The 111,337-nt window shown below is 65.0% G+C and carries 110 protein-coding genes (1 of these 110 cut by a window edge); 71 read left to right on the top strand and 39 right to left on the bottom strand.

Features of this window, described 5'->3' with window-relative positions; genetic code table 11:
• The first annotated feature begins 7 nt into the window (after positions 1 to 7).
• From M9H71_RS06755 to M9H71_RS06765, 3 genes are read left to right on the top strand one after another with little or no spacing between them, the layout of a single operon-like run.
• Positions 8 to 766 carry an abortive infection family protein gene (locus M9H71_RS06755; protein ID WP_455404295.1) on the top strand — a complete coding sequence of 253 codons (759 nt, stop codon included), beginning with the start codon at positions 8 to 10 and terminating at the stop codon, positions 764 to 766.
• Between the two features lie 19 nt (positions 767 to 785).
• Positions 786 to 1,298 (top strand): hypothetical protein, encoded by a 513-nt coding sequence (locus M9H71_RS06760; protein WP_455404296.1) that lies wholly within the window; start codon positions 786 to 788, stop codon positions 1,296 to 1,298.
• A 50-nt stretch (positions 1,299 to 1,348) separates the two neighbouring features.
• The gene (locus M9H71_RS06765) at positions 1,349 to 1,942 is read left to right on the top strand and encodes a recombinase family protein (RefSeq protein WP_455404297.1); all 594 of its coding nucleotides are present in this window, start codon (positions 1,349 to 1,351) and stop codon (positions 1,940 to 1,942) included.
• Positions 1,943 to 1,957: 15 nt separating this feature from the next.
• On the opposite strand, the gene M9H71_RS06770 is transcribed toward M9H71_RS06765, so the two are convergent.
• Entirely contained in the window at positions 1,958 to 2,677 is a 720-nt protein-coding gene (locus M9H71_RS06770) for a dCTP deaminase domain-containing protein (protein ID WP_455404298.1), read from the bottom strand.
• A 17-nt stretch (positions 2,678 to 2,694) separates the two neighbouring features.
• Here M9H71_RS06770 and M9H71_RS06775 point away from each other — a divergent pair, with 17 nt between their 5' ends.
• The 6 genes from M9H71_RS06775 (at position 2,695) to M9H71_RS06800 (ending at position 8,076) form a co-directional block, all read left to right on the top strand.
• Positions 2,695 to 3,192 (top strand): deoxycytidylate deaminase, encoded by a 498-nt coding sequence (locus tag M9H71_RS06775; RefSeq protein ID WP_455404299.1) that lies wholly within the window; start codon positions 2,695 to 2,697, stop codon positions 3,190 to 3,192.
• A gap of 116 nt (positions 3,193 to 3,308) precedes the next feature.
• Entirely contained in the window at positions 3,309 to 4,577 is a 1,269-nt protein-coding gene (gene dcm, locus M9H71_RS06780) for a DNA (cytosine-5-)-methyltransferase (RefSeq protein ID WP_455404300.1), read from the top strand.
• Positions 4,570 to 5,022 carry a very short patch repair endonuclease gene (locus tag M9H71_RS06785; RefSeq protein WP_455404301.1) on the top strand — a complete coding sequence of 151 codons (453 nt, stop codon included), beginning with the start codon at positions 4,570 to 4,572 and terminating at the stop codon, positions 5,020 to 5,022. The genes dcm and M9H71_RS06785 overlap by 8 nt, the downstream gene beginning before the upstream one ends.
• On the top strand, positions 5,022 to 6,254 hold the full coding sequence (locus M9H71_RS06790) for a type II restriction endonuclease (RefSeq protein WP_455404302.1): 1,233 nt from the start codon (positions 5,022 to 5,024) through the stop codon (positions 6,252 to 6,254). Before M9H71_RS06785 ends, M9H71_RS06790 begins: the two co-directional genes overlap by 1 nt.
• A gap of 157 nt (positions 6,255 to 6,411) precedes the next feature.
• Positions 6,412 to 7,188 carry a hypothetical protein gene (locus M9H71_RS06795; RefSeq protein ID WP_455404303.1) on the top strand — a complete coding sequence of 259 codons (777 nt, stop codon included), beginning with the start codon at positions 6,412 to 6,414 and terminating at the stop codon, positions 7,186 to 7,188.
• 225 nt (positions 7,189 to 7,413) lie between these two features.
• On the top strand, positions 7,414 to 8,076 hold the full coding sequence (locus M9H71_RS06800) for a DNA methyltransferase (RefSeq protein WP_455404304.1): 663 nt from the start codon (positions 7,414 to 7,416) through the stop codon (positions 8,074 to 8,076).
• Between the two features lie 219 nt (positions 8,077 to 8,295).
• Here the strand turns inward: M9H71_RS06800 and M9H71_RS06805 are convergent, their stop codons facing one another.
• The 6 genes from M9H71_RS06805 to M9H71_RS06830 form a co-directional block, all read right to left on the bottom strand.
• Positions 8,296 to 9,606, bottom strand: a complete 1,311-nt coding sequence (locus M9H71_RS06805) for an FtsK/SpoIIIE domain-containing protein (RefSeq protein ID WP_455404305.1) — start codon at positions 9,604 to 9,606, stop codon at positions 8,296 to 8,298.
• A 302-nt stretch (positions 9,607 to 9,908) separates the two neighbouring features.
• Positions 9,909 to 10,130 (bottom strand): hypothetical protein, encoded by a 222-nt coding sequence (locus tag M9H71_RS06810; RefSeq protein WP_455404306.1) that lies wholly within the window; start codon positions 10,128 to 10,130, stop codon positions 9,909 to 9,911.
• A 61-nt stretch (positions 10,131 to 10,191) separates the two neighbouring features.
• A complete protein-coding gene (locus M9H71_RS06815) occupies positions 10,192 to 10,518 on the bottom strand; it encodes a hypothetical protein (protein WP_455404307.1) in 327 nt (108 codons plus the stop codon).
• Positions 10,519 to 10,571: 53 nt separating this feature from the next.
• A complete protein-coding gene (locus M9H71_RS06820) occupies positions 10,572 to 11,771 on the bottom strand; it encodes a protein rep (RefSeq protein WP_455404308.1) in 1,200 nt (399 codons plus the stop codon).
• A gap of 649 nt (positions 11,772 to 12,420) precedes the next feature.
• Positions 12,421 to 12,759, bottom strand: a complete 339-nt coding sequence (locus M9H71_RS06825; RefSeq protein WP_455404309.1) for a GNAT family N-acetyltransferase — start codon at positions 12,757 to 12,759, stop codon at positions 12,421 to 12,423.
• A 172-nt stretch (positions 12,760 to 12,931) separates the two neighbouring features.
• Positions 12,932 to 13,222: a type II toxin-antitoxin system TacA family antitoxin gene (locus tag M9H71_RS06830; RefSeq protein WP_455404407.1), complete on the bottom strand. Its 291-nt coding sequence runs from the start codon at positions 13,220 to 13,222 to the stop codon at positions 12,932 to 12,934.
• A gap of 405 nt (positions 13,223 to 13,627) precedes the next feature.
• On the opposite strand from M9H71_RS06830, the gene M9H71_RS06835 reads away from it, so the two are divergent.
• The 8 genes from M9H71_RS06835 (at position 13,628) to M9H71_RS06870 (ending at position 19,682) form a co-directional block, all read left to right on the top strand.
• Positions 13,628 to 14,164: a hypothetical protein gene (locus tag M9H71_RS06835; protein WP_455404310.1), complete on the top strand. Its 537-nt coding sequence runs from the start codon at positions 13,628 to 13,630 to the stop codon at positions 14,162 to 14,164.
• 89 nt (positions 14,165 to 14,253) lie between these two features.
• Complete coding sequence (locus M9H71_RS06840) at positions 14,254 to 14,514, top strand: hypothetical protein (RefSeq protein ID WP_455404311.1); 261 nt, start codon at positions 14,254 to 14,256, stop codon at positions 14,512 to 14,514.
• A 126-nt stretch (positions 14,515 to 14,640) separates the two neighbouring features.
• On the top strand, positions 14,641 to 15,315 hold the full coding sequence (locus M9H71_RS06845) for a Crp/Fnr family transcriptional regulator (RefSeq protein ID WP_455404312.1): 675 nt from the start codon (positions 14,641 to 14,643) through the stop codon (positions 15,313 to 15,315).
• Between the two features lie 113 nt (positions 15,316 to 15,428).
• Complete coding sequence (locus M9H71_RS06850) at positions 15,429 to 15,617, top strand: YgaP family membrane protein (protein WP_110788005.1); 189 nt, start codon at positions 15,429 to 15,431, stop codon at positions 15,615 to 15,617.
• A gap of 77 nt (positions 15,618 to 15,694) precedes the next feature.
• Positions 15,695 to 16,072 carry a carboxymuconolactone decarboxylase family protein gene (locus tag M9H71_RS06855; RefSeq protein ID WP_164605023.1) on the top strand — a complete coding sequence of 126 codons (378 nt, stop codon included), beginning with the start codon at positions 15,695 to 15,697 and terminating at the stop codon, positions 16,070 to 16,072.
• 134 nt (positions 16,073 to 16,206) lie between these two features.
• The gene (ribB, locus tag M9H71_RS06860; protein WP_455404313.1) at positions 16,207 to 17,286 is read left to right on the top strand and encodes a 3,4-dihydroxy-2-butanone-4-phosphate synthase; all 1,080 of its coding nucleotides are present in this window, start codon (positions 16,207 to 16,209) and stop codon (positions 17,284 to 17,286) included.
• A gap of 59 nt (positions 17,287 to 17,345) precedes the next feature.
• The gene (locus M9H71_RS06865; RefSeq protein ID WP_455404314.1) at positions 17,346 to 18,560 is read left to right on the top strand and encodes an acyl-CoA dehydrogenase; all 1,215 of its coding nucleotides are present in this window, start codon (positions 17,346 to 17,348) and stop codon (positions 18,558 to 18,560) included.
• Positions 18,561 to 18,749: 189 nt separating this feature from the next.
• Entirely contained in the window at positions 18,750 to 19,682 is a 933-nt protein-coding gene (locus M9H71_RS06870; protein WP_455404315.1) for an MBL fold metallo-hydrolase, read from the top strand.
• Positions 19,683 to 19,695: 13 nt separating this feature from the next.
• On the opposite strand, the gene M9H71_RS06875 is transcribed toward M9H71_RS06870, so the two are convergent.
• Positions 19,696 to 21,447, bottom strand: coding sequence for a methyl-accepting chemotaxis protein (locus M9H71_RS06875; RefSeq protein ID WP_455404316.1), 1,752 nt, complete (start codon positions 21,445 to 21,447; stop codon positions 19,696 to 19,698).
• A 197-nt stretch (positions 21,448 to 21,644) separates the two neighbouring features.
• Between M9H71_RS06875 and M9H71_RS06880 the strand changes: the two genes are divergently transcribed.
• On the top strand, positions 21,645 to 22,391 hold the full coding sequence (locus M9H71_RS06880; RefSeq protein ID WP_455404317.1) for a YebC/PmpR family DNA-binding transcriptional regulator: 747 nt from the start codon (positions 21,645 to 21,647) through the stop codon (positions 22,389 to 22,391).
• Positions 22,392 to 22,435: 44 nt separating this feature from the next.
• Here M9H71_RS06880 and M9H71_RS06885 read toward each other — a convergent pair whose 3' ends face one another.
• On the bottom strand, positions 22,436 to 22,741 hold the full coding sequence (locus M9H71_RS06885) for a hypothetical protein (RefSeq protein WP_455404318.1): 306 nt from the start codon (positions 22,739 to 22,741) through the stop codon (positions 22,436 to 22,438).
• A 221-nt stretch (positions 22,742 to 22,962) separates the two neighbouring features.
• Here M9H71_RS06885 and ruvC point away from each other — a divergent pair, with 221 nt between their 5' ends.
• The 9 genes from ruvC to M9H71_RS06930 all read left to right on the top strand — a co-directional run bounded on the left by ruvC (position 22,963) and on the right by M9H71_RS06930 (position 30,226).
• Positions 22,963 to 23,484, top strand: a complete 522-nt coding sequence (gene ruvC / locus M9H71_RS06890) for a crossover junction endodeoxyribonuclease RuvC (protein ID WP_455404319.1) — start codon at positions 22,963 to 22,965, stop codon at positions 23,482 to 23,484.
• A 154-nt stretch (positions 23,485 to 23,638) separates the two neighbouring features.
• Positions 23,639 to 24,256, top strand: a complete 618-nt coding sequence (ruvA, locus tag M9H71_RS06895; protein WP_455404320.1) for a Holliday junction branch migration protein RuvA — start codon at positions 23,639 to 23,641, stop codon at positions 24,254 to 24,256.
• The gene (locus M9H71_RS06900; protein ID WP_455404321.1) at positions 24,253 to 24,678 is read left to right on the top strand and encodes a cytidine deaminase; all 426 of its coding nucleotides are present in this window, start codon (positions 24,253 to 24,255) and stop codon (positions 24,676 to 24,678) included. Before ruvA ends, M9H71_RS06900 begins: the two co-directional genes overlap by 4 nt.
• 168 nt (positions 24,679 to 24,846) lie before the next feature.
• Positions 24,847 to 25,893, top strand: a complete 1,047-nt coding sequence (gene ruvB / locus M9H71_RS06905; RefSeq protein WP_455404322.1) for a Holliday junction branch migration DNA helicase RuvB — start codon at positions 24,847 to 24,849, stop codon at positions 25,891 to 25,893.
• A 7-nt stretch (positions 25,894 to 25,900) separates the two neighbouring features.
• Entirely contained in the window at positions 25,901 to 26,365 is a 465-nt protein-coding gene (ybgC, locus tag M9H71_RS06910) for a tol-pal system-associated acyl-CoA thioesterase (RefSeq protein ID WP_455404323.1), read from the top strand.
• 98 nt (positions 26,366 to 26,463) lie between these two features.
• Positions 26,464 to 27,774, top strand: a complete 1,311-nt coding sequence (locus tag M9H71_RS06915; RefSeq protein ID WP_455404324.1) for an NAD(P)/FAD-dependent oxidoreductase — start codon at positions 26,464 to 26,466, stop codon at positions 27,772 to 27,774.
• Positions 27,775 to 27,919: 145 nt separating this feature from the next.
• Positions 27,920 to 29,134, top strand: a complete 1,215-nt coding sequence (locus M9H71_RS06920; RefSeq protein WP_455404408.1) for an OpgC domain-containing protein — start codon at positions 27,920 to 27,922, stop codon at positions 29,132 to 29,134.
• Positions 29,135 to 29,191: 57 nt separating this feature from the next.
• On the top strand, positions 29,192 to 29,659 hold the full coding sequence (locus M9H71_RS06925) for a nuclear transport factor 2 family protein (RefSeq protein WP_455404325.1): 468 nt from the start codon (positions 29,192 to 29,194) through the stop codon (positions 29,657 to 29,659).
• 18 nt (positions 29,660 to 29,677) lie between these two features.
• Positions 29,678 to 30,226 (top strand): TetR/AcrR family transcriptional regulator, encoded by a 549-nt coding sequence (locus tag M9H71_RS06930; RefSeq protein ID WP_455404326.1) that lies wholly within the window; start codon positions 29,678 to 29,680, stop codon positions 30,224 to 30,226.
• 16 nt (positions 30,227 to 30,242) lie between these two features.
• On the opposite strand, the gene M9H71_RS06935 is transcribed toward M9H71_RS06930, so the two are convergent.
• Positions 30,243 to 31,031 carry an SDR family NAD(P)-dependent oxidoreductase gene (locus tag M9H71_RS06935; RefSeq protein ID WP_455404327.1) on the bottom strand — a complete coding sequence of 263 codons (789 nt, stop codon included), beginning with the start codon at positions 31,029 to 31,031 and terminating at the stop codon, positions 30,243 to 30,245.
• Positions 31,032 to 31,249: 218 nt separating this feature from the next.
• Here M9H71_RS06935 and M9H71_RS06940 point away from each other — a divergent pair, with 218 nt between their 5' ends.
• A complete protein-coding gene (locus M9H71_RS06940) occupies positions 31,250 to 31,426 on the top strand; it encodes a DUF2934 domain-containing protein (RefSeq protein ID WP_455404328.1) in 177 nt (58 codons plus the stop codon).
• Positions 31,427 to 32,021: 595 nt separating this feature from the next.
• Here the strand turns inward: M9H71_RS06940 and M9H71_RS06945 are convergent.
• The gene (locus M9H71_RS06945; RefSeq protein ID WP_455404329.1) at positions 32,022 to 33,863 is read right to left on the bottom strand and encodes a di-heme-cytochrome C peroxidase; all 1,842 of its coding nucleotides are present in this window, start codon (positions 33,861 to 33,863) and stop codon (positions 32,022 to 32,024) included.
• A 438-nt stretch (positions 33,864 to 34,301) separates the two neighbouring features.
• Here M9H71_RS06945 and M9H71_RS06950 point away from each other — a divergent pair, with 438 nt between their 5' ends.
• The 23 genes from M9H71_RS06950 (at position 34,302) to M9H71_RS07060 (ending at position 60,321) form a co-directional block, all read left to right on the top strand.
• A complete protein-coding gene (locus tag M9H71_RS06950; RefSeq protein WP_455404330.1) occupies positions 34,302 to 35,006 on the top strand; it encodes a TetR/AcrR family transcriptional regulator in 705 nt (234 codons plus the stop codon).
• A gap of 142 nt (positions 35,007 to 35,148) precedes the next feature.
• Positions 35,149 to 35,616: a DUF2852 domain-containing protein gene (locus tag M9H71_RS06955; protein WP_455404331.1), complete on the top strand. Its 468-nt coding sequence runs from the start codon at positions 35,149 to 35,151 to the stop codon at positions 35,614 to 35,616.
• A 147-nt stretch (positions 35,617 to 35,763) separates the two neighbouring features.
• Entirely contained in the window at positions 35,764 to 36,231 is a 468-nt protein-coding gene (locus tag M9H71_RS06960) for a carboxymuconolactone decarboxylase family protein (protein ID WP_455404332.1), read from the top strand.
• On the top strand, positions 36,215 to 37,120 hold the full coding sequence (locus M9H71_RS06965) for a sigma-70 family RNA polymerase sigma factor (RefSeq protein WP_455404333.1): 906 nt from the start codon (positions 36,215 to 36,217) through the stop codon (positions 37,118 to 37,120). Before M9H71_RS06960 ends, M9H71_RS06965 begins: the two co-directional genes overlap by 17 nt.
• 306 nt (positions 37,121 to 37,426) lie before the next feature.
• Complete coding sequence (gene tolQ, locus M9H71_RS06970) at positions 37,427 to 38,137, top strand: protein TolQ (protein WP_455404334.1); 711 nt, start codon at positions 37,427 to 37,429, stop codon at positions 38,135 to 38,137.
• A 34-nt stretch (positions 38,138 to 38,171) separates the two neighbouring features.
• Positions 38,172 to 38,642, top strand: a complete 471-nt coding sequence (locus tag M9H71_RS06975) for a biopolymer transporter ExbD (protein WP_455404335.1) — start codon at positions 38,172 to 38,174, stop codon at positions 38,640 to 38,642.
• Positions 38,643 to 38,692: 50 nt separating this feature from the next.
• Complete coding sequence (locus M9H71_RS06980; RefSeq protein WP_455404336.1) at positions 38,693 to 39,676, top strand: cell envelope integrity protein TolA; 984 nt, start codon at positions 38,693 to 38,695, stop codon at positions 39,674 to 39,676.
• A 72-nt stretch (positions 39,677 to 39,748) separates the two neighbouring features.
• A complete protein-coding gene (gene tolB, locus M9H71_RS06985; RefSeq protein WP_455404337.1) occupies positions 39,749 to 41,083 on the top strand; it encodes a Tol-Pal system beta propeller repeat protein TolB in 1,335 nt (444 codons plus the stop codon).
• Between the two features lie 185 nt (positions 41,084 to 41,268).
• Entirely contained in the window at positions 41,269 to 43,599 is a 2,331-nt protein-coding gene (locus M9H71_RS06990) for a putative bifunctional diguanylate cyclase/phosphodiesterase (RefSeq protein ID WP_455404409.1), read from the top strand.
• A 158-nt stretch (positions 43,600 to 43,757) separates the two neighbouring features.
• Positions 43,758 to 44,495 carry an N-acyl amino acid synthase FeeM domain-containing protein gene (locus M9H71_RS06995; protein ID WP_455404338.1) on the top strand — a complete coding sequence of 246 codons (738 nt, stop codon included), beginning with the start codon at positions 43,758 to 43,760 and terminating at the stop codon, positions 44,493 to 44,495.
• A gap of 336 nt (positions 44,496 to 44,831) precedes the next feature.
• The gene (gene pal, locus M9H71_RS07000; protein WP_455404339.1) at positions 44,832 to 45,329 is read left to right on the top strand and encodes a peptidoglycan-associated lipoprotein Pal; all 498 of its coding nucleotides are present in this window, start codon (positions 44,832 to 44,834) and stop codon (positions 45,327 to 45,329) included.
• Positions 45,330 to 45,484: 155 nt separating this feature from the next.
• On the top strand, positions 45,485 to 46,501 hold the full coding sequence (ybgF, locus tag M9H71_RS07005; RefSeq protein WP_455404340.1) for a tol-pal system protein YbgF: 1,017 nt from the start codon (positions 45,485 to 45,487) through the stop codon (positions 46,499 to 46,501).
• Between the two features lie 53 nt (positions 46,502 to 46,554).
• Complete coding sequence (gene tilS, locus M9H71_RS07010) at positions 46,555 to 47,592, top strand: tRNA lysidine(34) synthetase TilS (protein ID WP_455404341.1); 1,038 nt, start codon at positions 46,555 to 46,557, stop codon at positions 47,590 to 47,592.
• Positions 47,593 to 47,821: 229 nt separating this feature from the next.
• Positions 47,822 to 49,738 carry an ATP-dependent zinc metalloprotease FtsH gene (gene ftsH / locus M9H71_RS07015; RefSeq protein ID WP_164604830.1) on the top strand — a complete coding sequence of 639 codons (1,917 nt, stop codon included), beginning with the start codon at positions 47,822 to 47,824 and terminating at the stop codon, positions 49,736 to 49,738.
• Positions 49,739 to 49,901: 163 nt separating this feature from the next.
• Positions 49,902 to 51,584 carry a glycosyltransferase family 39 protein gene (locus tag M9H71_RS07020; protein WP_455404342.1) on the top strand — a complete coding sequence of 561 codons (1,683 nt, stop codon included), beginning with the start codon at positions 49,902 to 49,904 and terminating at the stop codon, positions 51,582 to 51,584.
• Positions 51,585 to 51,685: 101 nt separating this feature from the next.
• Positions 51,686 to 52,438, top strand: coding sequence for an AzlC family ABC transporter permease (locus tag M9H71_RS07025; RefSeq protein ID WP_455404343.1), 753 nt, complete (start codon positions 51,686 to 51,688; stop codon positions 52,436 to 52,438).
• Entirely contained in the window at positions 52,431 to 52,748 is a 318-nt protein-coding gene (locus tag M9H71_RS07030) for an AzlD family protein (protein WP_455404410.1), read from the top strand. The genes M9H71_RS07025 and M9H71_RS07030 overlap by 8 nt, the downstream gene beginning before the upstream one ends.
• A gap of 186 nt (positions 52,749 to 52,934) precedes the next feature.
• Complete coding sequence (locus tag M9H71_RS07035; protein ID WP_455404344.1) at positions 52,935 to 53,609, top strand: helix-turn-helix domain-containing protein; 675 nt, start codon at positions 52,935 to 52,937, stop codon at positions 53,607 to 53,609.
• A 111-nt stretch (positions 53,610 to 53,720) separates the two neighbouring features.
• Positions 53,721 to 55,214, top strand: a complete 1,494-nt coding sequence (locus tag M9H71_RS07040; protein ID WP_455404345.1) for an FAD-linked oxidase C-terminal domain-containing protein — start codon at positions 53,721 to 53,723, stop codon at positions 55,212 to 55,214.
• 171 nt (positions 55,215 to 55,385) lie between these two features.
• Entirely contained in the window at positions 55,386 to 56,627 is a 1,242-nt protein-coding gene (locus tag M9H71_RS07045; protein WP_455404346.1) for an FAD-binding protein, read from the top strand.
• Positions 56,624 to 57,937: a glycolate oxidase subunit GlcF gene (gene glcF, locus M9H71_RS07050; protein WP_455404347.1), complete on the top strand. Its 1,314-nt coding sequence runs from the start codon at positions 56,624 to 56,626 to the stop codon at positions 57,935 to 57,937. The genes M9H71_RS07045 and glcF overlap by 4 nt, the downstream gene beginning before the upstream one ends.
• 74 nt (positions 57,938 to 58,011) lie before the next feature.
• On the top strand, positions 58,012 to 58,935 hold the full coding sequence (locus M9H71_RS07055) for a hypothetical protein (RefSeq protein ID WP_455404348.1): 924 nt from the start codon (positions 58,012 to 58,014) through the stop codon (positions 58,933 to 58,935).
• Between the two features lie 453 nt (positions 58,936 to 59,388).
• The gene (locus tag M9H71_RS07060; RefSeq protein WP_455404349.1) at positions 59,389 to 60,321 is read left to right on the top strand and encodes a TorF family putative porin; all 933 of its coding nucleotides are present in this window, start codon (positions 59,389 to 59,391) and stop codon (positions 60,319 to 60,321) included.
• 243 nt (positions 60,322 to 60,564) lie between these two features.
• Here M9H71_RS07060 and M9H71_RS07065 read toward each other — a convergent pair whose 3' ends face one another.
• Positions 60,565 to 62,325 (bottom strand): ABC transporter ATP-binding protein/permease, encoded by a 1,761-nt coding sequence (locus M9H71_RS07065; protein WP_455404350.1) that lies wholly within the window; start codon positions 62,323 to 62,325, stop codon positions 60,565 to 60,567.
• Positions 62,326 to 62,657: 332 nt separating this feature from the next.
• Here M9H71_RS07065 and M9H71_RS07070 point away from each other — a divergent pair, with 332 nt between their 5' ends.
• Entirely contained in the window at positions 62,658 to 63,071 is a 414-nt protein-coding gene (locus tag M9H71_RS07070) for an META domain-containing protein (RefSeq protein ID WP_455404351.1), read from the top strand.
• On the opposite strand, the gene M9H71_RS07075 is transcribed toward M9H71_RS07070, so the two are convergent.
• The 4 genes from M9H71_RS07075 to groES form a co-directional block, all read right to left on the bottom strand.
• Positions 63,068 to 64,579 (bottom strand): phytoene desaturase family protein, encoded by a 1,512-nt coding sequence (locus M9H71_RS07075; protein WP_455404352.1) that lies wholly within the window; start codon positions 64,577 to 64,579, stop codon positions 63,068 to 63,070. The two genes, M9H71_RS07070 and M9H71_RS07075, sit on opposite strands and share 4 nt — an antisense overlap.
• Positions 64,580 to 64,685: 106 nt before the next feature.
• On the bottom strand, positions 64,686 to 65,876 hold the full coding sequence (locus M9H71_RS07080; RefSeq protein ID WP_455404353.1) for a hypothetical protein: 1,191 nt from the start codon (positions 65,874 to 65,876) through the stop codon (positions 64,686 to 64,688).
• A 376-nt stretch (positions 65,877 to 66,252) separates the two neighbouring features.
• Positions 66,253 to 67,899 (bottom strand): chaperonin GroEL, encoded by a 1,647-nt coding sequence (gene groL, locus M9H71_RS07085; protein ID WP_164604843.1) that lies wholly within the window; start codon positions 67,897 to 67,899, stop codon positions 66,253 to 66,255.
• A 39-nt stretch (positions 67,900 to 67,938) separates the two neighbouring features.
• Positions 67,939 to 68,235 carry a co-chaperone GroES gene (gene groES, locus M9H71_RS07090; RefSeq protein WP_013501087.1) on the bottom strand — a complete coding sequence of 99 codons (297 nt, stop codon included), beginning with the start codon at positions 68,233 to 68,235 and terminating at the stop codon, positions 67,939 to 67,941.
• Between the two features lie 299 nt (positions 68,236 to 68,534).
• Between groES and M9H71_RS07095 the strand changes: the two genes are divergently transcribed.
• Both M9H71_RS07095 and M9H71_RS07100 read left to right on the top strand, forming a co-directional pair.
• Positions 68,535 to 69,053 carry a hypothetical protein gene (locus tag M9H71_RS07095; protein WP_164604844.1) on the top strand — a complete coding sequence of 173 codons (519 nt, stop codon included), beginning with the start codon at positions 68,535 to 68,537 and terminating at the stop codon, positions 69,051 to 69,053.
• 47 nt (positions 69,054 to 69,100) lie between these two features.
• On the top strand, positions 69,101 to 70,309 hold the full coding sequence (locus tag M9H71_RS07100; RefSeq protein WP_455404354.1) for an MFS transporter: 1,209 nt from the start codon (positions 69,101 to 69,103) through the stop codon (positions 70,307 to 70,309).
• 15 nt (positions 70,310 to 70,324) lie between these two features.
• Here the strand turns inward: M9H71_RS07100 and M9H71_RS07105 are convergent, their stop codons facing one another.
• Positions 70,325 to 71,113, bottom strand: coding sequence for a protein phosphatase CheZ (locus tag M9H71_RS07105; RefSeq protein WP_455404355.1), 789 nt, complete (start codon positions 71,111 to 71,113; stop codon positions 70,325 to 70,327).
• A gap of 295 nt (positions 71,114 to 71,408) precedes the next feature.
• On the opposite strand from M9H71_RS07105, the gene M9H71_RS07110 reads away from it, so the two are divergent.
• Positions 71,409 to 72,185 carry a L,D-transpeptidase gene (locus M9H71_RS07110; RefSeq protein WP_455404356.1) on the top strand — a complete coding sequence of 259 codons (777 nt, stop codon included), beginning with the start codon at positions 71,409 to 71,411 and terminating at the stop codon, positions 72,183 to 72,185.
• Between the two features lie 83 nt (positions 72,186 to 72,268).
• Here M9H71_RS07110 and M9H71_RS07115 read toward each other — a convergent pair whose 3' ends face one another.
• From M9H71_RS07115 to M9H71_RS07140, 6 genes are all read right to left on the bottom strand, one after another.
• Complete coding sequence (locus tag M9H71_RS07115; protein WP_455404357.1) at positions 72,269 to 73,105, bottom strand: DUF2076 domain-containing protein; 837 nt, start codon at positions 73,103 to 73,105, stop codon at positions 72,269 to 72,271.
• Between the two features lie 116 nt (positions 73,106 to 73,221).
• Positions 73,222 to 74,115 (bottom strand): ChbG/HpnK family deacetylase, encoded by an 894-nt coding sequence (locus M9H71_RS07120; RefSeq protein ID WP_455404358.1) that lies wholly within the window; start codon positions 74,113 to 74,115, stop codon positions 73,222 to 73,224.
• Positions 74,112 to 75,158, bottom strand: coding sequence for a glycosyltransferase family 2 protein (locus M9H71_RS07125; protein ID WP_455404359.1), 1,047 nt, complete (start codon positions 75,156 to 75,158; stop codon positions 74,112 to 74,114). The genes M9H71_RS07120 and M9H71_RS07125 overlap by 4 nt, the downstream gene beginning before the upstream one ends.
• A gap of 93 nt (positions 75,159 to 75,251) precedes the next feature.
• Positions 75,252 to 76,229 (bottom strand): ATP phosphoribosyltransferase, encoded by a 978-nt coding sequence (gene hisG, locus M9H71_RS07130; RefSeq protein WP_455404360.1) that lies wholly within the window; start codon positions 76,227 to 76,229, stop codon positions 75,252 to 75,254.
• Positions 76,226 to 77,374, bottom strand: a complete 1,149-nt coding sequence (locus tag M9H71_RS07135) for an ATP phosphoribosyltransferase regulatory subunit (protein WP_455404361.1) — start codon at positions 77,372 to 77,374, stop codon at positions 76,226 to 76,228. The genes hisG and M9H71_RS07135 overlap by 4 nt, the downstream gene beginning before the upstream one ends.
• Before the next feature lie 143 nt (positions 77,375 to 77,517).
• Complete coding sequence (locus M9H71_RS07140; protein WP_455404362.1) at positions 77,518 to 78,273, bottom strand: 16S rRNA (uracil(1498)-N(3))-methyltransferase; 756 nt, start codon at positions 78,271 to 78,273, stop codon at positions 77,518 to 77,520.
• Between the two features lie 194 nt (positions 78,274 to 78,467).
• On the opposite strand from M9H71_RS07140, the gene M9H71_RS07145 reads away from it, so the two are divergent.
• Positions 78,468 to 79,172: a hypothetical protein gene (locus M9H71_RS07145; RefSeq protein ID WP_455404363.1), complete on the top strand. Its 705-nt coding sequence runs from the start codon at positions 78,468 to 78,470 to the stop codon at positions 79,170 to 79,172.
• Complete coding sequence (gene ubiA, locus M9H71_RS07150; RefSeq protein ID WP_012494858.1) at positions 79,169 to 80,119, top strand: 4-hydroxybenzoate octaprenyltransferase; 951 nt, start codon at positions 79,169 to 79,171, stop codon at positions 80,117 to 80,119. The genes M9H71_RS07145 and ubiA overlap by 4 nt, the downstream gene beginning before the upstream one ends.
• A gap of 36 nt (positions 80,120 to 80,155) precedes the next feature.
• Here ubiA and M9H71_RS07155 read toward each other — a convergent pair whose 3' ends face one another.
• Complete coding sequence (locus M9H71_RS07155; RefSeq protein ID WP_012494859.1) at positions 80,156 to 80,680, bottom strand: DUF6101 family protein; 525 nt, start codon at positions 80,678 to 80,680, stop codon at positions 80,156 to 80,158.
• Positions 80,681 to 80,979: 299 nt separating this feature from the next.
• Here M9H71_RS07155 and M9H71_RS07160 point away from each other — a divergent pair, with 299 nt between their 5' ends.
• The 5 genes from M9H71_RS07160 (at position 80,980) to lpxK (ending at position 85,854) form a co-directional block, all read left to right on the top strand.
• Positions 80,980 to 82,377, top strand: a complete 1,398-nt coding sequence (locus M9H71_RS07160) for a TldD/PmbA family protein (RefSeq protein WP_455404364.1) — start codon at positions 80,980 to 80,982, stop codon at positions 82,375 to 82,377.
• The gene (locus tag M9H71_RS07165) at positions 82,364 to 83,173 is read left to right on the top strand and encodes a 3'(2'),5'-bisphosphate nucleotidase CysQ (RefSeq protein ID WP_455404365.1); all 810 of its coding nucleotides are present in this window, start codon (positions 82,364 to 82,366) and stop codon (positions 83,171 to 83,173) included. Before M9H71_RS07160 ends, M9H71_RS07165 begins: the two co-directional genes overlap by 14 nt.
• A 43-nt stretch (positions 83,174 to 83,216) precedes the next feature.
• The gene (locus M9H71_RS07170) at positions 83,217 to 83,465 is read left to right on the top strand and encodes a DUF4170 domain-containing protein (protein WP_164604859.1); all 249 of its coding nucleotides are present in this window, start codon (positions 83,217 to 83,219) and stop codon (positions 83,463 to 83,465) included.
• 69 nt (positions 83,466 to 83,534) lie between these two features.
• The gene (locus tag M9H71_RS07175) at positions 83,535 to 84,839 is read left to right on the top strand and encodes a 3-deoxy-D-manno-octulosonic acid transferase (protein ID WP_455404366.1); all 1,305 of its coding nucleotides are present in this window, start codon (positions 83,535 to 83,537) and stop codon (positions 84,837 to 84,839) included.
• On the top strand, positions 84,832 to 85,854 hold the full coding sequence (lpxK, locus tag M9H71_RS07180; RefSeq protein WP_455404367.1) for a tetraacyldisaccharide 4'-kinase: 1,023 nt from the start codon (positions 84,832 to 84,834) through the stop codon (positions 85,852 to 85,854). Before M9H71_RS07175 ends, lpxK begins: the two co-directional genes overlap by 8 nt.
• 9 nt (positions 85,855 to 85,863) lie before the next feature.
• Here lpxK and M9H71_RS07185 read toward each other — a convergent pair whose 3' ends face one another.
• Both M9H71_RS07185 and xseA read right to left on the bottom strand, forming a co-directional pair.
• Positions 85,864 to 86,091: a DUF2093 domain-containing protein gene (locus M9H71_RS07185; RefSeq protein WP_455404368.1), complete on the bottom strand. Its 228-nt coding sequence runs from the start codon at positions 86,089 to 86,091 to the stop codon at positions 85,864 to 85,866.
• A gap of 146 nt (positions 86,092 to 86,237) precedes the next feature.
• Positions 86,238 to 87,851, bottom strand: a complete 1,614-nt coding sequence (xseA, locus tag M9H71_RS07190) for an exodeoxyribonuclease VII large subunit (RefSeq protein ID WP_455404369.1) — start codon at positions 87,849 to 87,851, stop codon at positions 86,238 to 86,240.
• 177 nt (positions 87,852 to 88,028) lie between these two features.
• On the opposite strand from xseA, the gene purD reads away from it, so the two are divergent.
• Together purD and M9H71_RS07200 are read left to right on the top strand one after the other, a co-directional pair.
• Positions 88,029 to 89,312: a phosphoribosylamine--glycine ligase gene (gene purD / locus M9H71_RS07195; protein ID WP_455404370.1), complete on the top strand. Its 1,284-nt coding sequence runs from the start codon at positions 88,029 to 88,031 to the stop codon at positions 89,310 to 89,312.
• A gap of 246 nt (positions 89,313 to 89,558) precedes the next feature.
• A complete protein-coding gene (locus M9H71_RS07200; protein WP_230762226.1) occupies positions 89,559 to 90,467 on the top strand; it encodes an alpha/beta fold hydrolase in 909 nt (302 codons plus the stop codon).
• Here the strand turns inward: M9H71_RS07200 and M9H71_RS07205 are convergent.
• Positions 90,451 to 90,897, bottom strand: coding sequence for a nucleoside deaminase (locus M9H71_RS07205; protein ID WP_455404371.1), 447 nt, complete (start codon positions 90,895 to 90,897; stop codon positions 90,451 to 90,453). The genes M9H71_RS07200 and M9H71_RS07205 overlap by 17 nt on opposite strands.
• A gap of 172 nt (positions 90,898 to 91,069) precedes the next feature.
• Here M9H71_RS07205 and M9H71_RS07210 point away from each other — a divergent pair, with 172 nt between their 5' ends.
• Complete coding sequence (locus M9H71_RS07210) at positions 91,070 to 93,226, top strand: pseudouridine synthase (RefSeq protein WP_455404372.1); 2,157 nt, start codon at positions 91,070 to 91,072, stop codon at positions 93,224 to 93,226.
• Between the two features lie 189 nt (positions 93,227 to 93,415).
• Entirely contained in the window at positions 93,416 to 93,979 is a 564-nt protein-coding gene (rsmD, locus tag M9H71_RS07215) for a 16S rRNA (guanine(966)-N(2))-methyltransferase RsmD (protein WP_455404373.1), read from the top strand.
• A gap of 145 nt (positions 93,980 to 94,124) precedes the next feature.
• Here rsmD and prmB read toward each other — a convergent pair whose 3' ends face one another.
• The 5 genes from prmB to uvrC form a co-directional block, all read right to left on the bottom strand.
• The gene (prmB, locus tag M9H71_RS07220; RefSeq protein WP_455404374.1) at positions 94,125 to 95,141 is read right to left on the bottom strand and encodes a 50S ribosomal protein L3 N(5)-glutamine methyltransferase; all 1,017 of its coding nucleotides are present in this window, start codon (positions 95,139 to 95,141) and stop codon (positions 94,125 to 94,127) included.
• Entirely contained in the window at positions 95,141 to 95,611 is a 471-nt protein-coding gene (locus M9H71_RS07225; protein ID WP_455404375.1) for a molybdenum cofactor biosynthesis protein MoaE, read from the bottom strand. Before M9H71_RS07225 ends, prmB begins: the two co-directional genes overlap by 1 nt.
• 25 nt (positions 95,612 to 95,636) lie before the next feature.
• Positions 95,637 to 95,888, bottom strand: a complete 252-nt coding sequence (gene moaD, locus M9H71_RS07230) for a molybdopterin converting factor subunit 1 (protein ID WP_455404376.1) — start codon at positions 95,886 to 95,888, stop codon at positions 95,637 to 95,639.
• Complete coding sequence (gene pgsA, locus M9H71_RS07235; protein WP_164602240.1) at positions 95,885 to 96,511, bottom strand: CDP-diacylglycerol--glycerol-3-phosphate 3-phosphatidyltransferase; 627 nt, start codon at positions 96,509 to 96,511, stop codon at positions 95,885 to 95,887. Before pgsA ends, moaD begins: the two co-directional genes overlap by 4 nt.
• A gap of 138 nt (positions 96,512 to 96,649) precedes the next feature.
• Positions 96,650 to 98,755, bottom strand: a complete 2,106-nt coding sequence (gene uvrC / locus M9H71_RS07240; protein ID WP_455404377.1) for an excinuclease ABC subunit UvrC — start codon at positions 98,753 to 98,755, stop codon at positions 96,650 to 96,652.
• Positions 98,756 to 99,068: 313 nt separating this feature from the next.
• Between uvrC and M9H71_RS07245 the strand changes: the two genes are divergently transcribed.
• Positions 99,069 to 99,692 (top strand): outer membrane protein, encoded by a 624-nt coding sequence (locus M9H71_RS07245; protein WP_164602244.1) that lies wholly within the window; start codon positions 99,069 to 99,071, stop codon positions 99,690 to 99,692.
• A 423-nt stretch (positions 99,693 to 100,115) separates the two neighbouring features.
• Here the strand turns inward: M9H71_RS07245 and M9H71_RS07250 are convergent, their stop codons facing one another.
• Positions 100,116 to 100,328 (bottom strand): cold-shock protein, encoded by a 213-nt coding sequence (locus M9H71_RS07250; protein WP_016844477.1) that lies wholly within the window; start codon positions 100,326 to 100,328, stop codon positions 100,116 to 100,118.
• 272 nt (positions 100,329 to 100,600) lie between these two features.
• On the bottom strand, positions 100,601 to 101,458 hold the full coding sequence (locus tag M9H71_RS07255) for a 23S rRNA (adenine(2030)-N(6))-methyltransferase RlmJ (protein ID WP_455404378.1): 858 nt from the start codon (positions 101,456 to 101,458) through the stop codon (positions 100,601 to 100,603).
• A 429-nt stretch (positions 101,459 to 101,887) separates the two neighbouring features.
• Here M9H71_RS07255 and M9H71_RS07260 point away from each other — a divergent pair, with 429 nt between their 5' ends.
• Positions 101,888 to 102,283: a chemotaxis response regulator CheY gene (locus M9H71_RS07260; protein WP_455404379.1), complete on the top strand. Its 396-nt coding sequence runs from the start codon at positions 101,888 to 101,890 to the stop codon at positions 102,281 to 102,283.
• A gap of 84 nt (positions 102,284 to 102,367) precedes the next feature.
• Here the strand turns inward: M9H71_RS07260 and M9H71_RS07265 are convergent, their stop codons facing one another.
• The 3 genes from M9H71_RS07265 to hisS form a co-directional block, all read right to left on the bottom strand.
• Complete coding sequence (locus M9H71_RS07265; RefSeq protein WP_455404380.1) at positions 102,368 to 102,763, bottom strand: thioesterase family protein; 396 nt, start codon at positions 102,761 to 102,763, stop codon at positions 102,368 to 102,370.
• Between the two features lie 9 nt (positions 102,764 to 102,772).
• Positions 102,773 to 102,976: a tautomerase family protein gene (locus tag M9H71_RS07270; protein ID WP_107354528.1), complete on the bottom strand. Its 204-nt coding sequence runs from the start codon at positions 102,974 to 102,976 to the stop codon at positions 102,773 to 102,775.
• A 138-nt stretch (positions 102,977 to 103,114) separates the two neighbouring features.
• Positions 103,115 to 104,611, bottom strand: a complete 1,497-nt coding sequence (hisS, locus tag M9H71_RS07275) for a histidine--tRNA ligase (protein WP_455404381.1) — start codon at positions 104,609 to 104,611, stop codon at positions 103,115 to 103,117.
• 213 nt (positions 104,612 to 104,824) lie between these two features.
• Between hisS and M9H71_RS07280 the strand changes: the two genes are divergently transcribed.
• From M9H71_RS07280 to M9H71_RS07290, 3 genes are all read left to right on the top strand, one after another.
• Positions 104,825 to 106,171, top strand: a complete 1,347-nt coding sequence (locus M9H71_RS07280) for an aminotransferase class III-fold pyridoxal phosphate-dependent enzyme (protein WP_455404382.1) — start codon at positions 104,825 to 104,827, stop codon at positions 106,169 to 106,171.
• Positions 106,172 to 106,268: 97 nt separating this feature from the next.
• Positions 106,269 to 107,771 (top strand): EAL domain-containing protein, encoded by a 1,503-nt coding sequence (locus M9H71_RS07285; protein ID WP_455404383.1) that lies wholly within the window; start codon positions 106,269 to 106,271, stop codon positions 107,769 to 107,771.
• Positions 107,772 to 107,783: 12 nt separating this feature from the next.
• Complete coding sequence (locus M9H71_RS07290) at positions 107,784 to 108,638, top strand: TIGR01459 family HAD-type hydrolase (RefSeq protein ID WP_455404384.1); 855 nt, start codon at positions 107,784 to 107,786, stop codon at positions 108,636 to 108,638.
• A gap of 35 nt (positions 108,639 to 108,673) precedes the next feature.
• Here the strand turns inward: M9H71_RS07290 and M9H71_RS07295 are convergent, their stop codons facing one another.
• Positions 108,674 to 110,737, bottom strand: a complete 2,064-nt coding sequence (locus M9H71_RS07295; protein WP_455404385.1) for a hypothetical protein — start codon at positions 110,735 to 110,737, stop codon at positions 108,674 to 108,676.
• 166 nt (positions 110,738 to 110,903) lie between these two features.
• Positions 110,904 to 111,337, bottom strand: the 3' portion of a protein-coding gene (locus M9H71_RS07300; RefSeq protein WP_455404386.1) for a DUF4159 domain-containing protein. The gene runs 2,392 nt beyond the window's last position; 434 of the gene's 2,826 nt are visible here — the last part of the coding sequence; its start codon lies beyond the right edge, outside the window; its stop codon occupies positions 110,904 to 110,906.

A 111,337-nucleotide genomic window follows, 5' to 3' on the forward strand; every position in this document is an offset into this window, starting at 1 on the left:
CCGCTCTATGATTGACGACATTCCCTCGGACCGACTGGAACAGGTCCAGATGATGGAGAACCTGCTGATTGCGCGGGCGACGGGCGATCTGACTGCCAGCAGCCGTCACTATTTTTCTCTCCGCAACCTGGTGCTGGACGACCCCGAGCTTTCGCGACTCGCGCCTCCCTTTGTGAGAACATGCCGGACGCTGGATGTCTTTTGGCCCTTCATCAAGGAAAAGGCAGGCTCATACGCGGAGAGACGGGGGTTCATCGGCGAAGCGTTCGCACCCTTATATGACCATCTGGAACGGCGCACGCGCGCGCCCGGCGACACTGTCGTTTCGGACGCGCTGGCGTCGTTTGATGCGGAGGGTGTGCATGTGGTGTGGGAGAAGGCGTTGAGTCGCCGCAACGCGGATCCCGAAGGGGCAATCACAATAGCCCGGACGTTGCTGGAAACCGTCTGCAAGCGAATTCTGGATGACCTGGGTGAGTCCTATTCGGAGAAGGACGACCTACCGGCGCTTTACATCAGCGTGGCCAAGCAGCTCAATCTGGCGCCCGACCAGCATACGGAACAGCCGATCAAGGCGATCCTCGGCAGCGCGATGAATCTGGTGAACGGCCTTGGCACCCTGCGCAACCGCCTGAGCGATTCTCACGGCCGGGGCGGAAAGCCGGTGCGGCCTTCAGCGCGCCATGCCAAGCTCGCCGTCAATACCTCTGGCGCCCTCGCGACGTTTCTCGTCGAAACCCATCTTGAGCGCGGCCAGGGCAAGTGATGCTGCCAGGAGGCGTTGATTGAGGAAGCCGCGCAGAGACGTCCGTCTCGATGACATCATTACTGGCCAAATCCTTGGCGCCGATTCGGAGGTGTTGGCTCTTGTCCTGAAAATCCATCTTGCTTTGGAAGCCATTCTGCTTGAGATGATGAAGATGTACCGGTCCGACGATGGAATCTACAGGCTTTCGTTCCCGCATAAGACCGATGAATTGCAGCGACGCGGCTATATCTTGGTTATCGACAAGTCAGCGCTTGATCGGTTTAATGAATTTCGAAACGACTTCGCCCATATATTTGGGCACGAAGTAGTTCTTTCAGATGCAATGGCTCTCGCTCGCGATCTTGAATCGAGTGGAATCGATTTCTCTGACTCGGTTGGCCGCTACACCGACGATGAGGCCACCGAATACTACGGTGGACTGTTTGGCGTTCTAGAAGAAGTGGGATGGTGCATTCTCTCCCATGCCGCATTTGTGTTATCCGAACGTGGCGGCCGTGATCTCTTTTCGACCATCGAGAAGCCTGTCTAGGTTGGTGCGCAAGTCACAAATTGCGCACCAGAAATAAGCAGCCGTGCTAATTGCGCTTTTCCGGTGCGCAAGTCTGGTGCATAATTACCAGCGTGAAGATTGGGTATGCCCGCGTGTCGACAGACGGCCAGAGTGTAGCCGCTCAGGTCGCGGAGCTGGAGCAGGCGGGCTGCGACGAAGTCTTCCAGGAGACGGCGAGCGGCGCCAAGACGGACCGCAATCAGCTTCGCAAGGCGCTCGACAGGCTCTCGGCAGGCGACGTGCTCACGGTGACCCGGCTTGACCGGCTGGCCCGCTCCACCCGCGACCTTCTGAATATCCTCGACACCATCGGCAAAGCTGGAGCGGCGTTCAGGTCGTTGCACGACGCCTGGGCCGACACCACCACGCCCCACGGTCGTCTGATGCTGACTATCCTGGGAGGGCTGGCCGAGTTCGAGCGCGAACTGATTCGCGCCAGGACGAGCGAGGGTCGCCAGCGGGCGAAGGCGAGGGGGGTGAAGCTAGGCAGGGCTTTCAAACTCACCCTTGAGCAGCGCCGCCAAGCACTGGCTCGTCTGGAGGCGGGGGAGCAGCAGCGGGAAATCGCGCGCACCTTCAACGTCGCACACACGACGATAGGCAGGCTCAACCGAAATCGCTGACTTCCTGCCAGTTACCTACCAGAATTTTACCTGCTTATACATTTCCCCGAACCAGGCCCACTTGGCGGTGAGAAAAGCCAGGAACCCTGTCTGCTCAAGAGTGAACCAGAGAAGGACTACCACAGCAAAGGAAAGCGGGATGCTGACCCATTTGCTTCCTGTGAGTCCCGCCCAGAGCAGGCGCCAGAACTGCTTGAAATAGAATTCATCGTCGAACGATGGGATGTTCATAAAACTGGGCGAGAAGTCCGCATAGGAAGCGTTTTCGAGGTCCTTCAGATAGCTCGTGCGCTCGGTATTTTCCTCGTGCTTGTGGAATTCCGAGACATCGGAATGCGCGAAGAAGGCTATCCGGAAGAATTTATCGCCAACCCGGATTGCTCGAGGCCTGTCGGAGAAATTGATGAGGGCCGTGCTGATCGGCCCTTTGAAGAAGGGATCGATGATGCCGACGTTCAGGGCAAGAATGCCCTGCTTTGTAAATGTCGTGCGCAGGGTGGCGAACCCCGTGACGTCGGCCGGCATGTTGAACTCCTCCTTCGAGAGCACCCACACCATTTCCCGCGGTTCAAGGAAGTATGGCGACACCTGAGGATCCTTGCGCCTGGCCCGAATCGCCTTCTTGCCTATAGGCACGATTTCCCCGACGGTGAGGTCGTAGGTGCTGTTCTTCAGGTTAGCGACCGAACCGCCCGTGAGGAGTCCGCGATCGAGGACTTCCTTGCCAACAATCATTGAGAGCCTGCCGTTAGATGACCTCAAACGAAACCACAACCTCTCGCGAGAGATGGGACCGGCGATTTTTTGAACTTTGTCAACTGGTTGCATCTTGGAGCGAGGATCGAAGCAGAAAGGTGGGTGCCGTCATCGTTGGTCCGGCCAACGACATCCGCGCAATCGGTTTCAACGGACTGCCCAGACGCGTCAGCGGTGCACCGGAGGATCGGCATTCGAGGCAGGACGGAGAGAAATACTACTGGTTCGAGCATGCCGAACGGAATGCAATCTACAACGCCGCCCGCTCGGGAACCAGCACTGAGGGCTGCCGTATGTACACGAATCTTTTCCCCTGTTCCGATTGCACGCGCGGCATCATCCAGAGTGGCATTGTCGAACTGAACAGCTTTGGGGCCCCGGAAGGGGACGAGGTCTTCAAGCGCAGCTTCGAGGTCGCCACGATCATGCTGGGAGAGGCTGGCGTAGAGGTGCGGCTCTTCCCGGTGGACTTCGTAGCCGGTGGCCCCGACTGACAGGCGGCTGCAGCGGAGCACCTGCGAAAGTATGCCTCATTTGTCCGCAGGTTGATTGCTGAGGGGGACGACGAGTGCCAGGGTGTCAAAAATTGACCCAGCACCGATTCGGCATCATGACCCTAAAGACAAAGAAAAAGCCTTCAGAATTCAAGCGGCTGCGAGAACTGGCCGGCCTCACCGTTCCGGAAGCTTCAGACCTCCTCAAGGTGGCCATCGGGACCGTGTACCGGTACGAGCGGGGGGAGACGCGTCCTTCCAGGCTTGCGCGCGATCTCCTCCGCCAGGCAGCCGAGCAGCGTGTGCAGAAGGAAGAAGAGCAGTCTGGCTTCCGGTTCATTGACCTCTTCGCCGGAATAGGGGGGCTGCGGCTTGGCTTCCAGTCGATTGGCGGCCGATGCGTATTCACGTCCGAGTGGGACAAGAAGTGCCAGGAGACCTATGCACTCAATTTCCCCGATAATCACACGGTCGCAGGGGACATCCGGGAGTTTTCCGCGCGTCCGGAACTCGTCCCTGAACACGATGTCCTTCTGGCCGGTTTTCCCTGCCAGCCCTTCTCAATAGCCGGCGTCTCCAAGAAAAATGCCCTGGGAAGGCCCCACGGCTTCCTCTGCGACACCCAGGGGACGCTGTTCTTCGATACAGCGCAGATCATCGCGCATCACCGGCCGGCAGCGTTCGTCCTTGAAAACGTCAAGAACCTGGAGCGGCACGATCAGGGACGTACCTTTGCAACGATCATCAACGTTCTGCGCGAAGAGCTGGGCTATCACGTCCAGTACAGGGTAATCAGTTCCGAGCCTTGGGTGCCTCAGAAGCGGGAGCGAATATTCATTGTAGGTTTTCGCGATCCCACCGGGTTCGATATCAACGCTCTCAAGGTGCCCGGCCCGGGAAAAGGGCCGAAGCTCGGCAGCATCCTGCAGGACCCCGACGAAGTTGACCCTAAATATACGCTGACACCGCATCTGTGGAAGTATCTGCAGGACTACAAGGCCAAGCACAATGCTGCCGGCAACGGCTTCGGCTACAGCCTGTTCGGTCCGGACGATGTAACGCGCACGCTATCTGCGCGTTACTACAAGGACGGGTCGGAGATACTTGTTGCGCAGCCAGGCAACCGCCCGAGACGTCTGACGCCAACGGAATGCGCACGCCTTATGGGCTTTGAAACGAAGAAGCGGAAGTTCCGGATTGGAGTATCAGATACGCAGGCATACAAGCAGTTCGGCAACGCCGTCGTCGTCCCTGTGGTTGAATTCGTTGCAAAAGCCATGAAGCCTCACCTGGAAGCGGCCCTCGCAAAGACCGTCCCGGTCCAGATGGCCGATCGGCGGCAAATCACAAGGCCGGACAGGCAGGCCGCAGTTGCTCATGGCTGACATCGTTGCACCCGAAGTCCGCAGCCGGATGATGGCCGGCATCCGGGGCGTCGACACGAAGCCCGAGCTGCTGCTCCGCAAGGCGCTTCATGCCAAGGGGCTGCGCTACCGCATTCATGACCGGAAACTCCCCGGAAAGCCGGATATGGTTTTTCCCGGTCTGCGGGCGGTTATCTTCGCGAACGGCTGCTTCTGGCACGGGCACGACTGCCACCTTTTCAAATGGCCTTCGACAAGGCCGGAATTCTGGCAGACGAAGATTTCCCGAAATCGAGAGAATGACCAGCGCACCCGCAAGGCGCTGGCTGACGCCGGTTGGCGCCACGCGACGGTCTGGGAATGCGCTCTGAAGGGCAGGTCACGGCTGCCGCTGACGGAGGTGGTCGACCGATGCGCCTCATGGCTGCGCTCCGAATCCCCTTTGCTTGAAATACGGGGCGGGTAATGAGCTTCCGGCGGGGGATGTTATCGGACTACTTTGAAGGCGTGGCCGTCAAACGGCTGTCGGTAGTGGAGACGACACCGACCAAGAGTAACCAGCACGAATTCAATGGATCGCGTCCCCTGCGTCACCTTCTGGGCGAGAGTGACCGCCTCGGCATTCCTGCCCGGTTCATCTGGCTCGGTGACGAGCAGGAGGGAATTACCGACGATACGACTGTCAGCTGGTACGATTCGAGGAAGGCGCAGGCGCATCGTTCGGCCGAATTCCGGCTTTACTATCCCGGCAATGCCGTCACGGAGCTTATGAAGGCGGGCGATACATTCTTTTTCGCCATGCGCCGGGACGGCAGCGCCATGCTGATAGTGACGCCGGCCGAGAGCACGATCCAGAACCAGTTGCTCTGGCTTTTCGGCCTTGAGGAGCAGCCCGAATTTCAGTTCACCTTCCGTGAAATCACCGGGACCGACTCCGGCCGGCTCGATTTTGCCGCCCGTTACATTCTTGACGAACTGGGCATCGAGCCTGAAGAGCCGGAAACAGATTTTCTTGACCCGCTGATCGTAAGATTCGGAACCAAGTTTCCGAAGACCAAGGAATTCTCTGCCTTTGCTCGCGAAACGCTAAGGGACGTTTCCGCGCGCGACAATCCGGATGCTGTCCTGTTCGCCTGGATGGAGCGTGAGGAACTGCTCTTCCGTCGTCTTGAACGCCATATCGTCGCAGATCGTATCGCAGCCGGATTTGCCGGGGACGGCAGCGGAGCTGACGTGGATGGATTCCTGTCATTTTCGCTTAGCGTCCAGCAGCGGCGCAAGTCGCGCGTTGGCCACGCGCTTGAAAACCATCTGGAGGCGCTGTTTTCCGCCCACGATCTGCGCTATGCGCGCGGGGCCGAGACAGAAAATCACAACAAGCCGGACTTCCTGTTTCCTGGACAGGACGAGTATCGCGATCCCGCATTTCCGGCAGCACGGCTGACGATGCTTGGCGCGAAATCAACATGCAAGGACCGCTGGCGACAGGTTCTTTCGGAAGCGCAGCGGATTACCGAAAAACACCTGCTCACGCTTGAGCCGGGCATATCCGAAAATCAGACAAGTGAAATGCGCGCAAAGTCCCTCCAGCTGGTCCTGCCGGCGTGCCTTCACCAGACCTATCGCGAGAGCCAGCGCTCATGGCTGTTCTCGGTGAGTGACTTTCTCCGCGTCGTAAAGGAACGTCAGGTGCGCTGACCAGACTCCCCTCCCGGTAGCGAATCGCGTAATTCGCCACCGGGGGACGAATATGAAGTGCTTGCATCCATTTTGCCCGACGGGAAACGGGGCCTCATCGTGGGACGAGGTAGTCGCGTCTGATGCGCTGAGAGCGCGCCCGGCCGACAGGGGCCCGTTGCTGACAGCGCTGAAGGCCAACTTCGGCGCACCCGCACCTGTACCTGTCCATCTTCCCGTGCCAACGCACGTGGCAGCCCTGATGACGCGCCTGCTCTACCTCTGTCCGTGTCTGTTCAATCAGCTGGACATTCAGGCCACGCCCGAAGCGACAATCCATTTCTGTGAGCTGACAATCGGCAAGCTGGTGTCAGCGAATGTGGAGAAGGCTTTCGATGCCCAGTACCCCGGTCGCGCCGGCTTTGCCATTCCCCCGGCCAAGCCCTGCACGAACGCCGGCACCATTATGGAGCTTCTTTGCAGCGAGGTGCTCGCGAACGAGGGCATTCCGCGCATGCAGCTCGACGGGGACAAGTGGCCGGCATGGACCGTCCCCGGCCATATGCTGCTGAACGTCGGCAAGATGAAGGAGTTACAGGCTCTGGGCGACATTCTCATTCCCTGCGCCCCTACAAACCTGCTCATCTCCGTCAAGACACAGGCCGCCCGTGAGCGCCTGCTCTATTCTGCCAACTCAATCGAGGGTATTGGTTTCGGCTTTTTCAATGAGCCAGATGAGTTCTGGACCACAAGCCGGATGCGCCTTTTCAAGCGCATGGGATTCAGCGCGATCTACTTGCCGGTGGCGACGCATCAGGCAATCATGAACAAGATCGCCGCAGAGGGACGCGAAAGTTACGCCGTCAATTTGAACGGCACGCCCCTCTACAGGCCGATGACAGAATTCGGCTCGGACATGAAACGCGTTGCAGGACGTTCCAGTTTCGATCTCTGAAAATTGAAGCACGCAGGTAATAAAAGGCCTCGCATCCAATCGAGGCCTTCCCGGCGCCACATCCATAGGCGCCAACTTTGAAACTACCTCACCTTCCGCGCGACGCCAAGCGGCCAGGCCCGTCTCAAGTATCAAGAGAAATGGACCGAGCCTTGGCCGAGCGCTTGCGCGCCCGGCCAGCGGCCCGGCCCACCTTGAAAATGTAAATCAATGAAAGATAAGGCCATGAACATCCAAACATGGCAGCCCGCACCGACCGACACCGCCGCCATCCTGCTTGGGGACTGCATCGAGCGCCTGCGAGCCCTTCCCAGCGGCACAGTCGATTTTGTCCTCACGGACCCCCCTTATTGTGTTCGCTATCGCTCACGCGAGGGGCAGACCATCGCCAACGACGACAGGCTTGATTGGGTTTTCCCCGCGTTCGCCGAAGTCTACCGGGTCCTCAAGCCCGGCGCCTTCTGCTTCAGCTTCTACGGGTGGAACGCGGCCGACAAATTTCTCACGGTCTGGAAGGCGCTCGGCTTTCGGGTCGTCGGCCACGTTGTTTTCGTCAAACGCTATGCCTCATCGAGGACCTTTCTGGAGCACCGACACGAGCAGGGCTATTTGCTGGCGAAGGGTGCCGTTGCGTTGCCGGACAAACCCCTGCCGGACGTGCTGAGGTGGTCGTACACGCGTAACGCGTTGCACCCGACGCAAAAGCCTGTCTTCCCGCTGGTTGAGCTTATCGACGCTTTCTGCCCACCTGGCGGCCTGGTGCTTGACCCGTTCTGCGGCTCCGGTTCGACGCTGGTGGCCGCCAAGCAGACCGGCCGCCCCTGTATCGGCATTGAGCTTGACGCAAAGCACCATGAAACGGCCACCAAGAGGCTGGCAGCAGCATGAGCTTCTACCTTCTTCGCCTGCTCCGCTTTTCCGGCGACACCGCCGCCACTCTGGCCCTCGTCGCCTTGCAACACCTGTTGCGACTACTTCGGGCAACCGGCTTGCCGGGAATATGGACACGGCTCAAATTTGCTGTGGTGTTTCTTAGTATCAAGGAAAATGGTGTCTCGGCCATTGCGCGCGGCGCGCTTCGCGCGCCGTGCTCACGGCCTCGCCACCTCACGCGAAACCTCCCAGATCGACGCCTGGAGCGATTTGGGTCTGCATGTAGCGCCTAACGCCGGCAGCAGGGTCATAATAGATATAACGGCCTCTACGGAGCCCCGTGGGCTCCACAGGCAGGTCGTCCAGGTCGTCGAGGACCGATGCCGCCAATTGCTTGCTGCCGACACGCAGGCAAATCCGGCAATTCAAGTTGGTGCGCAGCGCCGAATCCATGGCGTCCGTGGTTGGCTTCTGCAGGGCGCAAATCAGAACAATTCCGAGCGATCGAGCACGTCGCGCGATGCGAACGAGATTTCGAGCCAGCCCCTTTACCGTGGCCTTCTCTTCGCGAGTTTCGGCAGAGTCGATATCGCTTTGGATCTCCGCATACTCGTCGATCACGATGAAGATTCGCCCACCCGGCCAGTTTTGCTGGCCTCTTTGCCGCATCTCTTCCTGTCGATCGTTCATAATCGTCACCAACTCGTCGACGACTCGGATGACCTCTGCAAACTCCCACACCACCATCACCTTTGCGGCAGTTCGATAACGGTTGAATTCGACGCCACCCTTTAGATCGATCAAGATCAGGCCGTCTACTTCGTCTGACTTCACCAACTGGGAGACAAGTTGGTGAAGAAAAACTGACTTCCCGGAGCCGGTGGCGCCTGCCACCAGCATGTGCTGTATCCGGCTTACGGGCAGGATGAGTTCGGTGCCGTCGATTGCATCAGAGCCGAACACGATGCCCTGCGTACTGCCGACGAGGGGGATTGGTCGCTGCAGGGAAGCCTGGCGTGCAGCCTTTTGCGCTTCCTCAGTGCGCCGCTTCTGGACGTAACGCCTTTCTTCTTCGACCCTCTCTTTCGCCAAGCGAAGGAACTCTGCTCGCGAAGCCCGCCGCTTTTCCATGACGGTCTCATCGCCTGGCGAGACCCTGTAGTCGTCGTACAAGAAGGCAGACTTCATCGCTGCGTCCCAGCGCTTCATTTGGGCGTCATTGCCTTCACGAATTTCGCTGATAGTGTGGTTGGCGTCAGCCGTAACGTCATCCTCCCAGTGTCGATCGACCGCGAAGGCATGTGCTTGTTCCCCCTCGACCTGGCTGTAGTCGCAGAGTGCCTCGCCGCGATAGTGAGCCAGGGCGATCTCTTGTTGCCGGCAAGCGTACATCTTGAACTCAGCCTGCCAATAGCTCCCGAAGTTTTTCCGAAATTCCTGTCGCTCGCGCTCGATTAGGTCGTCACGCGACAGGCGGACCTGCGCCCCTGATTGTCGGGGTGAGGATTGAGATAAGAGCGCCGAAATGAAACCGCGGCCGAACATGAATCCCTCCGCCAAATGGAAAGAGCCGCACGTGTGCGGCTCAAGCTGATCCCTAAACTGCTCTGCAGGCGGCGCTCGTCCGCTCTCTCAGCCACACGCTGATGCTCGCCACGTCCAGAAGGCATTGCCGCATGTAGACCACGCGATAGGCCGGATTGATGGGAGCGACCAGCAAGACGCGGTCTGCCAACGGCCTGCCTTGCTGCTCGTAGAACGCCATCACCTGCCTTCGATCGAGGCCTTTCCAATCGATCTGGCTGTATCGCCTGCGCAGTGACCGGACTTCCCGTTGCATATCGCCCTCACGAGTCGCAGGCACCGCAACGCGCGCGCCGATACTCCTCATAGTCGGCGATACAGGCCCGTTGCCATGCCTCGCGGTGCCGAGGGTCAACCGGAGCAATTAAAAGCGCTCTCTCACCCAGCGGGCGGCCCGTGCGGTCGTAGAATGCAATAACGGCCCCGATATCGATCGCCTGCCAGTCGATCCTTTCAAACTTGCTGATGGTGTTCTCTTCGTTCATCGTTCGCCTCCAAGCGGGGTCCGAGGCCGCGCACCATTGCGCGACCTCGTCGTCCTCAAGGTCACGTCATCGGCGCAGAGGGTTTGCGGGACGCGTCGGTGCTACGATTGTCGGCAGGCCTCAGGTTGACCTGGGGCTTAGCGCGGAAGTATATCGTTCCCTCGTAAGTCGAGACGTCCACAGATATCTCGACCGGCTTTCCATCCGCATAGTTGGCCGGATCGGCACCTTCCGGCAGTCGCACCTGCATTACCTCAATGCCGTTCTTGGAGTTGCGCTTCACGAGCTGGACTGAGTGGCTTACGACTTGGCCGCGCTCATTCCTGCTCTCCCGCGTGCCCCGGCTCGTGCCGCGCAGAATTACTTCGGCGTCTGTAAAGTCCGACATTACTGGTCTCCGTATGGTCGATGAATGTTGAGTTTGCGCTCAAAGTCGTACTGTTATGGCCCCATGGCGTACCCCCCTATGCGTGGCTCATCGAATGACCTGCCGATGAGGAAGAAGTCACTGTCCCGGCCGCGCACCCGCCACCCGTAGTATTCAGTGCAGATAAAGCGGCCGAGATTGACGGACGTCGCCTTTGCGTCGGCGTCCGGGTCATCCGTGAAATCGAGGTCTTCGTTGCCTTGGAGATTGCGTGAGGTGGCAAACAGTCGGCGGGACTTCAGCGCATCGCATACCGCGCGCAGCGGCACGCACTTCATCATACGCAAACCCTCGCCGTTGCCGTCGTCGTACAGCTGCTCGGTGTTTCGGCCGACAAGGATCGGCTTGCCATGGACGGTCACCACCAGGCTGCCGGGCTTGAGGACGTATTTGAGAATTTCGCAAAGCGACTTCTCCCCTTCCGGTCCGAGAGGGGATTTCACGCCACGCAGCGGCCGAATGTCGACGACAGGCCGATAGTCAAGCCGCAACAGCTTTTGCCAGCGCGCTGCAAGCTTCTCTTGAGAAATGTAGATGGGACTGTTGCGCTTGAAATACTCGCGCCTGTCGACAAACCAGATGGCGTGCAGGTGCACGTTCCACTCTTCGGTCTGCGGATTGTACGTCAGTTCAATAGCCCGAACCCAAGCCTTCACGGCGCGCTTCACCATGACGCTTCGCATTAGCTCGCCATAGGTGCGGATGAGTGCGTTGACCTGTTGGGGAAGTTGATGGGAGGGGACGGTCTTGCCACCCGTCAGTGTCACCATCAGGCCCTGAACGACGAGGTTCTTTTCCAGGTATTGCTTGATAATTGCTTTCGTGCTGTGGAGCAGGCGGCGTGACCGCGACCGCATTGCGGTCGGGCACACAAGGTCGCGGCATTCGGCGAGGTTTTGCACCACGCGGCCGTGTTCGTAACGGTGGACCACCAGTCGGGTGCAGCAGTTGCGTAAGGCAAGCGCCCGCTCTGGCTTTCCGATGTAATTAAGCCCCTCTGACAATGGGGCCTTGTCACGCTGCCACGCGGCCCAGCGTTCTTTGCCATGATTGTCCAGGCGTTTGCCCGCGTCGGGCTCATCGCCGAAATCAGGCGCCTCGTCGTCCGGTAATCGGAACCAGATAGAGTCCGGCCACTGATTCGGGTCTTCCAGATCGTCGGCGGTAGTATCAGGTGAATAGAAGGAAGTCTGATCGACCTCCGAGCAGAACATCGGAACATCGGTTAGACTACCTAGAAGTCCACCAGACAAAGCGCTGCCGGTGCCGGTCTCGCCTGTTGACGAGCCGGGCGCATCAGAGCATGGTGCCATTGCGGATTGACCTAAGTCCCTCCTGTTTTTCGCGATTCGGGTGCGGCTTGCTTTCCGTTTTCCATGGGGCTCCGACGCGCCAACGTCGGGGCCCTTTTGATTCCGGAAAGTTACTTCGGATTCTGGACAGGCTCCTCCTATCAACAGTAGCTGGCACTACCCAGGGAATCCTGCCATCTCAAAATGAGCACGCCCAGCAGCGCGCTACGATGGGCGGTCGATCAACTTCGACTCGACCTCATGGCTAATCGCCTGCTGAGGGAGGAGCGCGTCTTACCCGAGGAGCACGCTCTTACGTTGGCGACCAGACCGCATTGAGCCAACGAGTGGTTAGTAAAGATACAGATAGCACGTACAGGACTTCTGACAACTGCTGAAAAAAAACTGCATCTTTAGTCAGACGGCGGCTTCAGCATCTCATTGATTGATCATGCGTTTGTTTTTGGCAGTGATGTTCGAAGAGTGACAACACGCTGCAAGCGGTACCCTGATGGCGCAGTGGCTTCTTTTGGTCGTTAAAGAATTGGCGAATCACCGGGCCGAGATAGGCCTATCGCCGCTCAATGTCCTGGAGTTTGAGGAGATCAAGCGCCAACGTGGGTGTCTCTACCGGCAGGCGGACGAAACCGTGCCGGTGGTAGAACGCGCTCGCTCCCGCCGACATCACATGTACGATCAACAGCCGCGCTGAAACCTCTCTGGCGGCACGAAAGGCGCGCATCACAGCGTCTTGCAACAGTGCTCTTCCAACTCCGTGGCCTTGGACCGACTTGTCGACAGCAAGGCGCCCGAGCAGGACCACCGGAATGTGCCTCGGCATATTCCGCCGCATGGCGCCTGTGGCTTCCTGGTTGAGAATCTGACCCATGCTGACGGCGTAATAGGCCATGACCCGCATCGTCCCCGCCGCAGAGACGACATAGGTGCGGCTCGCGCCGGAGGTCATATTCTCAAGGGCGCGTTCCCTGAGCCAGTCGTCCAGGGCTGCCTCTCCAGAACAAAAGTCCGAAAGATCGTGTTCGGCGGTGAGTGGAGCTGGCTCCGTAAAGCGGGAAGGCCGGTCAGTCACGCAACCAAGGAGCTTTCGCGTCCTTGATTCGTCTCATCCCGGCGATTGCATCGGCCGATGCAGGCTGGTCCAACCAATCGAGCACCTGCTGAAAGGTGCGATTGCCGGTGTAAAGGGTAGTCTGATCCAAGAGGACGGCCTTGGCCTCTTTCAAGGCAGAGGCGAGCATGAACTGTGACCGGTTCGCGCCCACCAGATCGGCCGCCTGGTCGATCAACGTCCGATCCTCTGCCTTGGCTCGCAGATGGATGTTGACCTCGGTACCCGTGCAATAGGATTTCATACCTAGAATATGGGTCGACGTGTTCACGTTGTCAACACATCAGACCCTGCCCCTAAGTCGTGAACCAACCCGAAACGCCGCAACGATATCGCAATGAAATGGCCCAAATCGGCATGAACGAAACGTGTCTGAGCGGCTGCCTGCCTCCATTATATCAATGCTTTAGACATTGCTCATAGCGTTCGGGACGCAGGGGTCGCAGGTTCGAATCCTGCCACTCCGACCAAGAATTTCCTGACCCGGCAGGTTATTTTTCCCATAGACGAGGCCGTCCGCGCTGCCTGGAGCAGCTCATGGCGTGATGTTGTCGACGCCGCGCCAGTCGCGGCCGAACGGCGCGATTCCGCATTTCAAATCGCGCCGCAGGTTTGATAGGACGCTGCCATCCGATTTGGCGGCCGCTTGATGCTGAAGGACTACCGCGCCTATTTGTTCGATCGTGACGGCCACATCGCCGCGATCAAAACCTTCCGTGCCGCTGACGATGCTTTCGCGCTGTTGAAGTCGAAGCAGATCAGTCTGGGCGGCGGCTTCGAGCTGTGGCACAGCGGCGACTGGGTCGCGCGCATCGACGCCGATGGCCAGACTTGGGACGTGCCGGCTGTCGATGGCGATGAGGCGGCGCTGAACGGTCTTTACAAGATCGAAGTCTCGGGCGGCGAGTTGCAGATCACCGGCACGGTCAGTCTGCTCGACGGAATGGTCCGCGGCGGTCAGGCCACTTATGCGATCACCGGTCGCTATCGCCGCATCGGCGATGCGATCGTCGGCGTTGTGCTCGCGCGTCGACACAGTCCGCAGCATCGTGGCTATGTGTTTCCTCACGACGAAGTCCGGCTGCAGCTCGATGGCTGGGTGTTCGCCGATCACATCGCCGGGAGTGCGGTGGCGGCTGAGCTCGACGCCCGTTTCGAGATCCGCTTGATACGGCTCAGCAGTTAGCTCGAACCGGACGCACTGAGGTCGGAACGCTGGGTTCCGCCGGAACAAGCTCATGTGCACGGACATTGATCCCCCAACAGGAGGTTCAGATGTCCAACCGCTTTCGCATCGCTTCGCTCGTTTACATGATGACCAACGCTGTGCTGTTCGGCGTCGGAATGGTGGCCGTGCTGACCATTCCGGCGCTTTCGCGGAACGCCATGGACTGGGTTCCGCTGGCGGTGGCGGTGAGCTTCATTCTGGCCGCGCCGATCGCGTGGTGGATCGCGCCGCGGCTGCGCGCCCGCTACTGGCGCCACCGGGACGGCGACGTCATTTCCGGCCCCTCGACCGCGACCGACAACCCCTGAGGCACCGTCCGCTGTGGCGAGCAGCCGCGGCTGGTCGCCACAGCGCCATGTTGATCAAGATCAACTGGCGGCTACGGTTCTCGCCCGTATCCTCGGGGGCTCGAGCGTGAACCTTGGTCGGTTGTGATGAGTTTGCCTGCTGTCGATTGGTTACGCGGCTTCCCGGCACTCGGGGAGCTGCCGGAAACGGAGCGTTCCTCCCTCGCGGGTACGGCGATGGCCATGAGCCTTCCGGCGGGCGCGTCGGTGTTCGCTCCGGACCAGCCTTGCGGCATGTTCATCCTGGTCTGCAGCGGCACGGTGCGCGTGTTCCAGCTCGATCCGGCCGGCAACGAGATCGTGCTGTATCGGCTCGGGCCGGGCAGCATCTGCATCCTCACCACCTTGGCGCTGCTCGCCTCCGACAGCTACAGCGCCTTCGCGGTGACTGAGAGCCCGGTCGACGCAGTCGGCCTGCCAGCCGTGACCTTTCACGATCTGATGGGCCGCTCGGCCCAGTTCCGCAGCTTCGTGTTCAACGCCCAGGCCGCCCGCATGGCGGACCTTATGGCGGTGATCCAGAACGTCGCATTCGCGTCGATCGAGACCCGGCTGGCTTCGCGCCTGCTGGCGCTCGCTGCCGATGGGCGCGAATTGTCGATCACCCATGCCCAGCTCGCCGCCGAAATCGGTTCGGCACGGGAGGTCGTCAGCCGTCACCTCAAGACCTTCGAGCGCCGCGGCTGGGTCAGCCTCGGACGCGGCCGGGTGGAGCTGCGCAACGCCGCACCGCTGCGCGCCGCCGCCCAATCCGCCCACTGAGACTGCGTTTGCGGATTTTCGGTTCCTCGCGAGCGCCGGTGACTTGGTCACAGACCGTGACTCCCCTTCGCCGTACAACCAGCGTGTCACTCAACCGAGCGAGGGGAACGACAATGACTGTGAACATGGGAATGATCGATCGTGTGCTGCGTGCCATCGTGGGCGCCGGACTGATCTATTGGGCGCTGACTACCGGGCCGATCTGGGCGTGGATCGGCGTCGTGCCGCTGCTGACGGCGGCGATCGGCTTCTGCCCAGCCTATACGCTGTTCGGTATCAAGACCTGCGCGACCAAGTCTTGACGTCGGCGACCTAAGTGTGGCTCTCGGGGCGGCGCAGCCCGTTCCCGGGAGTTGCCTTTTTCTGAACAGGGGAAACCATGCACAAGAACTGGATCGATCTGACGGGCGAGCTCTCGGTGGCGCTGCGCGAAGTCCGCACCGGGGCACCGGACGTCATGAAGGGATTCTCGGCGATCGCGCAGGCGGCGCTCAAGGCCAATGCGCTGGATACCAAGACCAAGGAGCTGATCGCTCTGGCGATCTCGGTGGCGACGCGTTGCGACGGCTGCATCGGCTTCCATGCCGAAGCCGCGGTCAAGCACGGCGCGACCCGCGACGAGGTGATGGAGACGATGGGCATGGCGATCTACATGGGCGCCGGTCCCAGCGTGATGTACGCCGCACAGGCGGTCGAGGCTTATGATCAGTTCGCCAAGAAGAAGGCGGCCGCATCCGCTCCGTCCGCCGCGGAGTAACCACGAACCGCATCTGGGCGACCAATTCCGCTCTGCGGTAGAGAATTTCGCGCAAGGCGGGCGCCCGGCTGGCCCGCCTTGCGTCGCCGCCCGCGCTGCGTCATATGGTCGGGTCCTGTTTCAGAGATCCGATCATGGCGCACCCGATTCAAGAAGTTCTGCAAGCCTTCGCCGCCGGCGAAATCGTCGTCGTCACCGATGACGATGATCGTGAAGGGGAAGGCGATCTGGTGGTCGCTGCCTCGCTGTGCACGGCGGAGAAGATGGCTTTCATCATCCGCCACACCTCGGGCATCGTCTGCGCCCCGATCACCATGGAAGACGCGCGGCGGCTGCGGCTCGACCCGATGGTCGCGCACAACGACAGCAACCACACCACCGCCTTCACGGTTTCGATCGACTACAAGCCGGACAACGGCACCGGCATCTCGGCGGACGAGCGCGCATCGTGCTGCCGCGCGCTCGCCAATCCGAACGCCGGTGCCAACGACTTCGCGCGCCCCGGTCACATCTTTCCGCTGATCGCGCGCGAGGGCGGCGTGCTGCTGCGCTCCGGTCATACCGAGGCCGCGGTCGATCTGTGCAAGCTCGCAGGTCTGCCGCCGGTCGGTGTCATCAGCGAACTGATGAACGATGACGGCACCGTCACCAAGGGCGCGCAGGTCGTTGAATTCGCCAAGAAGCACAATCTCAAGCTGGTCACCATCGCGGACCTGATTTCCTATCGGCAGGCACGCGAGAAGCTGATCGAACGTGTCGCGACGTTTCCGATCGACAGTCCGATCGGTCCGATGCAGGGCTATGCCTACCGCTCGCCGTTCGACGAGATCGCCCACGTCGCCTGTGTCTACAACGGCATCGGCGACGGCAAGAACGTGCTGACCAGGTTCCACAAGCCGAACATCGTCAAAGAGCTGTTCACCGGTGCCCGGCGGATGCAGGCCGTGCTCGATCACTTCAAGGCGAACGGTTCCGGCGTGCTGATCTATCTGCGCGACGGTGCAGCCGGCGTGCCGGTCGCGCCGCTCGACGAGCAGAAGACCGCCGAAGCCGATCGGCATCGGCAATGGCGCGAGATTGGCGTCGGTGCGCAGATCCTGCGCGACCTCGGGGTGACGTCGATCCGGCATCTCACCACGTCGCAGATCGACTACAAGGGCTTGTCCGGTTTCGGCATCGAGATCGTCGGCAACGAGCACCTTGAAGGCACCTGACCGAGGTCTTACCCTCCCATCACCGTCGCTCGATGCGGCAAGGTCTGAAAGGACAATAGATGAGCGTGCGCGCGCAAACCAAGGACAAGCCGGCTCCGGCGAGCTTCAAGTGGGACGATCCGTTGCTCTTGGAAGATCAACTCACCGAAGACGAGCGGATGATCCGCGACACCGCGCGCGCTTACGCCCAGGACAAGCTGCTGCCGCGCGTCAATCAGGCATATCTGGAAGAGAAGACCGATCGCGAGATCTTCAACGAGATGGGGTCGCTCGGGCTGATCGGCGTCACGCTGCCGGAGGAATACGGCTGCGCCAATGCCAGCTACGTCGCCTACGGCTTGGTGGCGCGCGAGATCGAGCGGGTCGACAGCGGCTATCGCTCGATGAACAGCGTGCAGTCGTCGCTGGTGATGTATCCGATCTACGCTTACGGCGACGAGAACCAGCGCAAGAAGTATCTGCCCAAGCTCGCCTCCGGTGAGTGGGTCGGCTGCTTCGGTCTCACCGAGCCGGACGCCGGCTCGGATCCCGGCGGCATGAAGACCAAGGCCGAAAAGGTCGCCGACGGCTATCGCCTCACCGGCAGCAAGATGTGGATCTCGAACGCGCCGATTGCCGACGTGTTCGTGGTATGGGCGAAGTCGGCCGCGCACGACAACCAGATCCGCGGCTTCATCCTCGAGAAGGGCATGAAGGGCCTGTCGGCGCCGAAGGTCGGCGGCAAGCTCAGCCTGCGTGCGTCGATCACCGGCGAGATCGTGATGGACGGCGTGGTCGTTCCGGAAGATGCGCTACTGCCGAACGTGTCGGGCCTCAAGGGGCCGTTCGGCTGCCTCAACCGCGCGCGCTACGGCATCTCCTGGGGCGCGATGGGCGCTGCGGAAGACTGCTTCCATCGCGCCCGGCAGTACACGCTCGACCGCAAGCAGTTCAACCGGCCGCTCGCCGCCACCCAGCTGGTGCAGAAGAAGCTCGCCGACATGGAGACCGAGATCACCCTCGGCCTGCAGGCGTCGTTGCGCGTCGGCCGGTTGATGGACGAGGGCAAGATGGCTCCGGAAATGATCTCGATCGTCAAGCGCAACAATTGCGGCAAGGCGCTCGATATCGCACGCATGGCCCGCGACATGCACGGCGGCAACGGCATCCAGATCGAGTATCATGTGATGCGCCACGCCCAGAATCTCGAGACGGTGAACACCTACGAGGGCACCCACGACGTTCACGCCCTGATCCTCGGCCGCGCTATCACCGGCCTGCAGGCGTTTTCGTAAGGCGTGGCGTAAGTCCGCGCCGTTCGTTCCGCGCGCTGCCGTCATCGCCCGCGGAGGCGGGCGACCCAGTATCCCAGGGCGTTCGCTATAAGCGATGGCGGTGAGTACTGGATCCCCCGCATGCGCGGGGGATGACCACCCGAGTGAGTGGGTAAGAACAAACAACAATCAAATTTGGTTGGAAACGCCATGAGCGACGAGAGCCGGTCCGAAGACGACGTTCCGTTCAATCGCGAGTTCGCGTTGCAGCCCGGAGTGGTCGAGGAAATCCGCCCGGGGTTGCGCCGGGTGCTGTGCAACAACCCGTCGCCGTTCACCTTCACCGGCACCGTCAGCTACATCGTCGGTCGCGGCAAGGTCGCGATCATCGATCCTGGACCTGCCGATGAAGCCCATGCCAGCGCGCTGCTGGAGGCGGTGAAGGGCGAGACCGTTACGCATATTCTGGTCACCCACACCCACAAGGATCACTCGCCCGGCACGCCGCTGATCAAGCAGGCGACCGGCGCCACCGTCTATGCCGAAGGGCCGCACCGGGCGTCGCGGCCGTATTTTGAGAGCGAGACGGTGTCGACCGAATCCGGCGCCGACCGCAACTTCAAGCCCGATATCACGATCCGCGACGGCGATGTGATCGAGGGCGACGGCTGGACCATCGAGTCGGTGGCGACGCCCGGCCACACCGCCAATCACATGGCGTTCGCTTGGCGCGAGGGCGATGCGCTGTTCGTCGGCGATCATATCATGGGCTGGTCGACCACCATCGTGGCGCCGCCCGACGGCTCGATGCCGGACTACATGGCGTCGCTTGATCGGCTGATTGGCCGCGACGAGCAGCTCTATCTGTCCGGTCACGGCGCCGAGATTCCCGAAGGTCCGCGCTACTCGCGATTCCTGAAGCGGCACCGGCTGGCGCGCGAGGCCTCGATCCTGCACCGGCTCGGCAAGGGCGAGACCGACATCCCCAGCATGGTGCGGGCGATCTACATCGGCATCGACCCGCGGCTGGTGAGCGCTGCAGGCTATTCGGTGCTGGCGCATCTGGAAGATCTGGTGACGCGCGGCGTCGTCGCCACTGACGGCGATCCGGTGATTGGCGGCCGCTACCGGCTGGCCGGTTAGCAGCCGCTTCTCTTTACAGCTTGTAGGCAGTGCGGAAGCCGCCCCAGTGGCGACTGCGCACCCGCACCGGCACGTCGATCTCGCGCATCATCACGGTCTGGCCGCCGCCCATGTCGCGGGCGTAGCTCTGGATCAGGAACGAGCGGGTGTTGCGGCCGGCCGCAAGTCCGGCCGGATCGTTGAACATCCGGCGGTTGCGCGCATTGGCGGTGTTGAAGGCGATGTCGCCTGGCCGCTGCGGCTGCGAGTACAGTTTGTTGTGCACCGGCAGGTAGCCGTTGCGGTCGATCATCACGCAGAACGCCATCCGTGGGTCCTTGGCCAGGAATGCTTCCTGGAACGAGGGCAGGGCGCCGTCGGCCCAATCGAGGTATTGGGTGCGGTATTGTTTCGGATCGGTGCCGGGGATCTCGACGTAGTTCTCATCGAACATCTGCTCGAGCGTCAGCGCGCCGGACGCAATACCGCGCTCGAAAATCCTGGCGAGCTCGTGGCCGGCCTCGATCGCGCGGGTGACGAACTCGGTGTTCTCGTCGCGGATCGCCCACAGCCGGTCCTCGACCCGCTCCTGCAGGCTTGCGTCGGGGGCGACAAACCGCGCGAGTGCCCCGGCCTTGCCTTGCTCGGCGATGCGGATGCGGCAGGTGCCGATGTCCTGCAACTCGGCGGAGAGCTGTTGCCCGGTGGCGAGGCCGGCCACGGCCGGGCCGCTGATCAGCACCCCGTCCATCGAGATCTCGTACACCGGCGCGGAGATCTTGCCGTGCGGGGTCTCGATTGCGATCTGCAGGTGGCACGGCAGCTTCTCGCGGCGCCGCGCGTCTTCGCGGTCGCCGAGCTTGAGCAGAACCGCGGTGCGTGCCCGCAGCTTTTCGGCGAGTGAGGTAACGTTCTGGCCGGCGCGAGCGACTTCGCCGCCGTGCTGCTCGGCTTCGCGGGTGGCGCTGTCGATCTCGGCGGTGCTGTCGCCAACCGAGGCGATGAAGGTCGAGGCCGAGGTGGCGTTGCCGGCGATGTCGCCGGTGGTGGCGTTCTGTTCGGCCACTGCTCCGTTGACGGTCTCGAACACCGGCCGGATCGCCGCGATCGCGCTGGTGATGCGATGGACCGCGTCGGCCGAGCTGGAAGCGTCGCGCTGAAGCGCGTCGATCTTGCGCTTGATCTCCTCGGTGGCTTCCTGGGTCTGCACCGCCAATGCCTTCACCTCGGTCGCCACCACGGCGAAGCCGCGCCCCGCCGCGCCGGCGCGGGCGGCCTCGATCGTTGAGTTCAGCGCCAGCAGCGTGGTCTGGCGGGCGATCTGCGAGATCAGGTTGACGACGTTGCCGATCGCCGCCGACGAATCCCGGAGCCGCTCGACATTGGCCGTGGCTTCATTGGCGGCGGCGCTGGCGTCGTCGGCGAGCTGCGAGGCCTGGCGGACCTGGGCACCGATACCCTCGGCCGAATGGGTGAATTTGTCGGCAGCTTGCGAGAACGAATCTGCGGTGGCCTGGGCGGCGCTGGTCCGGCCGGTGAGAGCATCGGTGCGCTCGCGGATGGTGTGCAGGGTCGCGGTCGTCGACCCTACGCCGGTGGTCACCGAGTCGGCGGCGCGCTCGAGCTGGCGGATCAGGGAGCCGAGCTCGAGCTCCAGCAGTTCAAGGATTTCACGCGCCGAATCGGTCTCGGCGGCCGCCGGTTCGGCCGCAGCCTGGGCCGAAACCGCAACGACGTTCGGGGCCGCCGTCTCCGGCAGCCGCTTGCGAAACAGGCCGAACGCCATGACACCTCCCGTAAAACTAGAATTTCGCGCGCTACTCTCTCGGCTCTACGTGAAGGTACGGTTAAATTTTCTTTTGGTGGAATTCGGGATTTCGCGCCTCGGTACGGTGGCAAGTCTTTGATTTTGGCGGATGCGCCGCTTATAAACCCGCGCCGCAGCCCGAAAATTTCAACGGATCGACCCGCGAGAGAGAGCGCATGGCCGGACATTCGCAATTCAAGAACATTATGCACCGCAAGGGCCGGCAGGACGCACAGCGGTCCAAGCTGTTCAGCAAGCTCGCCCGCGAAATCACCGTTGCGGCCAAGCTCGGCACGCCGGACCCGGCGATGAACCCCCGGCTGCGTGCCGCGGTGCTCGCGGCGCGTGCGGAAAACATGCCGAAGGACAATATCGAGCGCGCGATCAAGAAGGCGATTGGCGGCGATTCAGAGAACTACGACGAAATCCGTTACGAGGGCTACGGCCCCGGCGGCGTCGCCGTGATCGTCGAAGCGCTGACCGACAACCGCAACCGCGCCGCCAGCGACATCCGCTCGTTCTTCACCAAGTCCGGCGGCAATCTCGGTGAAACCGGTTCGGTGTCGTTCATGTTCGACCGCGTCGGCATCGTCGAATACGACGCCGACAAGGCTTCGGCCGACGACATGCTCGACGCCGCGATCGAAGCCGGCGCCGACGATGTGGTGTCGTCGGAGTCGGGCCACGAGATCTACGCCTCGCAGGAAACTTTCCGCGACGTCGCCAAGGCGCTCGAAGCCAAGTTCGGCGAGGCGCGCAAGGCGGCGGTGATCTGGAAGCCGCAGAACACCGTCGTGGTCGATGACGAGACCGGCGAGAAGCTGTTCAAGCTGATGGACGCCCTCAACGACCACGACGACGTCCAGAACGTCTACGCCAACTTCGAAGTCTCCGACGCCCTGATGGCGAAGATGGCGGGCTGAACAGGACTGCGCGGCCGGTTGGCCGCGCATCCAGCACAAGCCGCTTACAGCACGACGATATTGTATTTCGCGGGGCCGACGACCGAGGCCACGCGCATGCTGATCGTGTTCTGCGTGTTGCTGTCCTCGTAGATGATGGTCTGGTTCGGCGGAACCGGCGGCGGCGGCGGGGGCGCCGCCGTATACGGGGTATTCGGCACCGTCTTGGTCGTCAGGGTGCCGGTCGTCCCGGCCGGCGGCAGCGGGCCGACTTCCGGAATCGTCGGGAAGGTGAGGTTGTCGACAGCGACAGCATAGAGATCCGATTCCGACTGCCGCCTGACCTGACCATGAGTGATGACGCGGGTCATTGTCCGTGCTCCTGTGGTTGAAGTTGCGACAGCAAAAGGAAACCACAACAACCTTAGGTTGTAAAATGATGAGTGCTCGCCTCGGAATATCCCGAGGGCGCAGCTCCATCTGCGTTGATCCGTTATCGGCGAGTACGCTGTCGAGCTTCCGCGGCTCTTTCCCTGGGTACGGCGGCTTGTTGCTATTTTGTTCTTTAGCTTTTCGGCGCTATCACTTGGCCATGACCCCAGCGCCGAATCACAGCGTCCGCATCCTTGGCATCGACCCCGGCCTTCGCCGCACCGGTTGGGGTGTGGTGGAGAGCGAGGGCAATCGGCTGGTGTATGTGGCGTGCGGCTCGGTGGAGCCCCGCGATACGCTGCCGCTGGCCGAGCGGCTGTTGGCGATCCATGATGGGCTGTCGAAGGTGCTGGCCGAACACGCGCCGGCCGAGGCCGCGGTCGAGCAGACCTTCGTCAACAAGGACGGCGCCGCGACGCTGAAGCTCGGCCAGGCGCGCGGCGTGGCGATGCTGGTGCCGGCGATGCACGGCCTCCTGGTCGCCGAATATGCCCCCAACCTCGTTAAGAAGACGGTGGTCGGCGCCGGCCATGCCGACAAGACCCAGATCCAGATGATGCTGAAGATACTATTGCCCAAAGCCGATCCGAAGAGCGCCGACGCCGCGGACGCATTGGCGATCGCCATCACCCACGCCCACCACCGTGTCGCCGCCCAGCGGCTAAAGGCGGTGGGCGCATGAGGATATTTGCTTGTGTGAGAGGGGCGCAGCCTCTCCCCGCGCACAGCGCGCCCCCTCTCCCGCTTGCGGGAGAGGGTTGGGGTGAGGGCGACGCGGGCACAGTGCTCGTGGCCCCCCCACCCCCGCAAGCAGGAGAGGGGAGGAGAGCCTCCCCATGATCGGCAAGCTCAAGGGCGTGATCGATAGTTACGGCGAAGACTATGTGATCCTCGACGTCCATGGCGTCGGCTATCAGGTGCATTGCGCCAGCCGCACCCTGCAGGCGCTGCCGTCGCCGGGCGAGGCGGCGACACTGTCGATCGAGACCTATGTGCGCGAGGATCAGATCAAGCTGTTCGGCTTTCGTACCGATACCGAACGCGAGTGGTTTCGTCTGCTGCAGACGGTGCAGAGCGTCGGCGCCAAGGTGGCGCTGGCGGTGCTGTCGACGCTGCCGCCACACGATCTCGCCAATGCGATCGCATTGCGCGACAAGGCCGCGGTGGCGCGCACGCCCGGCGTCGGGCCGAAGGTCGCCGAGCGCATTGTCTCGGAATTGAAGGACAAGGTGCCGGCGCTCGGCAATGTCGATCCGGCGGTCGTGCATCTGTCTGGCGCGATCGATGACAACACTGCGCCGCGCGCTGTCTCGGACGCGATCTCGGCGCTGGTCAATCTCGGCTACGGTCAGCCGCAGGCGGCCGCAGCGGTCGCTGCGGCCTCGCGCGCCGCCGGCGAGGACGCCGCGACCGCGCAACTGATCAAGCTCGGCCTGAAGGAGCTGTCGAAGTGAGTATCACCGAGGCCGACCGCGCGCTGATCGATGCCGCAATCGCGGCAATCACCAAGCGCTACCGCAACGACTGGCAGGAAGTCGGGGCAGCACTGCTGACCCGCACCGGCCAGCGCTATGTCGCGGTCAATCTCGATGCTTATCTGGGCCGTATGGCGGTGTGCGCCGAGGCGGTCGCGCTCGGTCAGGTGATCACCGAACTCGGCGACGCCGGCATCGACACCATCGTGGCCGTGCGCCACCCCAAGCCGCACGACACCGACCGCGAAGTCCGCGTCGTCTCCCCCTGTGGCGCCTGCCGCGAACTGATCTGGGACTACGACCGTAACGCCCGCGTCTTAGTGCCGGGGCCGGACGGCGTCGAAGCGGTGAGCATCAGCGAACTGCTGCCGAACAAATACAGCCGGGAGCGGGTATTGTGAGTGTGTTTGCCACTACTCTCTCTCCTTGCACAGCGCGCCCCCTCTCCCGCTTGCGGGAGAGGGCTGGGGTGAGGGCGACGCGGGCACAGCGCTCGTGGACCCCCACCCCCGACCCCTCCCCGCAAGGGGGAGGAGAGAACAGGCATTGCCGCGTGGTACACTTCCCCAATGACTGACCCCCGCCTCGTCACGCCAGAGCGCCGCGGCGATGATCTCGGCGATGCGGCTCTTCGGCCGCAGAATCTGTCCGAGTTCGTCGGCCAGCAGCAGGCGCGCGCCAATCTGCAGGTGTTCATCGACGCCGCGCGCAAGCGCAAAGAGGCGCTCGACCATGTGCTGTTCGTCGGGCCTCCCGGTCTCGGCAAGACCACCCTGGCGCAGATCGTCGCCCGCGAACTCGGCGTCGGCTTTCGCGCGACGTCCGGGCCTGTCATCGCCAAGGCCGGTGATCTCGCCGCCTTGCTCACCAACCTCGAAGAACGCGACGTGCTGTTCATCGACGAGATCCATCGCCTCAGCCCATCGGTCGAGGAGGTGCTGTATCCGGCGATGGAGGATTTCCAGCTCGATCTGATCATCGGTGAGGGCCCGGCGGCGCGCTCGGTGAAGATCGACCTGTCGAAGTTCACGCTGGTCGGTGCGACGACACGCGCCGGCCTGCTGACCAATCCGCTGCGAGATCGCTTTGGCATCCCGATCCGGCTGAACTTCTACACCATCGACGAGCTGGAGAGCATCGTGCGCCGCGGCGCGCGCGTGCTCGGCACGCCGATCACCAATGACGGCGCCAACGAGATCGCTCGCCGCGCCCGCGGCACGCCGCGCATCGCAGGGCGGCTGCTGCGCCGGGTCCGCGACTTTGCGTCTGCAGCCGATGCCGAAGCGATCGACCGCGCCATCGCCGATCATGCGCTGGGCGCGCTGGAAGTCGATAGTGCCGGCCTCGACGCAATGGACCGGCGTTACCTCACGACGATCGCGCTGAACTATGGCGGCGGCCCGGTGGGCGTCGAGACCATGGCGGCGGCGCTGTCGGAGCCGCGCGACGCGATCGAGGACATCATCGAGCCCTATCTGATTCAGTGCGGCTACCTGCAGCGCACCCCGCGCGGCCGCCTGCTCACCGATCACGCCTTCCGCCACCTCGGCCTTGCCGCGCCGGCGCGCGACCCGGCACAGTTCGGGTTGTTTGGTGAGACCGGGGACCAAGAGTAGTTCAACGATGACCGACGCTCGCTTGCACCATCATTCCCTTGACGGCGCCATCATCGATGGCGCTCATCACATGTATGTCCGGGTCTATTACGAAGACACCGACTTCTCCGGCATCGTCTATCACGCCAACTACCTGCGCTTCATGGAACGGGGGCGGACCAATTATCTGCGGCTGCTTGGGGCGGCGCAGAGCGAGTTGTTCGCGGAGGCCGAAAGCGAGACGCCGGGGTTCGCATTCGTGGTGCGGTCGATGCAGCTCGATTTTCTCAAATCCGCCAAGATGGACGATCTGCTCGAGGTGATCACCCGGCCGGTCGAAGTCCGCGGCGCCTCGATCACCATGCAGCAGCAGATCAAGCGCGGCGATCTCGTGCTGATGGAGGCCAAGGTCAAAGTCGCATTCGTCTCTGGCGGCCGTGCCAAGCCTATTCCAGTACCGCTTCGCGTCGCCATGAAGGCGGATGTCGCCTGACTCTGTCGCCGGCCACTTGCCAGCTTCCCGAGCTAGGGCAGGCTGAAATTTGATGTTACAGGGAGTGAGCCGGAAGCTCGAACCCCTCGGACATCTTCATGAGCGATACGCCCCACAGGATCGTTATTGTCGGCGGCGGCGCCGGCGGCCTCGAACTCGCCACTGCGCTCGGCGACAAATACGGCAAGTCGGATACCGTTCGCGTAACCCTGGTCGACCGCAGCCGCACCCATATCTGGAAGCCGCTGTTGCATGCGATCGCCGCGGGCTCGCTCCGCCGCTCCCAGCACGAGCTGAACTACCTGGCCCAGGCGCATTGGCACGGCTTTCACTATCGGCTCGGCGAGATGAGCGGGCTCGACCGCGCCCGCAAGGTGATCAAGCTGGCGCCGGTGATCGACGACGAGGGCCGCGAAATCAATCCGGAAAGCGAGCTCGGCTACGATACGCTGGTGATCGCGGTTGGCAGTGTCACCAACGATTTCGGCACGCCCGGCGCCAAGGACCACGCGGTGCCGCTGGAAACGCCGGAGCAGGCGTCGCGCTTCAACAAGCGCATGGTCAATGCCTGCCTGCGCGCCCAGCATCAGCACACCCCGATCGAGCCGGGCCAGCTCCACGTCGCGATCATCGGCGCCGGTGCCACCGGCACCGAGCTCGCCGCCGAGCTGCATCACACCGCGCGTGAGATCATCGCCTACGGGCTCGACAACATCGATCCCGAGCACGACCTCAAGATCGTGCTGATCGAAGCGGCGCCAAGAATTCTGCCGGCGCTGCCGCCTAGGATTTCGGACGCGACGCTGAAGCTGCTGCGCGATCTCGGCGTCGAGGTGCGGACCGGCGCCCGGGTCGCCGAGGTGCTCGATCACGCCGTCCGGCTCGCCGATGGCGAAGTGATTCCCTCCGAACTCGTCGTGTGGGCCGCCGGCGTGCGCGCCCCGGATTTCCTCGAGCAGATCGACGGGCTGGACACCAACCGCATCAACCAGCTCGTGGTGCACCCGACACTGCAAACCACGCGGGACGACAACGTTTTCGCGATGGGGGACTGTGCCGCCTGCGCGATCCCCGGCTACGAGAACGGCGTTCCGCCGCGGGCGCAGGCCGCCCATCAGGAAGCGGAATTCATGCTGGAGCAGATCGAGAAGCGCCTGAAGGGCGAGCCGCTCGGCGAGTTCCGCTATCGCGATCTCGGCTCGCTGGTGTCGCTCGGCAAGTACTCGGCGGTCGGCAATCTGATGGGCTCGCTGGTCGGCAAGAGCTTCCTGATCGAGGGCTATTTCGCTCGCTTCATGTACCGCTCGCTATACAAGATGCACGAAGCGGCGCTGTACGGGCGCGGTCGCACGCTGCTCAGCGTGCTGTCCGGCGCCACCCGGCCGACCCCGACCGTGAAGCTGCATTAGCGGTTAGACCGCAGCGACGCCCCAGGTTTCTGCCGGACAGCGGAGATCGGCCGTCATCGGTTAGATTGGCGGCACAAAAGCTGATTCGGGCGCATGAGGAGGGCGAGGCGTGAAGAGGGGAGTGCGGTCTCGCGAGGTTGCGCTGATGGGCCAGGGCGAGCGCGATCTGCGGCTCGATTTCCTGCGTGGCGTCGGTCAGTGGATGATCTTCGTCGATCACATTCCCTACAATTTTCTGAGCTGGTTCACGCTGCGCAATTACGGCTTCTGTGATGCCGCTGAGTTCTTCGTCTACATCTCCGGCTATTCGATCGGCTTTGCCTATGGGCCGGCGGTTCGTTCCGGCGAAATGATGGCTGCGGCCAAGCGGCTGTGGACCCGTGCAGCGCAGCTCTATGTCGCGCACATCTTCCTGTTCCTGTTCTTCACCGCGCAGATCGCCCGTGCGGCGCGCCGGTTCGACAATCCGATGTACAAGGACGAGTTCAACGTCGCGCAGTTCCTTGCCAATCCCGACGTGATGATCCAGCAGGCGCTGCTGCTGACCTACAAGCCGGTCAATCTCGACGTGCTGCCGCTGTATATCGTGCTGGTGATCGCTGCGCCGCTGATCCTGTGGGGGCTGCTGCGCCGTCCGCATCTGACCCTGGTGTGCTCGGCGGTGTTGTATTTCGCCTCCCGTCACTTCGGCTGGAACCTGCCGTCGTTCCCGGACGGTCATTGGTACTTCAATCCGTTCGCGTGGCAGTTCCTGTTCGTGTTCGGGATCTGGTGCGGCTTCGGCAATGGCCCGCAGATCCGCCCCTGGGTGAAGTCTCTGCCCAACCAGATCCTGAGCTGGACCATCGTGCTGGTCGCGCTGGTGATCGCGTTGTCGTGGAATTTCGAAGCGCTGTACGGCCTGGTGCCGGAATCGATCGGCAAGATTCTGTATCCGATCGACAAGACCAGTCTGGCGCCGGTGCGGCTGATTCATTTCCTGGCGCTGCTCGCGATCGTCGTGAAACTGCTGCCGCCGGATCTGCCGGCGCTGCGGTCGGAGCATCTGCGTCCGATCATCCTGTGCGGCCAGCGTTCGCTGCCGGTGTTCTGCTTCGGCGTCATCCTCTCTTTCACCGCGCATTGGATCCTGGTGCAGGTGTCGAGCAGCATCGCGATGCAGATCCTGGTCAGCGTCGGCGGCATCGGGCTGATGACCGGCGTGGCTTGGCTCGCGACCTGGTATCGGACGCTGCCGACGCTGGTGACAGTGCCTGCGACGGTGCCGGTCGATCACGGCGACGAGGTGCCGGCGGAGGCCGAGAAGGCGTCGATCGCTGAACCTTCCGCGCCGGAGCGGGTGCCCAACGACCGCGCTTGACTCGTTGTACCGATCAGTACAATCTCGCTGCGTTTCGTTCGCAGTGGAGAAGTCGTGATGTCGCGTCCGCCGTTGCCGCCGTTCACCCGCGAGACTGCCGCCCAGAAAGTGCGGATGGCCGAAGACGCCTGGAACTCGCGTGATCCGGTGCGAGTGTCGCTGGCCTATACGCCCGACTGCCGCTGGCGGAACCGCGCCGAGTTCCTGCAGGGCCGCGACGCCATCGTCGAATTCCTGACCCGCAAATGGGCCAAGGAGCAGGACTATCGGTTGATCAAGGACCTCTGGGCGTTCGATGGCCGCCACATCGCGGTGCGCTTTCAATACGAGTGGCACGACGACGCTGGGCTCTGGTATCGCTCCTACGGCAACGAGCAGTGGGAGTTCGACGACGACGGTCTGATGCGCCGGCGCGAGGCCAGCATCAACGACGTTGCGATCAGTGAGAGCGACCGACGCTTCCACTGGCCCGCGCCGGGGCCGCGCCCGGCCGAAGTCCCAGGGCTGGCCGCGGAGCCATTTTGAGACGGTTCCGGGAGACCAATGAAAGACCGTGCTGCCCTGCTACCGCTCCTTGGCGAAGTATTCCGTACTCACGGCTACGAGGGCGCATCACTGGCGTTGATCACCGCGGCGACCGGGCTCGGCAAAGGCAGCCTGTATCACTTCTTTCCCGGCGGCAAGAAGCAGATGGCCGAAGAGGTGCTGGCCGAGATCGACGGCTGGTTCGAAGCGAACATCTTTGCGCCGCTGCGTGATCCGCCAGATCCGCGAGCTGCGATTGCGGCGATGCTGTCCGGCGTCGACGACTACTTCCGCTCCGGTCATCGCGTCTGTCTGGTCGGAGTGATCGCGCTCGGCCATGCGCGCGATGAGTTCGCTGCGCCGGTGAACGACTATTTCGTCCGCTGGCAGGACTCGCTGGCGGCCGCGCTGCGCCGCCGCGGGTTGGCGGCGGCGGCGGCCCGGCGCCGCGCCGAGGATACGGTGCTGTCGATCCAGGGCGCCCTGGTGCTGGCGCGCGCGCGCGACGATGCCGCGGTGTTCACCCGCGCATTGTCCGAACTGAAGACACGGCTGCTCGCGGCATAACGCGCCCGCTGCCGCGCTAGCTGTTCTTGCGCTCGCCACGCAGCGACGGCAGGCCGATGCCGGCGGCGTCGAAGCCGCCATCGACGGCGAGGATCTGGCCGGTGACGTAGCTGGCGCGGTCGCTGCACAGGAAGAAGATCGCTTCCGCCAGTTCCTCCTCCAACCCGTAGCGCGCCATCGGAATCGCGTCGCGATAGTCGGAGCGGATGTCCTGCGTGTGGACCTGCTTGGCCATTGCGGTGTCGACCGGGCCCGGCGCGACGCCGTTGACACGGATGCCGAGCGCAGCGAGTTCGACCGCGCACTGCTTGGTGAAGTGGGCCAGCCCGGCCTTGCTCGATCCGTAGGCGACGCGCAGCGTCGAAGCGCGCAGCGACGAGATCGAGGTGATGTTGACGATCGCGCCGCCGCCGGAGTCGCGCATCAGCGGCACCGCAGCCTGCGTCATCAGGAACGGACCAGTGAGGTTGACGTCCATCACCCGCTGCCATTCGTCGGGCGTCGTCTCCATCAGCGGCTTGAACACGGCGATGCCGGCATTGTTGACCAGCGCATCGAGCCGGCCGAACCGCTCGGTGACCGCTGCGATGTCGCGCGCGACCGACTCGCGATCGGCGACGTCGCAATGCAGCGCGATCGTGCGATCGGGTAGCGCGAGCGCGTCCATCGCAACGCGCAGGCCCTCGTCGTCACGGTCGAGCAGCGCCACCGACCAGCCGTCGGCAAGAAAGCGCTTGGCGGCGGCGAGCCCGATGCCGCGGGCGGCGCCGGTCACCAGTGCGACGTGGGGCGAGGATACGGTCATGGGCATTCCAGTCATGTGAGTGTCATCGAGCGGAAGGAGCGGGCGAACGGTCGAGGCTCCACATGCCAGCGCCGTGCCAATGCTGTCCAGCGTGGCGCGCCGTCGCGGCGACCGTGGCCCCAGGGAACGAGTCGACGACATCTGGTTTACATCGAACTGAAATACAACTTCGCGTTCAGGCGGACACGCCGCCGCCATTGAGGTCTGGGAGGTCAGGTATGCAAGACGACATCGAACAGCGAATTCGCCACCGCGCCCGCGAGCTGTGGGAAGCGCAAGGGCAGCCGGAGGGCCGGAGCGAAGAATTCTGGCTGCAGGCGGAACAGGAAGTCCGCGGCGAGAAGGAAACTTACGATCGGCTTCAGTCGGATCCGAGCATTACGGCCAATAGCTGAGCTCCACCAGGAGAAGCGCCGCCGACATTCTGTGCCGGCGGCGCTCGATCAGTTGCGTTCGACGATGCGTCAACGCACGTAGAATACTACGCCCGCGATCGTCAGCAGCGCCGCGGCGGCGAGCAGATGCGCGAACGCGCGCGAAGCTACGAGTTTGGTCGTGTCGTTCATGCGGCTTTCTCCCCAGTCTGCAGAGCCGTTGCTGCGGTCCGCGGGCATCATGATCGGAGATCGCCTGCATCGCGCAGGCAGAGTCCGGCATTGATTCCCGCCGGACATGATCGATGATGAGATACGCTGAACACCCCGCGACGACCATTCGCACTTAGAGTCCCCACTCTGCGAATAGCGACACATGAACGTTCGTCAATCAATGCGGCGGGAATTTGTTCGCCGATGTGTACGCTTGCGTGCTTTCGCGGGTTGGTCATTGCACTGCGGCACCGATGTCGATCGGTAAGGATCGGTATGCTGCACTGATCGGTCCAGCACCAGCGCCGAATTACGGTGCGGCATCCGGATCGTAGGCGGAGCTGCCGCAACCCCTTATTGCTCGCCGTCGTCGCGATGTCGGCGACGGCGAGCAACGCGGTCGTTACAGCGTCTTCAAATACTCCAGCAGTGCGCGTTTGTCGTCGTCCGACAGATCGGTGCCGAAGCCCTTGCCCTCGTGACCGCAGTTACTATCGCCGGAGTTCAGGTTGCTGCAGTCGGTAGTCACTAGCGTGTAGTCGAATGCGGTCTGGTCGGCGGCAAGTCCGACATTGACGATGTCGTAGGCCGGGCCGACCTTGAACTGCTTGACGCGCTGCGCCGCCGGCTTCAGCAGTTCCGCGAGGCTCGGCACCGAGCCGTTGTGCAGATATGGCGCGGCGGCCCAGATGCCCTGCAGGACGCGGGCCTCGTAGGCACCGTGCGGCGGGGCGGGCGGAGCTGCCGCCGGCGCCGGAATCTGCAGCCCCTGCACCGAGAAGTTCTTGAGCTGTGCCGGCGGCGGGGTGATGCCGTGGAAGGCGCCGCGGAGGTCGCGTAGCTCGGGCGGGAGAGGCAGAAGCTGCGGTGCGGGCTGCGACGTCTTGCGCTCAGCGAGCGCCTTGTCCGACAGCGGGGCCTGTGCGGTCGCGATCGGCGCCGAAGTCGGCGAGCCGCCGGCGGCGCGGAGCGCCTGCTCGGCGATCGAGCCGATCACCGAGGTGGCGAGCACGTTGAACGCCAGATCGGTTTCCTTCAGCGGCGCGGTGACCAGCGGAATGAAGGCGCCCTGCAGTACGCCGGTCTTCGCCGTCCACGCCAGGATGTCGTATTCCTTGGTGTCGGTGCCGACATTCTGGATCGGCGTCTTCCAGGTCTTGTTGTTGAAGAAGCGCACGACGCCGGGCTTGATGCCGTGGCAGTCGGCGCAACTGCCCTGGGCGTTGTAAATCGCCATGCCCTTGGCGGCGAGCGTGTTGTCGACCAGCCATGGCCATTTCGGCGGACCGATCTTCTTGACGAGATTCTCGAGCTTGCCGAGCCCGTCGAAGTTCGCCGAGTTGTTGTTGAGGAAGTTGACGTAGATGCCGTTGTTGGTCGGTTGGAAGATGCCGAACACGCCGAATACTTCACCGAGATTGCGCGACAGCGCCAGCACGTCGTTGCCGTTGTCGGCAAAGCCGGGCCACTGTGTCATGTCCTGGATCGGCGCGTTCCACAGGAACGGGTAGCGCACCGGCGCGTCCGCGACCTTGATGTTGTCGGCGATCAGGTAGCTCGGCGGCGGCCCGAGGTCGAGACCGGTCAGCCGATTGAAGATCATGCCGACCGCGTCGAGCCGCGCCGGTCCCCATTGGTACTTCGGCAGCGCCTTCTGCATCAGCGTGTGGAAACGCAAGTACCAGAGATCGAAGGACGCGCGGAGCGCCGCGACGTCGGCCGGTTCGGGCGCAGCGGTCTTCAGCACCCGGGCGGCGAACGTCTTGAAGTCGGCATCGCTGGCGACCGCACGGCCGGCGGCGGCGTCGAGGTCGGCCAGATAGTTCTGAAAGTCGACGATCGCCGGGCCGCCGTCGATCCGGTAGGACTTTCCTTCGGCGCTCATCTGGCGGGTGTGGCATGCCGAGCAGGTCATGCCGACGATCTCGGAGCCGCTCGCGCCGGACGTGGTGAACCCGACCGGCAGGCCGTCGGCGTTGGCGGGGTTCGGCAGATAGCCGTAACGCGACAGGCTCGCGTCGAGAAATGGCTGGCCGTCGGGTTGTCGCAGCGCCTTCAGCCACGACAGCGGGATCATGCGCGAGCCTTGGTCGCGCTCGTAGAAATCGGCGCGGGTCGCGGCGGTCCATTCACTGCCCTGGTCGGCGAAGATGGGAGTCTGTGTCTGAGCCTGCGCCGCGGCAGTGCCGAGCAGCGCGGTCATCAGCGGCAACGCACGGACTAATCGTCGGAACGGGACTCGCATCGTCATCCCCCTGTGAAGTAAACATCTGAAGTTGTTTTTTATAGGCAATGCAACTTTCCGGCCGTTCGTCCGGCGGACGCAAGCGCGAAGTTTTTTCGTGGTGGTAACCGGTCACGGCGGGCAGGTACCATGCGGTAGAAGAGGTAGCCAAAAATCTTCTGCCTCGCGGAATTTTGAACAATGACTGCTGCTCGTGTCCCAACAAGCGAGCGGCGTGGGACTGCCGCCGAGGTGCGTGGGGCGGGAGCGCCGGGCAGGAGGGAGGCCGGCCTCGCGATTGCCGCACGACATTCTCCGGGAGCGCGGCTGCCACGGGGACCGCATGGTTTGGGCGCGAGACCTGCGGTTGACCGGAGGGGCCTGCAGGTGTGGAACTGGTGCGCGCGGATGCGCGATGTCCCGTGACCTTTCATCCCCCCTCATGTAAAAGCCCTTCACATGAGCTGGCGCAAGGAAGAGCGCCGCGCCGAGCGCGGCTATCATCACGGCAATCTGAAAGAAGCGCTGCTGCAGGCGGCACTTGGGCTGATTGCTGAGAAGGGCCCCGGCGGCTTCACCTTCGCCGACGCCGCGCGGATGGCCGGCGTCAGCCCCGCAGCGCCGTATCGCCATTTTCGTGATCGCGACGAACTGCTGTCGAACATCGCCCAGCGCGGCTTCGAGCTGTTCGAACAGGTGCTGGCAAAGGCCTGGGACGACGGCCGTCCCGACACCGTCACGGCATTCATGCGGGTTGGACGGAGCTATCTGGCGTTCGCCCGCAGCGAGCCGGCGTACTATTCGGCGATGTTCGAATCCGGCGTGCCGATCGACGTCAATCCGATGCTGCTGACTGCCTCGGAACGTGCCTTCAACGTCATCCGCGCCGCTGCCGAGCGGCTGGCGGCGCTGACCCCGCCGGGCGTGACCCGCCCGCCGGCGCTGATGATGGCGTTGCACATCTGGTCGATGTCGCACGGCATCGCTTCGCTGTTCGGCCGCGGCGATGCCGCGCGGCGCAAACTGCCGATGGCGCCCGAGGAGCTGCTGGAGGCCAGCGTGCTGATCTACCTGCGCGGTCTCGGGTTCTCGACCGACTCTGCATCGACGACAGAAAAGCCCGCAGAACCAAAGCGATCCGGCCCCTGGGGCCCGGCCGCCTGATCGCTCCGCTCACCGCTCGGTGGGCCCTGCGGCGAAAAATCCACCAAACCTCGGACCGGTCTTTCTTGACAAACCGATAGAACCGCCCAAGTATGTAAATGTTATTTACATTCACAACGGCACCGAGCCGATGGAGAAGCAAATGGCCAACGCCGCTGACTACGAACGATGGGGGCCCCCCGGGGCGCGCTACCAGCCCGCGCTACGGTCGTCCTGGAGTCCGGGCTGGATCCTTCTGACGGTGGCCGGCTTCATCGTCTGGTGGCCGATCGGCCTCGCACTTCTCTTCTACACACTCTGGAGCAGAAACATGGGTTGCTGGGATCGCGATCGCTTCGCGGGCAAGATGGAGCGGATGCAGTGGAAGATGGAGCGGATGCGCAATCGCATGGATCGCGGTGGCTTCGGCTTCGGCCCGCCGACGAGCGGCAACCGCGCTTTCGATGAGTACCGGATGGAGACGCTGCGCCGGCTCGAAGAAGAGCAGGTCCAGTTCAAGGAATTCCTCGAGCGCCTTCGCCACGCCAAGGACAAGGAAGAGTTCGACGCGTTCATGGCCCAGCACCGGACCAAGCCGAACCCGTCCGCCGACAATTCGGCGCAGGGCTGATCGCGCCTGATCTGACCCCTTCAGCGCCAACCGCCGCCCGCCTGTGCCCCCAGGCGGGCGGCTTCTTTTTGCCGAAGTTTCGCTCGCGGCAATGTCACACCGCGCATCGCTGTCTCGTCCTATCCTCGTCAACCAAGGGAGACGACCATGACACCGCGCCTCAACCCCACCGCTGCCGCGCCCGACGCCTACAAGGCGATGGTCGCGCTGGAGACTTACATCCAGGGGAGTGGCCTCGAGCCGAGCTTGATCGAACTGGTGAAGATGCGCGCTTCGCAGATCAATGGCTGTGCGTTCTGCCTCGACATGCACAGCAAGGATGCCCGCGCCCATGGCGAGACCGAGCAGCGCTTGTATCTGCTCGACGCTTGGCGAGAATCGCCGCTCTACACTGGTCGCGAGCGCGCCGCGCTCGGCTGGACCGAGGCGCTGACGCTGATCGCGCAGACCCGTGCGCCGGACGAGGACTACGCGGCCCTGAAGCAACAGTTCAGCGATGCCGAGCAGGTGAAGCTGACGCTGCTGATCGGCGCCATCAACACCTGGAACAGGATCGCGATCGGCTTCCGCCTGCTGCATCCGACCGCAGCCTCGGCGCATGCCAAGGCCTCCTGATCCAATGCCGTCCGATGACGCCGCAGCGAGCTTCGCGCCGCTGCGGCCGCGACTGCTGCGCGTCGCCTATCGGATGTTGGGCTCGATCAGCGAAGCCGAAGACGTCGTGCAGGACGCCTACTTGCGCTGGCATCGTGCCGATCGCAGCGAGGTTCGCGACCCGGCCGGATTTCTCACGCGTACCGTCACCCGCCTGTGTCTCGACGTGCTGAAATCGGCGCGGCAGCGGCGCGAGACCTATGTCGGGCCGTGGTTGCCGGAGCCGATCGTCGCGCCGGAGTCCGAGCCGGACGGCGACGACATCACGCTGACTTTGATGCTGGCGCTGGAGCGGCTGTCGCCGCTGGAACGCGCCGCGTTTCTGCTGCACGACGTATTCGGCGTCGGCTTCGACGAGGTTGCGACGACGCTCGGCCGTGAGGTCGCTGCCTGCCGGCAACTCGCGGCAAGGGCGCGGTCGCACGTTCGGGCCGAGCGGCCGCGATTTCCTGTCTCGACCGAGCAAGGGCAGGCGATCGCCGCGGCATTTTTTCAGGCATCGCGCAGTGGCGATCTCGCCGCGCTGACGTCGCTGCTTGCGGACGAGGTCGTGTTTGTCAGCGACGGCGGCGGCAAGCGGCCGGCGGCGATCAACCCGGTGGTTGGCTGCGACCGGGTGGCCCGACTGTTCGCCGGGCTCGCGCGGAAGGCCCCGGCGGGAACGAGTTCGCTCCTCGCACTCCATGCGATCGATGGTCTACCGGGTTTCGTCTCGCGCGAGCCGGACGGGCTGCTTCAGACCACGGCGCTCGATCTTGCCGGCGGGCGGATCGTTGGAATCTACGTGGTCCGGAACCCCGACAAGCTCCGGCATCTGGTCTCGGCGCCGACTTCCGCCGGCTTGCACTGAGACGTCGGGCGGCCTCGCCTGGGGCCTTCAGCAAGCCGCCTGGCGTCCATTCGCTGGTATTTTCCCTGTTATAGTAACCCCTTATTAACCCTGATGAGGGTTTGGTGAGATCCGTCAAAACGCGGAATCAGCCCTTGTTTTGACACGTTGACAGGGGATTGAGGGGCCGGCTTCGCACAGGCCATCCCCTGCGACAACTGAAGGCTCCCATGGTGGCGCTTGGGCCAGATCGCGGCGCGTTGCCGCGGGGAGCCGGAGCCTTTGGCGGAATCGGCCGCTGCCGAAACGTGTGAGAGGATTGCGACGATGAACCCGGCCGACGTGACACAGCTTGCTCCGGCGGTCTCTACGGACGTGTCGCTGCTGTCGTTGTTCTGGCACGCCCACTGGGTCGTCAAGTCGATCATGCTCGGGCTGCTCGGCTGCTCGGTCTGGGTCTGGGCGATCGCGATCGACAAGCTGCTGTTGTTCTCGCGGACCAAGCGCGCGATGGATCGCTTCGAGCAGGCGTTCTGGTCCGGCGAGTCGATCGACGAGCTGTACCGCGCGCTGGCGGCCAAGCCGACGCATTCGATGGCGGCCTGCTTCGTGGCCGCGATGCGCGAGTGGAAGCGTTCGTTCGAAAGTCATTCGCGCTCGTTCGCCGGCCTGCAGATGCGGATCGAGAAGGTGATGAACGTCTCGATCGCGCGCGAGGTCGAGCGGCTGGAGCGCCGCCTGCTGGTGCTGGCGACGGTCGGCTCGGCCGGCCCGTTCGTCGGCCTGTTCGGCACCGTCTGGGGCATCATGTCGAGCTTCCAGTCGATCGCCGCGTCGAAGAACACCTCGCTGGCGGTGGTCGCGCCCGGTATCGCCGAGGCGCTGTTCGCTACCGCGATCGGCCTGATCGCCGCAATTCCGGCGACAATTTTCTACAATAAGTTCACGTCGGAAGTGAACCGACAGACGCAGCGGCTGGAAGGCTTCGCCGACGAGTTCTCGGCGATCCTGTCGCGGCAGATCGACGAGCGGACGTGAACGGAGGCCAGGTGAGCAGAACGGGCATTCGATCATGGGAATGAACGTAGCCGCTGGCGGTGGAGGCGGCCGGCGCCGCGGCGGTCGTCGCCCGGTGATGGCGGAGATCAACGTCACCCCGATGGTCGACGTGATGCTGGTGCTGCTGATCATCTTCATGGTCGCAGCACCGCTGCTCACAACCTCGATCGATATCGATCTGCCGGTCGCCCGTGGCGGCAATCAGATCCAGTCGAACTCGCCGCCGCTGACCCTGTCGGTGAAGCGCACCGGCGGCACCTGCAACTCGCAGGTCGAGCTGTATCTGGGCGACAGCCCGATCGCCGCCTCCGAGCTGGAAGCCAAGATGAAGGCGATCCGCGAGACCCGGTCGGAGACCGACAACGTGGTGTATCTGCGGGGCGACAAGGACGTTTGCTATACCGACATGATGAAGCTGCTCGGCAACATTCGGACCGCCGGCTTCAAGGCGAACATTGTCATCGTTCCTGAACAGGGGAGTTGAGCCGGCACCGCGCCGGCATCGGCCGCGAAGGTGGAGCAGGAATTCTGAAGGTGAAGATCGACAAGACATGGGCTGCGTCGGTGGCGTTGCACGTCCTCGTGCTCGGCTGGGCCATGCTGTCGTTCAGCTCCAGGGCGTTCGAGCTGGAGCCGCAGGACTCGGTCGCGGTCGATACCATCTCCGAAGATCAGCTCGCCAAGGTGATGGCCGGTATGCGCACCGGCAAGAAGGAAAATCCCAAGCCGCTGGTCGAGAAGGTCGCCGAGGCCAAGCCGGTCGACGACACCGTCGGCAAGATCAGCGAGAAGGCGCCGGTGGTGACCGATACCTCACCGCCGCCTCAGCCCAAGCCGAAGCCGGAAGACAAGCCGGTGGAGAAAAAGCCAGATCCGCCCAAGCCGGTGGTCAAGGAAGAGCCGAAGAAGGAAGAACCGAAGAAGGTCGAAAAGAAGCCCGAGCCGAGCAAGGAACCTGCCAAGGAAGCCGAGAAGAAGCCGGAACCAAAGGTCGATCCGATCGCCGAAGCGCTGAAGAAGGAAGAAAAAAAGAAGCCGCCCCCGAAGCCGACTCAGACCGCGGCCAAGCCGCCGGAGTCGACCAAGCAGAAGGCGGAGCGGGTGTTCGACCAGTCCAAGATCGCGGCGCTGCTCGACAAGCGCGACCCGACCCGCAACGCGGTCGCCGGCGACGTGTTGAACTCCAACGCGGCGCTGGGATTGTCGAAGGGCAAGTCCGCCGACAATTCGGCGACCTGGGGCGCGATGTTCCAGTCGCAGGTCGAGCGCTGCTGGAAGAAACCTTATGGCGGCATCGAGGCGCAGCGCGCCGAAGCGGCGTTCGTCATTCGCCTGAAGCGCGACGGCACCTTGGAAACCATGCCGCAGCCGGATGGGCATCCGTCGACGCCGTATTTGCGCGTGTATCAGGAGAGCGCTCTGCGCGCGATCATCGAATGCCAGCCGTACAATCTGCCGGCCCAGTTCTTCGACGAATGGAAGTTCTTCGCACCCGTGTTCACCGATCGACGGCCCTAATGCGAGCCGCCGCTCACCAATACTCGCGCCGTTCGGCGCGGATCACCTGACCGACCCGATGGATTGCCCGCCATGTCGTTTGACCTCAATCGCCGCCAATTGATGCTCTCCGCCGCGACGGCCGCCGGTGCGCTCGCACTCGGTCCTGCTCGCGACGCGTTCGGTCAGGCCCGGGTGCAGATCACCGAAGGCAACGTCGCGCCGCTGCCGATCGCGATTCCGAATTTCGTCGCCGGCACGCCGTCGGACGGCGAAGTCGGCGTGGGCGTGTCGCAGGTGATCACCAACAACCTCAAGCGCAGCGGCTTGTTCGCGCCGATCGATCAGGCCGCGTATCTGGAAAAGATCACCAATATCGACGTGCCGCCGCAGTTCAAGAGCTGGGCGAGCATCAACGCCCAGGCGCTGGTAACCGGTCGGATGACGCGCCAGGGCGACGGCCGGCTCAAGGCCGAATTCCGGCTGTGGGACGTTGCCACCGGTCAGCAGCTCGCCGGCCAGCAGTATTTCACCTCGCCGGAATACTGGCGCCGCATTGCCCACATCATCTCGGATCAGATCTACGAGCGGCTCACCGGCGAGAAGGGATATTTCGACAGCCGGGTGGTCTTCATCGACGAAAGCGGACCGGCCGAGCGCCGGGTCAAGCGGCTGGCACTGATGGATCAGGACGGCGCCAACGTGCGCTATCTCACGCGCGGCACCGATCTGGTGCTGACGCCGCGGTTCTCGCCGAGCACGCAGGAAATCACCTACATGGAATTCGGCCAGGGTGAGCCGCGGGTGTATTTGTTCAACGTCGAGACCGGCCAGCGCGAGATCGTCGGCAACTTCCCCGGCATGTCGTTCGCGCCGCGGTTCTCCCCGGACGGCCAGAAGATCATCATGAGCCTGCAGCAGGGCGGAAATTCCAACCTGTTCGTGATGGATCTGCGTTCCAAAGCGACCACGCGGCTCACTGACACGCCCGCGATCGATACCTCGCCGTCCTACGCGCCCGATGGCAGCCGGATCTGCTTCGAGAGCGATCGCGGCGGCAAGCCGCAGATCTACATCATGCCGGCCGGCGGCGGGCAGGCGCAGCGAATCTCGTTCGGCGACGGCAGCTATTCGACCCCCGTGTGGTCGCCGCGCGGCGACTACATCGCCTTCACAAAGCAGGGCGGCGGCCAGTTCGCGATCGGCATCATGAAGCCCGACGGCTCGGGCGAGCGAATTCTGACCTCCGGGTTCCACAACGAGGGCCCGACATTTGCTCCCAACGGGCGGGTGCTGATGTTCTTCCGCGATCCCGGCGGCAATGCCGGTCCGTCGTTGTTCACGGTCGACGTGTCCGGCCGCAACGAACTGCGGGTTCCCACCCCCGGCTACGCCTCCGACCCGGCCTGGTCGCCGCTGCTGTCCTGATTCCAACGAACTGGCTTGGGTTCTTGCGGCGGTTGTGCCGAAGCAGGGAGATGCATGCCTGGGTTCCGCGACGGAACCTAAAAAATCCTCCTTCTGGGTCTAAGAACACTTTCCGCTAACGATGTTCGCTCAGAATTACTTCATTTCGACCCGTTAAAACCTCTGGGAAAGAGGCTATGGTGCCGATGCAGGTGGCTGAGCAGGAACGTAGTGCGGATCGGGCGATATCGCCCTCGATCTATGCTGCGTTGGTGGATTCCTTGTTTCAGAACCCGGCGCCGATGTTTGCAGGGGCCCTGAGCGCTGCGGTCGCAGCGATCATGACCGCGCACAAGACCGGCAATCATCTGCTCTGGCTCTGCGCGCTGTTGCTGATCGCCGCCGGTGCTCTGCGCGCCCTCGATATGCGCTCTTACAAGTTGCGCCAGCCGCAGTCCGGGGCCGAAATCCAACGCTGGGAAGTCCGGTATCAGATCGGCGCGATGCTCTATGCGGCCGTGCTCGGCATTTGGTGCGTCATCACGCTCGTCGGCACCGACGACCCTGTGGCCCACATGATCTGCACCTGTGTGACGCTCAGCTACATGGCTGCCGGCGCGGGCCGAACCTATGGCCGTCCATGGATCTTCCACATCCAGATCCTGTTGGCTTGTGGGCCGATGGCAGGTGGGCTGGCCTGGAACGGCGGTCCTTACTACATCGGCTTGGCGCTCTTGAGCGTGATCTTCTTCATCGGTGTCAAGCACATCACCACCAGTCTGCAGAAGATCTTCGTGCGGGCGCTTTTGGGGCGCGAGCGCGAGTCGGCCCTGGCCAGCCAATTCGACACCGCACTCAACAACATGCCACACGGACTGTGCATGTTCCGCGCGGATGGCCGCCTCGCGGTGATGAATCATCGCTTCACCGAAATGATGCGGCTGAGGGACGAATTGGTCAAAGGCTCGCCCACGGCCACCGATATTGTCTCCGCCTGTGTGGCGATCGGCGCGATTTCTGCCGCGAACGGCCGCTTGATCCTGTCAGAGATCGAGAATGCACTTGCTGGCGAGATCGTCACCGTCGGCGACGAGACGATCCCCCGCTCGCTGTGCTGGACGTTCCAGCCGATGGCGGGCGGTGGCACCGTGGTGCTGATCGAAGACATCACCGAACGCCGCAATGCCGAGGCGCGGATCGTTCATTTGGCGCGCTATGACGAACTGACCGCGCTGCCGAATCGCGTCAGCTTCCGTGACGAGATCGAGCGGATTCTGGAAGCCGAACATGGTCGGGGCAAGGCACGGCTGTCGGCGCTGCTGTTCATCGATCTCGATCAGTTTAAGCAGGTCAACGACACCCTTGGTCATCCTTGCGGCGATCGTCTGCTGTGTTCGGTTGCCGAGCGGCTGCGGGATATGCTGCGTCCAGAAGATTTCGTTGCCCGGTTCGGCGGCGACGAGTTCGTAGTATTCCAGCAGAACATCGCTTCGAACGAGGATGCCGCCTCACTGGCACGCCGCATCGTCGAACGGCTCAGCGATCGCTATTTGATCGATCATCACGTTGTCGAAATCGGCGCCTCGATCGGCATCGCGATGACCTTCCCAGGCGCGAAAGCCGACATCCTGCTCAAGAACGCCGATATGGCGCTGTATCGCGCCAAGGCTGATGGTCGCGGCACCTTCTGCTTCTTCCGCGAGGAAATGGCGCAGACCGTCGAGGCGCGCCGCATTCTCGAACTGGATCTACGCAAGGCGCTCGCGAACGAAGAGTTCGAGCTCTACTATCAGCCGCTCGTCAATCTGAAGACCGGCAAGATCGCCACTTGCGAGGCGCTGCTGCGTTGGAACCATCCTGTGCGCGGCACGGTCTCGCCCGTCGACATCATTCCGGTCGCCGAGGACATGGGTCTGATCGTCGATCTCGGCCGCTGGATCCTGCGCAAAGCCTGCATGGAGTGCATGCTCTGGCCGGAGCCGGTGAGTGTCGCGATCAACTTCTCGTCGCAGCAATTCCATCAACGCGACGTCCTCACCGAAGTTCGCTACGCGCTCGAAGTGTCCGGGTTACCGGCAAAGCGCCTGGAAATCGAGATCACCGAGTCCTCCCTGTTGCGCAACACGCAGTGGACCCACGACGCGTTGCAAGAGCTTCACGCCGAAGGCGTCCGGATCTCGCTCGACGATTTCGGCACCGGCTATTCCTCGCTCAGCTATCTGCACAGCTTCCCGTTGCAAAAAGTCAAAATTGATCGTTCCTTCCTGGAAGGCATCGATAGCGACCGGCCGCTCACTCTGCTGCGAGGCGTCGCCCGTCTCAGCGCCGACCTCGGCATGTCGGTGGTGGTCGAGGGAATCGAGACCAACGAACAACTCGATTTGATCAGCGCCGACGGCACCGTCACAGAGGCGCAGGGCTATCTGTTCAGCCGTCCGGTTCCTGCGCAGCGCATTCGGCAATTACTGGCCGCTTCGCACGGCCGCCGCGGCAAGGACGGAGATCGCCTCGTCGTGCCGCTGCGCTCGATCGCGTAAATCCCCGCTTTGTGTCGCAACAGCGTTACGTGTTAGCGCCATCAGTTCCCAAATGAGACGATAGTTAACCCTAATGCTGACGTGTCTTTGCGCTCGGTTTAGGGATTTGTTAACCTCTAGATCGTGGAAAGCCGGGCTCCGGCGTATGGGTTGTACAAATGAGTTCCGCGCAGCAAGAACGTAAGAGTGTTGCAACTTCCGCCCGCGGGCATGAGCTCCTGGACAAGGTCGACTACCGGCTCGCGGAAACCGACTCCGAAAAGGAGGCGATCTATCGCCTTCGCTATCGAGCCTATCTGAACGAAGGTGCGATCGAACCGAATGCGGATGGCATCGTCACGGACAGCCACGACGAGCTGCCGAATTGTTGGATTTTCGGCGTCTACGTCGACGGGGTGTTGTCGAGTTCGATTCGCATCTCCGTCGCATCTCCGTCGCATCCCACTTCGCCGTCGGTTGACGTCTTCTCCGACGTTCTTGGCGCCGAGCTTCAGCGTGGAAAGATCATCGTCGATCCGACGCGGTTCGTGGCCGATCCAGATCGCGTCGAGCGGATGCCGGAACTGCCATACGTGACCGTTCGCCTCGGCTATGTCGCCTGCTGTCATTTCGACGCCGACATCGGTCTGGCCACCGTGCGAGCAGAGCATCGTGCGTTCTATCGACGGGTGTTCCTGCAGACGCCGTTGTGCGAGCCTCGGTTGTTTCCCGGGCTCCTGAAGCCGGTCGGGTTGATGGCGGCCGACTATCGCGAGATCCAGGAGCGGGTGTACGCGCGGTTTCCGTTCATGCGTTCAAGTGCCTTCGAACGACGGATGTTGTTCGATCGCGCAGAGCCGGTCTTGGCTGTTGTCCGCGACAGCGCCCCGATCGCAGCAGCCGATCTCTGCGTTTAAGGTCGGTCGTCCAGTCTTTGGATTGGTCGCTGACTGCAGTCCGAACGAACTCCGTCGGGCTGTGCTCCTGACCGCAGCCGCGCGGCGCGTAAACGCACGTCCAGGCCGATGCTCGCCTTGGACCCGGCGAACGAAGAGGCAGATCGGGCCGATCCGGCCGCGACTTCACTCTGGCGCCACATTTACTCCTCATTAACCATCGCGATTGCTTTTGGCCGACCGGGGGCATTTGATCGGTGTTGGCAACTCCTCGTCAAGGTTGACGGAACGTTCGCTTAACCATCGCCCTGTAGACCGAAGCCACAGTCGGAATATCGCGAGCGTGGAGGCTCCGGAATGACCAATCACAAGCGAATCCTCCAGGGATTGAAGCTGGCCGCGGTGCTCGCGGTGGCCCTGTCGATGGGGGCTTGCGCCAACAAGAACGGGCTCGGTGGTGCCGACGGTGCGATGGCCGGCGCGGCGGCGCCGGGCAGTCAGCAGGATTTCGTCGTGAATGTCGGTGATCGCGTGTTCTTTGAGAGCGATCAGTCGGATCTGTCGCCGCAGGCGGTTGCGACCCTCGACAAGCAGGTGCAATGGCTGCAGACCTACAGCCGCTATACCTTCACGATCGAAGGCCATGCGGACGAGCGCGGCACCCGCGAGTACAACATCGCGCTCGGTGCACGTCGCGCCCAATCGGTCCGCAACTATATGGTGTCGCGCGGTATCGACGCGCAGCGGATGCGAACCATCTCCTACGGCAAGGAGCGCCCGGTCGCGGTCTGCAACGACATCTCGTGCTGGTCGCAGAATCGCCGTGCCGTTACGGTGCTGAACGCCGGCGCCTGATCGAAAGCTCCGGTCTGAATCGCGAACGGTGCCCGCTGGGCACCGTTTTTGTTTGTGCGGCAGTTTCTGCCGTCGCCTCAGTCACATTTTTGGCGTAGTACGACGATCAATCCAGCGCCGTTCACTCGGTGCGCCCTCCAACTCGTCGGACTGTCATGTCATCAGGTTTTGCCGTCTACGCACGCAGCCTCGCTTTGATGGCGACGCTCGTCGTCGCCACGCCCGCGCTGGCCCAGCAGTATGGTGGTGAGGTCGATCCCGAGATCCGCATTCAGCAGCTCGAGGACCGGCTGCGGACGTTGACCGGCCAGAACGAAGAGCTGCAATACCGCAACCGGCGGCTGGAAGATCAAGTCCGGCAGTTGCAGAGCGGCGGCGGTGCGCCCGGCGCGCAGCAGCCAGCGGCCGCTCCCGGTGCGACGCAGCCGGCCCCGCAGCCGCCGCCATCCTACGGCCAGCCGCAGCAACCCGGCTATGGTCAGCAGGTGCCGATGGTGCAGCCGCAGCCGACCGCCCCGGCGGGCGGCGGGCGGCGCGGCGACGCGTTCGATCCGTCGCAGAATCCGAATGCACCGGGTGTGCCGCGCGCGCTTGGCGGCGGCCAACTCCCGATAGAGCAGGGCGGCGGTATGCCGGCCGGCCGCACCCCGGGCGCCCCGATCGATCTGTCGAACGGCAGCGGCGGCTATGTCCAGGGAGGCTATCCGCAGGGCGGTGCGCCGGTCGCGCCGCAACAACCGCCCGCGGCTGCCGCCGCCGGAGGCGGTTTGACGACGCAGCCGCCGTCGCAATCGCCGCGCGACGAGTTCGACCTCGGCATCGGCTACATGCAGCGCCGCGACTACGCGCTGGCAGAAGAGACGATGCGCAACTTTGCGCAGAAGTACCCGGACAATCCGCTGGCCGCCGACGCGCAATACTGGCTCGGCGAGAGCTTCTTCCAGCGCCAGATGTATCGCGATGCTGCCGAAGCGTTTCTCGCCGTGACCAGCAAGCACGAGAAATCCGGCAAGGCGCCCGATGCGCTGCTGCGGCTCGGTCAGTCGCTGGCGGCGCTGAAGGAGAAGGAAGCCGCCTGCGCCGCGCTCGGCGAAGTCGGTCGTAAATTTCCGCACGCATCGTCCGGCGTGAAGAAGGCGGTCGAACGCGAGCAGAAGAAGCTGAAGTGCTGAATCATGACGGCCTCGGCCTCGCCGAGGCGTGACAACCGGCAGGCGAGCGGCCGATGTCCGGGACCGATGACGAGCCGATCTTAGTGCGTGAAGCCAGCCGGCTGTTCGCCGACTGGAAAGCGGTGCCGGCGATTCTGCTGGCGGTCTCCGGCGGTCCTGATTCGCTGGCGCTGATGTGGCTGGCGGCGCGCTGGCGCAGAGCCTTGAAGCGCGGGCCGGCGCTTTTCGTCGCCACCGTCGATCACGGTTTGCGCCCGGAGGCCGCTCAGGAAGCCCGCGCGGTCAAGCGGCTGGCCGCTTCGCTCGATCTGCAGCATCGCACGCTGCGCTGGCTCGGCGCCAAGCCGGCCTCCGGCATTCAGGCCGCCGCGCGCGCCGCCCGCTATCCGTTGTTGGCGGGGGCGGCCAAGCGTGCCGGCGCGACCCACATCATGACCGCTCATACCCGCGACGATCAGGCCGAGACGGTGCTGATGCGGTTGTCGCGGGGCAGCGGCATCGCCGGCCTTGCGGCGATGGCCCGCGAAACCGAGCGCGACGGCGTGGTGCTGGTGCGGCCGTTGCTCGATGTCCCCAAGGCGAGGCTGCTCGCGACTTTGGCGAAAGCGGGAATCGGGTTCGCGACCGATCCAAGCAACGTCGATCCGCGGTTTGCCCGGCCGCGATGGCGAGAGTTGATGCCGATGCTGGAGGCCGAAGGATGCGATGCGCGTTCATTGGTCCGGCTGGCGGCGCGTGCCGCGCGGGCCGACGCCGCGCTCGAACGGATGGCCGATGGCGCCGAGCAGTTCCTGGCATCTTTGAGTGGCGACTCGGATCGCCCCGGTGTCGATGCGGTCGCGTTCTCGGGCCTTCCGGCCGAAATCAGGATTCGATTGTTGCTTCGCTCGCTGACCCAGCAAGGTTACGAGGGGCCGCCGGAGCTTGGCAAGGTCGAGGCGCTTGCGTCTGCCTTGCAACAGGCCATGACTCCGGCAGCAACGGCCGGCAAAATCCGATTGAGACAGACGCTCGCCGGCGCAGTGGTGACGCTCACCAAGGATCGTCTGGTGATCGCTCCAGCGCCGCCGCGGCGTGGCCGCAGGCCCTGAGCCAACCTGCACGGACGCTTAACCACCCGCAAGAACCCGCAGTGATCGCCACGATTTGAGCGGGAAACCGGTTAGAATGCGCCAAATAGTCCTGTGTGGTTCTCTTGGCACGGGGCCGGCACACACCTAGATTAGGCAGACCGGCTCGCGGGAAGCACCCGCAGAGCCTTTCGTCTCGGCGCCGCAGGGCCCACCTGGTCGCGATCCGCGCGACCCATAAGGAAGACCGATGAACGCCAATTTGCGCAATTTCGCCCTCTGGGTCATCATCGTGCTGCTGTTGTTGGCGCTGTTCACCCTCTTCCAAAATCCGGGCCAGCGCACCGCGTCTCAGGAAATTCCGTTCTCGCAGCTCTTGAGCGAGATCGACCAGAACCACGTTCGCGACGTGGTGATCCAGGGCCAGGAAATCCGCGGCACCTTCACCAACGGCTCGACCTTCCAGACCTACGCGCCGAACGATCCGTCGCTCGTGACGCGGCTGTACAACGGCAAGGTCTCGATCACCGCCAAGCCGCCGGGTGACAACGTGCCGTGGTTCGTGTCGCTGCTGGTGTCGTGGCTGCCGTTCATCGCGCTGATCGGCGTGTGGATCTTCCTGTCGCGGCAGATGCAGGGCGGCGCCGGCAAGGCGATGGGCTTCGGCAAGTCGCGGGCCAAGATGCTCACGGAAGCGCATGGCCGCGTCACCTTCGAAGACGTCGCCGGCGTCGACGAGGCCAAGCAGGATCTGCAGGAGATCGTCGAGTTTCTCCGCGATCCCGGCAAATTCCAGCGTCTCGGCGGTCGGATTCCGCGCGGCGTGCTGCTGGTCGGCCCTCCCGGTACTGGTAAGACCCTGATCGCGCGCGCGGTCGCGGGTGAAGCCAACGTGCCGTTCTTCACCATCTCCGGCTCGGACTTCGTTGAAATGTTCGTCGGCGTCGGCGCCAGCCGCGTGCGTGACATGTTCGAGCAGGCCAAGAAGAACGCGCCGTGCATCATCTTCATCGACGAAATCGACGCGGTCGGCCGTCATCGCGGCGCCGGCCTCGGCGGTGGCAATGACGAGCGCGAGCAGACCCTCAACCAGCTGCTGGTCGAGATGGACGGCTTCGAGGCCAACGAGGGCGTGATCCTGATCGCTGCCACCAACCGCCCCGACGTGCTCGATCCGGCGCTGCTGCGTCCCGGCCGCTTCGACCGTCAGGTCGTGGTGCCGAATCCGGACGTCGTTGGCCGCGAGCAGATCCTCAAGGTTCACGTCCGCAAGGTGCCGCTGGCGCCGGATATCAACCTGAAGAACATCGCGCGCGGCACCCCGGGCTTCTCCGGTGCCGACCTGATGAACCTCGTCAACGAAGCGGCGCTGATGGCGGCCCGGCGCAACAAGCGCATGGTCACCCAGACCGAGTTCGAGGACGCCAAGGACAAGGTAATGATGGGCGCCGAGCGCAAGTCGCTGGTGATGACGGAGGAGGAGAAGCTCCTCACCGCCTATCACGAGGGCGGCCACGCGATCGTCGGCCTCAACGTCCCGGCCACCGACCCGATCCACAAGGCGACCATCATTCCGCGCGGCCGTGCGCTCGGAATGGTGATGCAGCTTCCCGAGCGCGACAAGCTGTCGATGTCGCTCGAGCAGATGACCTCGCGCCTTGCCATCATGATGGGCGGCCGCGTCGCCGAAGAGATGATCTTCGGCCGCGAGAAGGTGACCTCGGGGGCGGCATCGGACATCGAGCAGGCCACCAAGCTGGCCCGCATGATGGTGACCCGCTGGGGCCTGTCGGAAGAGCTCGGCACCGTCGCCTACGGCGAGAACCAGGACGAGGTGTTCCTCGGCATGTCGGTGTCGCGCACCCAGAACGCGTCCGAGGCGACGATCCAGAAGATCGACGCCGAGATCAAGCGGCTGGTGGCCGAGGGCTACGACGAGGCCAAGCGGATCCTCACCGAACGCCGCGCCGATCTCGAAGCACTGGCCAAGGGTCTGCTCGAATATGAAACCCTGACCGGCGACGAGATCACCGACCTGATCAACGGAAAGAAGCCGAATCGTGAATCGGTGCTGGAGCCGTCGGGTCCGCGCACCTCGGCCGTGCCGCCCGCCGGCAAGCCCCGGCCGCGCCCCGATCCGGGCCTCGAGCCGCAGCCCCAGGCGTAAGCCTGCCTGAATTCGATTGTTGCAAAACGCGGCGGCGACGCCGCGTTTTTTTATGGCCCGTCGCGACCGAGAAGCGTAGGTCCTGATCCAAACAGGGCAGGATGTTCAGGGATGGCGTTCGGCGGGCTTTGGCTCAGACGCTGGCATTCGAGCGATGAATGAAATGACGCCAGACCCGGCGCTCGGCCTGAGCACGCCGGGCCGAGTTCTGTCCGATGGCGCGCTCGGACCCGGCAAGCTGTCCCGACCGTCGACCGCGCTCGACCTCTACGATCTCGCCTCGATCGGTCTGCTCGGCGTTCTCGGCGTCCTGATGCTGATGACGTTTCGCTCCTACGGCGTCACCAATGACGAGTGGGTGCAGCAGCGCTACGGCGAGCTGATCATCGATTACTACCGTAGCGGCCTGATCGATCGCGCGCTGTTCTCGTTCGATAATCTGTATCTGTATGGCGGCCTGTTCGACGTCGCCGCGACGCTGTTGCACAAGGTCTCCTCGCTCGAGCTGTTCGAGCTGCGGCATCTGCTCAGTGCGGCTTGCGGCGTTGCCGGGATCGGCGCGGCGATCGCGACCGCGCGTTTGGTTGTGGGCCCGCGCGCCGGGCTGCTCGCCGGAGTGGCGCTCGCAGTGTGCGGGTTCTGGTACGGCGCCATGTTCCACCACACCAAGGACGTGCCGCTCGGCGCCGCGATGGCCGGCGCCCTGTATTTCCTGATTCGCGCGGCGCGGGATTGTCCGAAGCCGCAGCTCCGCCATCTGATCGGTTTCGGCGTGCTGACCGGCTGTGCGCTCGGCATCAAGGTGCTGGGGCTGCTGCTGGTGTGTTACGTGCCGGTCGCGATCGTGCTGAATGGCCCGGTGCCGACGGCAGGCGCAGGCTTGCGGGACAGTGCCGCGTTCGCCGGTCGCTCGCTGCTGACTTTCCTGCCGGCACTGCTGATCGCCTATGCGATCATGCTGATCACCTGGCCGTGGTCGGCGCTGGCGCCGCTCAATCCGATCCGCGGATTGGTGTCGTTCGGCGACTTCCACTACGCGATCCGCACCATGCTGGCCGGGCAGGTGTACGAGATGGCGACGGTGCCGCGCTGGTACATTCCGACTTATCTCCTGATCAAGACGCCCATCGTCGTGCTCGCAGGAGCGGCGATCTCGCTGCTTTGGCTGCTGTGGCCACGATTGCTCGGCGATGGCGACGCGCGCTGCCGGCGCGAGGCCGCGATCGTCGCATTGGCTGTCGTGTTTCCTGTCGCCTGCGAAATCACCGCGCATGGGCCGGCTTTCAGCGGCATGCGGCATTTCATGTTCGTGTTGCCGCCGCTTTCGGTGCTGGCCGGTATCGGGCTCGATGGCCTACTACGCGCCGCCGCGCGGCTTTCGGCGACGCTCGGTGCGGCGGCGCTGGCCGTGATCGTCGCGGCGCTGAGCTGGAATGCCGCGACGCTGATCCGGCTGCATCCGTATCAGTATCTGTTCTACAATCCGCTGGCCGGCGGGCTGCAAGGTGCCTCGCGCCGCTACGTCATGGATTATTGGTTTACGGCGATGCCGGAAGTGGTGACGCGGCTCGAAAGATACATCGCGCGAACCGATCCCCCCGATGCCCGTGGACGGATCTACACCGTCGCGGTGTGCGGTCCGCGCGACAGCTTCCTGCATCTTCGGCCGCCAAACCTGCGCTGGGCCCAGGTGTGGGAGACCGCGGATTTCTTCATCGCGCCGACCCACATGAATTGCGACCAGGACATCCAGGCCAAGGTCGCGGCGACGGTGTCCCGGCTCGGCGTTCCGATCGCTTACGTCAAGGATCAGCGTGCCAAGACCCGTCCGGGTGAAGCACCGTAGCGCCCGGTCCTCGGCCGCCCGCTGCATGGCCGTATGTGTCGGCGTTTGCTTGACGCAGCCGCACGTAGCGCGCAACGAAGGCTCGCAAGACGGACCCTGCGATGACCACTCATGTCTCCAAAGCCCCGGCCTATTGGTCGCGCGATGCGATCTGGCCCGGCATTGTTGCGATCGGCCCGATGCTGCCGGGCACGCTGGCGTTCGGCATGGCGTTCGGTGCACTCTGCGCGCAGAAGAACTTCACGCTCGCCGAAGTCGAAGTGATGATGGCCACCGTGTATGGCGGGCTGTCGCAATTCGTCGCGGTGCAGGCCTGGCCCGACGCGCTGACGCCGTCGTCGATCGCGGCGCTGGCGTTGCTGACCACCACCGTCAATATCCGCTTCTTCCTGATGACCGCGTCGATGCGGCCGTGGTTCGGTACGCTGCCGCCCTGGCAGGCTTATCCGCCGCTGCTGCTGGTCACCGATGGCGGCTGGCTCGCGGCGATGCGCTATCGCGAGCACGGCGGCGCCAATGCCTGGTTCTATGTCGGCGGTGCGATTGTGCTGTATCTGGTGTGGCTGGTATCGGCCATTCCCGGTTTCCTGCTCGCCGAGCAGCTCGCCGATCCGAAGAAATTCGGCGTCGACATCGCGATGCCCGCGTTCTTCGCGGCCCTGCTGGTCCCAGCTTGGAAGGGGCCGCGGCGCGCGATTCCATGGTGCGTCTCGGGCGTCGTTGCTCTCACCGTGCATTGGCTGGCGCCGGGCTATTGGTTCATTATCGCCGGCGCGCTGTCCGGTGCGATCACCGCGGGGCTGATGGACGAGCCACCGCAGAACGCCTCGCATGCAGGGCATCGTCATGACTGACATGCTTCGCAGTGACGTGATGATTGCCTTTGCGGTGATGACCGCGGTGACGGTGGCGTCACGGCTCGGCGGCTATTTCATGATGCGCTATGTCGAGGTGACGCCGCGGGTGCGGCGGATGCTCGATGCATTGCCCGGGTCGATCATCGTTGCGGCTGCGTTGCCAGTGGCTGTCAACGGCGGTCCCATCGTCATGATCGCGCTCGCTGCGGCAATTGCCGTGAGCGTATTGCGGCGCAACGACTTCCTGGCGGTGGTTACTGGTATGTTAGTAGCGGCATTGGCGCGTGCGCTGGGATTGCCGGGCTAGTTTTCAGGAATGCTATTCATTTCATTGCTGTAAGGGCTTGCCTTCGGTTCTGAATAGGTGTTCACTTTTTTCACTGATTTGGCGTGGGCGATACGTCGGTTTCCCTCGCTACTCCAGCAACTTGGTGAGCGCTTCCGGTCCGATAGAGCGGGCTGCGGACCTGCTCGTTTCCGGGGCGACAGCTTCATGGTTTACCGGCGGACCCATCAGGTGGTGAAGCGCTTGGCCGCACGCCGCAGTGCGATCCTTGCGGCTGCGCGCGAGACCGCTGCGGAAGGCGGGATGGCGGCGGTGCAGATCGCGCCGGTCGCTGCGCGCGCCAAGGTCGCTGCCGGAACGGTGTATCGCTACTTCCCCTCCAAGGCCGACCTGATCTCCGAACTCATCGCCGATGTCTCGCGCGACGAACTCGCTGCGGTCCGCCGCGCGGCCGATGCGGCTCCGGGGCCGTCTTCTGCGCTCGCCGCCGCGGTGACGACTGTGGCGGTGCACGTCCTGTCGCATCGCAAGCTGGCGTGGGGCATCCTGGCCGAGCCGGTCGATGTCGATGTCTCGGCGTCACGGCTGGCAAGTCGCCGCGAGATCGCGGGTGAGATCGAATTGCGGATCGAGGCGGCAGTTCGTGTCGGACATCTGCCGGCGCAAGATACGGCGCTGGCAGCGACCGCATTGCTCGGCGCGGTGCATGAATCGCTGGTCGGGCCGCTGGCGCCGGACAATCTCGATGATCCGGCGAAGCTGCGTGACGCAGTGCAAACCGTTACCTTGTTGGCGCTGCGCGCGGTCGGCGTGATGGATGCTCGGGCCCGTGGCCTGGTGGTGCAGGCCGTGGTGCCGCCGCGTAGTCTGGTCGGCGCCTGATCAGTTCCAGTTTGCTCCGGGCCATCGCTCTGGCTATGACAACCGACGTAGCCTGATCCGATCCGTTCCCGCTCGCCGGATATGCGGCCAGTTCGAGCGCAGGAGTCTTGCATGACCATTCTGATGCCCGAGCCGGACCAATCAGTGCTGGCGCGTCGCGACGAGATCATTGCGGCCTTGCGCAAGATCGTGCCGGGCGAGGGGGTGATCTCCAGCGCCGCCGAGATGAAGCCCTATGAGTCCGACGGGCTGATGGCGTATCGCCAGCCGCCGATGGTGGTGGTGTTGCCGAGCACCACCAAACAGGTGTCCGAGGTGCTGCGCTATTGCCACCAGAACGGCATCAAGGTGGTGCCGCGTGGCTCTGGCACTTCGCTGTCAGGCGGCGCGTTGCCGCTTGCCGACGGCGTGTTGCTCGGGCTCGGGAAGTTCAAGCGGATCCGCGAGATCGACTTCGACAACCGTGCCGTGGTGGTCGAGCCCGGCGTCACCAATCTGGCGATCAGTCAGGCGGTCGATCACGCCGGCTTCTACTACGCGCCCGATCCGTCGTCGCAGATCGCCTGTTCGATCGGCGGCAACATCGCTGAGAACTCCGGCGGCGTGCACTGCCTGAAATACGGCATGACCACCAACAACGTGCTCGGCTGCGAGATCGTGCTGATGACCGGCGAGATCCTGCGGATCGGCGGGAAGGCGGCCGAATGCGCCGGCTACGACCTGATGGGCGTGATCACCGGTTCCGAGGGGCTGCTCGGCGTCATCACCGAAGTCACCGTGCGGATCCTGCGCAAACCCGAAACGGCGCGGGCGCTGATGATCGGCTTCACCAGCGTCGAGGCCGCCGGCCAGTGCGTTGCCGACGTGATCAGCGCAGGCATCATTCCCGGCGGCATGGAGATGATGGACAAGCCGGCGATTCACGCCGCCGAAGCCTTCGTCCATGCTGGCTATCCGCTCGACGTCGAGGCGCTGCTGATCATCGAGCTCGACGGTCCGCAGGTCGAAGTCGACGAGCTGATCGGAAGGGTCGAAGAGATCGCGCTCGGCTGCGGCTCGACCACCTGTCAGATCTCGACCAGCGAGCAGCAGCGGCTGCTGTTCTGGTCCGGCCGCAAGGCGGCGTTCCCCGCGGTGGGCCGGATCTCGCCCGACTATCTGTGCATGGACGGCACGATCCCGCGCGCGCAACTACCGTTGGTGCTGCGGCGGATGAACGAGATGTCGGAGAAATACGGCCTGCGCGTCGCCAACGTGTTCCACGCCGGCGACGGCAATCTGCATCCGCTGATCCTGTACGACGCCAACAAGCCGGGCGAGCAGGACGCGGCGGAAGCCTTCGGCGCCGACATTCTCAAGCTCTGCGTCGAGGTCGGCGGTGTGCTGACCGGCGAGCACGGCGTCGGCATCGAGAAGCGCGATCTGATGCCGGAGATGTTCTCGGATATCGATCTCAACCAGCAGCAGCGGCTGAAATGCGCGTTCGACTCCGAAGGCCTGCTCAACCCCGGCAAGGTGTTCCCGACGCTGCATCGCTGTGCCGAACTCGGCCGCATGCACGTCCACAAAGGCCAGTTGCCGTTCCCGGATATTCCGCGGTTCTGACCGGGTAATGTTATCTCCGATGCACGAAGTAGAGCCTTTCACCGTCATTGCGAGCGAAGCGAAGCAATCCAGGGCCTCGGTGCACGGCGCTCCTGGATTGCATCGTCGCTTTGCGCCTCGCAATGACGGGGGAGGATTAGTGCGCAGCATTCTGAAGGACGAATTTCGCCCGTGGACACGCTGAAAGTACGCGACGCGCAGGAGGTCGAGGACGCGGTGCGCGCCGCGATCGCCAATGAGCAGCCGATCGAAATCGTCGGCCATGGCAGCAAGCGCACGGTCGGCCAGCCGATGGCGACCAATGCAGTGCTGGAGCTGTCGGCGCTCAACGCCGTCACCGCCTACGAGCCGAACGAGCTGATCATCACCGTCCAGGCCGGCGCGCCGCTCGCCGACGTGCTGTCGCTGATCGATTCCAAGAGCCAGCATTTCGCCTTCGAGCCGATGGACACTGCCGTGCTGCTCGGCACTGCGCCGGGGGCGGGCACGGTGGCCGGCATGATCGGCGCCGGTCTCGCCGGGCCGCGGCGGATCAAGGCGGGCGGGGCGCGCGATCATCTGCTCGGCGCGCATGCGGTGTCGGGCTTCGGCGAGAGCTTCAAGGCCGGCGGCAAGGTGGTGAAGAACGTCACCGGCTACGACCTGTGCAAGCTGCTCGCCGGCTCCTGGGGCACGCTGGCGGTGATGACCGAAGTCACCCTGAAGGTGACGCCGCGGCCGGAGAGCGAGCGCACGCTGGTGCTGCGCGGCCTCGGCGACGTCGCCGCCAACAAGGCGATGACGGCTGCGCTCGGCTCCCCCTACGACGTCACCGGCGCCGCGCATCTGCCGGGCTCGGCGCTGCGCACCACTACCGGTGCATTGGCGGAGATCGCACAGCCGGATCAATCGCTCACTCTGCTGCGGCTCGAAGGCATCACCTCGTCCGCGAGCCATCGCGCTCAATCGCTGCGCGCGGCGCTGAAGAGCTATGGCGATGCCGAACTGATCGAGGACGATGCCTCCGCCGCGCTATGGCGCGCGGTGCGCGACGTCGAGCCGTTCGCAGCGTCCGGTCCGCGGGCGCTGTGGCCGGTGTGGCGCATTGTCTGCCCGCCGGCGACCGGTGGTGCTTTCGGCGAGCAGCTTAGCCGCGAGAGCGGCGGTGAGGTGATTTACGACTGGGGCGGCGGCCTGATCTGGGCGGCGCTGCCGCCCGCGGCGGACGGCCATGCCAAGGCGCTGCGCCAGCGCGTCGAGAAGATCGCCGGCCATGCCAGCCTGATCCGCGGCAGCGATGCGGTGCGGGCGGCGATCGATGTGTTCCATCCTCAGCCGGCCGGGCTGGCCGCGCTCGGCAGCCGCGTCAAGCGCAGCTTCGATCCCAGCAACATTCTCAATCGCGGCCGGATGTCGCGAGGATCCGCGACATGAAGACCGAATTCAGCCTGACCCAGCTCGCCGATCCCGATATCGCCGAGGCCGACAAGATCCTGCGCGCCTGCGTGCATTGCGGCTTCTGCACCGCGACCTGTCCCACCTATGTGCTGCTCGGTGACGAGCTCGACAGTCCGCGCGGCCGCATCTACCTGATCAAGGAGATGCTGCAGAGCAACGCGCCGCCGACCGCGGACGTCGTCAAGCACATCGACCGTTGCCTGTCGTGCCTCGCTTGTATGACGACCTGCCCGTCGGGCGTGAACTACATGCATCTGGTCGATCAGGCCCGCGCCCGGATCGAGAAGCAGTACAAGCGGCCGTTCTGGGACCGGATCGTGCGCGAGGCGCTGTCGTGGATGATGCCGCATCCGGGCATGTTCCGGCTCGGGATGGCCGCCGCGCGGATCGTGCGGCCGGTGGCGGCACTGCTGCCCGGCTCCCGCGACCTTGCGCATCCGACGGTGCTGAGCCGGATCAAGGCGATGCTGGCGCTGGCGCCGAAACACCTGCCGGAGCCCGGCCCGGATTCCGGCACGACCTTTCCGGCGATCGGACCGAAGCGCGGCCGGGTCGCGCTGCTGCACGGCTGCGCCCAACAGGTGCTGGCCCCGCGGATCAATCGGGCCGCGATCAATCTCCTCACCCGGCACGGCATCGAAGTGGTGCTCGCCGCGGATGAAGCCTGCTGCGGCGCCCTGATCCATCATCTTGGCCGCGATACCCGCACGCTCGACTATGCCCGTACCAACATCAGGGCGTGGCTGGCGGAGATCGAGCGTGGCGGTCTCGACGCGATCCTGGTGACCACCTCCGGCTGCGGTACGGTGATCAAGGACTACGGCTATATGCTGCGAGAAGATCCGGAGTATGCAGCGGCGGCTGCAAAGGTTTCGGCACTCGCCAAAGACATCAGCGAATATGTCGGCGGTCTCGAACTGTCATCACCGCGTCAGCGCGATGATGTCGTGGTTGCTTATCACTCCGCCTGTTCGCTTCAACACGGCCAGAAAATCACGCAGCTCCCCAAAGAATTGCTTTCCAAGACTGGATTCGTGGTGAAAGATATTCCCGAGAGTCATTTGTGTTGTGGTTCGGCGGGCACGTACAACATTCTCCAGCCTGACATCGCGACCAGATTGCGCGATCGGAAGGTCGCCAACATCGCTTCCGTCAAGCCGGACATGATCGCCGCGGGCAATATCGGCTGCATGGTGCAGATCGCCAGCGGAACGGAAGTCCCTGTGGTGCACACGATTGAACTTCTCGATTGGGCGACAGGCGGGCCCCGTCCTGCTCCGCACTGATCGGAGCCTGGAACGCCGGTCGCGGGGCGCGTGATTGCTGGCCGAGCAGCGATCCGCACAACTGGAGGACGACCATGGCGAAAGACAAGAAGTCGAAGAAGAAGGACAAGGCCGACAAGAAGGCCGAGAAGTCCAAGACCAAGAAGAAGTCCAAACTGCTGCTGGCGAAGAAGGCCGGCAAGAAGGACGGCAAATCTGCCAAGGCGTCGGCCGCCAAGTCGAAGGCTAAATCCAAATCGAAGTCTGCAGCGGGCAAATCCGCAAAGAAGTCTGCCGCCAAGAGCGTCGCCAAAAAGCCGGCGACCAAAGCGAAGAAGACGGCCTCTGGCCGTTCTGCTGGCGTGAAGAAGGCGGCTCCCAAGCCAGGCGCTGGCAAGACATCGACAGCGAAAAAGCCGGCTGCGAAGAAGCCCGCCGCGAAGGTTCCTGCCACCAGCAAGACCGCTGCGAAACGCGCTGCCGGCGCTAAGCCGACAGCCAAGGCCCCGGCCAGGCCTGTCACGAAGTCGGCGCCTAAGTCGGCTCCGAAATCCGCACCGAAGTCCGCCGCGCCGCCGCGAGCGCCCGAGAAGGCTTCGACCAGGGCTGCGAAGAAGGCCAAGCCGGCTCCCAGTGCTGCGGAGGCTGCTGTCGAGCCGGTCGTAGAGGTGGCTCCGGCTCCGCCCGCCCCAGCCAAGCCGCGCAAGCCCCGCGCCAAGAAGCCGGCGCCGCCGCCCGTGGAGCCCGAGGCGTCGGTTCTGGAACCCGAACCTTCCCAAGCAGCCGAGGCCGATCACGAGGCCGATTCGGTCGAGGCTGCGCCAGCCGATCCGTTTCCTGCCGATGACGTCGCTGTAGCCGAGGACAATGAACCGGTGGAAACGCCGGCGTCGAGCGACTCGGTTGAAGCTCCGGGTGAGCCGGCAGCTCACAGCGCGGAATCGACCAGCGAGGAAGCAGCCAGAGACGAGGAGTTCGATCGGGCGGAGCAGGGCGAGCCGCGGTCCGATCCGGCGTAACCGAGCCCAGACGCCAGCACGGGCGACATGAATTGCCGAAGGCCGCGGTCCCAACCGCGGCCTTCGTCGTTGGGGGCCAAGGGTGTAGCCAAGCAGTCAGGGCTACGTGACCGACGGGCGCCCTGGCGAGTACCTCGTGGGCCGGACCGCAGCGTCCCCGTACCAGCGATTCGTTCCCGCGTAGTTCGATTTCGGCTTAGTCGAAAGTGTTGCTCGAGGAGCCGCAAACCGCGTTTCGCCTAGGACTCGTTCGCAATCAAGTGATCGAATTGCAACACTCCGCAACTACGAGTGGCTGAATGAGCCGGATTGCACAAAAAGTCGGCATCTGCATGTGTTTTTTGCTTCACGGTTCTCGCGTGGAGCCGCACATTGCCGTCACATTTGGTTTTGGCAGGTCGATGTCGCGTCCTTGAACTTCGGTCCGGCTGACTTGAAACGATGGGGATCAAAATGAAGAAGACAATCTTGTCGGTCGCGGCAGTGCTCGCAGTTGGCGTCGGTTCGGCCTCGGCGGCAGATCTGCCCGCCAAGATGTACACCAAGGCTCCGCCGGTGGTGGCGTTCAATCCGTGGGACGTGGCGTTCGGCACCTCGGTTTCGAGCGATTACGTGTTCCGCGGCATCACCCAGTCGAACCACCAGCCGTCGGTCAGCGGCTACATCGAGCCGCGCTACAACATCAATCCGGACCTGCAGATCTACGCAGGCGTGTCGGCCTCGAGCATCTCGTTCACCAACCGCGCCGCTGCTGAGATCGACGGCTACGTCGGTATCCGCCCGACCTTCGGTCCGGCCGCGTTCGACTTCGGCTTCTGGTACTATGGTTATCCGGGCGGCCAGTGCATCGACACGGTGCAGGGCGGCGGCAACTTGTGTCCGCTCGGGTCGAGCAGGATTGCCAACGGCAACGTGATGAAGAAGGACGTGTCCTTCTACGAATTCTACGGCAAGTTCAACTACACCTTCAACGACATGTTCACCGCTGGTGCCGCCGTGAACTATTCACCGGACTTCCTGCGCTTCGGTACCGATGGAACCTACGCCGCGGTGAACGCGAAGATCACCATGCCGGGCACCTTTTTCGGCACCAGCGGCATCGGCTCCTACATCTCGGGTGAGTACGGCCATCAGTGGCTCGGTACCACTGACGCCTTCTATGGTCCGTCCGTTTTGCCGGACTACAACACCTGGAACGTCGGCGTGGGCTTCACCTACAAGGTGTTTACCCTCGATCTGCGCTACACCGACAGCGACCTGTCGAAGGAAAGCTGCCAGCTAATCACCTCCGACTTCACCTCGGGTAACGGTACCACCTCAGGCTGGTGCGGCGCCCGCTTCGTCGCCAAGCTCTCGGCTGATGTGACGCTGGGCGCGCTGAAGTAAAGACAATCCCTTCCAAAGGGGCTGAGGGCGGCAGAGCGATCTGCCGCCCTTTTTGTTCGTCCATGCTGAGGCGTGAGAACGGATGATAGGCGAGCCGCCAGTCGGTGGCCCGCCTTTGTCGTGAGGCGTCAATCGTTCGGGCGCTTCCTTGCCAACAGCCTTTGCCGCGCATCATCCCGCCGCCGTTTGCTGGATGCGCCTGGATCTGGCGCCCCGCGCGTCCCGCGCGTTGCGGCGTTTCCGTCAGCTCCCCGCCAGTCCCACGACCGGCTCGGCTGGCTTGACCCGGTGCTGCAAAGTGAAGCCGGTGCCGGTGCGCGAAAGCATTGCGCCTTGCTGATGAAACGCCTCCAGTGTCGAGCGGTGGCCGATGGAGACGATCGTGGTGCCCGGTAGCTTGCGGTCGAGCAGCTCGTACAGCGCCGCTTCCGACGGCTCGTCGAGGGACGCGGTCGCTTCGTCCAGGAACAGGTATTGCGGGGCGTGCAGCAGGGCGCGGGCGATGCCCAGCCGTTGTTGCTCGCCGAGCGACAACGTTCGATTCCAATGGCCGTGCTGATCCAGCCGGTCCGCCAGCGCCGGCAGCCCGACCTCGCGCAACACTTCGGCCACTTGGGCGTCGCTGAACGAACCGGCCCCCGCCGGATAGACGATCGCGGCGCGCAGCTCGCCGACCGGGAAGTACGGCCGCTGTGGCAGCATCATCAGCGTTGCATTGGCGGGAATCGCGATCGAGCCCGAGCCGAACGGCCAGATCCCGGCGATCGCCCGGAACAGCGTCGATTTGCCGGCGCCCGAGGGACCGACGATCAGGGTGCGATCGTTGCCGCCGAGCGTAAAGCCATCGGCGCTCATCAGCGGCGATCCGGTCGGCAGCGTCAGACTCAGATCCTTCAGTTCGATCGCGTTCACGGAGGAGGGCGTCCGCACCACCCCGGGATTGTCGCGCCGTGCCGCAGCCGCCTCGATCGCGCGTTCAAATCCTTCGAGCCGCTGCATGATGGACTGCCACTCCGCCAAGGTGCGGTAGGCCGAGATGAAGAACGACAGTGAGTCCTGCACGCTGCTGAAAGCGGAAACGGTCTGCATCATGCCGCCGAGCTGCACTTTTTGGGCGAAATACGCCGGCGCCACCAGAATGTAAGGGAAGATCACCGATGCCTGCGAGTAGCTGGCGGTGAATGCGGTCAGTCGCTTGGTGCGGACCATGATCCGCATGTAGTTGCCGACGATGTGGCCGAACCGTTCGGACAGTTTGCCGCGCTCGGCGGGTTCGCCGCGCAGCAGGGCGATCTGCTCGGCGTTCTCGCGCGCCCGGACCAGATTGAAGCGAAAGTCGGCTTCGTAACGTTGTTGTTGGAAGTTGAGGCCGACCAGCGGCGAGCCGATCCAATGCGTCAGGGCGGTGCCGACCACGGCGTAGATCAACGCGCCCCACACCAGATAGCCGGGGATCGGAATGCTATGGCCGAACATATGCAGCGGCGCTTCGTCCGACAGGCCCCATAGAATCACCACGAACGACGCCAGCGTCACCACCGCATTGAGCAGGCCGATCCCGAGCGCCAATGTGCGGTCGATGAAGAGCTGCGTATCTTCGGCGATACGCTGGTCGGGGTTATCGGCGGCATCGCCGGTAAGCTGCATCTGGTAGTGGTTGGCGTCGTGCAGCCATCCGCCGAGATAGCGCTCGGTCATCCATTTGCGCCAGCGAATCTGGAGCCACTGGTTGAGGTAGAGTTGGTACACCTTGAGGGCGATCCAGATCGTCGCCAGAACGCAGAAGTAGATGATCTGGTAAGTGAAGACGTCGTAGTTGCGCTCCTGCAGCGCGTTGTAGAACACGTTGTTCCAGCGGTTGAACATCACCGTGAGTCCGACGACGGCAAGTTCGATGACGACGACCGCCGCGAGCAGTCCGCGGCCCATCCATTTGTCTTCGGCATTGAAATACGGCACGGCGATCCGCCAGGCGGTCGCCAAGGTGGTTCGAATAGCGTTCACTGGAAAGGGTCTCCGGGTAGGAGGCTCCGCCATGCGGAGGCCTTGGACGGAACTTGCAGGTCAATCACCCACGGTCAGATGTCGCGCCCTCTTGTCGCACCCTAGCACCGCGCTCGGTGCGAGCGAGTCGCAGGCAAGCGAGTTCGCGTGTTTGTGAGCGGGCGATACGAGCTGTGATCGGGCGCAAGGCCGTCTGGTCAAGGCAGGGTGGTTCGCACTATAGCCTGCGGGCCAGAGGCGGGGCGGGCGGCGTTCGGTCCGCTCGTCCGCCACCTTCAGCGTCGCGCGCGCAAGCCCGAGCGCGGCGCGCCCCGAGCCATCGCCGAGGTATGATGCGAACCCTTTCCCTGATGCGAGTTGCCGTGCTCGGCGCGGCGATCCTGTCCGCCGCGACCTCTCCGGCGCCGGCGCAATCCGACCAGGAATTCCCGTTCGGCCTGGAGGTGACGCTGGACGCGCCGCCGAAGCCGGGGTCGAAACGGATTCCGAATCTGGAAATCGACGACAAGGGCAGCGTGCGGCTGGAGCTGTGGTGCAAAGGCGGCACCGGGCAATTCTCGGTCGCGGGCAACACCGTGATCTTCGTGCCGGGGACGATTGAGGATCGCAATTGTCCGCCGGATCGCGCTCAGGCGGACGACGCGCTGGTCGCGGCGCTCGCGGCGGCGACGACCTGGAGCCGGCGGGGGGATGTGGTCAACTTCGCCGGTCCGCAGCCATTGCGGTTCCGGCTCAACACGAATTAACGCTGCGGCTGATCCTGCAGGATCAGCTCGGCGCATTCCGCCGCCGCCTGCACCACGCCGCTGTAGCCGCCGATCCCAGCATAGGCGGAGGCGCGATACAGGCCGGGCAAAGCGGTGCGCGGCGAGCGGTAGGGCGCATCGGACTGCGGCAGCAGCGGCGCGAAGCCGTAGACCGCGCCCTGCGGGGCGCCGAGATATTGCTGCACCGAGAAGGCGGTGTTGAACGCTGCGGCGGTCACCGCACCGGCGAGGCCGGGATAGCTGCGATCGAGATGGGCCAGCAGCGCTTGCTGCCAGCGTCCGCGCTTGGCCCGATAGGTGTCCTGGTCGAGGCCATCCCAGTTCGTTACCCGATCCGGACCGACCACCGACAGCACGTAAGGCGGCGACGGTACGCGGGAATCGATCGCCGTGTAGTCGGCGATCGCCAGCGGCGGCATCCGCGCGCCCGGCTCGTCGGCCATCAGCATCTTGGCCTCGGCATAGGACGCCAGCGTCGTCATCCAGTCCGGGAGCAATTGCGTCGCGTAGCTGCTGACGCCGAATTCGCGCGGCGGCTTCGACAGACCGAGGGTGAGCGCGAACAGGGACAGCGACGGTGCGCGTTCCGCGTAGCTGGCCGTGAGGAGCTGCGCCTGGTGTTCGGGCAGTTGGCTCGCCAGCGTTGCCGGTGCGGCATTGCCGATCACGATGCTCGCTTCGACGGTCTGCGGGTCGCTGCCGTCGCGCATGGTGTGGGTCACGCGATGGGCTGCGCCGGGATCTTGCATCACGACGCCGGAGACGGTGCGACGGAGCAAGACTTCGCCGCCGGCCTTGCGGACCGCCCGCGCCAGCGCACTCGACAGCCTTTGCGAGCCGCCCTGAACGAAGCGTGCGCCGCTGAGCAGGAAGCTGCCCTGCACCATCGCGAACGGCACCCACCACAGCGCGGCGATATCGTCGTGCACATAGGACAGATTGCCCGCGAGCGCGAACTTCACGGCTTCGTTGTCGCCGAACAGCGCCTGTAGTTTTTCACCGAGCGAGGCCCGCCAATCCGGGAATGACGGCGCGAGTGCCATCACCGCATCGAGTCCGCCATCGCCGAGCGTGCCGGCGAGCCGTTCCAGGTCGCCGAGCCACTGCGTTATTCCGGCGCTCGCGCTCGGAAACCGGCGGATCAATGCGTCGCGGGCGGCAGCGAATTCGTCGGGGAGCGTGAACGGATCGCCGACTGGGCCGCCGCGCATTTCATACAGCGCGCCGGCCGGAATCCACTGTACCGCGTCGAGCACGCCGGCGCGGAGCAAGGCGCGGTGCTTCGGATCGCGGACGTGCTGCGGGTTGCCGGTAATATGCAGTGAGCCTTCGACAAACAATTCGCCGGCCTTGTAGCTCGACGCCGCGCCGCCCACCGAGTTGCCGCGCTCGATCACCAACACCTTGCGGCCTTCGCGGGCCAGGATCGCGCCCGCAGTCAGGCCGCCGAGCCCGGCGCCAATTACCACTGCATCAAAGCGCGTCATTCAGTCGATCATCCTGCCGTCAACGGGAAGCGCTTCATTGCCGCATTGCAGCGGCATGTCAAATCGCGGTTCCAGCACTCGGACGGATGGGCCGATCGCGATGACGCTATTGCCAGGTCGAGCTCTCGGAATCCCAACGCTGGCCCTTGAGTTCCTTTGCCAGTGCCGGGACTGCGCCGCCGTCGCTGCGCGGTTCGGATTCTTCCTCGCCGGTGGCGTCGTCGTTCAGGTTGAGCCGGGGCGGAGTGTTTTCGTCGACGGTGGTGTCGCTCGGGCTGCTGAGCCACAGCATCAGCTTGTCGCTACCGCCCGGCTTGTCGGCGCTCACGAGCGCTTCGACAGTAATGACCTCGGTGAGCTGCAGCGCCGGGAAGGTGTCGCTCGGCCGCTTGAACGTCATCTTCAGCCGGCCGGTGACCTCGTCCCAATTGGCCGAGGCCAGCTTGGCCTCCAGTGTCTGCGCCAGCGTTGCGGTGACCGTGGACGCGATCTTGGCGCGATCGATCTTGCCACCCTCGCGCCAGCCGGCGGCCGGGAACAGGATGGCTCGATCCATGTCGACGACGCCGTTGGTCCAGCCTGCAGCCGAAACGCCGGGAAACGCCTTGGCCTTGGCGATCACCGCGGCCGCGCGTTCCGGGTCGACGCTGAGATTGATCACCAACTTGCCGGCCCGCAGCGCGTCGCAGCCGATGCTGAGGCTGGACAGAGACACTTCGACGTTCTCGGTCTTCAGCGTCTTGAGGAAGTCCGACGCGGCCTCGAGCGCGACCCGGACGCCGACCGCTTCCGGAGAGACTGCGGTGAAGTCCTTCGGCGCTTGAGCGATGCTCTCATCGGCCGATTGGGTTTCCTCGAATTCCTTTTCGCTGAGGTCGGAATTGTCGGTCGAATTGATCTCGTGGGTCGCGGTTCCGATGCCGACCACGCCCTTGAAGTCGAAGGTCTCGCCGTTCGGCTTCTGCTGCAGGTTGACCGATACCGGGGTCTTGCTGCCGAGCGTCTGGCTGGTACCGGTCAGGCTCTGGCCGTTCGCCGTCAGGTTGACGACGAAGCGCTCCTTGCGATCGGAATCCTTGGTCGGCGAGAAGCACACGTCGAGCACGGCCGATGTCGCGTTTTTGCCCTGCCTCGTCTCCTTCAGCACCACATCGGCTCCGTCGATGAAGCCGTCGAGATTGGCGAAGTAGCGGGTCTCGGTCGCCGTCGGCGTCGCTTTCGCGGCAGACTTGCCCTGGGCCAAGGCAAGGTCGGTCGCTGGCAGCAGCGCCAGCAGGCTGATCAGGAGCGCGCGCATCGGATGATTCCTCGCAGGATGTCAGGTCTTGAGTGTTGTTTGATTCGAACTGGACCGAACGATGGCCTGAGTAGCAGATCGCCTGCGCTTCGCCAAAAGTCATGCGGGGAGGGGGCGGAGGCGGCAATCTGCCGCCGTGCCGCACACACAGCCGTCATCCCCACGCATGCGGGGATCCAGTATCGCAGAGAGCTCGTTGGTCATCGGAGGTGCTCTGGAATACTGGGGCGCCCGCTTTCGCTGGCGATAACGGGAGAGGGTGTCGTGGCGCTGTGCTCTGCCGTCCTGTGAATTGGAGCGCCGACGTTACGCCAAAAAAACAAGGCCGCCCGGAGGCGGCCTTGCGTGATCGATAGTGCGTGCGAGAGAGCCGGGCTTAGAAGCCCATGCCGCCCATTCCGCCCATGCCACCGCCCGGCGGCATCGCCATCGGGGCTTCGGCCTTCGGCAGCTCGGCGACCATCGCTTCGGTGGTGACCAGCAGCGAGGCGACCGAGGAGGCGTCCTGCAGCGCGGTGCGCACGACCTTGGCCGGATCGACGATGCCCTTGGCGAGCATGTCGACATACTCTTCGCTCTGGGCGTCGAAACCGAAGGTCTCGGTTTTGTTCTCGAGGATCTTGCCGACCACGATCGAGCCTTCGACACCGGCGTTCTCGGAGATCTGGCGGATCGGAGCTTCGAGCGCCTTCAGCACGATGTTGATGCCGGCCTGGACGTCCGGATTGTCGTTGCTGATGCGGCCGACGGCCTTCTTGGCGCGCAGCAGAGCGACGCCGCCGCCCGGCACGATGCCTTCCTGCACCGCGGCGCGGGTCGCGTTGAGCGCGTCCTCGACACGGTCCTTCTTCTCCTTGACCTCGACCTCGGTCGCGCCGCCGACGCGGATCACCGCGACGCCGCCGGCGAGCTTGGCCAGACGCTCCTGCAGCTTCTCACGGTCGTAGTCCGAGGAGGTCTCCTCGATCTGCGCCTTGATCTGCGACACGCGGGCCTCGATCTCCGGCTTCTTGCCGGCGCCGCCGACGATGGTGGTGTTCTCCTTGTCGATCACCACCTTCTTGGCGCGGCCGAGCATCTTCAGCGTCACGGTCTCGAGCTTGATGCCGAGGTCTTCCGAGATCAGCTGACCGCCGGTCAGGATCGCGATGTCTTCCAGCATCGCCTTGCGGCGATCGCCGAAGCCCGGCGCCTTCACGGCCGAAACCTTGAGGCCGCCGCGCAGGCGGTTGACCACCAGGGTGGCGAGCGCTTCGCCTTCGACGTCCTCGGCGATGATCAGCAGCGGCTTGCCCGACTGCACCACCGCTTCGAGCACCGGCAGCATCGACTGCAGGCCCGAGAGCTTCTTCTCGTGCAGCAGGATGTAGGCGTCGTCGAGTTCGACGGTCATCTTCTCGGCGTTGGTCACGAAGTAGGGCGACAGGTAGCCGCGGTCGAACTTCATGCCTTCGACGATGTCGACTTCGGTATCGAGCGACTTGTTCTCTTCGACCGTGATGACGCCTTCGTTGCCGACCTTCTGCATCGCCTGGGCGATCATCTTGCCGATCGGCGCGTCGCCGTTGGCCGAGATGGTGCCGACCTGGGCGATTTCAGCCGAAGAGGCGACCGGCTTGGCGCGCTTCTGGATGTCCTTGACCACGGCCGCGACCGCGATCTCGATGCCGCGCTTCAGGTCCATCGGATTCATGCCGGCCGCAACGGCCTTGGCGCCCTCACGGACGATCGCCTGGGCCAGCACGGTGGCGGTGGTGGTGCCGTCGCCGGCGAGGTCGTTGGTCTTCGAGGCCACCTCGCGCACCATCTGCGCGCCCATGTTCTCGAACTTGTCCTCGAGCTCCACTTCCTTGGCGACGGTAACGCCGTCCTTGGTGATGCGCGGCGCGCCGAAGCTCTTCTCGATCAGCACGTTCCGGCCCTTCGGGCCGAGCGTGACCTTGACGGCGTTGGCGAGCACGTCGACACCGCGCAGCATGCGGTCGCGGGCATCGCCGGAGAATTTCACGTCTTTAGCAGCCATTCATTCGCTCCTGATGTCTCGATACTGTCGCGATGCGGCTCAGCCGACCACGCCCATGATGTCCGACTCCTTCATGATCAGGAGTTCTTCGCCGTCGAGCTTGATCTCGGTGCCCGACCACTTCCCGAACAGCACGCGGTCGCCGACCTTGACGTCGATCGGGGTCAGCTTGCCGGTTTCGTCGCGGCCGCCCGGGCCCACGGCGACGACCTGACCTTCCTGCGGCTTCTCCTTGGCGGAGTCCGGGATGATGATGCCGCCCTTGGTCTTGGTTTCGGCGTCGATGCGCTTCACCACCACGCGGTCATGGAGAGGACGAAAATTGAGCTTAGCCATGGGCTGTCCTGTGCTGTTACTGAAGGGGCTCGGTGTTCGAGTGCCTGTTCGTGATCCGCGGCTCGGGTTGCGTCCGCGTGTTGGCAGTCGTGCTTCGAGAGTGCTAATTGTGGGCTCGGAATATGGCTTGATGCTTGTTCTGTCAAGCTGAGGGCTTAAGAGCTTGGTGATGTCGCTGTAAGATGCTCCGGCCGCCAGACCGGGGCACCGACATGAACGGTGTGACCGCATTGCCTGCTGGGGCGTTTTGCGGTTGTCTGGCGCAAGGGGCACGCGGGGCGTTCGCTCGGGGAGAAATCATGTTCAATTCACGCAACGCACGCGCGTCGCTCAATCTGGGTATGGCGTCGCTGATGGCGCTCGGTCTCGGCGCGTGCGGCAGCATGGGAGGCGGCTTCAGCCTCGGCGGTTCGCAGCCGGCTGCGGTGCAGGAACCGGCGCCCCCGCCGGACCTGCCGGCCACCATTCGTTCGGAAGAGATTGTCGGTCGCTGGGGCCTGGCGTCGTATCTCAATCCGTCCGATCGCGCCCGCACCGAGAAGGCTGCGCTGGCACAGTGCAAGAACCCTTACGTGATCGGCGCCGGTCCGACTGGGGGCGTGATCATGCATCTGGCCGACCAGGCGACCCCGCAGGAACTGCGGTTGAAGGGCTCGCAGAGCGGCAAGAACTATATCGGTCCGGCTGGTCCAATCACCGACCAGGATCGCGAGGTGATCTCGTTCGACGGCCGGGTGATGATCACCCGCTTCGTCGACAAGGACGCCGCCACCCGCTACGGCAACATGGTCTATGTCCGCTGCGCCCCGCGCGCCTGACCCTGCCGCAACCAACAAGATCGGGTCGAACCTGACGCCATGACGACATGACCGCGCTGCGGAGACTTGCGCTCGGACCGGAACGCGCGGTCGGCGTTCTCGCGGTCACCCAGATCCTGTGCTGGGGCATGCTGATCTATCCGCCGGTGCTGACCATGCCGTACCTCGCCAAGGCGCACGGCTGGTCGCTGGCGTTCGGCATGTCGGGGTTTTCGCTGGCGCTGGTGATTTCCGGGATCCTGTCTCCGGTCATCGGCGGCTTGATCGATCGTCACGGCGGCAATCTGGTGATGGCGCCCGGCGCGCTCGCCGGCGCTCTCGGCATGGTGCTGGTCGCCAGCACCGACTTGTGGCCGGTGTACTTCATCGCCTGGGCGCTGCTCGGCGTTGCGATGGCGACCAACCTGTACGATCCGGCATTCGCGACGCTCGCCCGTTTGTTCGGTGCCACCGCGCGTCGGCAGATCACCTTCGTCACCTTTGCCGGCGGCTTCGCCTCGACGGTGGGGTGGCCGGCGACGCATCTGCTGCTCGAAACCGTGGGCTGGCGCGGCACCTATTTCACTTTTGCCGCCGTGCTCGCCTGCGTAGTCGCGCCGCTGCATGGGTTGGCGCTGCCGCGCAAGGCAGCGCCGGCGGCCACGGCACCGGGCCCGACCTCGCATCTGATGCCGGCCGAACCGCTGCGTCCGGAAGGGCGGCCGTTCGTGCTGATCGCGACCGCGTTCGCGATCTACGCCTTGATGCTGTCGGGGGTGACGTCGAATCTGCTGGCGATGTTCCAGCGCGGCGGACTGGATGCCGGAACCGTGGTGACGCTCGGCGCGCTGTTCGGCCCGTCCCAGGTCGTCGCCCGGCTCGCGGACTTCCTGCTCGCCGGTCGCACCCATCCATTATGGATCGCACGCGGGGCGGTGGGGCTGATGGCGTGCTCGTTTGCGATGCTGGCGTTCGCCGGACCGTCGGTGCTGGTCGCCGGGGTCTTCTGCGTCGCGTTCGGCGCCGCCAACGGCGTGATGACGATCGCGCGAGGCAGTCTGCCGCTGCTGATGTTCGGACCGCAGGGCTACGGACGGGTGATCGGCCGCATCGCGCGGCCGGCGCTGTTCGTGCAGGCTTCGGCGCCGTTTATCGTGGCCGCGGCGGTCGAGCGCTTTTCCGACGCCGCCGTGGTCGAGGTCGGGATGGTCTGCGCGCTCGCGGCGCTCGGCTGTTTCCTGGCGCTGCAGCCGCCCCGCGCCGCGGAACGGCGCTGAGGCGTCAGCCTGGGATCAGTTGAACAGCGCGTCGATGTCGTCCTGCGAGGCATGGCCGCTCTCGCCCAGCGCGCGGGGCCCGTTGAGCAGCTTGGCGTCGTCGTCCCGGGTGTCGACCACCGGCGGTGCGTGCGACTTGATCTCGTCGACGCCGCCCCAGATCTCCATCATCGCCACGATGTGATGCTCGATGAACTTCATCGTATTCATCACCTTGCTGATGCGCTGGCCGGTGAGGTCCTGGAAGTTGCAGGCCTCGAAGATCGAGATCACCCGCTCCTGGATCTCGTCGCTCAGCGCCTGCTGCTGATCGGCCGAGTTCACCTTGCCGAGCGCGGTCGCCGCCTGGTCGATCGCTTCGGCGGCTTCCAAAATCTGCTGAGTGGCTTCTTCGGTGCCGCCGACGACTGCGCCGAGTTCGCCGTTGACCTTGGCCATCTCTTCGCCGCTGAAGCTCTTGGAGTGCAGCACCGCGATCTCGCGCTTGGTCTGGTCGATCGCGTTGTGGATCAGGTCGAGCTCGACCTTCAGCTTCTCGCACTGCTCGACTTGCGCCTTGTAGCTGGCGAGCAGCGCCTTGGCTTCCGCGGCCTCCGCGGCGAGCGACGCATCGATCTCCTGCTTGCTGCCGGACTCGCCGGCGGCGACCGGGTGCACGCCGTTGACGATCTGAGCACGGATCGCGCGCAGCTCGGCCATCAGGTCACGGTTGGTCGGGCCAGCCTCGAATTCGATCGGTGCGAGCATCGGCGCTGCTCCTAGCGTCAGTTCTTCAATGCGAAAGCGCTTACGTGGAAGTGACATCGGCTGATCCCGTGAGTTGCTACCAACCCCTCCTACAGCGATCTCTTTAACGACGGGTTGAGCGCCGGAACCGGCTTCGTTTCAACTAACAGCCGCGCACACACGCCGCGTTAACCATGAGCCAGTGCCGTTCATCGAAAATAAACGCTGACGACGGGAATTGCCGTCTGGCAGCGACGTGGTGAATCGAAACCTGCCCCGCGTTTACCAAACCGATCCAGTTTTGGTTTCTGATCCGTTGCGTTCACCGCCGCATCTTCGGCGCATCCACGACGAAACAGTGCAGAGTACGTCGATGTTCACCAAAACCACCCTTGCATTGCTGACCAGCGTGTCCTGTCTCGCCGCCGGTTATCATCCTGCCGTCGCACAGGAATTCTCTTCCGAACCGGAGCCCGCAGTGATCTATGCGTCGCCGCGACCGGCGCCGGTGCGCGCCGCTTACGCCGAGCGCTCGAATCTCGGCGGCGGCTTCATCGAGTTCCTGTTCAGCGATGGCGAGCCGCCGCCGTCCTCGCGCTATTACCGGCGAGAACCGGCCTACGAGGCGCGTCCCGAGTACTTGCCGGCCGCCCCGCAATCGATGCCGGAGCAGGAGGCGGCGATCGAGCCCGCTCGCCCCGAGTTCGACCCGCGCTATGAAAAGCAACTGGTTGATTACCATGGCGCCGAAAAAGCCGGCACGATCGTGATCGATACCCCGAACAAGTTTCTCTATCTGGTGCAGGGCGACGGCAAGGCGCTGCGCTATGGCGTCGGCGTCGGCCGCCCCGGCTTCACCTGGTCGGGCGTGAAGACGATCACCGCCAAGCGCGAATGGCCGGCCTGGACGCCGCCGAAGGAAATGCTGGCGCGCCGTCCCGATCTGCCGCGCCATATGGAAGGCGGGCCGGCCAATCCGCTCGGCGCCCGGGCGATGTATCTCGGCTCATCGCTGTACCGTATCCATGGTTCGAACGAGCCGTGGACGATCGGCACCAACGTCTCCTCCGGCTGCATCCGGATGCGCAATCAGGATGTCATCGACCTGTACGGCCGCGTCGGCGTCGGAACGAAGGTGGTGGTGATCTGAGCGCCGCGCGCGATTAGCTGAGCATCGAACGACAACGGCCGCCCACTGGGCGGCCGTTGCGTATTGCCGGATGCCGGCAGGCGTCAGGCGAAGTCGCTGTCGCCACCGCCGCCGCCAAAGTCGTCGGAATCCATGTCCATGTCGTCATGGTCGTAGCCGGCATCGGCGACCTGGTCATAGTCGTTGTTGTTCTGATCCATCATGCCGTAGCGCGAGCCGTCGTTGACGCCGCCGCTCTGCGAGCCGATGTCGCCGAGGCCGGCCTGCTGCGCAAGGTTGCCGCCGGAGGAGTCGCTGCTGCCCCACGGACTCTGCAGGCCACCGCCCAATCCGCTCTGGTCGGCGAGGCTCTGATGCGATCCGCCGCCCATCATCCCGCGGATGCTGGAAAGCAGCAGCGAGCCGCCGACCATGCCGGCTGCCGCCGCTGCCGCAGTGCCGAGAAACGATCCGCCGCCACCGCCCATCGGCGATCCGCCGCCGAACGGTCCGCTTTGCGGCGGCTGTCCATAGGGGCCTTGTTGCGCTTGCGAATAAGGTGGTGCCGAGGATTGCTGGCCGATCACCTGACCGGTGTTCCAGGCCGGTCGGCCGGCAGTGCCGGGCGCTGGAACGTTCGGCACCGAGCCACGCGGTGACTGGCTTTGGCCGAAGAAGGTGTCGCGCATCGAATCCAGGAATCCGCCGCGCTCGTGCGACTGCGGCGCTTGATCGGATTCCAGTTCCTGAATGCGTTCGTGGGCTCGCTTCAGCGCTTCGTCCTGCAGCAGCACCGTCTGGACCAGCCCGTAGATCGCATTCGGCGCGATTCGCAGTCCTTGCGAAATCGCTGCGGCCGCTTCGGGATCGCGTGGGGTGGCTTCGAGGCGGGCGAGCCGTTCGAACAGATCGTCCACAAGCTGGCGTTCCTGCGGTGTCATCATGACCTCCCTGAGCATCGCTCGAACCTGCGCCCCGGCGCTCGCCGGCGGCGATCGCAGGCGCGGGTGTGGTCAAATCTAGGGAACCTTTGGGCGGCAGTAAGTCCGTGCCCGGATTAAATTTCCGTAGGAGACAAAACGGCTCCGGTCGCGGCCTGCGGTGGCGCGGCGGCCAGGCTGACCTGACGCATTGCCAGTAGTTCGGCGAAGCGATCCGAGCCCAGATAGGCGTATTCGCGTTCGCGCTGATCGGTGAACGGATCGAGCGCGACCAGCGTCTCGTCGACGATCCCGGGGTGGCACATCACCAGCCCGCCGTCCGACAGGTCATCGAGGAACGATCCCATCAGTTTGTCGAAGTCGGTCTCGCGCAGGAAGTCGTAGGCGCCAGCGAAGCTCGGATTGTAGCCGATGCCGGCGGCCCGCGCGCGCGCGCGGAAGGTCGCGCTGAGCGCGTCGAGCAGCAGCGGCTTCGGATTGCCTAGCCGCCGCGCCATCGGCACGCTGCGCCCGCACTGCCGCACCCAGGCCTGCGGCGCCAGCGCCTTCACCGCACCGAGAAACGCGTCGCGCACCTGCGGAAACAACTGCACATGCTGGTGCCCGTCGACGTAGTCGGGCGTGCGGCCGAACCGTTCGGTGAAGGCTTCGATCTGTGCGCTCAGTTCGGTGGTGATCACCTGGCGGTCATGGCGGCGCAGCAACGTGCCGCGCAGCTTGCGACCGAGCGGCAGAAACTGGCCGCCGTTCAGCGGCTGATAATGCATCGTCAGCGGCGCGAACGGCGCAGTCAGCGTTGCGTGCAGTCCGATCGCGGCGTTGGGATTTGCCGCAGCCGCGTTCATCAGCGCGACGGCGTCGTCGCGACTGATCGCGGGGCCGACCATCATCACCGAGGTGGCGTTGATGCGACCGCGTTCGATCAGATCGCAGATCGCGCGGTTGACCCCGGGGCTTATGCCGTAATCGTCGGCGACCAGCCAGATCCGGCGCTGGGCAGATTCGCTCATTCGGCCGCGGACCGCTTCGCCGGATCGGCGCCTGCATCGGGCTCGGCCTGCTTCACGGTGTGCTCGGCGACGAAGTAGATCGGCCGCGCTTTCATCTCGGACAGGATCTTGCCGATGTACTCGCCGACGATGCCGATCATCAGAAGCTGCACGCCGCCGATCGTCATCATCCCGACGATGATCGACGGATAGCCGGGCACCGATTTTCCATCGATCCAGGTCTCCCAGAGAATCGACAGCCCGAACAGGAAGGCGCTGATCGCCAGCGCGACGCCGAGCAGGCTGGCGATCCGCAGGGGGGCCACCGAGAACGAGGTCAGCCCCTCGATCGACAGCCCGATCAGCCGCGCGGTCGAGAACGTGCTGAAGCCGTGCGAGCGCGGCTCGGGTTCGTAATCGACCCGCTTCTGCCGGAACCCGATCCAGCTCGCCAGGCCCTTGAAGAAGCGGTTGCGTTCGGGGAGCTGCCGCAGCGCCTGGGCGGCGCGCGGCGACAGCAGACGGAAGTCGCCGGCGTCTTCCGGGATCTTCTGCCGCGCCCCCCAATTGATCAGCGCGTAGAATCCGCGCACCGCGGTGCGGCGCAGCGCCGGTTCGTTGTCGCGATGGGCCTTGGCGGTGTAGACGACGTCGTAGCCGTCGTCGATCCAATGCGCCACCAGCGTTTCGACCAGTTCTGGGGCGTGCTGGCCGTCGCCGTCCATGAACAGAACGGCGCCGCGGCGGGCATGGTCGAGCCCGGCCATCAGCGCGGCTTCCTTGCCGAAATTGCGCGACAGCGACACCACCTGGACGTCGAGCATGGTGGCCGGCAGATTGCGGGCGATGCTGAGTGTGGTATCGGCGCTGCCGTCGTCGACATACACCACCTCGCAGGCGAGACCGTAGCGCTGCCGCAACGTGGCGGCGAGCGTGATCAGCCGGCCGTGCAGCGCCTGCAGCCCGCCCGCCTCGTTGTAGGCAGGAACCACGATGGACAGGCCCTGTGCCGCGGCGGCTCCCGCTTCGGTGGACAGACCCGAGACGTCACTCCCAAGCATCATCGATCGCTTCCGGCCCGCACGCGCCTTGTTTGTCTGCTGCTGATTATATGGTGGTTCCGCACGCCGACGCCACCACGGCGCGGCGCGCCGGCATTATTGCTGCAGGAACGCTGCAAGTTTGCTGAACAGCGGGTTTTCCTTGTCGAACACGTAGTCCAGCGCAGCCACCGACACGGTGTCTGCGCCATGCTGCCGCAGGAAGCTGCCGAGCGCGTAGATTTGCGCCGGCGGACAGTGCAGCGTCAGCATGCCCGACGAGGTCGGGCCGCCGAACGGCGACACCACGCTGAACCGGCTGTGGGCTTCGGCGAGCAGCGCGTCGTTGCAGCCTTTGAAGCGGGTGCGGACTTCCTTGTACTTGCCGGCGCGGGCGCGCGAAGCGATGTGATCGAGGATCACGCGCGCGGTTTCGCGGTTCGCCTCGCTCCAGTCGGCTTCGCGGGAGGCCACGAGATTGGCTTGGCTGCGCAGCATCACGCCGTCGTCGAGCACCTTCAGGCCGTTGGCGGCGAGCGTCGCCCCAGTGGTGGTGATGTCGACGATCATCTCGGCGGTGCCGACCGCAGGCGCGCCTTCGGTGGCACCGGCGCTTTCGACAATGCGGTAGTCAACGACGTTGTGCGCCGCGAAGAAGCCGCGCGTCAGGTTGATGTACTTGGTGGCGACCCGCATCCGCCGGTTATGCTGGGCGCGGAAACCGGTGGTGACGTCGTCAAGGTCGGCCATGGTGCGGACGTCGATCCACGCCTGCGGCACCGCGACCACCACATTGGCGTAGCCGAAGCCGAGGCCGTCGATCAGCAGGACCCGCTTGTCGGCATCGGTGATGCTCTCGCGGACCAGATCTTCGCCGGTGACGCCGAAATGCACCGAGCCGCGGGCGAGATTGGCGGCGATTTCGCTGGCCGAGAGATACGCCACCTCGAGATTGTCGAGGCCCGCAATGGTGCCGCGATAATCGCGCGCACCGCCCGACTTGCTCAGCGTCAGCCCGGCGCGGGCGAAGAACGCTTCGGCGTTTTCCTGCAGGCGGCCCTTGGACGGAACCGCGAGAACGAACGGCGCGCTCATGCGGCACCTCCGGCGCTGGTCTGTTTCATCGCCTCGATCCAGATCGAGAAGCCGACCGCGGGGATCGGCGAGGCGGCGCCGAGCTGGCTCATCAGCCCGTCGTAGCGGCCGCCGGCGACCAGCGGCTCGTCGCCGTTGCCGGCGCGGTGCACCTCGAATTCGAAGCCGGTGTAGTAATCGACGCCGCGGCCGAAGGCGGTGGAGAACCGGACCTTGCCGAGGTCGATGCCGCGGTCGGCCATGAAGCCGATCCGCGCTTCGAACTGATCGATCGCGGAATCGATCGCCAGCTTGGCGTCGGCGGCGAGCGCGCGCAGCGCCTTCAGCGCCTCGTTCGGGGCGCCGCTGATGGCGAGGAAGCGCTTGATCTTGTCGAGCGCGTCGCGCGGCAGCGCGCCGCTCTTCAGGGTCGATTGTTCGAGGAAGCGGTCGGCGATCTCGGCGACCGAGCGGCCTCCGAGGTTGGTCGCGCCGGCGATCGACATCAGGTCGGTGACCAGCGCCAGCGCCGCCTTGCGGTCGGAGCCGGCGAGCGCGGCAAGCACGCCCTCGTATTCGTTGCTGGTCGAAGGCGCCAGCGTCAGCCGCTCCAGATCCTGCGCCAGGCTGGCCTTGCGGTGGAAGTCCTTCATCAGCCGCCGCCGCCACACCGGCATCAGGTCGAGCGCGTCGATCAGCGCCGCGAACAGTGCGACGTCGCCGGTCCGGACATCGACCTCGCCGGCGCCGAGCGCGACGGTGGCGCCGAGCGCCAGCGCCAGCATTTCGGCATCGGCCGCGGCGCGGTCCTGCCGGCCGAACAGCTCGATCCCGGCCTGCAGGAATTCACTCGGCTTGCCGCCGCGCTGGCGGAACACCGGCCCGAGATAGCAGAAGCCGAGCGGTTGCCCGGCGGCCTGTGATGCGAGGTAGTCGCGCGCCACCGGGATCGTCAGATCGGGGCGCAGGCACAGCTCCTCGCCGCTGGCGTCGGTGGTCAGGTAGAGGCTTTTGCGGATGTCCTCGCCCGACAGGTCGAGGAATGGTTCGGCGGGCTGCAGGATCGGGGGCGTGGCCTGGGCATAGCCGGCCTCGGCGAAGGATTGCAGCAGCGCCTCCGCCCACGCGGCGGATCCGGTCGCGCGAGCGGCGGCGGTCTTGATCATGATCGGTCAGTCCTGCGGTCCCGGGCAGGGAGGGTGGAACAGAAAACGTTGGTCGGCGCAGCCCTTAACACGGGTGGATGACAGATTCGACCGTCATCCGCCGGGTGGCCGGCGAGGCGGGGGCGCCAATGGTCGAACATTACCTAATTACCCTTCCAATCGCCCATCACCGCTTGAACCAGCGTCAGGGCTGCGACTGCTGCGGTATCCGCCCGCATGATCCGCGGGCCGAGCGCCAGCCGTAGGATGTCGGGCTGTTTCAGCAGCAGGGCGCGCTCCTCGGTGGAAAAGCCGCCCTCCGGCCCGACCAACAGATCGACGCCCTTGGCGGCCGCATTCCGCGCGGCCTGCAGCGCCGCGACCGGATCGGAGATCTCGGCGTCCTCGTCGCAGAACACCAGCAGCCGCTCCCCGCCGGCACGGCCGGCCAGGAAACGGTCCAGCCCGATCGGCTCGCCGACCTCGGCGAGGCTGAGGATGCCGCATTGCTCGGCGGCTTCGACCACATTGGCACGCATCCGCTCGGTGTTGAGCCGATGCACCTGGGTGTGCTGGGTGAGCACGGGCTGCAGCCGGCCAGCGCCCATTTCCACAGCTTTCTGAGCCATATAGTCCAGTCTGGCGTGTTTCAGCGGGGCGAACACATAGGCGACGTCCGGCAAACGGTCCTGTGGCCGGGTCTGGTCTGCCACCTCCAGCGCCTCGGGTCGCTTGCGACCGAGGATGGTGGCGCGCCACTCGCCGTCGCGGCCATTGAACGCCAGTACTGCGGCGCCGGCGCCGAGCCGCAGCACGTTGCCGAGGTAATTGCCCTGATCGCGATCGAGCGGCACCTGCGTACCGGACGCGAGGTCGGCATCGACGAAAAGGCGGGGGCTGCGGAAGTCGTATCGGCTCATTGGCAGGGTCTCACGCGCCGCTTCTAGCCCAATTTTTCAAGAATATCAGCCGCCTGTGGGACGAAGCGCCGTGCTGCCGCCCTAATCGGCGGGTTGTTAAGGGCGATCCGGAATCGTAATAAGGCCCGCATGTCTGTCTTTTCGACGTGTTATTGGGCCAACGGGGACCATCGAACCTTGCCGGAGGAGCAGCCTTGATCATCCGACGTTTGATTGTACCAGCGGTTGCCGCCGCTTTCGTCTTTGAAGCCGTGCCGGCGCTGGCCCAAAGCGCGTTTCCCGCGCCATTGCCGAACCAGTCGGCCGCATCGCCGTTTCCGGCGCCGCTGCCCAATCAGTCGGCCGCCGGCACCGTCAACGACCCGGCTTTTCCCCCAGTCAACGGCTCGGGCGGAGCGTTCCCGGCTGCGGGCGCGGCTCCGATCGCCGGTGGCGGTGGCGCATTCGGTCCGCCGCCCGGCGCTGCGCCGATGGGCCAGCAGGCCGGCGGCGAAGCCTGCATGAACGACTTCCTCAAGCTGCGGAAAGAAGCCGAAAAGCGCGGTCAGGCGATTCAGGCTGCCGGCAAGCGCAAGGCACCGGCGGCGGAGGCCTGCAAGCTGATCGGCGCGTTCTCCAGTTCGGAAGTTGCGATGATCAAATACGTCGTCGGCAACGCCAAGCGCTGCGGCATTCCGAACGAAATCGCCGATCAGCTCAAGACCGGCCATAAGAGGACCGAGCAGATGCAGAAGCAGGTCTGCAACATCGCCGAGCAGCAGCAGCAGCGCGGCCCGGCCGGACCGAGCTTTGCCGATGTGCTCGGCTCGTCGACCGCTGCGCCGGAGGTGAACACCTCGGCCAAGAAGTTCGGCGGCACCACCTTCGACACGCTCAACGGCAACGTGCTGTCGCGATGAGCGGGATTCCGGCCAGCGGCGCGGCCGGGCGGGTCGCCGACTCGACAGGCAACTGGGTCGACAACCATGCGCCGCTGTGGACACGGCCATATCTGCGGCTGGCGCGGTTCGATCGCCCGATCGGCTCCTGGCTGCTGCTGATGCCGTGCCTGTGGTCGGCGGCGCTCGCCGCCGGCATGGCCCACGACCTCAGTCGCCTGCCGCTGTTCTGCGCGTTGTTCTTCATCGGCTCGTTCGTGATGCGCGGCGCCGGCTGCACCTGGAACGACATCACCGACCGCGATCTCGACGACAAGGTCGAGCGCACCCGTTCGCGGCCGATTCCGGCGGGGCAGGTCACCGCCAAGCAGGCCGCGGTGTTCATGGTGCTGCTGTGTTTGACCGGCCTCATCGTGCTGCTGCAGTTCAACAGCTTTGCGATCGCCACCGGTATCGCGTCGCTGATCATCGTGGCGGCCTATCCGTTCATGAAGCGGATCACCTATTGGCCGCAATTTGTGCTCGGGCTCGCGTTCTCTTGGGGCGCGCTAATGGGCTTTGCCGGCACTTTCGAGCGGCTCGATCTGGTGGCTTTCGTGCTCTACGCCGGTTCGATTGCCTGGGTGATCGGCTACGATACGGTGTACGCGCATCAGGACGCCGAAGACGACCTGATGGTCGGAATCAAGTCGACTGCGCTGCTGTTCGGCGAAAACACCAAGCTCGCGCTGGTGCTGCTGTTCGGCTTGGCCGTGAGCCTGATCGGCGTGGCGCTGAAGCTGGCCGATGCCGGCTGGCTCGCCTGGGTCGGCTTGGCTGCGTTCGCGGCACATCTGGTACAGCAGATCGTGCGGCTCGACATCCACGACAGCCCGCTGTGCCTGAAGCTGTTCAAGTCGAACCGTGATGCCGGCCTGCTGCTGTTCGGCGGTCTGGTGGCAGACGCGGTCTCACGTAGTATGGCGTGAGGCCGGGCGACGCCCGGCTCTCTCATCCAATCGTGATTAGTTGCGCGCGATGATCTCGCGTTCGCCGGCGAAGCTCTTCGGTGTGTCGAGCAGGCGGCCGACGCGTCGGCGCATCAGAAACCGCGGACGCCGCTTGCTGATCACATGACGGCGGCGGCGGCGCTGTGCCGGCTCGCGCTGCTTGTCTTCGGGAAGCTGCGGCAATCCGAAGATCTCGCTCCACAGTGCCCACATCCGGTCGATCTCCTCGGCATCGTCGCTGATCCCGAGTGGGATCGACAGTGACGGATCGCGATGCACCAGCATCAGCATCCGGCCGTCGTCCAGACCTCGGCAGCCGATGCCGCGGAAGTCGCTGACGCTGACGTTCACCGCCATTCGCATGCCGGCGACCGCGCGGCGTAGCACCACCCGCTCGCGATGTAGTTCGATTTGCCGAATGCCACCATCGGCGCGCACATCGTGCGCGTCGAAGCGGATCGGCAGTGAGAGAGGGTCGAGCCGCAAGTTGCGGCTCGACCCGGCGAGGTTGGCCCCGCCTGTTGCTGTTTGACGCCTCACGGCTTTGATCTCCCCGCCGGAATTATGTTCCCGGTCGATGCGAGAGAGCTTGCCAGAGCCCGGTCCGAATTCGCTTAATAAGGCTGGTTAATCGAAACTGACCCCGGCTGCTTCGCCGCTCATGATTGACAGAACCTTGGCCGACATGATTGACGCAATCTTGCGCTCGGCTTCGAAATTGATTTGTTCCGGTGCGGTCCAAAGTGCTTGAAGTCCGCGCCGAACAGGCACATCTGTGATGTTCGTAGCGAAGGTCGCTGCCCCCCGCGTCGTTACTTCCAGCCTTAGGAATTGTATTTGTGAACTCTTCACCAAGCGCACGCTCGCCGGCTTCGCCCCCTGTGGATTCCGCTTTGTTCGATCAGTCGGCTCTGAGCGATCTGGCACAGCGTCTGGTCGAGGCGGCGCGGCGCGCCGGCGCCGATCAGGCCGACGCGGTGGCGGTGCGCGGCGTGTCGCACGGCGTCGAAGTGCGCGACGGGCGGATGCAGGAATCTGAACGCTCGGAAGGCGATGATGTCGGGCTGCGGGTGATCGTCGGTCGCCGCCAGGCGGTCGTGTCTACCAACGACATCAGCGGTGATGCGGTCGCCAAGCTGGCCGAGCGGGCGGTGGCGATGGCGCGTGTGGCGCCGGACGACAAATATGTCGGTCTGGCCGACCCGGAACTGCTCGCGCGCGATTTTCCGGATCTCGATCTGCTCGATCCGCACACCCCGTCGACGGCCGAGCTGGAGCGTCGTGCGCGCGCCGCCGAGGCTGCGGCGCTCCAGGTTCCAGGGATCTCCAAATCGGGTGGCGCTTCGGCGTCCTCGGGGATCGGCGGCATGGTGCTGGTAACGTCCACAGGTTTCCACGGCGCGTTCCTGCGTTCCAGCCAGAGCATCTCGATGACCGCGATCGCGGGCGATGGCACCGGCATGGAGCGGGACTACGAGTACACCACGGCGCCGCACGCCGCCGACCTGATGTCGCCCGAGGAAGTCGGCCGCGTTGCCGGCGAGCGCACCGCGGCAAGGGTGGGGCCGCGCAAGGTTGAAACCTGCAAGGTGCCGGTGGTGTTCGATCCGCGCGTCGCGGGCTCGCTGGTCGGCCATCTGGTCGGCGCCGCCAACGGCGCCTCGATCGCGCGCAAGACCTCGTTCCTCAAAGACCGTCTGGGCCAGAAGCTGTTCAAGGACGGCATCCGCATCGTCGACGATCCGCTGCGCAAGCGCGGCCTGCGCTCGCAGGCGTTCGACGCCGAGGGCGTGGCGGTCAAGCCGCTGTCGATCGTCGACGACGGCGTGCTGACCTCGTGGCTGCTGGATTGCGCCACGGCGCGCGAGCTCGGTCTCACGACCACGGGGCACGCGCATCGCGGCGTGTCGTCGTCGCCGTCGCCGGGACCTTACAACCTGCATCTCGAAGCCGGTCCGCTCAGCCCCACCGAGCTGATCGCCGACATCAAGCAGGGCTTCTACGTCACCGACCTGATCGGTTCCGGCGTTAACGGCGTGACTGGCGACTACAGCCGCGGCGCCGCCGGGTTCTGGATCGAAAACGGTGAACGAACCTACGCGGTGAGCGAAGTCACCATCGCGGGACACCTGCTCGACATGTACAAGACGCTGACGCCGGCCAGCGACCTGACCTTCCGCTACGGCGTCAACGCGCCGACACTGCGGATCGAGGGGCTGACGATTGCCGGACGCTAGTCCTGATACCAAGCACAGTGCCGTCGCGCCGCAGGATGCGGCGCTGCTCGCCGATACGGTGCGCGAGGCCGGCGCGTTGGCGATGTCGATGTTCCGCACCGAGCTCAAGACCTGGACCAAGGGCGCTTCCTCGCCGGTGTCCGAAGCCGATATCGCGGTCGACGAATTGATTCGTGCGCGGCTGCAGGCGGCGACGCCGCACTACGGCTGGTTGTCGGAAGAGAGTGCCGATGATCTCACCCGGCTCGACAAGGACCGAGTGTGGATCGTCGATCCGATCGACGGCACCCGGGCCTATCTGGCCGGGCGCGAAGATTGGTGCGTCTCGGTGGCGCTGGTCGCAGGCAGCAAGCCGGTGCTGGCCGCAGTGTTTGCGCCCGTATCCGGCGAATTGTTTCTCGCGGCGCGCCACGCAGGTGCCACGCTGAACGGTGCCGCACTGCGGGCAAGTACCGGCACCACGATGGAAGGCGCAAAGGTCGCCGGGCCGAAGCCGCTGATCGAGCGATTAGCGCTGCCGACGAGTGCGCAGATTCTGCCGCGGATCGGGTCGCTGGCGTTGAGGCTGTGCCGGGTTGCCGACCGTCAGGTCGATGTTGCACTCGCAGGAGGGCAAAGTCGCGATTGGGATCTTGCCGCGGCCGATTTGATCGTGCACGAAGCGGGTGGTACAATGACAACTCTCACGGGTGAGACGATCGTGTACAACCGCTCCGAGGTCACGCATGGGGTGCTGGTGGCTGCCGGGTCTGATCGTCACGCCCGTATCGTCGAGTATTTTCGCGTCTCTCCATGAACCCGAGCGTGCGCAGAGCTGTTCGCTGCAGTGAGGAAGTTTGATGTCGGACAATGCGCAACAATTGCTCCACCTCGTAATTGGGGGTGAGTTGGAAGACCTCGAGAACGTGACCTTTCGCGATCTCGACAAGGTCGACATCGTCGGGGTGTACCCGAACTACGCAGCGGCTTACGCGGCATGGAAGGCCCGGGCGCATCAGACGGTCGATAATGCGCACATGCGGTACTTCATCGTTCATCTGCATCGACTGCTCGATCCCGAAAAAGAAGCCAAATCCGCGCAGCACTGACCGCGCAAGGTTGACGATGCCGCTTCGCGACAATGCGCGTCACCTTCGCGGTGACAGACGGGGCCGTTGATGGTCGATCCGGTTCCGATGACGCTTCGCGTCTATCGCAGGCTGACGGCCGCTGCCGCACCGTTGTCGTCGCTGTGGATCGGCCGGCGGCTGAAGCAGGGCAAGGAAGATCCGGCGCGGATCGGCGAACGGCGCGGACTGAGCAACGACGTCCGGCCGCACGGACCGGTGGTGTGGATCCACGGCGCCAGTGTCGGCGAGGTGTTGGCCGCAGCCGGGCTGATCGAACGCATCCGGGCGCTCAACCTGCGCATCCTGCTCACCTCCGGCACGCTGACCTCGGCGCAGGTGGTGGCGAACCGGTTTCCGCCCGACATCATCCACCAGTTCATCCCTTACGATGCGCCGCGCTTTGTCGCGCGCTTCCTCGATCACTGGCGTCCGAATCTGGCGCTGTTCATCGAATCCGACTTGTGGCCGAACCTGATCCTCGCCGCTTCGGCGCGGCGGGTGCCGATGGTGCTGATCAACGGCCGCATGTCGCAGCGGTCGTTTCCGCGCTGGCAGCGGGCCTCGGCGACGATCGGGGCGCTGCTCGGCCGGTTCGACATCTGCCTGGCGCAGTCCCGCGTCGACGGCGAGCGCTTCAGCGCGCTCGGCTGTCCGAGCGTGATCACCACCGGCAATCTGAAGATGGACGTCGCTCCGCCGCCGGCCGATCCGGGACGGCTCGAGCGGCTGCACGCGGTGACCCGCGGCCGGCCGGTGATCGTCGCGGCTTCGACGCATCCCGGCGAAGAGGAACTGCTGGTCGAAGCCCATCGCCAGCTCGCCACCACCTTCCCGACACTGCTCACGGTGATCGTGCCGCGGCATCCGCATCGCGGCGAACAGGTCGCGGGCGTCGTCGAGGCTGCCGGCCTGCCTGTGGCGCTGCGGTCGCGCGAGCAGCAGCCGATGGCGGCGACCGCGGTCTACATCGCCGACACCATGGGCGAACTCGGGCTGTTCTACCGTCTGGCGCCGATCGTGTTCATGGGCGGTTCGCTGGTCGAGCACGGCGGCCAGAATCCGATCGAGGCGGTGAAGCTCGGCTCGGCGGTCGTGCACGGTCCGCACGTTTCGAATTTCTCCGATGTCTATCGCGCTCTGGACGACGAGGGAGGCGCGTTCGTCGCGGCGGATGTCGACGCACTGGTGCTGCGGCTCCGATCGCTGCTGTCGAACCACGACGCGCGGCAGATCTCGATCATGGCGGCGACCAAAGTCGTCGATCGGCTCGGCGGTGCGCTCGATCGCACGATCGCGGCGCTCGAGCCCTATCTGCTGCAATTGCAGATCGAACAGGGCGCTACGGATGCGTGAGCCGGGCTTCTGGCACCGGCCTCCTTCCGTGGTTTCGCGCCTGTTGCTGCCGATCGCCGCAATCTACGGCGGCGTCGCCGCAGTGCGGATGCAGAAGGCCGGCACCGCGGTCGGTGTGCCGGTGCTGTGCGTCGGCAACTACCACATGGGCGGTGCCGGCAAGACGCCGACGACCCTCGCGCTGGCGGCGCTGCTACGCGAATTCGGTGAAACCCCCGTCGTCCTGAGCCGCGGCTATGGCGGACGGCTGCACGGGCCGGTGATGGTCGATCCGTCGCGGCACGGCGCCGCCGATGTCGGTGACGAGCCGCTGATGATGGCGGGGCGCGTGCCGGTGGTGATCGCGCGCGAACGCATCGACGGCGCGGCGCTGGCGGCGTCGCAGGGCGCGAGCGTCATCCTGATGGACGACGGCTTTCAGAACCCGGCGCTGATCAAGGACGCGGCGCTGATCGTCATCGACGGCCATCGCGGCGTCGGCAACGGCAGTGTGTTTCCCGCCGGACCGTTGCGCGCGCCGCTGTCGTTGCAGCTCTCTCGCACCGATGCGCTGGTGGTCGTCGGCGACGGCGCGGCGGCCGATGGCATCGCGGCGAAGATCGCGGACAGGGGCGGCGTCGTGTTGCGGGCACGGCTCGTCCCGGAGGCGGCGTCGGTCGATGCGTTACGCGGACGCCGCGTGCTGGCGTTCGCCGGCATCGGCGATCCAGCGCGGTTCGTCGCGACACTGCGCTCGAGTGGGGTGGACGTGGCGGCGCAGCGCGCCTTTGCCGATCACCATCCGTTCACGGCCGAGGAGCTGGCGGATCTCGTGGCGACCGCCGCACGCGACGGCTTGACGCTGGTGACGACGGAGAAGGATCTGGCGCGGATCGGGCCGGCTTCCGATGCGCTCGGCGCGGCGATCGTGCCATTCGCGGTCAAGCTGGTGTTCGACGACGAGGCGAGGCTGCGGATGTTCCTGCTCGACCGCCTCAATCGCGCGCGTGCCGCCGACTTCGCCGGACAGCGCTGACGCCTTGGTTCAGCCTTTGCCCTGCAGCGCTTCGGGATAATGCCGCTGTAGTACGGCTTCCGGAGTCGCGTAGGGTTCCTTGAGATCGACGCTCCAGTATTTCAGCTCGTCGAGTGGGATCTGCACCCCGGTGACGGCGCAGCGCACATAGGTGCCGGGCGAGATCACGCGGAAGTCGCCGTCGAGATACTGCACCTGGGCTTCGCCCGAACTCGAGAAGCCAAATTTGTTCAGCACGGCCGATCTCCTGGAAAACCGCAGGTTGCGAAACGATGTTCAGCCTGCGGGTCGATATCCCTGACAGATAGAACGGATGCGCCGCGTTGCAAACCGCCACGACGTCATGGCGGCGTCGTTTTCCAGCGGCCGGCGCTCGTCCGACTCTAAAACAGCGACCCCTGGCCAGCAGGCTTCACCTGCCGTTTTGGGGCCTTCGCCGCTGCCGATGCCGGTTTGGCGGGTTCTGCCGGCGATCCGCTGCCGCCGTCGGCGGTGACGCCGAGCCGGCCGTCGGCGAATTCGACGCTGAGCCGGGCGCCCGCCGCGACCGATCCGGCGGCATGCACCGAGCGGCCCTCGGCGTCCCGTACCAGCGCGAAGCCGCGCGCCAGCACGCCGCGGTACGATAGTGCGGTCAACAGCTTGCCGGTGGCGTCGATCCGCGCCCGCCGCCGCTCCAGCAGTGTAACCAAAGCTCGCCGCGCGCGCTCGGCGAGACGCTGCAGCCGCTCCTGCTCGCGGGCGATCCGCATCCGCTGCGCCTGGGCGTTGGCGAGCTTCGAGGCCTGCAGCCGCGCCGCAAGCCCTTCCAACCGGTCGCGGCGCTGGCGCAGCATGGCGCTGGCGCAGCGCTGCAGTTGCGTGCCGGAGACGTCGAGCCGATGCGCATTGTGCGCCACCTGGGCCCGCAGCACCTTCACCGTCATCCCCGCCGCTGCGGCGGCGAAACGGCGGTGGTGGGCGTTGGTATTGGCCCGCAGCGCGCGCGGCAGGGCGGCAGACGCGCTGTCGAGCCGTTGCCGCGGGATCGCCAGCAGGTCGGACGCGCCCGGCAGCGCGCGGGCGGCGGCGCGCAGCTCGTTGCGGCGAAAATCCTGGCCGCGCTGCCAGCTCGACAGCATTCTCCGCGCCAGCCCGCCGACCTCGACGAACAGCTCGGCGCGAACCGGCACCGCCATTTCGGCCGCCGCGGTCGGGGTCGGCGCGCGTTTGTCGGCGGCGAAGTCGATCAGGGTGACATCGGTTTCGTGGCCGACCGCCGAGATCAGCGGGATCATGCTGTCGGCTGCGGCGCGGACCACGATCTCTTCGTTGAACGACCACAGATCCTCCAACGAGCCGCCGCCGCGCGCGACGATCAACAGGTCCGGCCGCGGAATCGGGCCGTCTTCGGAGAGCGCGTTGAAGCCGTGGATCGCAGCCGCGACCTGCTCGGCCGAGCCTTCGCCCTGCACCCGCACCGGCCACACCAGCACCCGGCGGGGAAAGCGGTCTTCCAGCCGATGCAGGATGTCGCGGATCACAGCTCCGGTGGGAGAGGTGACGACGCCGATCACCTCGGGCAGCCATGGCAAGAGCTGCTTGCGCGCCTCGTCGAACAGGCCTTCGGCGGCGAGCTTCTTCTTGCGCTCCTCCATCAGCGCCATCAGGGCGCCGACGCCGGCAGGCTCCAGCGCCTCGATCACGATCTGATATTTCGAGGAGCCAGGATAGGTGGTGAGCTTGCCGGTGGCGATGACTTCGAGGCCCTCCTGCGGCTTGAACCGCATTCGTCCTGCGACGCCCTTCCAGATCACCGCCTCGATCTTGGCGCCCTCGTCCTTCAGCGCGAAATAGCAATGCCCCGACGAGTGCGGCCCGCGGAACCCGGTGATCTCGCCGCGCACCCGGACATGGCCGTAGGTGTCCTCCACCGTCCGCTTCAGTGCCTGCGACAGCTCGGAAACGGTGAATTCGCCGACATTGGCGAGGGCTTGGGGCGTTTGCAGTCGGGCCATGCGATTCGATCGGGGTTCAAGGGTGCGGCGGAAAGTAGGGACTTTCGCCTCGGCCGCCAACCCGCAGGCGGGCGGTCCGCCGTCCGGACATATCCACATCCGCGGCGGCGCGCGTTGCCGGAAGCGTGTCGCGTGTTACACCTCGCGGACCATCCACGGGCGCACGGTCAGGCTTTCATGAATATTCTCCTCCTCGGCTCGGGCGGGCGCGAACACGCGCTGGCCTGGAAGATCGCGGCGTCGCCGCTGGTCACCAAGCTGTGGTGCGCGCCGGGCAATGCCGGGATCGCCCGCGAGGCGACCTGTGTGGCGCTCGACATCGCCGACCATCCGGCCGTGATCGCGTTCTGCAAGGCCAATGCGGTCGACTTCGTGGTGGTCGGGCCGGAGGCGCCGCTCGCCGCCGGCATCGTGGACGATCTCGCCGCGGCCGGCATCAAGGCGTTCGGGCCCAGCCGCAAGGCGTCGCAGCTCGAAAGCTCCAAGGGGTTCACCAAGGATCTGTGCAAGGCGCACGACATCCCGACCGCAGCCTATGAGCGGTTCGGCGATCCGACCCAGGCCAAGGCCTATATCCGCGCACAGGGCGCGCCGATCGTGATCAAGGCCGACGGCCTTGCCGCTGGTAAGGGCGTGGTGGTGGCGAGCACGCTGGCCGAGGCTGAGGCCGCGGTCGATATGATGTTCGGCGGCGCGCTCGGATCGGCCGGCGTCGAAGTCGTGGTCGAGGATTTCCTGGTCGGCGAAGAGGCGTCGTTCTTCGTGTTGTGCGACGGCGAGCACGCGCTGCCGCTCGCCACCGCGCAGGACCACAAGCGCGCCTATGACGGCGACAAGGGACCGAACACCGGCGGCATGGGGGCGTATTCACCCGCACCGGTGATGACGGATGCGATCTGCAAACAGGCGATGGACCGGATCATCACGCCGACCCTGAAGGCGATGAAGGAGATGGGGGCGCCGTTCAAGGGCGTGCTGTTCGCGGGCCTGATGATCACCGAGGATGGTCCGCAACTGATCGAATACAACGTCCGCTTCGGCGATCCGGAGTGCCAGGTGCTGATGATGCGGATGATGTCCGACATCGTGCCGGCGCTGCTCGCCTGCGCCGACGGCCAGCTCTCGCATATCAGTCTGCGCTGGCACGCCGAGCCGGCGCTCACCGTGGTGATGGCCGCCAAGGGCTATCCGGGGTCTTACGAGAAGGGCACACGCATCGCCGGGCTGGAACGCGCCGACGCGATTGCCGGGGTGCAGATCTTCCACGCCGGCACGATCGCGTCGGGCGATTGGATTCTCGCCAATGGCGGCCGGGTGCTTGCCGTCACGGCCTCTGCCAAGACGGTCGCCGAAGCCCAGCGCCGCGCCTATGAGGCGATCGGCGTGATCAACTGGCCCGAAGGCTTCTGCCGCCGCGATATCGGCTGGCAGGCGGTGGCGCGGGAACGGCGAGGGAAGTAACTGCGTTGCTATGCCCTCACCCTGAGGAGCGCGCCTTGGCGCGCGTCTCGAAGGGCGAGGGCGCTGCCCATCCTTCGAGACGCGGTCCTTCGGACCGCTCCTCAGGATGAGGATGCGCGCGTAGCTTACTTCTGATCGTCATTGCGAGGAGCGAAGCGACGAAGCAATCCAGTTCCGCGCACAGGGCCTCTGGATTGCTTCGCTGCGCTCGCAATGACGGATAACTAACTGAGGGAGAAACCGCCGATGCCCGATCTCGCCGACTTGTTCCCGGGCTTCGGCTCGGAATGGATCAACACCTCGTCGGGCCGGATCTTCGCCCGCGTCGGCGGCGACGGGCCGCCGCTGCTGCTGTTGCACGGATTTCCGCAGACCCATGTGATGTGGCACCGCGTCGCGCCGAAGCTGGCGGAGCGGTTCAAGGTGATCGTCGCTGATCTGCCCGGTTACGGCTGGTCCGACATGCCGGAGAGCGACGAGCAGCACACGCCCTACACCAAGCGGGCGATGGCCAAGCAATTGATCGAAGCGATGGAGCAGCTCGGACATGTGCACTTCGCGCTTGCCGGGCACGATCGCGGCGCTCGCGTCAGCTATCGGATGGCGCTGGATTCACCGGGCCGGCTGTCGAAGCTCGCGGTGCTGGATATCCTGCCGACCTACGAATACTGGCAGCGCATGAACCGCGCCTATGCGCTGAAGATCTATCACTGGAGCTTCCTGGCGCAGCCGGCGCCGCTGCCGGAAAACCTGCTCGGCGGCGATCCTGATTTCTACGTGAAGGCCAAGCTGGCGAGCTGGACGCGGGCCGGTGATCTCTCTGCGTTCGATCCGCGTGCCGTCGAGCATTACCGCATCGCGTTTGCCGACCCGATGCGGCGGCACGTGATGTGCGAGGACTACCGCGCCGGCGCCTATGCGGATTTCGAGCACGACAAGGCCGATATCGAAGCCGGCAACAAGATTCCGATGCCGATGCTGGCGCTGTGGGGCGCCTCCGGCATCGCGCAGTCCGCCGCGACGCCGGTGGATGTCTGGAGAAAATGGGCAACCACTGTGCAGGGCGCGCCGATCGAATCCGGGCATTTCCTGCCCGAGGAAGCGCCGGATCAGACCGCCGAGGCGCTGGTTAAGTTCTTCAGCGCCGCGCCCTGAAGAACTCCCGCAGCATCGTTGCGGCTTCGCGCTCGCCGACCGCGGAATACACTTCCGGCGCGTGGTGACAGGTCGGCTGGCCGTAGAACCGCACGCCGGATTCGACCGCGCCGCCTTTCGGATCGAACGCGCCGAAATACAGGCGCCGGATCCGCGCGAACGAGATCGCGCCGGCGCACATCGTGCACGGCTCCAGCGTGACGTAGAGATCGCAATCGACCAGCCGCTCGCTGCCGAGCTTGGCCGCCGCCTCCCGGATCGCCAGCAGTTCGGCGTGGGCGGTGGGGTCGCGGTCGGTCAGGGTGCGGTTGCCGGCCTTGGCGATCACCACGCCGTCGCGGACGATCACACAGCCGATCGGCACCTCGCCGGCGGCCCCGGCCGCCGCCGCCTCGGCCAGCGCCATTTCCATGAAAGAGGACGTGGTCATGCTCGTCGTGGCTCGTATTGCGCGAAATTCTCTGCTAGGAGGGCTGCTTCAGCGAAAGTGGATGGCGGCCTTGCGTGACCCTGCGGCTTTGATGAAAAGCGCGCGCTCACCTTGCCGCGAGCCGTTCCCGAACGCCTGAGCATCGTTTCCGCTTCCGACAGAAAGACCCGTCATGCCCCGCGACACCAAGAAAGACAACGCTTCTGCGCGGGGCCGCCGCGATCGGCCATCGGGCGGCAAAGGGCCGGGTGGGGGTGGGCGCGGCTTCTCCGGCGGCAAAGGTCCGGCGGGCGGCAAGGGCCGCTCCGGCGCCGCGCGCGGTCCGGACAAGAAATTCGCCAAACGCGCCGCCGAAGGCGGCGGCGAGGGACGTGGCGAGAAGACCTACGCCAAGAAGTCGTTCGGCGGTGACGCCAAGCGCTCGTTCGGCGGCGAGGGCAAGCGGCCCTATGCCAAGCGCGACGGGGCTGCGCCGCGTCGGGATTTCGCCGATCGGCCGCGCCGCGACGAGGGCGATGCGCCGCGCCCGCGCTTTGCGCGCGACGATCGGCCCGCGCGCAGCGGCGGCGACCGTCCCGATCGCGGCCCGCGCAAGGAATTCGGCGACCGTCCGGAGCGCGGTCCCCGCAAGGAGTTCGGCGATCGGCCCAAGCGTGATTTCGGTGACCGTCCCAAGCGCGATTTTGCCGATCGGCCGAAGCGCCCGTTCAAGCGCGACGGCGAGCCGGGTCGCGACCGCGGCGACGAGAAGCCGTGGCGCGCCCGCGAAGACCGGCCGGCCCGTGCCGCCGGCGATCGCGACCGCAAGTTCGACAAGGGCGGCTTCGACAAGCCGCGGTTCTCCAAATCGCGTGACGACAAGCCGCGCTTCGACCGTGATCGAGGCGACAAACCCCGATTCGACAAGCCCCGCGGCGACAAGCCCAGGTTCGATCGTGGCGAGCGCTCCGACCGCCCCGAACGCAGCGGCGATCGGCCGAAATTCTCCCGGCCGCGCGACGGCGAGCGCGGCGAACAGCGTCCGTTCCGTGAGCGCAGCTTCGATCGTCCGCGCGAGGATCGGCCGCGAAGTGACCGCCCGCGGGAGGACCGTCCGCAGCGCGACCGTGCCGCCAGGCATGGCGACTGGCACGAGCATCCGAAGAACGAGGGCCGCGGCTTCGATCGTCCGCGCACGAGCCGCGACGATGAGCGCAGCTTCGACCGCCCGCGCCGCGACAACGAGGACGGCGGCCGAATCTTCGCCAAGCGTCCGGCGTTCGGCGGCCGCGGAGCGTTTCGCAAGCAGGATCCGGCAGCTTCCAAGCGGAAGCCGGCGGCGCCGGCCAAGTCCGACAAGGCCGGCGAGCGCATCGCCAAGGTGGTGGCGCGCGCTGGTCTGTGCTCGCGGCGCGATGCCGAGGCGTGGATCACGGAAGGGCGTGTCACCGTCAATGGCAAGGTGATCGATTCGCCGGCGCTCGACGTCAAAGCCAGCGACGTCATCACCATCGACGGCAAGCCGTTGCCGGAGCGCGAGCGCACGCGGCTGTTTTTGTATCACAAGCCGCGCGGGCTGATGACGACGCACAGCGATCCGGAAGGCCGGCCGACGGTGTTCGATCATCTGCCCGACGGGTTGCCGCGGCTGATCTCGATCGGCCGTCTCGACTTCAACACCGAGGGCCTGCTGCTGCTCACCAATGACGGCGGTCTCGCTCGCGCGCTCGAACTGCCCGAGACCGGCTGGCTGCGCCGCTACCGGGTTCGCGCCCATGGCGAGATCACCCAGGCGCAGCTCGACGAGCTGCAGAACGGCATCGAGGTCGACGGTGTGCAATACGGCCCGATCGAGGCCAAGCTGGAGCGTGACCAGGGCGCCAATGTCTGGCTGGTGTTCGCGATCCGCGAGGGCAAGAACCGCGAAGTGCGTAACGTGCTGGCGCATCTCGGCCTCGAGGTAAACCGGCTGATCCGCGTCTCCTACGGCCCGTTCCAACTGCTCGAGCTTGGCGAAGGCGAGGTCGACGAGGTCAAGACCCGCGTACTGCGCGATCAGCTCGGCGAGAAGGTGATTGCGCTGGCCGGCTGCGACTTCGCAGGCCCCTCGCCGAGCGAGACCAAACCGAAGCCGCGCGCCGGCAAGGTCGTGTCGGCCGAGGAGTGGGCGGTGGCCGAGGCTGCACCCGCGCCGAAGAAGACGATTACCAAGCGCGGCGCGGTCGAAGACCGCAAGGGCCGCAAGGTCAAGGTCGAACGCACCGCCAGCGAGGGCGGCGATCGCCCGCTGTCGCGCGGCCCCGCCCGCCGCTACCACGGCAAACGCGACCTCGCGCCGAAAGACGAGTGAGTTCGGTTTTATGCTGATCGAGGGCACGGCGCTTATGCTCCCTCCCCCCTTGCGGGGGAGGGGCGGGGTGAGGGGGAGCTACGAAGCAAGGTTTTGCTTGTGGACCCCCACCCCCGTCCCCTCCCCGCAAGGGGGAGGGGAGCGCGCCTCGCTCGTGTCGAGCTACCTGCAATCTCAACGAGCCCTCCCATGCGTGTGATCGGCGGGCGGCTGCGCGGGCGTAATCTGGTGGCGCCGTCGTCGCGGGAGATTCGGCCGACGGCGGATCGGTTGCGCGAGTCGGTGTTCAACATCCTGATGCACGCTTACGAGAATCCGCTGCTCGATGCCCGGGTCCTCGACCTGTTCGCCGGCACCGGCGCGCTCGGCATCGAGGCGTCGTCGCGCGGCGCTAAATTCGTGCTGTTTGTCGACAATGGCGCCGAGGCGCGGGCATTGCTGCGCGCCAATGTCGAGACGCTGGGGCTCGGCGGCGTCAGCAAAGTATATCGCCGCGACGCCGGCAATCTCGGCCCGGCGCATCCGGTCGAACCATTCGGCGTCGCGTTTCTCGATCCGCCGTACCGAAAGCAGCTCGCCGAGGCTTCCCTCGCGTCGCTGCGCGATGGCGGTTGGCTGCTGCCGGGCGCGCTGGTGATCGTCGAGGAAGCCAAGGACGCCGGCTTTACGGCTCCCGCCGGCTACACCGAACTCGACCGCCGCGCCTATGACGACACCGAGTTCACGTTCCTGCGGTTCGGGGCGGGCGAGTAGTCCGTTTTTTTCGGACGTCATTCCGGGGCGCTCGCGAAGCGAGCGAACCCGGAATCCAGAGGTTGTCTCGCACGGCGCAGAACAGGTCGAGATTCCGGGTTCGCGAACTGCGTTCGCGCCCCGGAATGACGGTGCACGTCGGAAGTTACAAATCCGCCGCGGCGATCCAGAACACTTCGGCTTCGGAGTCTTCGCTGTCGAGCCACAGCAGCGGGAGCTGCGGGAATTCGTCTTCGATCTGCGGGCGGCAGCGGCCGACTTCGCACAGCAGGCCGCCCTCCGGGTTGAGGTGATCTTTCGCCTCGGCGAGGATGCGGCGGATGATGGAAAGACCATCGTCGCCGCCATCGAACGCCATCGCCGGCTCGGTGCGGCACTCGGCTGGCAGGCTGGCCATTCCCTCGGCATCGACATAAGGCGGGTTGGTGATGATCAGGTCGTAACGCTCCTCGCCGAGCGGACCGAACAGGTCGCCCTGATACAGGCTGACGCGATCGTCGAGCCGGTGTTCGGCGACGTTGCGGGCCGCGACCGCGAGCGCATCCTTCGATAGATCGACAGCGTCGATCGTGGCGTTCGGGAAGGCGTAAGCGGCGAGGATCGCAAGGCAGCCCGAGCCGGTGCAGAGGTCGAGCACGCGCTCGACCGCCTCGGGCGCGTCGATCAGCGAAGTGTCGCCGCCGTCGAAATGCGAGTCCAGCAGTTCGCCGATGAAGGAGCGTGGCACGATCACCCGCTCGTCGACATAGAACGGCACGCCGCGCATGTAGATCTTGTTCACCAGATACGCCGCGGGCAGCCGCGTGGCGATGCGGCGCTCGATCAGGCCGAGGATCGCGGCGGCTTCGCGCGTGGTCACCCGGGCGGAGGCGAACATCTCGAACTGATCGGGATGCAGATGCAGCGTCTCGCCGATCAGGAACACGGCTTCGGCGATCGGATCGGTGGTGCCGTGCGCGAACACCACGCCGGCTTCGGCGAAGCGGCTGACAGCGTAGCGGACGAAATCGAGCAGCGTGACCAGTTCGCCCGGCGCCACCTTCGGCGGCTTGGCAGCCGCAGCCTTGGCCACGACGCTGCGTTTGGCGGGCTTCGCCTTGGCGGATTTCGCCGCCGTTTTAGATTTGCCCGCCTTGGTCTTCGCGGTCGCCTTCTTCGCCATCAATCCTTGCTCCATCGCGCCAGCGCAGCGTCGTCGCGGCTGTGCGCCTCGACCCAGCGCGACTCGCCGGAGCGCTCCTCGCGCTTCCAGAACGGCGCGTTGGCCTTCAGATAATCCATCAGGAACTCCGCCGCTGCGAACGCCGTCTGGCGATGCGCCGAAGCCGCCAGCACCAGCACGATATTGTCGCCCGGCACCAGCCGGCCGACGCGGTGGACGATCGTCAGCGCGGTGACCGCGGGCCAGCGCTTGATCGCCTCGTCGGCGTGGCGCTGGATTTCCTCCTCGGCCATGCCGGGATAGTGCTCGAGCGTCAGCGCGGCGACGGTATCGTCGCCTTCGATGCCGCGGCACAGGCCGGTGAACGACACCACCGCGCCGATGTCGGTGCGGCCCTTCGTCAGCGCCGTGATTTCTGCGGCGATGTCGAAATCGGCTTCCTGAATGCGGATGGTCACCGGAACGGTCATCGGATCATCCCGTGCGTGAATGGCATCAACCGCCGGTCATCGGCGGGAAGAACGCGACTTCGCGGGCGCCGGCGATCGGCGTCTCGGCGCGAACATGGGCGCGGTCGATCGCGGCGCGGATCACGCCGGGCTTTTCGAACGCCAGCGCATAGCCGTCGCCGCGCGCCGCCAGCCAGCCTATCAGGTCGGCGACGGTGGCAATCCCCGGCGGCGGTTCGACGATCTCTTCGTCGACACCGATCCGCTCGCGCACCCAGGCGAAATACTTCACCTTCATGCCTGATCCTCTTCGATCAGATGGTGGATGCCGGCGCGGAAGTAATCGTAGCCGGTGTACATCGTCAGCAGCGCCGACAGCCACAGCAGCGAGACGCCGATTTCTGTGGTGAAGGGCAGGATCTGGTTGCCGGCCTCGCCGGCGAGCAGGAAGCCGATAGCGACAAGCTGCGCGGTGGTCTTCCATTTCGCCAGCCGCGTCACCGGCACGCTGACGCGCAGCGCGGCGAGATATTCGCGCAGGCCCGACACCAGGATTTCGCGGCACAGGATCACGATCGCCGCCCACAGCGTCCAGCCATGGATGATGCTGTCCGCGGCCAGCATCAGCAGGCAGGATGCTACCAGCAGCTTGTCGGCGATCGGATCGAGCATCCGGCCGAACGCCGAGTGCTGGTCCCAGATCCGGGCGAAATGGCCGTCGAGAAAGTCGGTGATCGCCGCAGCGATGAAGACGGCGAGCGCGACCCAGCGCAGCGCCAGCGGGCCGCCGAGGATCGACTGCGCGAAGATGCAGCCGACCACCACCGGAATTGCGGCGATACGCGCGTAGGTGAGGATGTTCGGAAGCGTCAGCGACGTCTTCGTTCCCCGCGCCGGCGCTCTGGTCGAAACGTTGTTCATCGCAGCTTACCAATACTGCCCGCAGCAGAAGGTCAACCTCCGGTGCCGGCGTCTCCGTTCCGTATCAGGAAAAGGTGAAATCCGCATGGGGCGCGGCGGCTCCAGGTGCCGCCGACTTTGGTCGGGGGGCGCTGCGCATCATCCGGGCCGAGCATGGAAGAACTCGAAGATTCGCCGCGCGCTTTCGGCACTGATTCCCGGAACCTTGCCGAGGTCGGCGATCGACGCCCGCTCGATCTCCTTCAGCGTCCCGAAGTGCAAGAGCAGGGCACGCTTGCGCGTCGGGCCGATGCCGGGGATCTCCTGCAGGCCGGCCTCGCGGATGTCCTTCTTGCGCAGCGTGCGGTGTGAGCCGATCACGAAACGATGCGCCTCGTCGCGCAGCCGCTGGATGAAATACAGCACCGGGTCGCGCGGCTCGAGCTTGATGGCATCGCGTTCCGGCAGGAACAGGGTCTCGCGCCCGGCGTCGCGGTCCGGGCCCTTGGCGACGCCGAGCAGCGTGACCTGATCGGTCAAGCCGATCCCGGCCAGCGCCTCGCGCGCGGCGTTGAGCTGGCCGCGACCGCCGTCGATGATCACGAGGTCCGGCCATTGCGGCACGTCGTCGTCCTTCGGCTTGGCGGGCGCATCGCCCTCCGCCGGCGGCGTCACCAGCCGCTTGAACCGCCGCTGCAGCACTTCGCGCATCATTGCGTAGTCGTCGCCGGGCGTCAGCCCTTCGGAGCGGATGTTGAACTTGCGGTACTGGTTCTTGATGAAGCCGTCGGGGCCTGCGACGATCATCGCGCCGACCGCGTTGGTGCCCTGGATGTGGCTGTTGTCGTAGACCTCGATCCGCTGCGGCGCCTTCGGCAGGCCGAGCGTGGCGGCGAGGTTCTCCAGCAGCCGGGCCTGGGTGGCGGTGTCGGCGAGCTTGCGGCCGAGCGCTTCGCGGGCGTTGGTCTGGGCGTGGGCGACAAGTTCCTTCTTCTCGCCGCGCTTGGGCGCCGACAATTCGACCTTGCGTCCGGCCTTGACGCTGAGCGCGTCGCCGAGCAGTTCGGCCTCTTCGATCTCGTGCGACAACAGGATCAGCTTCGGCGGCGGCTTGTCGTCGTAGAACTGCGCCACGAACGCGCCGAGCACCTCCTCGGGCGTGAAGGTCTTTTCCGCGCGCGGGAAATAGGCGCGGTTGCCCCAGTTCTGGCCGGTGCGGAAGAAGAACACCTCGACGCAGGAATAGCCGCCGTCTTGATGGATCGCGAACACGTCGGCTTCCTCGACGGTGCGCGGATTGATGCCCTGCTGTGATTGGATCGCCGACAGCGCCGCCAGCCGGTCGCGGTACAGCGCCGCGGTCTCGAATTCGAGCTCGCCGGAGGCCTTTTCCATCTCGGCCGCCAGCAATTGCTTCACCGCCCGGCTGCGGCCGGACAGGAAGTCGGTCGCCTCGCGGACCAGCTCGCTGTAGCCGGGAAAGTCGACCTCGCCGGTGCAGGGGCCGGCGCAGCGCCGGATCTGGTACAGCAGGCACGGCCGGGTCCGGCTCTCGAAGAACGAGTCGGTACAGGAGCGCACCAGAAACGCGCGCTGTAGCGCCGTGATGGTGCGGTTCACCGCGCCGGCCGAGGCGAACGGACCGAAGTACCGCCCGGGACGGCTCTGCGCGCCGCGGTGTTTGAGGATCTGCGGCGCCCAATGGTCGCCGGTGATCAGGATATAGGGAAACGACTTGTCGTCGCGGAGCTGGACGTTGAAGCGCGGCCGGAGCTGCTTGATCAGGTTGGCTTCGAGCAGCAGCGCCTCGGTCTCGGTGGTGGTGGAGATCACCTCGACCTCGACGGTGAGCGCGATCATGCGGGCGATCCGCAGCACCTGGCCGGTCGGGCGGGCGTAGGACGCCAGCCGCTTCTTCACGTTCTTGGCCTTGCCGACGTAGAGCACGTCGCGCTCGGCGTTCAGCATCCGGTAGACGCCAGGCGAGGTCGGGGCCAGCCGCACCGCGCGGGCGATCGCCGAGCGGCCGACCGCGAGCGGCCCGGCGGCGATGGGCGTAGCCGTCTCCGCATCCGGCTCGTCCTCGGTCTCGGGCAGGCGCGCCTCGTCGTCCTCCTCGACCGCAAGCGCAGCGGTCTCGGCGTCGATGTCCTGCGTTCCGGCGGCCGGGCGCGCCTCCGCGGCGGGCGTGGCCGTGGCGGCGGAGGGGGCGTCGGCGGATGGTTCGGCCGCGGTCGTCTGCTGCGCGGCGGGATCGTGAATCATGGCGGCCCCAACCTATGCGCTCGACCCCGCCGGTGCCAGCGCGAGGCGCCGGCGCGGAACCAGGCCGGCGGAAATTTCCCTGCCCTGCCATGCTGTTGCCGCGATGGCCGGGGAGTAAGATTTTGTTAACGATGCACCTTGGAACCGGGGCCGGGTTAAGAACCGCTTAACTTAAAACTCTCGATAAATTCGACAGGAAAAGTGAGCAAAGCCGTAACCATTCGGGACATTTTCCTATCGGCCCTCGGGCGGCCGATGACCGGACGCTGATCGCGCCGCCGCTGGCGCGGGCCGTGTCGTCGAGGAGAGTAAGATGCGTAAAGTTACACTGGCAGCGGCGGCCGTGATTGCCGCGAGCGTTTCGACGGCTCAGGCGGCCGACATGGGGTACTATCGGTCGAACGCCCCCTACACCGTCAACCAGCCGCTGAATGCGTTCAGTTGGGCCGGCCCCTATCTCGGCGGCAACCTGGGCTACTCCTGGGGCAACGTCACCAACAACATCACCAAGCCGTCCGGCTTCTCCGGCGGCGTGCAGGGCGGCTACAACTGGCAGTCCGGCAACATCGTGTTCGGTCTCGAGGGCGACATCCAGTTCTCGACCGCCGACGACACCTTCGCGCCCTACAAGTTCTCGAACCCCTGGTTCGGAACCGCCCGCGGTCGCCTCGGCTACGCGATGAACGACGTGCTGCTCTATGCCACCGGCGGTCTGGCGTTCGGCCAGCTCAAGGGTCAGAACCTGCTCTCCAGCGAGAGCCACAGCAGCGCCGGCTGGACGGTCGGTGCCGGTGCCGAATTCGCCTTCGCGCCGCGCTTGAGCGCCAAGGTCGAGTATCTGTACGGCAGCCTGTCGACCAGCAACTTCTTCATCACCAACATGCCGAACGGCTACAATTTCGGTGTGGTCCGGGCCGGCATCAACTACCACTTCTAAGCCGCGACGAAACCTTCGCGATCAAGAAACTCGACGACCACAACTCCCGGCCGCATGCGGCCGGGATTTTCTTTGATGATGCAACGGATTTGGCTCTTTCCCGAGGGCACCAAGTCTTCATCCTCGAGCCCAGCTTAGCCGGGCGTCTCGAAGGATGAAGGGATGCATGGCTGCGGCGCATGGTCGAGACGGCGCCGTGCGCCCCCGCCATCAGGTTGTGGCTGTTACGTGCAGTCGGAAGCGCAGTGCCGTCCACCAGAACAGAACTGCTCCAGCGGACGGTACGTTTGTATCTCGGCGCAAACTATTTCGTCTCGGGCAACGCTGCCCGACCTTCCGCATCGCCAGTCGCGCGCATCGTTCGTGCATCGCCGGGCCGCAGCGACCGCGCCGCGCGGCCGCCGTCAGCGTCGGTCGGCGGCGCTACGATACGACCAGATTGACCGCCTTTGGGCCCTTGCCCTTCTTGTCGGGTTCCACTTCGAACGTAATACGCTGCCCTTCGGTCAGGTCCTTCAAGCCGGCACGTTCGACTGCGGTAATGTGCACGAACACGTCGCGGCCGCCGTCATCAGGTTTGATGAAGCCGTAGCCGCGTTCCCCGTTGAAGAACTTCACCGTTCCCGTCATTGCCATTCCGGAAACTCCTCCCAGCATGCTTTCCGTGGCGCGCGAGCGCGACGGTGCGACCTGGCATTTCGCTTGCCGGATAGCTTGGCCGAGAGCGGGACCTGCGACTGATTGCCGGTCCAAGCAACTACGCTTGAGGCCTTGTCACTCCGCCGCCCCCATTTGCGGAAGCGGAACGTAAAGCCAGTCCAATGGAACTAGCATAATACGGAAATACACTGATTGCCTACGGTCGAGTTGTGACTTTTCGCAAGCTGATGCAGGCAGCAGATGAGTAATCAGGGCTTTTGGAATTCGAGGCGGTAACGTCCGACCCCACCGAGCCCGAGTGGTCGCTCCAGCTCGGGAAGAACGGTTCTCAGCTCGTCGGCGAGAGTCCATGGCGGGTTGACGATCAGCAGTCCGGTCGACGTCAGCGCGCCGTTCGGCTGTTGCGGCGCGACGCTGAACTCCAGACGCAGGCACTTGTCGGCGCCGGCCGCCGCGGTGGTCGCGGCGACGGCAGCCGCAAGGGTCTCGGTGGCGCGGCGGTTCTTCACCGGATACCACATCAGATACACGCCGGTCGGCCACTTGGCGTAGGCTGCGCCGAACTTGGCGGCGATCTGCTCGAATTCGTCTTTGCGCTCGAACGGCGGGTCGATCAGCACCAGTCCGCGGCGCTCCTTCGGAGGCACGAAGGCGGTGAGCGCGGTCCAGCCGTCGAGATCGACCACCCGGCCTTGCGGATCGTGGCGCAGCGCGTTGATCAGTTGCTTGCGCGCCACCGGTTCGAGCTCGCAAGCCACCAGGCTGTCCTGGGGACGGAGCAGGGCGCGCGCGATCAGCGGCGAGCCCGGATAGGCGGTGAGCTCGCGCTGCGGATTGAACGCCCGCACGATGTCGAGATAGGGCGCGATCAGCGCGTAGGCCGGATCGGAGAACCGCGCCTGCAGCACCCGGGCGATCCCGGTGGCCCACTCGCCGCCGCGGCGGGCCTCGTCGCTGGTCAGATCGTACAGGCCGGCGCCGGCATGGCTGTCGATCACCCGGAACGCGGCCGGCTTGTCCTGCAAATAGGTCAGGATCCGGACCAGCACGAAATGCTTGATCACGTCGGCGAAGTTGCCAGCGTGGAAGGCGTGACGATAATTCATGCGCCGAGCCGTAGAGCATTTCCGCTCCTGATTGAATCAGAACCGGAGCTGTCGTTGCATTTTGACGCGAATTCTCGGCGCGAACCGGTGCCCACTCGCCCGAAACGCGCGAGCAGGGCCGGGGACCCGCGTTGATTTTGCCGGGGCGGAGGGGTCCGCGATCGTTCGGGAATGTCTGTTTCGCGCCCTGGTAGCAATACTGGGGGCGTACCGGTTCCGCTTCGAGGTGCCAGGCAAGTATCTTGAAAAGACAAACGAATTTGACGGGCGCGTGTACGGCGCGTCGATTAACGCGCTGTTTAACCCCCGATGCTAGTTCTTGGCTTGCGAAAGACCGGCGGTTGTACGCCAGGACTTTCAAGGGAACCTGCGTTAGCCGGCCGGTCGGGCGGTGGTCGAACCACCCTGCGGCGCCTTGGGGAGTTGAAGATGGCGGTTGATTTGTCGATGTCGGTTCTGGTGGTGGACGATTACAGCACCATGATCCGGATCATTCGTAATCTTCTCAAGCAGCTCGGTTTCGAGAATATCGACGATGCCAGCGACGGCTCGGCAGCGCTCGAAAAGATGCGCACCAAGAAGTATGGTCTGGTGATTTCCGACTGGAACATGGAGCCGATGACCGGCTACGACCTGCTCAAGGAAGTCCGCGCCGATCCCAATCTGTCGCAGACCCCGTTCATCATGATCACGGCGGAATCGAAGACCGAGAACGTGATCGCCGCCAAGAAAGCGGGCGTCAACAACTACATCGTCAAGCCGTTCAACGCGGCGACGCTGAAGACCAAGATCGAGGCGGTGTTCCCGGATCACGTCGCGGCGTAAGCCGGCCCACCTTCGCTTCTCCGCACGCTTTCCGACGCGCTCCTCATCGAGGGGCGCGTTTGCTTTTGGGATAGAGGCTAAGGCTCAGCCCGCGGCGAAGCGTTTGGTGAACAGAGCGACGTCGACCAGACCGCGGGCGTGGCGGCCGTCGCCGACCTTGCGGTCGCCGAGGAACGAGGCGACCTCGAACCGGATCACCCGGCGCTCCACCGCGCTCACGGTCGCCGTGGTTCGCACCGTCTGGCCGACGAAGGCCGGCGCCAGATGCCGGATGTCGACTTCGCTGCCGACCGTCACCCAGCCGTCCGGCAGCTTCGGCGCGATCGCGTCGCCCGACGTCATTTCCATCACCAGGATCATCATCGGGGTGGCGAACACCGCCGGCATGTACGGCACGAAGTGCTGCACGGTGATGTCCTGCGTCACCGTGGTGAGCCGTTCGGCGCTCATGCCGATGGTGATGAAGTCGCGCGCATCCATGATGCTGACCTACTTGCCCTGTGCCGCCTTGCGCTCCACGAAGGTCTTGCCGCCCTTCATCTTGTTGGTGAGCGGCGCCTCGTTGATCTGAATCACCACGTCCTCGGCGGCGACGCCGAGATGCGTCACCAGCGCTTGGGTGATGTCGCGCATCATCCCGGCCTTCTGCTCGTCGGTGCGGCCCACGGCCATGTTGACGGTGATCTCGGGCATCGGTGGTTTCTCCCCTTGCTACAATCTTTTTCTTCTCGTCATTCCGGGGCGCGCGAAGCGCGAACCCGGAATCTCGCAGCGGCCCAAACCTCGGGGTTCCGGGTTCGCTTGCTGCGCAAGCGCCCCGGAACGACGGTTTCAGCCCCAGCTCACCCCGCGGCGCTGCAGCAGTTCCTGCACCTTGGTGACCAATTCGTCCTCCTCGCAGGAGAACTGCGCTTCGGCCTGCTTCTTCAAGTACTCGTCGCGGTCCTTCTCCAGCGACGCCAGTTCGGCGCCCAGGATCAGGTCCTTGATCTGCACGATGCCCTGCTGCTTCTCGTCCGAGCCCTGGATGATGGCACAGGGCGAGTTGCGCTTGTCGGCGTATTTCATCTGCTGGCCGAGCGAGTGCTTGGGATTGCCCAAGTACAATTCCGCCCGGATGCCGGCTTTGCGAAGGGTGGCGACCATCTTCTGGTAACCCGCGATCTCGCCGCCGAACACGGTGACGACCACGGGGCCTGCCTGCGGTTTGTTGTCGAGCTGGCCGATCAGCGTCAGCGCCGCCTGCAGCCGCGACACGCCGATCGAGAACCCGGTCGCCGGCACCGGCTCGCCGCGGAAACGCGAGACGAGGCCGTCGTAACGCCCGCCGCCGCCGACCGAGCCGAACCGCACCGGGCGGCCCTTCTCGTCCTTGGTGTCGAGCAGCAGTTCGATTTCGAATACAGCGCCAGTGTAGTATTCAAGCCCGCGAACGATCGAAAAGTCCAATTTGACCTTGTCCTGATATCCTGCTGCCAAAATCAGGTTGGCGATGGTCTCGATATCATCGACCCCTTTTCTGCCGTTCATCGACGCCTGGACAACTCCAGTATCGAATGCATGCATAGTGGCCTCGGCGCCCAAGTTTGCGACGGTCACGAAACGCATGATCTTGTCGATTACATCAGGTTCGAGCTCGGCGCCTTTCGTGAAATCACCACTTTCGTCGCGCCGTCCCTTTCCGAGTAACGCGCCAACACCTTCGAGACCTAAGCGATCCAATTTATCGATCGCTCGCAATACGGTAAGGCGGGACAATCCTTCCGGAACGCCTGCAGCCTCCATCACGCCATCGAGAATCTGGCGGTGGCAGACACGGACAACATACTTTCCGTTGAGTCCGAGCGCTTCCATGGTGTCGGCCGCCATCATGCACATTTCGGCGTCGGCGGCGGCGGTCGGGGCGCCGACGGTGTCGGCGTCGAACTGCATGAACTGGCGGAAGCGGCCGGGGCCGGGCTTTTCGTTGCGGAACACCCAGCCGAACCGGTAGCTGCGATACGGCTTCGGCAGTGCGTCAAAATTCTCTGCGACGTAGCGGGCGAGCGGCGCGGTCAGGTCGTAGCGCAGGCTGATCCACTGCTCGTCATCGTCCTGCAGCGAGAATACACCCTCGTTGGGGCGGTCCTGATCGGGCAGGAATTTGCCGAGCGCATCGGTGTATTCGAACGCCGGGGTCTCGACCGGCTCGAAGCCGTAGCGTTCGTACACCTCGCGGATCTTCTCCACCATGGCGCGCGTCGCCGCGATCTCGGCGGGGCCGCGATCGGCGAGGCCGCGCGGCAGCCGGGCTCGCAGTTTCGAGGGTTTTTTCGGTTTTTCAGCCATCGTCGCCTTCCAAGTCAGGGCCGGGTTGGTATCAGCCGCTGTCCGTCGCAGCAAGGCGGGGTTGCATGATCCAGCGCAAATCTCCCGCCGGTGGCGTCCATTAACAGATGGAAGCCCCACGGAAATTTGCTGGCTCGCGGCGTTCCCGTCAGGGCGCGAAGCTGATACCGTGCCGCGCCTTCACCCCCGGCCGCGCAGTGCATGAGGAGCCCCATGTTAGACAAGATCAAGCCCACGTCCGCCGTCAACGCGCCGAACGATCTGAACGCGTTCTGGATGCCGTTTACCGCGAACCGGGCCTTCAAGCGCGCGCCCAAGATGGTCGTGGGCGCCGAGGGCATGCACTACATCACCACCGATGGCCGCAAGATCATCGACGCCGCCTCGGGTATGTGGTGCACCAATGCCGGCCACGGCCGCAAGGAGATCGCCGAGGCGATCAAGGCGCAGGCCGACGAGCTCGATTATTCGCCGCCGTTCCAGTTCGGCCAGCCGAAGGCGTTCGAGCTCGCCAGCCGGATCGCCGATCTGGCGCCGCAGGGCCTCGATCACGTCTTCTTCTGCAATTCGGGCTCGGAAGCCGGCGACACCGCGCTGAAGATCGCGGTCGCCTATCAGCAGATCAAGGGCCAGGGCTCGCGCACCCGCCTGATCGGCCGCGAGCGCGGCTATCATGGGGTCGGCTTCGGCGGCACCACGGTCGGCGGCATCGGCAACAACCGCAAGATGTTCGGCCCGCTGCTGAACGGCGTCGATCATCTGCCCGCGACGTATGATCGCGACAAGCAGGCCTTCACCAAGGGCGAGCCGGAATATGGCGCGCACTTCGCCGACGCGCTCGAGGGCCTCGTCAATCTGCACGGCGCCAATACCATCGCGGCGGTGATCGTCGAGCCGATGGCCGGCTCCACCGGCGTGCTGCCGGCACCGAAGGGCTATCTGAAGCGCCTGCGCGAGATCACCAAGAAGCACGGCATCTTGCTGATCTTCGACGAGGTCATCACCGGCTACGGCCGTCTCGGCTATGCCTTCGCGTCCGAACGTTACGGCGTGACCCCGGACATGATCACCTTCGCCAAGGGCGTTACCAACGGCGCGGTGCCGATGGGCGGCGTGATCACCTCGGCCGAGATCCATGATGCCTTCATGACCGGTCCGGAGCACGCCGTCGAGCTGGCCCACGGCTACACCTATTCGGCCCATCCTTTGGCCTGCGCCGCCGGCATCGCCACCCTCGACATCTATCGCGACGAGAAGCTGTTCGAGCGGGCAAAGGCGCTGGAGCCGAAATTCGCCGAGGCGGTGATGTCGCTGAAGGACGCGCCGAACGTGGTGGACATCCGCACCGTCGGCCTGACCGCCGGCATCGATCTGGCCCCGATCGCCGATGCCGTCGGCAAGCGCGGCTTTGAGTCGATGAATGCCGCGTTCCACGATCACGAGCTGATGCTGCGGATCGCCGGCGACACCCTGGCGCTGACCCCGCCGCTGATCCTCAGCGAAGACCATATCGGCGAGATCGTCGACAAGGTTGGTAAGGTGATCCGCGCGGTCGCCTGATATCCGCCGGATATCCCCTTGGGATGGCGGACGAATCCAGTGGACTCGTCCGCCGAATCGACAAAGATGGCGGATCGGCAGGCAACCACCGGCTTAAATGATCCGCATCTCGACCATTTTCATCGCCGTCTGCATGGTGCTGATCGCCACCTCGCTCGGCATGGTGGTGTATGCGGTCGCCGGATTCAGCGTGGCGCAGGCGGCGCTGGTCGGCCTGACGGCGCTGACCTTGTTCGTGCTGTATCAGGCGGTTTCGATGCGGATGCGCGACCGCGCCGAGGCCGGGCATCAGATCGCCGACCTGTCGCGCGGCACCGCCGATCTCGCCCGTCAGGTCGGTGACATCGGGCGCCGGCTCGCGGTGGTCGAGGCCAAGCTGGTCTCGGCGCAGTCCACCCAGCAGGACCGCGTTCAGCACGTCTCCAACGAGATCGACGAACTCGGCGCCTTGGTGCAGCAGCTCGCCGCCTCGGTCGCTTCCCACGAAGAACTCTTGACCGTCGCCGCGCGGAGCGTGATCCGCAACGAGGCGGCACCCCCGCCGCTGGAACTCGGCGAGCCGGTTGCGGCGCCTGCGGCTCCGGGCACGCCGGTCGTGCCAGCGCCGGTTGCTGCCGTTCCGGCGCCTGTGGGAACCGGCGCCGCGCCCGAGGTCAAGCCACCGTCCGTCGTCGTGTCCGCCGAAGCTTCGCCGCGTTCCGATGCGGCGCAGTTGCTGAAGGCGGTCAAGAGCGCGGTCGAGGCCGAGCGCTACGATCTTCATTTGCAGCCGATGGTGACCTTGCCGCAGCGCAAGGTGCGCGCCTACGAGGTGGTGACCCGGCTGCGCGACGAAGCCGATCAGTCGATCGCGGCCGACGATTATCTTCCGATCGCCGATGCGGCCGGCCTGATGGGACGGATCGATCTCGCCATTCTGCTGCGCGCCGTGCAGGTCGTGCGTCGCCTGCTGCTGCGCAACAAGGAGGTCGGTCTCTTCGTCAACATCGCCGGGGCCACTCTCGCCGACACCACGGCGTTCGCGCAGTGCCTCGATTTCCTCGAGGCCAACCGCACGCTGGCGCCGTCTCTGGTGCTCGAATTCAAGCAGAGCACCTTGCGCAAGCTCGGCCCGATCGAGGCCGAGCATCTGGCGGCGCTGGCGCAGCGCGGCTTCCGGTTCTCGATCGACCACGTCACCGATCTGCGGTTCGAGCCGCGCGAACTGGCCGACCGCGGCGTCCGCTTCATCAAGGTTCCGGCACCGCTGCTGCTGGCGGCGCACGATACGGCGTCCGCCGACATCCATCCGGTCGATCTGTCCGATCTGCTGGGGCGCTTCGGCATCGATCTGATCGCCGAGCGCATCGAGGGCGAACGCGTGGTGGTCGACCTGCTTGACTACGATGTGCGGTTTGGGCAGGGATTCTTATTCGCAGCACCCCGTCCGCTGCGGCCCGAGACCGCCACCACCGTGGCCGCGCCGGCTTCCGCCGCCCCGGCCCAGCAGGACTTCAATCTTGATCCAGGCAAGATTCCGCAGGCCCCGCTCGCCCGCATCGAGCCGGCGCGCGTCACCGGCAATGCCGCACTCGTGCGCCGCGCCGCCGGCCCGTTCTGATCGTTCCAGCCGATGACCACGCTGCGTTTTGTCGAGCATCTGCGCGAGCTCGTCGGCTCGGTCGACGTCGTGCTCAGCGACATCTGGGGCGTGGTGCACAATGGCCTGGAGTCGTTTCCCGACGCCTGCGCGGCGCTGAAGATCGCGCGCGACGAAGGCCGCACCGTGGTGCTGATCACCAACGCGCCGCGGCCGGCGGATTCGGTGCAGCGCCAGCTCCGCAAGCTGAACGTGCCTGACGATTGCTACGACGCGATCGTGTCGTCGGGCGATCTCACCCGCATCTATGTGGCCGAACATCCGGGCCAGTCGGTCTACTGGCTCGGTCCGGACCGCGACAATTCGATCTATCGTGGGCTCGACGCCAGGCTGACGCCGCTCGAAGCTGCCGACTACATCATCTGCACCGGCCCGTTCGACGACGAGACCGAGTCGGCCGAAGACTATCGCGAGATGATGGGGCAGGCGCTGGCGCGCAAGCTGACGCTGGTCTGCGCCAATCCTGACATCGTGGTCGAGCGCGGCGACCGGCTGATCTATTGCGCCGGCGCGATCGCCGAGCTGTATCGCGAGCTCGGTGGCGAGGTGATCTTTTACGGCAAGCCGCACCGGCCGATCTACGACCGGGCGATGGCGCTGGCTCGCGACATTCGCGGCAAGGATACGCCGGCCGAGCGGGTGCTGGCGATCGGCGACTCGGTGCGGACCGATCTGGCCGGCGCGCAGGGCTACGGCATCGACCTGCTGTTCGTCACCCGCGGCATCCATGCCGACGCGTTCGAGGGAATCGACCGGCTCGACACCGCCGCGGTCACCGAATTGTTCGGTCACCCGCCGCTGGCGCTGACCCGCGAGCTGCGCTGGTAAGCGCCGCTCCGCTCGATCTTCGTTGCGAACGAGGATCAGCGGCCTTCGCGCAGCCAGGTCGCGGCGAACGCGCCGAGCAGCAGCAACAGGCCGATCAGGCCGGTAAACACCGGCAGCACGCCGACGCCGGTGACCACGCTGGCGTCGCGCATCCGCACCCCGAGCCAGCCGTCGCCGCGGAACATCGTCGCCGACGTGACCGGAACGATACGCGGCAGCTCGACGCTGCCGCTCTCGGCGATCCGCCGCGCATCGCCGCCGGTCGCCTGCGCCAGCGGCTTCAGCGCTTCGGTGGTCGAGGTGACTTCCGCGAATTCCTTCGGATTGACCGGGCCGACATTAATCAGCGCCTTCAGCGTGCCGTCGGTCGCCGACCACAGTCCGAGTTCGTCGGCCGGCAATGTCGCCCGCCAGATCCCGGGATCGCCGGCCGTCAGCGTCAGGTCGCGGGTCTTGCCGGACGGCGAGGTGACGGTCACGGGCGGTACCGACTCGCCCATCGTCTGCCGCAGCACTTCGAGGGTCTTGCCGTCGGCCTTGAGCCGCAGCGCTTCCTCGTCGAGGTCGGGCTGCTTCATCAGCCAGTGCGACATCCGCCTGAGCAGATCGAGATGTGGCCCGCCGCCCTCGTAGCCCCGCGCCCACAGCCAAATGTAATCGGAGAGCAGCAGCGCGACGCGGCCCTCGCCGAAATGCGACAGCAGCAGCAGCGGCATGTTGTCGGCGCCGGTCATCAGCGGCGGCGTGGTGGTGTTGCGGGTGTCGACCGTGCGGAAGAACCGGCTCCAATGCGGCGGCTCGGAGCTCGAGCCTTCCAGCCCGCGCGTCACCGGGTGGCGCTTGCCGGCGTCCGATAGCCGCGCGTAGTACGGTTTCTCGGTGACGCCGACCGGCTCGGCCGGCAGCAGCGTGTCGAGCGGGGTGCGCCAGATCGAGGTGGTCGAGGCGTAGTCCGGCCCGGCCGACACCAGCACCGCACCGCCGTTCCTGACATAACGCGAGATGTTGTCGAAATACGCCATCGGCAGCACGCCCTGGCGGGCGTAGCGGTCGAAAATGATCAGTTGAAACTCGTTGATCTTCTGCTGGAACAGCTCGCGGGTCGGAAACGCGATCAGCGACAATTCGTTGATCGGCGTGCCGTCCTGCTTCTCCGGCGGCCGCAGAATCGTGAAGTGCACGAGATCGACGCTGGCGTCGGATTTCAGCAGGTTGCGCCAAGTGCGCTCGCCGGAATGCGGCTCGCCAGACACCAGCAGCACCCGCAGCTTGTCGCGGACGCCGTCGATCGACACCACGGCGCGGTTGTTGACCAGCGTCAGCTCGTTCTCGACCGGCGAGGCTTCGATTTCGACGATGTTCTGGCCGGCGTGCTTGATGTCGACGTCGACGCTGACGGTCTGGCCGCTCAGTACAGTGCGCTGGTTCAGCACCTCGCCGTCGCGCCGCACCACGACGCGGGCGCGGTCGCCGGTGATGCCCTGATCGTCGAGGCGGTAGGTGATGGTCTGGGTCTGCCCGACAATGCCGAACCGCGGCGCCGCCAGGATCGCGATGCGGCGGTCGCGCTCGTCCTTGCGGCCGGTGATCAGCGCCTGCACCGGCGCCTGGAAGCCGAGCGCCTGGGCGTTCGCCGGGATGTCGTGGACCCGGCCATCGGTGATCAGGAAAGCGCCGGCGACGCGGTCGGTCGGCACGTCGGACAACGCCGAGGTCACCGCGCCGAACAACTTGGTGCCGTCGGTCTCGCCGTCGGCCTGACCGGCCTCGACGACGCGAACCTCGAGCCCCTTGATCTGCTTCAGCCGATCGACCAGCGCTTCCTTGGCCTGTTCGGCTTCCTCGGTGCGCTTGCCGAAATTCTGACTCGGGCTCTTGTCGACCACCACCGCGGCAACCGACGACAGCGGCTCGCGCTCCTCGCGGGTGAACGACGGATTGGCCAGCGCCAGCACGATCAACGCCAGCGCCGCGATCCGCATCCAGGCGCCGCGCGACCGCCCGACCAGCAGCATCAGCGCGATCAACGCAACAGCAGCGATCGCGACCCACAGCACGGCGGTCGGGACGAGAGGCGCAAAGGCGATGCCGTAGTGCATCAGGTGCTCGCTCCGGATGCTGCCTGCTCCCTCTCCCATGGGGAGAGGGTTGGGGTGAGGGGGTACGACCTATTGAGAGGGCGAAACCCCTCACCCGGCGCTGCGCGCCGACCTCTCCCCATGGGAGAGGTGAAGGATGCCTCGCTCGATTGTTGTCGATGTTGCATCACTGCCCCAACCGTTCGATCAGCGCCGGGGCGTGGACCTGGTCGGCCTTGTAGTTGCCGGTCAGGGTGTACATCACGATGTTGACGCCGGCGCGGAAGGCGAATTCGCGCTGGCGCGGCTCGCCCGGTGTCAGCGGCAGCATCGGCTGGCCGTCGGGGCGCATCGCCCAGGCGCCGGCGAGATCGTTGGAGGTGATGATGATCGGCGACACGCCGTCGCCGCCGCGCGCCGGTCGGGTGGTGTCATCGTCGTCGTTCTCGCGCGGCAGCGCTTCGACCCAGGTCTGGCCCGCGGTGAAGCGGCCGGGGAAGTCGCGCAGAAGATAGAACGTCTTGGTCAGGACGTGTTCGCGCGGTACAGGCTCCAGCTCTGGCACGTCGAGCGACGACAGAATCCCGCGCAGCGTCACCATGCCCGGCGTCTGCGACGCAC

It is taken from the genome of Rhodopseudomonas parapalustris (genome assembly GCF_053772255.1).

Excerpts from the sequence above, each read along its gene's own strand:
- dcm (WP_455404300.1), top strand. The coding sequence starts at position 3,309 with ATGACCCTAAAGACAAAGAAAAAGCCTTCAGAATTCAAGCGGCTGCGA.
- M9H71_RS07265 (WP_455404380.1), bottom strand. The coding sequence starts at position 102,763 with ATGGATGCGCGCGACTTCATCACCATCGGCATGAGCGCCGAACGGCTC.
- M9H71_RS06835 (WP_455404310.1), top strand. The coding sequence starts at position 13,628 with ATGCTGAAGGACTACCGCGCCTATTTGTTCGATCGTGACGGCCACATC.
- M9H71_RS06800 (WP_455404304.1), top strand. The coding sequence starts at position 7,414 with ATGAACATCCAAACATGGCAGCCCGCACCGACCGACACCGCCGCCATC.
- M9H71_RS06990 (WP_455404409.1), top strand. The coding sequence starts at position 41,269 with ATGCAGGTGGCTGAGCAGGAACGTAGTGCGGATCGGGCGATATCGCCC.
- M9H71_RS07060 (WP_455404349.1), top strand. The coding sequence starts at position 59,389 with ATGAAGAAGACAATCTTGTCGGTCGCGGCAGTGCTCGCAGTTGGCGTC.
- M9H71_RS07075 (WP_455404352.1), bottom strand. The coding sequence starts at position 64,579 with ATGACGCGCTTTGATGCAGTGGTAATTGGCGCCGGGCTCGGCGGCCTG.
- M9H71_RS06960 (WP_455404332.1), top strand. The coding sequence starts at position 35,764 with ATGACACCGCGCCTCAACCCCACCGCTGCCGCGCCCGACGCCTACAAG.
- M9H71_RS07115 (WP_455404357.1), bottom strand. The coding sequence starts at position 73,105 with ATGACACCGCAGGAACGCCAGCTTGTGGACGATCTGTTCGAACGGCTC.
- M9H71_RS07255 (WP_455404378.1), bottom strand. The coding sequence starts at position 101,458 with ATGAATTATCGTCACGCCTTCCACGCTGGCAACTTCGCCGACGTGATC.
- M9H71_RS07170 (WP_164604859.1), top strand. The coding sequence starts at position 83,217 with ATGTCGGACAATGCGCAACAATTGCTCCACCTCGTAATTGGGGGTGAG.
- M9H71_RS07210 (WP_455404372.1), top strand. The coding sequence starts at position 91,070 with ATGCCCCGCGACACCAAGAAAGACAACGCTTCTGCGCGGGGCCGCCGC.
- M9H71_RS07105 (WP_455404355.1), bottom strand. The coding sequence starts at position 71,113 with ATGTCACTTCCACGTAAGCGCTTTCGCATTGAAGAACTGACGCTAGGA.
- M9H71_RS06770 (WP_455404298.1), bottom strand. The coding sequence starts at position 2,677 with ATGATTGTTGGCAAGGAAGTCCTCGATCGCGGACTCCTCACGGGCGGT.
- M9H71_RS06775 (WP_455404299.1), top strand. The coding sequence starts at position 2,695 with ATGACCTCAAACGAAACCACAACCTCTCGCGAGAGATGGGACCGGCGA.
- ruvA (WP_455404320.1), top strand. The coding sequence starts at position 23,639 with ATGATCGGCAAGCTCAAGGGCGTGATCGATAGTTACGGCGAAGACTAT.
- uvrC (WP_455404377.1), bottom strand. The coding sequence starts at position 98,755 with ATGATTCACGATCCCGCCGCGCAGCAGACGACCGCGGCCGAACCATCC.
- M9H71_RS06975 (WP_455404335.1), top strand. The coding sequence starts at position 38,172 with ATGGGAATGAACGTAGCCGCTGGCGGTGGAGGCGGCCGGCGCCGCGGC.
- M9H71_RS07080 (WP_455404353.1), bottom strand. The coding sequence starts at position 65,876 with ATGCGCGCGCTCCTGATCAGCCTGCTGGCGCTGCTGCCAGCGACCGAC.
- M9H71_RS06945 (WP_455404329.1), bottom strand. The coding sequence starts at position 33,863 with ATGCGAGTCCCGTTCCGACGATTAGTCCGTGCGTTGCCGCTGATGACC.
- M9H71_RS06840 (WP_455404311.1), top strand. The coding sequence starts at position 14,254 with ATGTCCAACCGCTTTCGCATCGCTTCGCTCGTTTACATGATGACCAAC.
- M9H71_RS07020 (WP_455404342.1), top strand. The coding sequence starts at position 49,902 with ATGACGCCAGACCCGGCGCTCGGCCTGAGCACGCCGGGCCGAGTTCTG.
- M9H71_RS06915 (WP_455404324.1), top strand. The coding sequence starts at position 26,464 with ATGAGCGATACGCCCCACAGGATCGTTATTGTCGGCGGCGGCGCCGGC.
- M9H71_RS06875 (WP_455404316.1), bottom strand. The coding sequence starts at position 21,447 with ATGGCGTTCGGCCTGTTTCGCAAGCGGCTGCCGGAGACGGCGGCCCCG.
- M9H71_RS07030 (WP_455404410.1), top strand. The coding sequence starts at position 52,431 with ATGACTGACATGCTTCGCAGTGACGTGATGATTGCCTTTGCGGTGATG.
- rsmD (WP_455404373.1), top strand. The coding sequence starts at position 93,416 with ATGCGTGTGATCGGCGGGCGGCTGCGCGGGCGTAATCTGGTGGCGCCG.
- hisG (WP_455404360.1), bottom strand. The coding sequence starts at position 76,229 with ATGAGCGCGCCGTTCGTTCTCGCGGTTCCGTCCAAGGGCCGCCTGCAG.
- M9H71_RS06830 (WP_455404407.1), bottom strand. The coding sequence starts at position 13,222 with ATGAAATCCTATTGCACGGGTACCGAGGTCAACATCCATCTGCGAGCC.
- tolB (WP_455404337.1), top strand. The coding sequence starts at position 39,749 with ATGTCGTTTGACCTCAATCGCCGCCAATTGATGCTCTCCGCCGCGACG.
- M9H71_RS07110 (WP_455404356.1), top strand. The coding sequence starts at position 71,409 with ATGTTCACCAAAACCACCCTTGCATTGCTGACCAGCGTGTCCTGTCTC.
- groL (WP_164604843.1), bottom strand. The coding sequence starts at position 67,899 with ATGGCTGCTAAAGACGTGAAATTCTCCGGCGATGCCCGCGACCGCATG.
- M9H71_RS06965 (WP_455404333.1), top strand. The coding sequence starts at position 36,215 with ATGCCAAGGCCTCCTGATCCAATGCCGTCCGATGACGCCGCAGCGAGC.
- M9H71_RS06950 (WP_455404330.1), top strand. The coding sequence starts at position 34,302 with ATGAGCTGGCGCAAGGAAGAGCGCCGCGCCGAGCGCGGCTATCATCAC.
- ybgF (WP_455404340.1), top strand. The coding sequence starts at position 45,485 with ATGTCATCAGGTTTTGCCGTCTACGCACGCAGCCTCGCTTTGATGGCG.
- M9H71_RS07245 (WP_164602244.1), top strand. The coding sequence starts at position 99,069 with ATGCGTAAAGTTACACTGGCAGCGGCGGCCGTGATTGCCGCGAGCGTT.
- lpxK (WP_455404367.1), top strand. The coding sequence starts at position 84,832 with ATGCGTGAGCCGGGCTTCTGGCACCGGCCTCCTTCCGTGGTTTCGCGC.
- M9H71_RS06940 (WP_455404328.1), top strand. The coding sequence starts at position 31,250 with ATGCAAGACGACATCGAACAGCGAATTCGCCACCGCGCCCGCGAGCTG.
- M9H71_RS07120 (WP_455404358.1), bottom strand. The coding sequence starts at position 74,115 with ATGAGCGAATCTGCCCAGCGCCGGATCTGGCTGGTCGCCGACGATTAC.
- M9H71_RS07095 (WP_164604844.1), top strand. The coding sequence starts at position 68,535 with ATGTTCAATTCACGCAACGCACGCGCGTCGCTCAATCTGGGTATGGCG.
- M9H71_RS06955 (WP_455404331.1), top strand. The coding sequence starts at position 35,149 with ATGGCCAACGCCGCTGACTACGAACGATGGGGGCCCCCCGGGGCGCGC.
- M9H71_RS07270 (WP_107354528.1), bottom strand. The coding sequence starts at position 102,976 with ATGCCCGAGATCACCGTCAACATGGCCGTGGGCCGCACCGACGAGCAG.
- M9H71_RS06935 (WP_455404327.1), bottom strand. The coding sequence starts at position 31,031 with ATGACCGTATCCTCGCCCCACGTCGCACTGGTGACCGGCGCCGCCCGC.
- groES (WP_013501087.1), bottom strand. The coding sequence starts at position 68,235 with ATGGCTAAGCTCAATTTTCGTCCTCTCCATGACCGCGTGGTGGTGAAG.
- M9H71_RS07285 (WP_455404383.1), top strand. The coding sequence starts at position 106,269 with ATGATCCGCATCTCGACCATTTTCATCGCCGTCTGCATGGTGCTGATC.
- M9H71_RS07290 (WP_455404384.1), top strand. The coding sequence starts at position 107,784 with ATGACCACGCTGCGTTTTGTCGAGCATCTGCGCGAGCTCGTCGGCTCG.
- M9H71_RS06870 (WP_455404315.1), top strand. The coding sequence starts at position 18,750 with ATGAGCGACGAGAGCCGGTCCGAAGACGACGTTCCGTTCAATCGCGAG.
- M9H71_RS07040 (WP_455404345.1), top strand. The coding sequence starts at position 53,721 with ATGACCATTCTGATGCCCGAGCCGGACCAATCAGTGCTGGCGCGTCGC.
- xseA (WP_455404369.1), bottom strand. The coding sequence starts at position 87,851 with ATGGCCCGACTGCAAACGCCCCAAGCCCTCGCCAATGTCGGCGAATTC.
- M9H71_RS06885 (WP_455404318.1), bottom strand. The coding sequence starts at position 22,741 with ATGACCCGCGTCATCACTCATGGTCAGGTCAGGCGGCAGTCGGAATCG.
- M9H71_RS06785 (WP_455404301.1), top strand. The coding sequence starts at position 4,570 with ATGGCTGACATCGTTGCACCCGAAGTCCGCAGCCGGATGATGGCCGGC.
- M9H71_RS07035 (WP_455404344.1), top strand. The coding sequence starts at position 52,935 with ATGGTTTACCGGCGGACCCATCAGGTGGTGAAGCGCTTGGCCGCACGC.
- M9H71_RS07100 (WP_455404354.1), top strand. The coding sequence starts at position 69,101 with ATGACCGCGCTGCGGAGACTTGCGCTCGGACCGGAACGCGCGGTCGGC.
- M9H71_RS06790 (WP_455404302.1), top strand. The coding sequence starts at position 5,022 with ATGAGCTTCCGGCGGGGGATGTTATCGGACTACTTTGAAGGCGTGGCC.
- M9H71_RS06925 (WP_455404325.1), top strand. The coding sequence starts at position 29,192 with ATGTCGCGTCCGCCGTTGCCGCCGTTCACCCGCGAGACTGCCGCCCAG.
- moaD (WP_455404376.1), bottom strand. The coding sequence starts at position 95,888 with ATGAAGGTGAAGTATTTCGCCTGGGTGCGCGAGCGGATCGGTGTCGAC.
- M9H71_RS07025 (WP_455404343.1), top strand. The coding sequence starts at position 51,686 with ATGACCACTCATGTCTCCAAAGCCCCGGCCTATTGGTCGCGCGATGCG.
- pgsA (WP_164602240.1), bottom strand. The coding sequence starts at position 96,511 with ATGAACAACGTTTCGACCAGAGCGCCGGCGCGGGGAACGAAGACGTCG.
- M9H71_RS06825 (WP_455404309.1), bottom strand. The coding sequence starts at position 12,759 with ATGGCCTATTACGCCGTCAGCATGGGTCAGATTCTCAACCAGGAAGCC.
- M9H71_RS07055 (WP_455404348.1), top strand. The coding sequence starts at position 58,012 with ATGGCGAAAGACAAGAAGTCGAAGAAGAAGGACAAGGCCGACAAGAAG.
- M9H71_RS07260 (WP_455404379.1), top strand. The coding sequence starts at position 101,888 with ATGGCGGTTGATTTGTCGATGTCGGTTCTGGTGGTGGACGATTACAGC.
- M9H71_RS07250 (WP_016844477.1), bottom strand. The coding sequence starts at position 100,328 with ATGGCAATGACGGGAACGGTGAAGTTCTTCAACGGGGAACGCGGCTAC.
- hisS (WP_455404381.1), bottom strand. The coding sequence starts at position 104,611 with ATGGCTGAAAAACCGAAAAAACCCTCGAAACTGCGAGCCCGGCTGCCG.
- ubiA (WP_012494858.1), top strand. The coding sequence starts at position 79,169 with ATGAGCGGGATTCCGGCCAGCGGCGCGGCCGGGCGGGTCGCCGACTCG.
- prmB (WP_455404374.1), bottom strand. The coding sequence starts at position 95,141 with ATGGCGAAGAAGGCGACCGCGAAGACCAAGGCGGGCAAATCTAAAACG.
- glcF (WP_455404347.1), top strand. The coding sequence starts at position 56,624 with ATGAAGACCGAATTCAGCCTGACCCAGCTCGCCGATCCCGATATCGCC.
- ruvB (WP_455404322.1), top strand. The coding sequence starts at position 24,847 with ATGACTGACCCCCGCCTCGTCACGCCAGAGCGCCGCGGCGATGATCTC.
- M9H71_RS06920 (WP_455404408.1), top strand. The coding sequence starts at position 27,920 with ATGGGCCAGGGCGAGCGCGATCTGCGGCTCGATTTCCTGCGTGGCGTC.
- M9H71_RS07140 (WP_455404362.1), bottom strand. The coding sequence starts at position 78,273 with ATGAGCCGATACGACTTCCGCAGCCCCCGCCTTTTCGTCGATGCCGAC.
- M9H71_RS06880 (WP_455404317.1), top strand. The coding sequence starts at position 21,645 with ATGGCCGGACATTCGCAATTCAAGAACATTATGCACCGCAAGGGCCGG.
- M9H71_RS06845 (WP_455404312.1), top strand. The coding sequence starts at position 14,641 with ATGAGTTTGCCTGCTGTCGATTGGTTACGCGGCTTCCCGGCACTCGGG.
- M9H71_RS07070 (WP_455404351.1), top strand. The coding sequence starts at position 62,658 with ATGCGAACCCTTTCCCTGATGCGAGTTGCCGTGCTCGGCGCGGCGATC.
- ribB (WP_455404313.1), top strand. The coding sequence starts at position 16,207 with ATGGCGCACCCGATTCAAGAAGTTCTGCAAGCCTTCGCCGCCGGCGAA.
- pal (WP_455404339.1), top strand. The coding sequence starts at position 44,832 with ATGACCAATCACAAGCGAATCCTCCAGGGATTGAAGCTGGCCGCGGTG.
- M9H71_RS06855 (WP_164605023.1), top strand. The coding sequence starts at position 15,695 with ATGCACAAGAACTGGATCGATCTGACGGGCGAGCTCTCGGTGGCGCTG.
- M9H71_RS07135 (WP_455404361.1), bottom strand. The coding sequence starts at position 77,374 with ATGATCAAGACCGCCGCCGCTCGCGCGACCGGATCCGCCGCGTGGGCG.
- M9H71_RS07295 (WP_455404385.1), bottom strand. The coding sequence starts at position 110,737 with ATGCACTACGGCATCGCCTTTGCGCCTCTCGTCCCGACCGCCGTGCTG.
- M9H71_RS07280 (WP_455404382.1), top strand. The coding sequence starts at position 104,825 with ATGTTAGACAAGATCAAGCCCACGTCCGCCGTCAACGCGCCGAACGAT.
- M9H71_RS06805 (WP_455404305.1), bottom strand. The coding sequence starts at position 9,606 with ATGTTCGGCCGCGGTTTCATTTCGGCGCTCTTATCTCAATCCTCACCC.
- M9H71_RS06810 (WP_455404306.1), bottom strand. The coding sequence starts at position 10,130 with ATGAACGAAGAGAACACCATCAGCAAGTTTGAAAGGATCGACTGGCAG.
- tilS (WP_455404341.1), top strand. The coding sequence starts at position 46,555 with ATGTCCGGGACCGATGACGAGCCGATCTTAGTGCGTGAAGCCAGCCGG.
- M9H71_RS07225 (WP_455404375.1), bottom strand. The coding sequence starts at position 95,611 with ATGACCGTTCCGGTGACCATCCGCATTCAGGAAGCCGATTTCGACATC.
- ftsH (WP_164604830.1), top strand. The coding sequence starts at position 47,822 with ATGAACGCCAATTTGCGCAATTTCGCCCTCTGGGTCATCATCGTGCTG.
- M9H71_RS06930 (WP_455404326.1), top strand. The coding sequence starts at position 29,678 with ATGAAAGACCGTGCTGCCCTGCTACCGCTCCTTGGCGAAGTATTCCGT.
- M9H71_RS07175 (WP_455404366.1), top strand. The coding sequence starts at position 83,535 with ATGGTCGATCCGGTTCCGATGACGCTTCGCGTCTATCGCAGGCTGACG.
- M9H71_RS07205 (WP_455404371.1), bottom strand. The coding sequence starts at position 90,897 with ATGACCACGTCCTCTTTCATGGAAATGGCGCTGGCCGAGGCGGCGGCG.
- ybgC (WP_455404323.1), top strand. The coding sequence starts at position 25,901 with ATGACCGACGCTCGCTTGCACCATCATTCCCTTGACGGCGCCATCATC.
- M9H71_RS06820 (WP_455404308.1), bottom strand. The coding sequence starts at position 11,771 with ATGTTCTGCTCGGAGGTCGATCAGACTTCCTTCTATTCACCTGATACT.
- M9H71_RS07125 (WP_455404359.1), bottom strand. The coding sequence starts at position 75,158 with ATGATGCTTGGGAGTGACGTCTCGGGTCTGTCCACCGAAGCGGGAGCC.
- M9H71_RS06755 (WP_455404295.1), top strand. The coding sequence starts at position 8 with ATGATTGACGACATTCCCTCGGACCGACTGGAACAGGTCCAGATGATG.
- ruvC (WP_455404319.1), top strand. The coding sequence starts at position 22,963 with ATGACCCCAGCGCCGAATCACAGCGTCCGCATCCTTGGCATCGACCCC.
- M9H71_RS06850 (WP_110788005.1), top strand. The coding sequence starts at position 15,429 with ATGACTGTGAACATGGGAATGATCGATCGTGTGCTGCGTGCCATCGTG.
- tolQ (WP_455404334.1), top strand. The coding sequence starts at position 37,427 with ATGAACCCGGCCGACGTGACACAGCTTGCTCCGGCGGTCTCTACGGAC.
- M9H71_RS07200 (WP_230762226.1), top strand. The coding sequence starts at position 89,559 with ATGCCCGATCTCGCCGACTTGTTCCCGGGCTTCGGCTCGGAATGGATC.
- M9H71_RS06815 (WP_455404307.1), bottom strand. The coding sequence starts at position 10,518 with ATGTCGGACTTTACAGACGCCGAAGTAATTCTGCGCGGCACGAGCCGG.
- M9H71_RS06865 (WP_455404314.1), top strand. The coding sequence starts at position 17,346 with ATGAGCGTGCGCGCGCAAACCAAGGACAAGCCGGCTCCGGCGAGCTTC.
- purD (WP_455404370.1), top strand. The coding sequence starts at position 88,029 with ATGAATATTCTCCTCCTCGGCTCGGGCGGGCGCGAACACGCGCTGGCC.
- M9H71_RS06995 (WP_455404338.1), top strand. The coding sequence starts at position 43,758 with ATGAGTTCCGCGCAGCAAGAACGTAAGAGTGTTGCAACTTCCGCCCGC.